General features: G+C 40.0%; 108 protein-coding genes, 2 rRNA genes and 1 pseudogene (1 of these 111 running past the window's edge). 34 read left to right on the top strand and 77 right to left on the bottom strand.

The features are described 5' to 3' along the window. Nucleotides 1–288: the beginning of a DUF2284 domain-containing protein gene (locus tag FZC41_RS00560; RefSeq protein ID WP_148565445.1), read on the bottom strand. 1,119 nt of this gene lie to the left of the window's left edge; 288 of the gene's 1,407 nt are visible here — the first part of the coding sequence; it begins with the start codon at nt 286–288; the stop codon falls past the left edge of the window. A gap of 270 nt (nt 289–558) precedes the next feature. Between FZC41_RS00560 and FZC41_RS00555 the strand changes: the two genes are divergently transcribed. Both FZC41_RS00555 and FZC41_RS00550 read left to right on the top strand, forming a co-directional pair. After that, nucleotides 559–1,251: an iron-sulfur cluster assembly scaffold protein gene (locus tag FZC41_RS00555; RefSeq protein ID WP_148565444.1), complete on the top strand. Its 693-nt coding sequence runs from the start codon at nt 559–561 to the stop codon at nt 1,249–1,251. An 11-nt stretch (nt 1,252–1,262) separates the two neighbouring features. Continuing rightward, on the top strand, nt 1,263–2,264 hold the full coding sequence (locus tag FZC41_RS00550; protein ID WP_148565443.1) for a GGGtGRT protein: 1,002 nt from the start codon (nt 1,263–1,265) through the stop codon (nt 2,262–2,264). A gap of 222 nt (nt 2,265–2,486) precedes the next feature. On the opposite strand, the gene FZC41_RS00545 is transcribed toward FZC41_RS00550, so the two are convergent. The 4 genes from FZC41_RS00545 to FZC41_RS00530 all read right to left on the bottom strand — a co-directional run bounded on the left by FZC41_RS00545 (nt 2,487) and on the right by FZC41_RS00530 (nt 5,285). Next, entirely contained in the window at nt 2,487–2,789 is a 303-nt protein-coding gene (locus tag FZC41_RS00545; protein WP_148565442.1) for a hypothetical protein, read from the bottom strand. Nucleotides 2,790–3,268: 479 nt separating this feature from the next. Further along, nucleotides 3,269–3,640: an ASCH domain-containing protein gene (locus tag FZC41_RS00540; protein WP_148565441.1), complete on the bottom strand. Its 372-nt coding sequence runs from the start codon at nt 3,638–3,640 to the stop codon at nt 3,269–3,271. Beyond that, on the bottom strand, nt 3,603–4,670 hold the full coding sequence (locus FZC41_RS00535; protein ID WP_148565440.1) for an N-acetyltransferase: 1,068 nt from the start codon (nt 4,668–4,670) through the stop codon (nt 3,603–3,605). The genes FZC41_RS00540 and FZC41_RS00535 overlap by 38 nt, the downstream gene beginning before the upstream one ends. Nucleotides 4,671–4,988: 318 nt before the next feature. Continuing rightward, nucleotides 4,989–5,285: a reverse transcriptase domain-containing protein gene (locus FZC41_RS00530; RefSeq protein ID WP_476559218.1), complete on the bottom strand. Its 297-nt coding sequence runs from the start codon at nt 5,283–5,285 to the stop codon at nt 4,989–4,991. Between the two features lie 54 nt (nt 5,286–5,339). On the opposite strand from FZC41_RS00530, the gene FZC41_RS00525 reads away from it, so the two are divergent. Next, nucleotides 5,340–5,537 carry a transposase gene (locus tag FZC41_RS00525; RefSeq protein WP_148565438.1) on the top strand — a complete coding sequence of 66 codons (198 nt, stop codon included), beginning with the start codon at nt 5,340–5,342 and terminating at the stop codon, nt 5,535–5,537. Nucleotides 5,538–5,617: 80 nt separating this feature from the next. On the opposite strand, the gene FZC41_RS00520 is transcribed toward FZC41_RS00525, so the two are convergent. The 8 genes from FZC41_RS00520 to FZC41_RS00475 all read right to left on the bottom strand — a co-directional run bounded on the left by FZC41_RS00520 (nt 5,618) and on the right by FZC41_RS00475 (nt 14,968). Continuing rightward, the gene (locus FZC41_RS00520) at nt 5,618–7,813 is read right to left on the bottom strand and encodes a hypothetical protein (RefSeq protein WP_148565437.1); all 2,196 of its coding nucleotides are present in this window, start codon (nt 7,811–7,813) and stop codon (nt 5,618–5,620) included. 27 nt (nt 7,814–7,840) lie between these two features. After that, nucleotides 7,841–10,342: an HD domain-containing protein gene (locus FZC41_RS00515; RefSeq protein WP_148565436.1), complete on the bottom strand. Its 2,502-nt coding sequence runs from the start codon at nt 10,340–10,342 to the stop codon at nt 7,841–7,843. Between the two features lie 586 nt (nt 10,343–10,928). Further along, on the bottom strand, nt 10,929–12,023 hold the full coding sequence (locus FZC41_RS00505; RefSeq protein WP_148565434.1) for a GmrSD restriction endonuclease domain-containing protein: 1,095 nt from the start codon (nt 12,021–12,023) through the stop codon (nt 10,929–10,931). A gap of 4 nt (nt 12,024–12,027) precedes the next feature. Further along, entirely contained in the window at nt 12,028–13,092 is a 1,065-nt protein-coding gene (locus FZC41_RS00500; protein WP_148565433.1) for an adenine-specific methyltransferase EcoRI family protein, read from the bottom strand. 381 nt (nt 13,093–13,473) lie between these two features. Beyond that, the gene (locus FZC41_RS00490) at nt 13,474–13,887 is read right to left on the bottom strand and encodes a replicative helicase loader/inhibitor (protein WP_148565432.1); all 414 of its coding nucleotides are present in this window, start codon (nt 13,885–13,887) and stop codon (nt 13,474–13,476) included. Continuing rightward, nucleotides 13,826–14,137 (bottom strand): replicative helicase loader/inhibitor, encoded by a 312-nt coding sequence (locus FZC41_RS00485; protein WP_148565431.1) that lies wholly within the window; start codon nt 14,135–14,137, stop codon nt 13,826–13,828. Before FZC41_RS00485 ends, FZC41_RS00490 begins: the two co-directional genes overlap by 62 nt. Beyond that, nucleotides 14,127–14,531 (bottom strand): hypothetical protein, encoded by a 405-nt coding sequence (locus FZC41_RS00480; protein ID WP_148565430.1) that lies wholly within the window; start codon nt 14,529–14,531, stop codon nt 14,127–14,129. Before FZC41_RS00480 ends, FZC41_RS00485 begins: the two co-directional genes overlap by 11 nt. Before the next feature lie 77 nt (nt 14,532–14,608). Next, nucleotides 14,609–14,968, bottom strand: coding sequence for a hypothetical protein (locus FZC41_RS00475; RefSeq protein ID WP_148565429.1), 360 nt, complete (start codon nt 14,966–14,968; stop codon nt 14,609–14,611). A gap of 172 nt (nt 14,969–15,140) precedes the next feature. Here FZC41_RS00475 and FZC41_RS00470 point away from each other — a divergent pair, with 172 nt between their 5' ends. Then, complete coding sequence (locus FZC41_RS00470; RefSeq protein WP_148565428.1) at nt 15,141–15,614, top strand: helix-turn-helix domain-containing protein; 474 nt, start codon at nt 15,141–15,143, stop codon at nt 15,612–15,614. 66 nt (nt 15,615–15,680) lie between these two features. Further along, entirely contained in the window at nt 15,681–15,899 is a 219-nt protein-coding gene (locus FZC41_RS00465; RefSeq protein WP_148565427.1) for a winged helix-turn-helix transcriptional regulator, read from the top strand. Between the two features lie 49 nt (nt 15,900–15,948). Here FZC41_RS00465 and FZC41_RS00460 read toward each other — a convergent pair whose 3' ends face one another. The 3 genes from FZC41_RS00460 to FZC41_RS00450 all read right to left on the bottom strand — a co-directional run bounded on the left by FZC41_RS00460 (nt 15,949) and on the right by FZC41_RS00450 (nt 18,416). After that, entirely contained in the window at nt 15,949–16,212 is a 264-nt protein-coding gene (locus FZC41_RS00460) for a DUF6429 family protein (RefSeq protein WP_148565426.1), read from the bottom strand. A 103-nt stretch (nt 16,213–16,315) separates the two neighbouring features. After that, entirely contained in the window at nt 16,316–17,992 is a 1,677-nt protein-coding gene (locus FZC41_RS00455; protein ID WP_148565425.1) for an SWIM zinc finger family protein, read from the bottom strand. After that, nucleotides 17,979–18,416, bottom strand: a complete 438-nt coding sequence (locus FZC41_RS00450; RefSeq protein WP_148565424.1) for a DUF1810 domain-containing protein — start codon at nt 18,414–18,416, stop codon at nt 17,979–17,981. The genes FZC41_RS00455 and FZC41_RS00450 overlap by 14 nt, the downstream gene beginning before the upstream one ends. A gap of 320 nt (nt 18,417–18,736) precedes the next feature. On the opposite strand from FZC41_RS00450, the gene FZC41_RS00445 reads away from it, so the two are divergent. Both FZC41_RS00445 and FZC41_RS00440 read left to right on the top strand, forming a co-directional pair. Then, entirely contained in the window at nt 18,737–19,102 is a 366-nt protein-coding gene (locus tag FZC41_RS00445) for a winged helix-turn-helix transcriptional regulator (RefSeq protein ID WP_148565423.1), read from the top strand. A gap of 95 nt (nt 19,103–19,197) precedes the next feature. Continuing rightward, complete coding sequence (locus FZC41_RS00440) at nt 19,198–19,479, top strand: isochorismatase family protein (RefSeq protein WP_148565422.1); 282 nt, start codon at nt 19,198–19,200, stop codon at nt 19,477–19,479. A 9-nt stretch (nt 19,480–19,488) separates the two neighbouring features. Here the strand turns inward: FZC41_RS00440 and FZC41_RS00435 are convergent, their stop codons facing one another. After that, on the bottom strand, nt 19,489–20,505 hold the full coding sequence (locus tag FZC41_RS00435; protein WP_148565421.1) for a serine hydrolase domain-containing protein: 1,017 nt from the start codon (nt 20,503–20,505) through the stop codon (nt 19,489–19,491). Between the two features lie 117 nt (nt 20,506–20,622). Beyond that, nucleotides 20,623–21,405 (bottom strand): EFR1 family ferrodoxin, encoded by a 783-nt coding sequence (locus FZC41_RS00430; RefSeq protein WP_148565420.1) that lies wholly within the window; start codon nt 21,403–21,405, stop codon nt 20,623–20,625. A gap of 155 nt (nt 21,406–21,560) precedes the next feature. On the opposite strand from FZC41_RS00430, the gene FZC41_RS00425 reads away from it, so the two are divergent. Further along, on the top strand, nt 21,561–22,139 hold the full coding sequence (locus FZC41_RS00425) for a TetR/AcrR family transcriptional regulator (protein WP_148565419.1): 579 nt from the start codon (nt 21,561–21,563) through the stop codon (nt 22,137–22,139). A 44-nt stretch (nt 22,140–22,183) separates the two neighbouring features. Continuing rightward, nucleotides 22,184–22,351, top strand: a complete 168-nt coding sequence (locus tag FZC41_RS00420) for a heme-binding protein (protein WP_170253792.1) — start codon at nt 22,184–22,186, stop codon at nt 22,349–22,351. A 164-nt stretch (nt 22,352–22,515) separates the two neighbouring features. Here FZC41_RS00420 and FZC41_RS00415 read toward each other — a convergent pair whose 3' ends face one another. Next, nucleotides 22,516–22,995 (bottom strand): YbaK/EbsC family protein, encoded by a 480-nt coding sequence (locus tag FZC41_RS00415; protein ID WP_148565418.1) that lies wholly within the window; start codon nt 22,993–22,995, stop codon nt 22,516–22,518. A gap of 331 nt (nt 22,996–23,326) precedes the next feature. Between FZC41_RS00415 and FZC41_RS00410 the strand changes: the two genes are divergently transcribed. Together FZC41_RS00410 and FZC41_RS00405 are read left to right on the top strand one after the other, a co-directional pair. Further along, nucleotides 23,327–23,692 carry a winged helix-turn-helix transcriptional regulator gene (locus FZC41_RS00410; RefSeq protein ID WP_148565417.1) on the top strand — a complete coding sequence of 122 codons (366 nt, stop codon included), beginning with the start codon at nt 23,327–23,329 and terminating at the stop codon, nt 23,690–23,692. 96 nt (nt 23,693–23,788) lie between these two features. Further along, on the top strand, nt 23,789–24,340 hold the full coding sequence (locus FZC41_RS00405; RefSeq protein WP_148565416.1) for a cysteine hydrolase family protein: 552 nt from the start codon (nt 23,789–23,791) through the stop codon (nt 24,338–24,340). Nucleotides 24,341–24,574: 234 nt separating this feature from the next. Here FZC41_RS00405 and FZC41_RS00400 read toward each other — a convergent pair whose 3' ends face one another. From FZC41_RS00400 to FZC41_RS00390, 3 genes are read right to left on the bottom strand one after another with little or no spacing between them, the layout of a single operon-like run. Continuing rightward, complete coding sequence (locus FZC41_RS00400; protein WP_148565415.1) at nt 24,575–25,201, bottom strand: L-2-amino-thiazoline-4-carboxylic acid hydrolase; 627 nt, start codon at nt 25,199–25,201, stop codon at nt 24,575–24,577. An 18-nt stretch (nt 25,202–25,219) separates the two neighbouring features. Further along, the gene (locus tag FZC41_RS00395) at nt 25,220–26,230 is read right to left on the bottom strand and encodes an amidohydrolase family protein (protein ID WP_148565414.1); all 1,011 of its coding nucleotides are present in this window, start codon (nt 26,228–26,230) and stop codon (nt 25,220–25,222) included. Nucleotides 26,231–26,289: 59 nt separating this feature from the next. Further along, entirely contained in the window at nt 26,290–26,733 is a 444-nt protein-coding gene (locus tag FZC41_RS00390; protein WP_148565413.1) for a MarR family winged helix-turn-helix transcriptional regulator, read from the bottom strand. Between the two features lie 417 nt (nt 26,734–27,150). Here FZC41_RS00390 and FZC41_RS00385 point away from each other — a divergent pair, with 417 nt between their 5' ends. From FZC41_RS00385 to FZC41_RS00365, 5 genes are all read left to right on the top strand, one after another. Continuing rightward, nucleotides 27,151–27,828 (top strand): response regulator transcription factor, encoded by a 678-nt coding sequence (locus FZC41_RS00385; protein WP_148565412.1) that lies wholly within the window; start codon nt 27,151–27,153, stop codon nt 27,826–27,828. 116 nt (nt 27,829–27,944) lie between these two features. Further along, the gene (locus FZC41_RS00380; protein ID WP_148565411.1) at nt 27,945–28,859 is read left to right on the top strand and encodes an ABC transporter ATP-binding protein; all 915 of its coding nucleotides are present in this window, start codon (nt 27,945–27,947) and stop codon (nt 28,857–28,859) included. 2 nt (nt 28,860–28,861) lie between these two features. Beyond that, complete coding sequence (locus FZC41_RS00375) at nt 28,862–29,575, top strand: ABC transporter permease (RefSeq protein WP_148565410.1); 714 nt, start codon at nt 28,862–28,864, stop codon at nt 29,573–29,575. A gap of 11 nt (nt 29,576–29,586) precedes the next feature. Next, nucleotides 29,587–30,369 (top strand): ABC transporter permease subunit, encoded by a 783-nt coding sequence (locus FZC41_RS00370; protein ID WP_148565409.1) that lies wholly within the window; start codon nt 29,587–29,589, stop codon nt 30,367–30,369. Nucleotides 30,370–30,396: 27 nt separating this feature from the next. Then, complete coding sequence (locus FZC41_RS00365) at nt 30,397–31,329, top strand: sensor histidine kinase (protein ID WP_148565408.1); 933 nt, start codon at nt 30,397–30,399, stop codon at nt 31,327–31,329. 8 nt (nt 31,330–31,337) lie between these two features. On the opposite strand, the gene aspT is transcribed toward FZC41_RS00365, so the two are convergent. The 3 genes from aspT to FZC41_RS00350 all read right to left on the bottom strand — a co-directional run bounded on the left by aspT (nt 31,338) and on the right by FZC41_RS00350 (nt 36,620). Next, nucleotides 31,338–33,002, bottom strand: a complete 1,665-nt coding sequence (gene aspT, locus FZC41_RS00360; protein WP_148565705.1) for an aspartate-alanine antiporter — start codon at nt 33,000–33,002, stop codon at nt 31,338–31,340. Between the two features lie 2 nt (nt 33,003–33,004). Further along, nucleotides 33,005–34,603 carry a bifunctional aspartate transaminase/aspartate 4-decarboxylase gene (locus FZC41_RS00355; protein WP_148565407.1) on the bottom strand — a complete coding sequence of 533 codons (1,599 nt, stop codon included), beginning with the start codon at nt 34,601–34,603 and terminating at the stop codon, nt 33,005–33,007. Between the two features lie 370 nt (nt 34,604–34,973). Further along, nucleotides 34,974–36,620 (bottom strand): glucosyltransferase domain-containing protein, encoded by a 1,647-nt coding sequence (locus tag FZC41_RS00350; protein WP_170253791.1) that lies wholly within the window; start codon nt 36,618–36,620, stop codon nt 34,974–34,976. Between the two features lie 375 nt (nt 36,621–36,995). Between FZC41_RS00350 and mutM the strand changes: the two genes are divergently transcribed. Beyond that, nucleotides 36,996–37,808 carry a DNA-formamidopyrimidine glycosylase gene (gene mutM, locus FZC41_RS00345; RefSeq protein ID WP_148565405.1) on the top strand — a complete coding sequence of 271 codons (813 nt, stop codon included), beginning with the start codon at nt 36,996–36,998 and terminating at the stop codon, nt 37,806–37,808. A gap of 105 nt (nt 37,809–37,913) precedes the next feature. On the opposite strand, the gene FZC41_RS00340 is transcribed toward mutM, so the two are convergent. Beyond that, entirely contained in the window at nt 37,914–38,330 is a 417-nt protein-coding gene (locus FZC41_RS00340; RefSeq protein WP_148565404.1) for a hypothetical protein, read from the bottom strand. 283 nt (nt 38,331–38,613) lie between these two features. Between FZC41_RS00340 and FZC41_RS00335 the strand changes: the two genes are divergently transcribed. Continuing rightward, nucleotides 38,614–40,269 (top strand): leucine-rich repeat protein, encoded by a 1,656-nt coding sequence (locus FZC41_RS00335; protein WP_148565403.1) that lies wholly within the window; start codon nt 38,614–38,616, stop codon nt 40,267–40,269. A gap of 93 nt (nt 40,270–40,362) precedes the next feature. On the opposite strand, the gene FZC41_RS00330 is transcribed toward FZC41_RS00335, so the two are convergent. The 15 genes from FZC41_RS00330 to FZC41_RS00260 all read right to left on the bottom strand — a co-directional run bounded on the left by FZC41_RS00330 (nt 40,363) and on the right by FZC41_RS00260 (nt 57,691). Further along, nucleotides 40,363–41,148: an ABC transporter permease gene (locus FZC41_RS00330; protein WP_148565402.1), complete on the bottom strand. Its 786-nt coding sequence runs from the start codon at nt 41,146–41,148 to the stop codon at nt 40,363–40,365. Between the two features lie 9 nt (nt 41,149–41,157). Then, nucleotides 41,158–42,063 carry an ABC transporter ATP-binding protein gene (locus tag FZC41_RS00325; protein WP_148565401.1) on the bottom strand — a complete coding sequence of 302 codons (906 nt, stop codon included), beginning with the start codon at nt 42,061–42,063 and terminating at the stop codon, nt 41,158–41,160. Between the two features lie 154 nt (nt 42,064–42,217). Next, nucleotides 42,218–42,586: an HsmA family protein gene (locus FZC41_RS00320; RefSeq protein ID WP_148565400.1), complete on the bottom strand. Its 369-nt coding sequence runs from the start codon at nt 42,584–42,586 to the stop codon at nt 42,218–42,220. 425 nt (nt 42,587–43,011) lie between these two features. Further along, a complete protein-coding gene (locus FZC41_RS00315; RefSeq protein ID WP_148565399.1) occupies nt 43,012–43,803 on the bottom strand; it encodes a TspO/MBR family protein in 792 nt (263 codons plus the stop codon). 237 nt (nt 43,804–44,040) lie between these two features. Further along, the gene (locus FZC41_RS00310) at nt 44,041–45,006 is read right to left on the bottom strand and encodes a DUF1848 domain-containing protein (protein ID WP_148565398.1); all 966 of its coding nucleotides are present in this window, start codon (nt 45,004–45,006) and stop codon (nt 44,041–44,043) included. Between the two features lie 598 nt (nt 45,007–45,604). Continuing rightward, nucleotides 45,605–46,645, bottom strand: coding sequence for a hypothetical protein (locus FZC41_RS00305; protein WP_148565397.1), 1,041 nt, complete (start codon nt 46,643–46,645; stop codon nt 45,605–45,607). A gap of 123 nt (nt 46,646–46,768) precedes the next feature. Further along, the gene (locus FZC41_RS00300) at nt 46,769–46,990 is read right to left on the bottom strand and encodes a hypothetical protein (RefSeq protein ID WP_148565396.1); all 222 of its coding nucleotides are present in this window, start codon (nt 46,988–46,990) and stop codon (nt 46,769–46,771) included. A 12-nt stretch (nt 46,991–47,002) separates the two neighbouring features. Then, nucleotides 47,003–47,611, bottom strand: a complete 609-nt coding sequence (locus FZC41_RS00295) for a sortase (protein WP_148565395.1) — start codon at nt 47,609–47,611, stop codon at nt 47,003–47,005. Continuing rightward, entirely contained in the window at nt 47,598–48,644 is a 1,047-nt protein-coding gene (locus FZC41_RS00290; protein WP_170253789.1) for a Cna B-type domain-containing protein, read from the bottom strand. The genes FZC41_RS00295 and FZC41_RS00290 overlap by 14 nt, the downstream gene beginning before the upstream one ends. A 2-nt stretch (nt 48,645–48,646) precedes the next feature. Continuing rightward, a complete protein-coding gene (locus FZC41_RS00285; RefSeq protein ID WP_148565393.1) occupies nt 48,647–49,477 on the bottom strand; it encodes a class C sortase in 831 nt (276 codons plus the stop codon). Nucleotides 49,478–49,547: 70 nt separating this feature from the next. Beyond that, nucleotides 49,548–51,233 (bottom strand): SpaH/EbpB family LPXTG-anchored major pilin, encoded by a 1,686-nt coding sequence (locus FZC41_RS00280; protein ID WP_148565392.1) that lies wholly within the window; start codon nt 51,231–51,233, stop codon nt 49,548–49,550. Between the two features lie 62 nt (nt 51,234–51,295). Next, nucleotides 51,296–53,704, bottom strand: coding sequence for an LPXTG cell wall anchor domain-containing protein (locus FZC41_RS00275; RefSeq protein WP_148565391.1), 2,409 nt, complete (start codon nt 53,702–53,704; stop codon nt 51,296–51,298). A 33-nt stretch (nt 53,705–53,737) separates the two neighbouring features. Next, nucleotides 53,738–54,325 (bottom strand): signal peptidase I, encoded by a 588-nt coding sequence (gene lepB / locus FZC41_RS00270; protein WP_205737042.1) that lies wholly within the window; start codon nt 54,323–54,325, stop codon nt 53,738–53,740. Further along, on the bottom strand, nt 54,318–54,770 hold the full coding sequence (locus tag FZC41_RS17480) for a hypothetical protein (RefSeq protein ID WP_205737041.1): 453 nt from the start codon (nt 54,768–54,770) through the stop codon (nt 54,318–54,320). Before FZC41_RS17480 ends, lepB begins: the two co-directional genes overlap by 8 nt. Before the next feature lie 311 nt (nt 54,771–55,081). Then, the gene (locus tag FZC41_RS00260) at nt 55,082–57,691 is read right to left on the bottom strand and encodes a diguanylate cyclase domain-containing protein (RefSeq protein ID WP_148565389.1); all 2,610 of its coding nucleotides are present in this window, start codon (nt 57,689–57,691) and stop codon (nt 55,082–55,084) included. An 887-nt stretch (nt 57,692–58,578) separates the two neighbouring features. On the opposite strand from FZC41_RS00260, the gene FZC41_RS00255 reads away from it, so the two are divergent. Next, nucleotides 58,579–58,827: a hypothetical protein gene (locus FZC41_RS00255; RefSeq protein WP_148565388.1), complete on the top strand. Its 249-nt coding sequence runs from the start codon at nt 58,579–58,581 to the stop codon at nt 58,825–58,827. Nucleotides 58,828–59,352: 525 nt separating this feature from the next. On the opposite strand, the gene FZC41_RS00250 is transcribed toward FZC41_RS00255, so the two are convergent. From FZC41_RS00250 to FZC41_RS00225, 6 genes are all read right to left on the bottom strand, one after another. After that, a complete protein-coding gene (locus FZC41_RS00250) occupies nt 59,353–60,087 on the bottom strand; it encodes a phosphotransferase (RefSeq protein ID WP_338000845.1) in 735 nt (244 codons plus the stop codon). Nucleotides 60,088–60,175: 88 nt separating this feature from the next. Continuing rightward, nucleotides 60,176–61,189: an alpha-hydroxy-acid oxidizing protein gene (locus FZC41_RS00245; RefSeq protein WP_148565386.1), complete on the bottom strand. Its 1,014-nt coding sequence runs from the start codon at nt 61,187–61,189 to the stop codon at nt 60,176–60,178. Nucleotides 61,190–61,205: 16 nt separating this feature from the next. Then, a complete protein-coding gene (locus FZC41_RS00240; protein WP_148565385.1) occupies nt 61,206–61,676 on the bottom strand; it encodes a flavodoxin family protein in 471 nt (156 codons plus the stop codon). A 311-nt stretch (nt 61,677–61,987) separates the two neighbouring features. Then, nucleotides 61,988–63,457 (bottom strand): lysine--tRNA ligase, encoded by a 1,470-nt coding sequence (gene lysS, locus FZC41_RS00235; RefSeq protein ID WP_148565384.1) that lies wholly within the window; start codon nt 63,455–63,457, stop codon nt 61,988–61,990. Between the two features lie 44 nt (nt 63,458–63,501). Then, nucleotides 63,502–64,566 (bottom strand): oxidoreductase, encoded by a 1,065-nt coding sequence (locus FZC41_RS00230; RefSeq protein WP_148565383.1) that lies wholly within the window; start codon nt 64,564–64,566, stop codon nt 63,502–63,504. Between the two features lie 249 nt (nt 64,567–64,815). Continuing rightward, nucleotides 64,816–65,391 carry a TetR/AcrR family transcriptional regulator gene (locus tag FZC41_RS00225; RefSeq protein WP_148565382.1) on the bottom strand — a complete coding sequence of 192 codons (576 nt, stop codon included), beginning with the start codon at nt 65,389–65,391 and terminating at the stop codon, nt 64,816–64,818. Nucleotides 65,392–65,622: 231 nt separating this feature from the next. Between FZC41_RS00225 and FZC41_RS00220 the strand changes: the two genes are divergently transcribed. After that, nucleotides 65,623–66,015 carry a cupin domain-containing protein gene (locus FZC41_RS00220; RefSeq protein WP_148565381.1) on the top strand — a complete coding sequence of 131 codons (393 nt, stop codon included), beginning with the start codon at nt 65,623–65,625 and terminating at the stop codon, nt 66,013–66,015. Between the two features lie 62 nt (nt 66,016–66,077). Here the strand turns inward: FZC41_RS00220 and FZC41_RS00215 are convergent, their stop codons facing one another. Beyond that, entirely contained in the window at nt 66,078–66,329 is a 252-nt protein-coding gene (locus tag FZC41_RS00215; protein WP_311135817.1) for a transposase, read from the bottom strand. A 40-nt stretch (nt 66,330–66,369) separates the two neighbouring features. Here FZC41_RS00215 and FZC41_RS17815 point away from each other — a divergent pair, with 40 nt between their 5' ends. After that, the gene (locus FZC41_RS17815) at nt 66,370–66,687 is read left to right on the top strand and encodes an EFR1 family ferrodoxin (RefSeq protein ID WP_205737044.1); all 318 of its coding nucleotides are present in this window, start codon (nt 66,370–66,372) and stop codon (nt 66,685–66,687) included. On the opposite strand, the pseudogene FZC41_RS17760 reads toward FZC41_RS17815, so the two are convergent. The 5 genes and pseudogenes from FZC41_RS17760 to FZC41_RS00190 all read right to left on the bottom strand — a co-directional run. Then, a pseudogene (locus FZC41_RS17760) lies at nt 66,667–66,843 on the bottom strand (undecaprenyl-diphosphate phosphatase); the annotation flags it as partial. The gene FZC41_RS17815 and the pseudogene FZC41_RS17760 sit on opposite strands and share 21 nt — an antisense overlap. 56 nt (nt 66,844–66,899) lie before the next feature. Next, a complete protein-coding gene (locus FZC41_RS00205) occupies nt 66,900–69,269 on the bottom strand; it encodes an ABC transporter permease (RefSeq protein ID WP_170253788.1) in 2,370 nt (789 codons plus the stop codon). 2 nt (nt 69,270–69,271) lie between these two features. Beyond that, nucleotides 69,272–70,030 carry an ABC transporter ATP-binding protein gene (locus FZC41_RS00200; RefSeq protein ID WP_148565378.1) on the bottom strand — a complete coding sequence of 253 codons (759 nt, stop codon included), beginning with the start codon at nt 70,028–70,030 and terminating at the stop codon, nt 69,272–69,274. A 298-nt stretch (nt 70,031–70,328) separates the two neighbouring features. Then, complete coding sequence (locus tag FZC41_RS00195; protein WP_148565377.1) at nt 70,329–71,639, bottom strand: HAMP domain-containing sensor histidine kinase; 1,311 nt, start codon at nt 71,637–71,639, stop codon at nt 70,329–70,331. A gap of 43 nt (nt 71,640–71,682) precedes the next feature. Next, nucleotides 71,683–72,402, bottom strand: a complete 720-nt coding sequence (locus FZC41_RS00190) for a response regulator transcription factor (RefSeq protein ID WP_148565376.1) — start codon at nt 72,400–72,402, stop codon at nt 71,683–71,685. Nucleotides 72,403–72,620: 218 nt separating this feature from the next. Here FZC41_RS00190 and FZC41_RS00185 point away from each other — a divergent pair, with 218 nt between their 5' ends. Together FZC41_RS00185 and FZC41_RS00180 are read left to right on the top strand one after the other, a co-directional pair. Then, the gene (locus FZC41_RS00185; RefSeq protein WP_148565375.1) at nt 72,621–73,361 is read left to right on the top strand and encodes a helix-turn-helix domain-containing protein; all 741 of its coding nucleotides are present in this window, start codon (nt 72,621–72,623) and stop codon (nt 73,359–73,361) included. A 35-nt stretch (nt 73,362–73,396) separates the two neighbouring features. After that, nucleotides 73,397–73,840 carry a cupin domain-containing protein gene (locus tag FZC41_RS00180; protein WP_243136612.1) on the top strand — a complete coding sequence of 148 codons (444 nt, stop codon included), beginning with the start codon at nt 73,397–73,399 and terminating at the stop codon, nt 73,838–73,840. Between the two features lie 43 nt (nt 73,841–73,883). Here the strand turns inward: FZC41_RS00180 and FZC41_RS00175 are convergent, their stop codons facing one another. From FZC41_RS00175 to FZC41_RS00160, 4 genes are all read right to left on the bottom strand, one after another. Beyond that, nucleotides 73,884–76,472, bottom strand: coding sequence for a winged helix-turn-helix domain-containing protein (locus FZC41_RS00175; RefSeq protein WP_148565374.1), 2,589 nt, complete (start codon nt 76,470–76,472; stop codon nt 73,884–73,886). A gap of 122 nt (nt 76,473–76,594) precedes the next feature. Further along, nucleotides 76,595–77,584, bottom strand: a complete 990-nt coding sequence (locus FZC41_RS00170) for an ABC transporter permease (RefSeq protein WP_148565373.1) — start codon at nt 77,582–77,584, stop codon at nt 76,595–76,597. After that, nucleotides 77,578–78,342: an ABC transporter permease gene (locus FZC41_RS00165; protein WP_148565372.1), complete on the bottom strand. Its 765-nt coding sequence runs from the start codon at nt 78,340–78,342 to the stop codon at nt 77,578–77,580. Before FZC41_RS00165 ends, FZC41_RS00170 begins: the two co-directional genes overlap by 7 nt. Nucleotides 78,343–78,345: 3 nt before the next feature. Next, nucleotides 78,346–79,284, bottom strand: coding sequence for an ABC transporter ATP-binding protein (locus FZC41_RS00160; protein WP_148565371.1), 939 nt, complete (start codon nt 79,282–79,284; stop codon nt 78,346–78,348). Between the two features lie 193 nt (nt 79,285–79,477). Here FZC41_RS00160 and FZC41_RS00155 point away from each other — a divergent pair, with 193 nt between their 5' ends. Beyond that, on the top strand, nt 79,478–80,335 hold the full coding sequence (locus tag FZC41_RS00155; protein ID WP_148565370.1) for a MerR family transcriptional regulator: 858 nt from the start codon (nt 79,478–79,480) through the stop codon (nt 80,333–80,335). 60 nt (nt 80,336–80,395) lie between these two features. Continuing rightward, nucleotides 80,396–81,214, top strand: coding sequence for a creatininase family protein (locus tag FZC41_RS00150; protein WP_148565369.1), 819 nt, complete (start codon nt 80,396–80,398; stop codon nt 81,212–81,214). 168 nt (nt 81,215–81,382) lie between these two features. On the opposite strand, the gene FZC41_RS00145 is transcribed toward FZC41_RS00150, so the two are convergent. From FZC41_RS00145 to FZC41_RS00065, 17 genes are all read right to left on the bottom strand, one after another. Beyond that, on the bottom strand, nt 81,383–83,155 hold the full coding sequence (locus FZC41_RS00145) for a cobaltochelatase CobT-related protein (protein WP_148565368.1): 1,773 nt from the start codon (nt 83,153–83,155) through the stop codon (nt 81,383–81,385). Nucleotides 83,156–83,188: 33 nt separating this feature from the next. After that, entirely contained in the window at nt 83,189–84,112 is a 924-nt protein-coding gene (locus tag FZC41_RS00140; RefSeq protein WP_148565367.1) for an AAA family ATPase, read from the bottom strand. A 274-nt stretch (nt 84,113–84,386) separates the two neighbouring features. After that, entirely contained in the window at nt 84,387–85,328 is a 942-nt protein-coding gene (locus FZC41_RS00135; protein WP_148565366.1) for a transketolase family protein, read from the bottom strand. Between the two features lie 2 nt (nt 85,329–85,330). Then, nucleotides 85,331–86,140: a transketolase gene (locus FZC41_RS00130; RefSeq protein WP_148565365.1), complete on the bottom strand. Its 810-nt coding sequence runs from the start codon at nt 86,138–86,140 to the stop codon at nt 85,331–85,333. 46 nt (nt 86,141–86,186) lie between these two features. Continuing rightward, a complete protein-coding gene (alr, locus tag FZC41_RS00125; protein ID WP_148565364.1) occupies nt 86,187–87,347 on the bottom strand; it encodes an alanine racemase in 1,161 nt (386 codons plus the stop codon). 3 nt (nt 87,348–87,350) lie between these two features. Next, entirely contained in the window at nt 87,351–88,040 is a 690-nt protein-coding gene (locus FZC41_RS00120; RefSeq protein ID WP_148565363.1) for a 5'-methylthioadenosine/adenosylhomocysteine nucleosidase, read from the bottom strand. Then, complete coding sequence (gene ispF / locus FZC41_RS00115) at nt 88,037–88,522, bottom strand: 2-C-methyl-D-erythritol 2,4-cyclodiphosphate synthase (protein WP_148565703.1); 486 nt, start codon at nt 88,520–88,522, stop codon at nt 88,037–88,039. Before ispF ends, FZC41_RS00120 begins: the two co-directional genes overlap by 4 nt. 233 nt (nt 88,523–88,755) lie before the next feature. Then, on the bottom strand, nt 88,756–89,457 hold the full coding sequence (locus FZC41_RS00110; protein ID WP_148565362.1) for a tRNA threonylcarbamoyladenosine dehydratase: 702 nt from the start codon (nt 89,455–89,457) through the stop codon (nt 88,756–88,758). A gap of 1 nt (nt 89,458) precedes the next feature. After that, on the bottom strand, nt 89,459–91,135 hold the full coding sequence (argS, locus tag FZC41_RS00105; protein WP_148565361.1) for an arginine--tRNA ligase: 1,677 nt from the start codon (nt 91,133–91,135) through the stop codon (nt 89,459–89,461). Between the two features lie 109 nt (nt 91,136–91,244). Next, entirely contained in the window at nt 91,245–91,676 is a 432-nt protein-coding gene (locus tag FZC41_RS00100) for a YwiB family protein (protein WP_148565360.1), read from the bottom strand. Nucleotides 91,677–91,760: 84 nt separating this feature from the next. Further along, a complete protein-coding gene (locus FZC41_RS00095; protein ID WP_148565359.1) occupies nt 91,761–92,816 on the bottom strand; it encodes a D-alanine--D-alanine ligase family protein in 1,056 nt (351 codons plus the stop codon). 39 nt (nt 92,817–92,855) lie between these two features. After that, nucleotides 92,856–93,347 (bottom strand): 2-thiouracil desulfurase family protein, encoded by a 492-nt coding sequence (locus FZC41_RS00090; protein WP_148565358.1) that lies wholly within the window; start codon nt 93,345–93,347, stop codon nt 92,856–92,858. Nucleotides 93,348–93,358: 11 nt separating this feature from the next. Beyond that, entirely contained in the window at nt 93,359–93,766 is a 408-nt protein-coding gene (locus FZC41_RS00085) for a DapH/DapD/GlmU-related protein (protein WP_148565357.1), read from the bottom strand. 11 nt (nt 93,767–93,777) lie between these two features. After that, nucleotides 93,778–95,178 carry an RsmF rRNA methyltransferase first C-terminal domain-containing protein gene (locus FZC41_RS00080; protein WP_148565356.1) on the bottom strand — a complete coding sequence of 467 codons (1,401 nt, stop codon included), beginning with the start codon at nt 95,176–95,178 and terminating at the stop codon, nt 93,778–93,780. Between the two features lie 221 nt (nt 95,179–95,399). Then, a complete protein-coding gene (locus tag FZC41_RS00075) occupies nt 95,400–96,512 on the bottom strand; it encodes a PIN/TRAM domain-containing protein (protein ID WP_148565355.1) in 1,113 nt (370 codons plus the stop codon). Between the two features lie 88 nt (nt 96,513–96,600). Next, nucleotides 96,601–97,086, bottom strand: a complete 486-nt coding sequence (locus FZC41_RS00070; protein WP_148565354.1) for a CarD family transcriptional regulator — start codon at nt 97,084–97,086, stop codon at nt 96,601–96,603. A 101-nt stretch (nt 97,087–97,187) separates the two neighbouring features. Continuing rightward, complete coding sequence (locus FZC41_RS00065; RefSeq protein ID WP_148565353.1) at nt 97,188–99,326, bottom strand: Tex family protein; 2,139 nt, start codon at nt 99,324–99,326, stop codon at nt 97,188–97,190. 253 nt (nt 99,327–99,579) lie between these two features. Here FZC41_RS00065 and FZC41_RS00060 point away from each other — a divergent pair, with 253 nt between their 5' ends. Further along, entirely contained in the window at nt 99,580–100,470 is an 891-nt protein-coding gene (locus FZC41_RS00060; protein WP_148565352.1) for a DegV family protein, read from the top strand. A gap of 146 nt (nt 100,471–100,616) precedes the next feature. Here FZC41_RS00060 and FZC41_RS00055 read toward each other — a convergent pair whose 3' ends face one another. Continuing rightward, nucleotides 100,617–102,539 (bottom strand): aconitate hydratase, encoded by a 1,923-nt coding sequence (locus tag FZC41_RS00055; RefSeq protein WP_148565351.1) that lies wholly within the window; start codon nt 102,537–102,539, stop codon nt 100,617–100,619. A 201-nt stretch (nt 102,540–102,740) separates the two neighbouring features. Between FZC41_RS00055 and FZC41_RS00050 the strand changes: the two genes are divergently transcribed. The 8 genes from FZC41_RS00050 (at nt 102,741) to FZC41_RS00015 (ending at nt 114,582) form a co-directional block, all read left to right on the top strand. Then, complete coding sequence (locus FZC41_RS00050; protein ID WP_186855117.1) at nt 102,741–103,589, top strand: YihY/virulence factor BrkB family protein; 849 nt, start codon at nt 102,741–102,743, stop codon at nt 103,587–103,589. After that, entirely contained in the window at nt 103,582–104,424 is an 843-nt protein-coding gene (locus tag FZC41_RS00045) for a YihY/virulence factor BrkB family protein (protein ID WP_148565349.1), read from the top strand. Before FZC41_RS00050 ends, FZC41_RS00045 begins: the two co-directional genes overlap by 8 nt. Before the next feature lie 168 nt (nt 104,425–104,592). Then, nucleotides 104,593–106,509: a 1,4-alpha-glucan branching protein GlgB gene (glgB, locus tag FZC41_RS00040; RefSeq protein ID WP_148565348.1), complete on the top strand. Its 1,917-nt coding sequence runs from the start codon at nt 104,593–104,595 to the stop codon at nt 106,507–106,509. Between the two features lie 103 nt (nt 106,510–106,612). Then, complete coding sequence (locus tag FZC41_RS00035) at nt 106,613–109,039, top strand: glycogen/starch/alpha-glucan phosphorylase (protein ID WP_148565347.1); 2,427 nt, start codon at nt 106,613–106,615, stop codon at nt 109,037–109,039. 9 nt (nt 109,040–109,048) lie between these two features. Then, complete coding sequence (locus FZC41_RS00030; protein WP_148565346.1) at nt 109,049–110,173, top strand: glucose-1-phosphate adenylyltransferase; 1,125 nt, start codon at nt 109,049–109,051, stop codon at nt 110,171–110,173. A gap of 15 nt (nt 110,174–110,188) precedes the next feature. Further along, the gene (gene glgD / locus FZC41_RS00025) at nt 110,189–111,301 is read left to right on the top strand and encodes a glucose-1-phosphate adenylyltransferase subunit GlgD (RefSeq protein ID WP_148565345.1); all 1,113 of its coding nucleotides are present in this window, start codon (nt 110,189–110,191) and stop codon (nt 111,299–111,301) included. A 1-nt stretch (nt 111,302) separates the two neighbouring features. Continuing rightward, nucleotides 111,303–112,721 (top strand): glycogen synthase GlgA, encoded by a 1,419-nt coding sequence (glgA, locus tag FZC41_RS00020; protein ID WP_205737040.1) that lies wholly within the window; start codon nt 111,303–111,305, stop codon nt 112,719–112,721. Nucleotide 112,722: 1 nt separating this feature from the next. Next, nucleotides 112,723–114,582 carry a glycoside hydrolase family 13 protein gene (locus FZC41_RS00015; protein WP_243136611.1) on the top strand — a complete coding sequence of 620 codons (1,860 nt, stop codon included), beginning with the start codon at nt 112,723–112,725 and terminating at the stop codon, nt 114,580–114,582. 457 nt (nt 114,583–115,039) lie between these two features. Here FZC41_RS00015 and rrf read toward each other — a convergent pair. Beyond that, nucleotides 115,040–115,156 (bottom strand): 5S ribosomal RNA (gene rrf / locus FZC41_RS00010). Nucleotides 115,157–115,244: 88 nt separating this feature from the next. Further along, a 23S ribosomal RNA gene (locus FZC41_RS00005) occupies nt 115,245–115,343 on the bottom strand; the annotation flags it as partial.

Raw genomic sequence — 115,343 nt, 5'->3', positions numbered from 1 at the left:
CACTTTTATGGCTTCCAACTTTTCGGTACAGTAATCATTAATCTCCTGGGGATCACGGATATTCCGGATATCATCCCGGGGAACTTCAAACTGCCTTCCGATAATATGCATATATTTAAACTGTTTTAAAAAGATCGCTTCGTCAAAGGTGTAAGTGGGACAAGACCAATACTTAGAAAAATTGGGACATTCCTTGCAATAGCCAAGGGTTTTCTCACGATCGAAATATTCTTCCATCAGATATTCCACCCGCTTAGCACCAAAGCTCAGTTTATTTTTTAATTCCATTTTTTTCCATCCCTTCCTAGTCGATCCGACAATTGTCTGATCTCCATTGGTTCATTTTATTTAATTATTCATTACGATAACTTCAAGCTAAAATTAACCTATTTTAGGTTTATGATCTATTTTACATCGATTCATCCCAATCTTCAATTAAACTTTTTGTCCAATACGGGTATTTTTCTTTAATTTTCATAAATATCAAAAATTTACCTGTTTTTTTTGTTATTCTATGTTTATAATAAATCGAGTAATTTTTTGAAGGGAGATTAATGAATGGAATATTCTCAAGAAATTAAAAGAATGTGTACCGTTGGCAATAATGCAAACCACGGTTCTGCACCAATCCCAGAGGAGGGTAAGTGGATTCAATCGAAAGAAGTCACCGATGTCTCCGGTTTAACCCATGGTATTGGCTGGTGTGCTCCTCAACAAGGTGCCTGTAAGTTAACCCTCAACGTAAAAGATGGCATTATCCAGGAATGTCTGATTGAAACAATCGGCTGTTCGGGAATGACTCATTCCGCTTCGATGGCCGCTGAAATCATGCCGGGTAAAACTATTTTAGAAGCACTTAACACAGACCTTGTTTGCGATGCAATCAACACCGCCATGCGGGAATTGTTTCTGCAAATCGTATATGGCCGTACCCAAACGGCATTCTCCGAAGGCGGCCTCCCAATTGGAGCCGGTCTTGAAGATTTGGGCAAAGGCTTAAGAAGTCAGGTTGGTACCACCTATGGTACTCTTGCCAAAGGACCGCGCTACCTTGAAATTGCTGAAGGTTACATCCAGAAACTGGCCTTAAATAAGAATGATGAGATTATTGGTTACTCCTTCGTTCACCTTGGGAAAATGATGGAAAGCATCAATAAAGGCGTTGAACCTGCTGAAGCTTTGGAAAAAGCCTCTGGTAAATATGGACAATTTGACGATGCTGTAAAATACATCGATCCAAGAAAAGAATAGGAGGAAATCACATGGCATTATTTGAAAGTTATGAAAGAAGAATCGCTAAAATTGAAGAAGTTTTGGCTGCCAATGGCATTGCATCTTTAGAAGAAGCAAAAGCTATTTGTGATGAAAAAGGGATTGATGTTGCAAAGATTGTCCGAGACATCCAACCGATCTGTTTTGATAACGCCTGCTGGGCTTATACACTGGGTGCTGCCCTGGCGATTAAACGTGGCATTACCAATGCTGCGGATGCATCAGAAGTCATTGGAGAAGGCTTACAGGCTTTCTGTATTCCCGGCTCTGTTGCCGAACAACGTAAGGTTGGTTTAGGACATGGCAACTTGGGCGCCATGCTCTTAAGAGAAGACACGGAATGTTTTGCTTTCGTTGCCGGACATGAATCCTTTGCTGCTGCTGAAGGTGCCATTGGCATCGCCCGGTCGGCCAACAAGGTTCGAGTGAAACCACTCCGAGTTATCCTAAACGGTTTGGGAAAAGATGCTGCTCTAATTATTTCCCGAGTCAACGGCTTTACCTATGTCAAAACCGATTATGATTTTAAAACCGGTAAACTCAACATCGTTGAAAAAACGCCTTATTCGGTTGGCGAACGTGCCGCTGTTAACTGTTATGGCTGTAACGATGTTCAGGAAGGCGTTGCTATCATGCATCATGAAGGCGTGAATGTTTCCATTACTGGAAACTCCACCAATCCGACCCGTTTCCAGCATCCTGTTGCCGGAACTTACAAGAAAGAAGCCCTGGAACAGGGCAAGAAATTCTTCTCTGTCGCCTCTGGCGGCGGTACCGGCCGTACCCTGCATCCTGACAACATGGGCTCCGGTCCTGCTTCCTACGGGATGACCGACACGATGGGCCGGATGCACTCGGATGCGCAGTTCGCCGGTTCTTCCTCGGTTCCTGCTCATGTCGAAATGATGGGACTGATTGGAATGGGTAATAACCCCATGGTTGGCGCAACGGTTTCTGTCGCTGTGGCGGTTGAAGAAGCTTCTAAAGCCTAAAAAATTCTATGAAAACAGCATAAGATAAAACTTATTAAGACTGCATCAATCTTTTATGGTTGGTGCAGTCTTAATATAGTCAACATGATGCTGACCGTTACATCTTTTATTGGTATCCACTAAAGCATGTAAAAAGTTATGCCGGTACTACTAGAAGTAGATTCTCCATAAGAATTTTCACATTTGAATTGACAATCAATATATAAAAACATTCTTCAATGATTAAAATATTTGTAATGCTTTATATAGTCCCCTGTGAACAATTATATTTTCTCTAAAATTGAATCTAGCTGCATCTTTTTCATATTTAAATATTGCTTGGTTTTTAATTGAGGGATCATTCCCAATTACGCTAAAATCAAATAATATTTTCAAAACTTGCTCTGCTCCGCGATTTATTATCTGTTTTTGTTGTACTAATTTATTATGCCGTATGTAAGAAACGGTGATAAAATCCTCATAGGGGATTTTTGAAATGTGTTTGACACTATAGCCAATATCATTAAAATAATCATAAAAATCCATTTTAACAATTCGTATTGCAATAAAAATGAGGTTACAAATAATCCAATTGAAATAAAACAAGCGACAACCAAAACCCAATATTTACGATTATACAATTGAACTATGTCTGCTAAACTTCTCGAGGGGTAAATTTTACCAAGAGGATTTTTCTCATATAATTCCTGTCGTAAAAAAAGATACTTATAACTCATACTTTCTCCATTCATTTTAATTATTTTAATTAAAATGACCTTACCATCAAAGAATGCAATCATTTGACCTATTTGCATTTTAGAATTTTTCGTCTGACATTATTTATTGCTTATTATTGTGTTGATCAATTTTAAACAAAATGATGTGTTGGATTTTGTAATTCCGAAACTGCAGTGTTACAACTTCATTGTACCACTGCAAAACACTCAGATCCCGGTGCCAACTCCTCTATAATCGCCTTTTGTAAGTCATTATGCTTACAAAGAGACTTGCTATTGTCTCTTAAATTAACTCCAGTACCGATAAGATTGTGGTGCTGTAAAGTTATCGTAAATTACATATGGATCTATTGGCGAATCATATTTCTTAAAATCTGAAATTCCGATCGCAAATGCTTCATTTCGACCTAAAAAGTATTCATCGAAATACTTTTTGGATATTCCTGAAAATTCTTTTGTATTCTTCCAAATATTTTCAGGTTTGTCTTTAATAATCTCCTTAATTTTAAACTCACCGATGATTTTTCCGACTGGTTTCGTTGAATAAATAACCACTATATCTACCGATTCTTTAAAAATCCGTTTTCGATATTCAAATTTTTTACTTCCATCAATAATTTCTCTAATAAACTCTGGTTTTATTGATAATAATATTTTCATTTACTTCTCCATGTTTAATTATACTTTTAAACTGATCTAGTGTTAATTTAATAAATCCCCAGTACGCGCTTCTATCTAAGTTATGTCGTTCGATTAAATCTTTTCGAATTATTCGTTTAGGTAAAGCGGAATTATAGGTCATTTTTACTGAATAACACCCCTCTTTATTATGCCATACTTTTAAATCGTCCTTATCAAAAACACTGTACTTACTCACATAATTGTAAAATTCTTTAAAATTGATAAATTCATTTTGTCCCTTTATTTCTTCGACCACACAAATCGATGTAGCGACAGCAGAATACTCTGCTTGTTTTCCATCTTCTGCTGTACGATAAATTAATAGTATATCACCTTTATGAAGCTTACGAACATCACTAATTCTTGTTACATAAATCTTATGAATTGAATTTGTACATGAAATATCTTTAATTATTTTCCGATCCTCATTTTTCAAAATGGAATCAGGAAACATTACTGAATGATATTTAGGATAGATTGCAAGCAAAAAAATATTTTTCCCTTCTAAATGGATTAGTGGATAATCGAAAATTAAATCATTTAAGCAAGAATCAAATCGCTTTACTAAGACTAACTCATTTCCATTATTACTAGTTTTTGTTCCATAAGTCTCGAATCCATATTTATTTAATATCTGAATTAATGCACCTTGTTTTTTAAAAACAGTGACATAACAAAGACTAGCTTTATTATAGATTGCAAAATCAAACGCAATTTTTAAAAATCGTTCTCCTAATTTTGTTCCATGAGGATTGATTTTAAGAGTTCCAATTTTAACAATTTTATCTGCTTTGATTTCAGGTTCCAATCCATTAGTGACATCTTCTTCAATCTTCAAATAAAGAAATCCTTCAATTTTTTGATTGTTATTAAATATGACATATGCTGGCTCATCAAATTTCCTTTTAAACCATTCTTCAAATTCACTATAATCAGCTCTAAGTGAATTAAAAAATGGGTCATTTAAATCAATATCAGCAAATCGCATTTTTAAAATATTAGTGTCCATAACTCACATCCTTATCAAAGTTACAATATAAAAGGTCACCATTAAAAGAAAGACGAAGTTTCTTTTAATAATGACCTCAATTTTATAAGAACATATATTCTAATTTACTAAATTATATTACTTTACATCATTATTGTCAATGCAATTTCTCAATTGTTAATATAGGGGTGAATTGCAATATAAAATGTCCTACTTTTTTTTTAAAAAAGTATGTTAAAGGATATGATCCATTTTTTCTACCATATTGGCGGATAAACCACAAAGTATTTTCCATCCTTGGATAGTTATTGATCCAGTGCGGGATCTGCAGTAAGTGCCTCAAATAATGATGTATTCAGTATAGCAGGTTTGGATCGAACTTGCACTTCGGCAGTAAACTATTTTCGTTTTGTCCGGATGGATTTTCAAACCGCACTCTACCATTCTTTTCTTTAGGTACTCTAGCAAATTGAATGCTTCCTGTTCCTTTCGACAGTGTATGACACCATCATCAGCATAATGCGCCCATGGATTTTGAGGATATTTTCTACTAATCCATGTGTCGAATGCATAGTACATAAACAGATTTATAATGTACCCATAGATCGAGACACCGGTTTTTAAATCTAAGTGAATCTGCTATAATAAAGGCAGTTAATCCTGCCAGGGAAGCAAGAGGTTTAAATAGAAATGAAACGTCGACAATTCACTCCTGAGTTTAAAGTTAAAGTTGTGATGGAAATGCTCCGTGAGGAAAAAACCATCAGCGAAATCGCTACTGAACATGAGATTAGTCCCAACCAGCTACGTAATTGGAAAAATGAATTTATTGGGACTGCAGCTAAAATCTTTTCCGAAAACCAGGCTGCCAAAGATGGCAAATTATAATTCCGCTAATCAAAATCTTACAAATAAAATCAAGAAATCTTATACGGAGAAATAAAACATTTAAACGACCAACTCATAATTTATATTAAAGGTAATAGTGTACCGTATAATTTTTTTAATTGACGGATTGAAATATCAATTAACGGCTCATACATGAAAGAGTTTAAGTGAATATTTTCGGCTGTCATCAAACTAACTTCTTCCAAGATTGGTAGTATTTCTTTATTTGTTCCCAAACACTTCTTATATAGCGAGAGTAGCCTTCCTGTTTGACTACCTGTAATCATTTTAATTTTATCATCAGAACCACAAGCATTTATGATTTGCTTGATCATAAATTCTTCAGCAATCAATCTAATGGCCATTGAGAGTGCAATTTTATTTTCTAAAGTTATTTCATCTACATTTAGTTTAGAAGAAATTTTATTTGCCACTTCAATGATTAAATCATATACACTTTTATCTGTTCTGTCAGAAGATATTTTTTTATCAGTTTTCCAGACTGTATTTATTACTTTTTCAAGATCTTGCATACAAATTTCCTTTGTCTTTTTGCCATCATCATAGTTAATCATATGCAATAGCTTCGTTAAGAGGATATAGTCCGGAGATGTTTCGGAATCAATATACTCCACAATATTACGTATGAACGGAATAGAAGCGATCAATATAGTATCATCTTTTTCTATTGAATCTTTCCAGGAAGCAAAAACATTTTTTAAATATTGTCCGTTTTCGATTTGTATTTCGTCAGCGTTCTTAATTATCATTACACAGTGTTTTCGATTATAATTTAGCATTCTCGAACCAACGGTTCTATAAAAGTCAAAATTATGCGTTAATATAATAAAGTTAAATAAGCCACAAGAATAATGCTCCATTAAATATTCGATAATTGCATATTTATTCTTGTAATCAAATGATTCTGCGATATCATCTGCAATAACCAGCATTTGTTTATTATCTTCTTTTAACGCTTCTAACTCAAAAATGATATTTAGCAAATATAGCGCTCTTTTCTCCCCACCACTTAAAATAGTGATTAACTTAGTACGGTCAATTTCCTTTTCCTCATCACGTTCTTTGTATCTAAAAGATAATGTTGGAACAGAGCTTTTAAGAACTACATCCTCTTGATTGCTTATCTGGACAGTAAAAGGAACAAAAAATCTGTTTGTAAATATCTCAACTACCTGCCGCCATTTCTCACTCTCTTTTTGGGCTTCCACTTGAATCTTTCCAATACTCTCTTTAGCCTTTTTATATAGCTCTACCAAGTCTGAAATCGCAGGGGTTTCCTTTTTCAGAATTCCTATCCATGCTTTTTTCTTAAAAGATTCATAAGATACCAATTGAGAAATTAATTCCGGATAACTTTCAATAATATTTCTAAAGTTCCTTAAAGAAGTATTTGCAGACAATTTTTTATCAATTTGATCAAATCGCTTTATTAGCTTTGAATCTGATAAAATCTTCTGTTTTTCTTCCTGTAGCATTTTTTCAAAGCCATCCGAAGACTTTACATGCACCCCATCTTGCAATAAAATTTCATGCCCAGCTTTAAAGAAACCATTATCGTTAAGAGTGGTACTTACAGTTGATGCATTGTATTGACTGAAAGTTCCTTTCTTTAGAAAAGTAGAATTCTCTACAAGAGCATCGTATTGACTGCCGTATTCCGTTAGTAATCGGAAGTTTTTGTCATCTTTAATAAATGCCTCAACTTTAGGATCAAATAGTGAAGCATAGTCAACCATCGAAAAATCCAATCCGCTATCTTCCATCGAATTAATATCATTATTATACAATATCATCAAAATCTCAAGAAAATTTGATGAGTTAAAAACTTGCAAACATTCTTCTTCAACCGATACTTTACTTCCGGTGGAAGCTTTTAGCGTACTAACAAAATTGTTTTTTCTGTCAAGTATATCCTGAGTAATCAAATTGTACTTTTCTTGTAAGGCTTTATTCATAAGCAGATTTGACATTCTTTTTGAAAAGAAATTTGCATCATAAGATTCAATAACAAATATTTCTTCTGGCTTCAATGCTTCGTGAAGTTCATTTTCGATTGTATATGTTGACTCTCTTCCAAATACTTCTTCTTTAGGCGATTCTCCATTGCTGATATCTTTTAAAGTTTTTGAAAAAGAAGTTTTCATTGAGCCATTAGAAGCGTAAAGAATAAAAGCTGGTTTATCACTAAAATCAAATTCTTTTTCAAGTTTTTTAATTCCATAACAGTTTTCCAACTTGATATTTATCTTTTTCACAGCTCATTAGTTCCTTCCTTTGTAAGTTTAATTTTGCATTTCATTTTTTCTAAGGCAGTAATTATTTTTAGGATAACAAGTATTGATGAAATTTTTGAGCAGTATTTTTTCCTCATTTGTAAATTCACCGTGATCTAAAATCCACAAATGCAATGCTTTTCCTATGGCATATGCTAACTCTAAATTTTGCTGTTTGTTGATGTTATTTCTTGAAACAGTTGGAATGATATTCTTGTTTAAGATATTGATAACTGCACTTTTAAGTTGAATTCCTTCTAATAAATAAGGAACTTTGAGTTGTACGTCGGAAATGAAAACGTATTTAATATAAATTTGGTCAGTATGAATATATAAATATTCCCCTCTGAAAAACTTGTCCATATTATAGGGAAGAATTTTTTCACCTGACCCTTGAATTATTTTCTGATTATGCATATTAACTTGTGTTGGTATTCTATATGCGTGATCCGTCTTATGGCATAACTGTTTAAGACAAAATTCACCAACAAGGCAATCTTCTCCATGCTCGACAAGACTTGAAACATTATACAATTCTTTATTCAGAGTCAAAATATCTATTGATTCATAATCTATTTTTTCTAAAACTTCATTAAAATCCTCTAGAACATCAAATGCCTTTTCATAATTCTCTTTTTCTAAAGAAGATATAATCGGAACAGAAATATAATTTATTGTTCCATCTTCAGTATATTCTTTTAGTGAATATGATCTATTCAATTCGTCTTCTTTTATAAGCTCATTAGATTGTTCTTGATATATATAACTTTGATTTCCATCAATATCGGAAAGGTATTGTACAAAATTAATTCCTTTGTAGCTAAACTCAACTGTAGCCTCAATATCGTTTAAATACGAATTCAAAACAATGCCATTTCTACAAATTGAAGAAATAGTATGTAATTCAATATCTTCTGTTTGGTTATTACCTTCCTCTGCAATAATAATTCTAATAGGAATATCACAATATAAGAAATTATCTTGAATGAATTTTTTTATATTTGCAACCTTATTATCAAATACCTGAAGGAACTGATCGTAATCAAGAATAATTTCTGTACCATGAAGACGGGGGGTATTTTCATAAGTTAAGCAGATATATTCACTGCTTTTTTCAAATTCTATTTTATTGGTTTGGTTATCGTCGTAATATTTAGTAATAACCACAACCCTGTCCGATAACATAAAACAAGCTAAGAATCCGATTCCATAATTGCCAATAGGAACATATTTATTGCCTTTGAGCAAATAATCATCGGAAATATAATAAGAAACTCCAACGTTTAAAAAATATTTTTTTAAAATTGTTAATGACATACCTCGTCCATTATCGAAAATGCTAACTTGCTTTCTATCACGATCTAATATTATGCTAATAAATGGTTGATAAGTATTATACGTAAATTCAATCTTGCCTTTTGATTCTTCTTGCATTACTTTACAAGCATCTATAGAGTTTTGAATTAATTCTCTAAGTCCGTATTTCGCATTTCCGTATATGTTCTCTCCCATTAAAAGACTCGTTACGGCTTTATAATCTAACGACAGTCTAAAATCGGAAAAATTAAAGCCTTTTGTTCTAATCTTATTTAAAATTGTAGGCTTTATACATAATAGATACTTTTGATCTTGAAATGTTTCCGACAATTCAACTGCTCTTTTTAGTTCATCATTTATTAAATCAAAGTATTTCAGTAGTTTTCGATGTATAGTTGGGTTAGAACTCACACCATAAAACTCGATATTTTTGCAAGATGTTTTGTTATTATATACAATCTTGTCCTTATTTTCTATTACAAAATGTTGTAGCCATTCTTGATCTCCGTATTCTTTTGGATTTAAAAACTTATATAAATATAAGGGTGCCCTTTCCTCATCAATATCTAAATAATCAGCTATTCTTAGTAATAAGGCAATATATTGAGAGTTCACAGGATAATCACCCTTTACAACATCCGTAAGCAATTGGCCAGTTATCCATTCAAAATTCTCATTATGAGCTGCGCATATTTGAGCTACTTCATCCACAAATGAAACATTGGTATATCCTGGTATAATAAAGTGAGTTTCTGACATGTCGTTTTTTATATGACACATTGACCGTTTTGCATGTGCAGGCCGTATACATTCTTGTAATGCTATTATTTCATTACCGTATTTCTTTAAAACTAGAGAGTATTTTCTGTCTTCCAGATTTAGTTCTTCATTTTTTATATTATCAATTTCATCATCTGAAGCTACCATACCAATATCATGTAATAATGCAACGAATATTGATATAGTTATCTCTAAATCGCTCAGCTTTTTGGGTTCATCGCACAAATCAAACATATATTCCACAACTCTTATAGAGTGTGTAATGCCATGCCCAGTATAGTTTGAGAAAACATTATTAATTTTAGGTAGAAAATTAAAAGCATATGTGTATGTTTTTTCTATCAAATCTAAAAAAGGGCTATTTCTAGATTTAAGTAATTGATACGCTTGAGTTTCATAAATGTCTTTTTTCATAAATTCACCCTCATAATTCACACTTTTGTTTTCTTATATCTTCCATCCTTAGGCTTTAACGTATCCTTCGGTATCACCCAAGTGAACCCAAACCGTACAGCCACCTGTATTTTATCATGTGCGCAAAGCACTTGTACCCGGCACGGAGTTATTCCCCAATTTTCAGCAACTTTATTTGCTGTCATGTAATCCATACGAACAACTTTTCTGAGGATATTTACTATTTTAATTATATATCGCGATAACGAATAAAACAATATAATTCGAGTAACTTATGGAAATATTGAAATATTTTGTATGTTTGTTGTAAGATAAAAATCTTACAACAAACATACAAAATAAGACATGGGGACGTTTATTGACCAGTGAAAAAGTCATGTTTTGGGGCTGATTTCTGATAATATGAGTGAATTATTTTTAGAAACCGAAATTTATTCTGGATCTGACAAATATTTCAAAATAACGAGAAGATTTAGCGGTCATGATGGCCGCTATTCTTTTTATATTAACTGCAATGGCTGCCAGTTTCGATTGTTTGTCGATTAAATCTATAAACGATACTCAAAGATACCCTGCGTGAAACCCATTAAACGTCGCTTTTACGTCTGTTACAATCAGCACATAGCATTTGGCAGTTTTTGGCTATTGTTTTACCGCCCTTGCTCCATGGGGTTATATGGTCAGCTTGCATATTGACAATTTCAAAATGCTTTTTGCATTTCGGACAAATACCCTTTTGCCGCTCATATGCTGCCCGTGCCATTTTCGGAGTAAACGCCCTAATGCTTAAATGCCGTTCGTCACCATCAAGTAGATATTCATATATGCCGGAAAACTTTGTTACATCTTCATTATCCATAAGATCAACAATTCGTGCTTCAAGTTGTTTCGGGTCATTCTTGTCTGCCCCGTATTTGTTATAATAGATACCCCAATCAAGCCCTTTCATTTCCCGGCTTCGGTATACGGGAAATGTTGCCTTTACCCAATTTATGACGGTTTGAAAGTATAGCCATAATTCGTTACAGTTCGTGTCATGCTGATGTTCCGCCATATAATCTTCAATTTCCTTGTCGTCGTGCGACGCAAGCCAGCTGAGAGCGGTTTCAAGGTAATTTTGTCGGATTGGTGAACCATTCAAATAATCACTTGCTATAGCGTAAGCGGGGCAACCTGTTTTACTGAAATATTTTTTTGCTTCTGTCAGCCACTCCCCAGTATAAATAGCGTTGCGTAGCTCTTGCGCAGTCAACTTCTCGCCCGCTATGTTAATGATTTTGAACCAATCTAATTTTTCCTTGTCCGTCCCTTCGCAAATATAAATCATTAAGGGATAGTCTAAAATCTGCTGTCTTTCAGATTGTGTCAGGTTATCAAAACCCATATGGTCTATGGAATAATCACCATTTACATATTGACAAAGGCTAATTGTGCGTTGCTGCCCGTCAAGGACTTCAAAGTTACTAACATCACTTTTTACCCAATACATGACATTAAGCGGGAAGTTCTTTTGCACCGTGCGAATGACTTCATCGCGCTGCCTATCTTTATAGATAAACTCACGCTGAAAGGCCGGGCGAATATTTAAGCGACCGTAGTAACCAACAACGCCGTTTTCCGCGCTGTCTATGTAACCCTTTATAACCTCACAAACGGGGATTTCATGTAACTTTATTTTCATTTCATCACACCCCTATTCTTTGTATTACAACCCTTTGATATTTTGGCACACCATCAATAATAGGATTATTGTATGTTTTATAATTGCCTATTTTAAGGCTATCTGGGACTAATCCATTTGCTGTTACGCCAACAATTAGAAATTGATTTGGATTGTGGTATTGCATAAAGGTTATAGGCACACCCATAAAACCGTAATAATCGCAAGGAATATCGGCGGTCCTACTTACTTCTATGGCGTCGTAATTGTCATACTTGGAGTAAACGTCGAGGGAGTAAGTCCTAAAAAGGGTCATATCTTCGTGACGCTTCTCAATATCAACATTAGTAAACCAACAAATATTACCCATACGCCGCCATTTTTGTCCGTTTTCATCAATCTTAAAGTCGGTTTTCTTTTCTTCGTATGTGTCCGGGACTTTGAACCAAAAATGCCCGTTTTTATAGCCTAACCATATTTTGTTATCACGAATTAATGGAAATATTTCACGATATGTTATCGAGTTTTGGTTGCCGATAATAATAAAATCTTTTTCATATTCCATAAGTTGTGCCATATACTCACGAAACAAAGAAAATGGCGGGTTGGTAACTACAACGTCGGCTTGCTTCAAAAGGGCAACACATTCGGCTGAACGAAAATCACCGTCCCCCTGCAGCAGGGTAAGGGTATTTTTACGATTCTTCAAAAGATACTCCACGTCAGCAAGATCAACACGCCCATCCTGGTTTTCGTCCATAACATCGGTAATTTCGATTTTGTACGGTTTCTTTATACTTTCTTCTTTACTAAAAACAATCTCGTCACCGAACATATTCAACTGCGAATAAACAATCGGGGACGTTGCATAGCAAGTTGCAATTAGCTTTTTTAAACCTAATGAATTGAAGTTCATAGCAAAGTATTTGAAAAAGTTACTTTCAAAAGGGTCGTCACAATTACAAAAAACGACTTTTCCCTTAAAATGCTCTTTATAATGTTTTAATTCGCTTTCTATTAGTGTTAATTGAGTATAAAATTCGTCGGCTTTATCACTTCTTGATGAAGATAGATTACTATTTCCGGCCATGTTATTTACCGCCTTTCTCTGTGACACTTATCATTTCTACGTTATCGGAAATATAACAATTCAAGGTAGTACAGATTTTAGCCAGCGTTTCCATTGAAACAAGATCATTCTGCCCAATTTGACGATTACATTTGTACTAACTCCAGCCAGCGCCTTTAATTCCGTTTTCTTAATGCCCTTATCTATTAACTAACAATCTGCAAAGCTCGTTCTAGCTTATAACCACTTTGATAATTTTCCATACAATGTATAGCTTATTTCTATAATCCTACCATAGCACAAACTGAATATCAAAGAAATTTTGCCATAGTGTGATCATTTATTGCTTTTTATAAACGTTAGCAGTAATTTAATACAACATCTCCGCAAGTTAGGGGATAGCTATGCTCCACACATTGTTTCGATTCTGCCCGCCTGGTCATATCCATAAAAATCAAGTTTTACAATTGGGAACCCAGGGAATTTCTTCCCGTTTTCACAGGAACACCGACCAACACTTTCATGTCCGTCTGGATCAACTAGCATCAGTATGCCCCGACCATGACAGTTATCACATTCAACGTCAATAATTTGAACGGCCTGATACAATGTCCGTGACAAAGATAAAATATCACCTAGCTTAGGCTCACGGCTTTCCCTTGATTTTAAATAGTTAATATACGCTTTGTGGCACGTGTCGTAAGATACTTGCTCAAGGATTTCCTGCCATGTTTCGATCGTCCAATCTCTGATGCTAATGCGTGGGTAGCATCCCTGCATTTCTGTCAAGAACCTGTCCGTTTCGGTATAATCCAATCTTTTTTCCCTCCTGTCTTTCACAACTCAATAACTTTTCAATCTTTGATTTTTCAATGATATCTGCCAGTGTTGGTGGAAACTTCATGACTTTCAGTAGCTTAAACAATGCTTCACTAGCATGTTTATAATCAATATCCTTGAGTAATGCATGCCAGATCGTGTTCATCAATCCGGCCTCATCAACCTTGAAATTAGGATATACTGAAGCCATTATCATCAAAATTTTTGCTGTTTCTTCAGAGTCCAAAAATATCGCCACCCTTATTGCAACTCATCTGGTTTGTCAGATTATTCATGGCCCCCTGTAAATTCTTAGGGATCGATACCTTGTTATCAAATATGCCCTCGATAATCCTGACAAAATTCTCTGGCTTCAAAATCCAATCAAAGCTGGCCATCCATCCACGTTCATTCAACCAACAGAGAAAGTCACTTTTGTCTGTCTTTAAAAAACAAACGCTTACGGCTTTCCTGCCATGTTCACTGATCCTGGCCTTTATTTGGCTTTGTCTCTTTGGCGTCAAGGCCGATACCTTTGGCAGTCTCATGACTGTTTGATTAAATTCTGCAACCACATCGTTAAGATCAATCTTCCCGGTCTTAATTGCTCCTGTTGTCTTTGCTTCACATTTTTCAATCATTTGAACTTCAGTTGATTCTGATCGTTCTGAGGGGTCACTCTCTCTATCTGAGTTTACTTCTGTGTTTATATCTGTTTTTATATCTGGTATAGGTTCGACATTCCGGTCACTTCGATTTGACAAATATGTAAAACGGAAATGCCATAATCGGAAAATGAATACCACAACGTGCGATCGTATTTAACTTGATTATAATTGCCTTTAATAATAATACTTTTTTCAACCAAATCTTCCAGTGTCTTCCTTATTTGCCTTTCTGTCCAAAACGGAAAGAGCTCCTTCCAAGCTTTCATGCTATTATAAGTCCAGTATCGGTCATCATGAAAATGCCTACCATTGGCTTCATTTTTTTCAATCCAGAACTGCAGATTATTAATGACAATGGCAGCATTGACACCAAGCTCCTGGGCAATTACTATGTCAAAATTATAGTTCACGCAACGACCACCATGATTTAATCTTTTGATTAATAAGTTTAATCAATTGTTTTATTTATATTAAGTCATGGCTATCCGTAAGTCAATCAACCAATTTAAACATTTGCTTAAATAAATGCTTTATTTTTTGAGTTATACATGTTACGATATGGCTTAAGGAAGAGGTGTTTTTATGGTAAAGAATAAAAATAAAATCGGTGAAAATATAAAAAAAATTCGTCGCCAATGTGGTTATACTCAGGCCGATTTAGGAAAAGAACTTGATGTATCAGCCGTTATGATCAGTCAATGGGAACGTGGTGAACGAAACCCTAAAGCTGAGAATATAAAAAAAATTGCTAATGTTTTTAATATCAACGATAAGCTTATTACCGGCAAAGATCCTAAGATTATGTATCCACGCGTATTTGCTGCGAAAAAGACTGAAAATAAAAAACAACAAAGTCTCGGTAAAGGCTTAGCTGAATTATTCCCTGATGAAGTCCTGCTAACCAATGACACATTTGATGAACTTGATCATGAATATCTTGAATTATTTGAAATGTTAAACAAACAAGGAAAACTTAAAGCAATTGAGTTCACTGAGATATTAACCAAGGTTCCGGAATTTGTTATTATGCTAGAAGATGACGAGGAGGACATGTAATGTCTAATTATGAACTATTAAACTAATGAACTAAAACCTTTATTCCAAAATGACAGGGAGTTTTATATGAAAATCCGCAATGATTACACCTGCCCCTTTGAGATTGTCCATGACATTATCAAAGGCAAATGGAAAACAATTATCATTTTTCAAATGCGATCCAGTTCTGTTTCTCTTTCTCAACTGGAGAAAAGTATTGAAGGCATCAGTCAAAAGATGCTCTTGCAACAATTAAATGAGCTTCGCCATTTTGGCCTTGTCAACAAAGCCAACGCTCCCGGTTAGGACACAGTGGGGTCGGTTCTTTTATGCTTACGCTCTCTTGTTTTAACCATTACTCCCAATCCGAAATATTATATTTATTCAATAAGCATTGCGATAATTTAATCCCCTCTTCAGTAATTGCTACCGACTTGGAACGATGGTTTCCTTGTCTTATATAATCTTCCTCATCCAGTTCATTAATAATATCAAAATCGTATCCTTTCCACGTTATATCCATATTCGAGCCAAAGCGATCACTTTCATTAAACCGTGTTAAATACATCAACACCATTGTCAATTCTTTAATTGCCTTCTCTGGGTTTGTCTTTTTCATCTCAAATTTCTCCTTTACCTATGTCCTTATAAAATTTGGCCACTAAGCATTCATTTTAACTTTGGATTCCAGCAACCTAATCAAAGCCTTTGCTTTTACAGCCTTACCGTCTAACTTTACTCAGTTCATCGATAAAGGCTGGCTTTTTTTTATAAAAAGCCACCAGCTCCTGAATGATCTTGTCCTGATTTTTTTGACCAGCAATCTTTTTGTACTGCTTGATGATTTTGCAAACGCCCTGATAGTCCCGTCGGTTTCGGGCCGCTCCGGCAGCTCCTTTGATATAGGCTTGATAAATTTCAATGACTTCATCTTTAAACGTTTCCTTAAGCATCCCGGCATAGGTTTCAATACTTTGCGGATTTTCTCTGACGTAGTTCATGATCGCATCCAAATCTTTCGCATCGACAATCAGCGTTCTATACAACTCTCGGCCACGCCAATCTTTGAGCGCTTTTAATTCCTGCTTTAAACTCTGATAAAGTGTGGTTTCATTCCCGGGATTTAATGCCTTCAATTCCTGATAATACTCAAAATTTCCGTCCAAAAACAGTTCTTTAGCCAGCTGCTGCTGTTCTTTCTTCTGAGAAAGCTGCTTGTAAGCCGTATATCTGATCTTTTTCCATCGGACGACTAAACCGGCATGGTCCCGATCCTTTTTTTCGCCTTCCAAAGTCAGCTCAATCACACTCTGGAAATCTTTTTCCTTAATACGTTTATTAATCAACGCTTCTCTAAACGATGAATAATTAAGATTCTGTCTGATAAATTCATCAACCTCTGCTTTCGTACCATACCGACTTTTTATTTCCAACTCGATCCGCAGCAAGGCTTCAACCGTGTATTGCTTATATGGATCACCAGAGAGCTTACCGATCGTCGCTTCAATCTTCTGATTTAGCTTGTTTCTCAGGCTTTCAACATCGGCAAATTCGATCCCAATTTGAAGCAGATCGATTCTGAAATCCTCCCACCCATCAAAAACGCTCTCATCAAATAGTTTGAGTAACTTCTCAAATAGCTCACCTTTTAATTCAATGTCAAGATCTGCATAATCAGCGACAATTGTTTCGATGGTGTCGATGGCCGCTGAGACTAATTGACCGATGCACCCATCTGAATCATCGGCATATTGAAACGCTTCAACCGCCTCAATCAGCAGCATCGATGAAATATCCATTGATAGGCAGCAATCTTCGGTATCGTTTGCCACTTCCAGCAATTCTTCCATTTCAGCCGCGAATTCATCAGCTTCCTGATATTCAATATAGCCGCTTCGGCCCTCGTATTTTCTGACAATTGATTCCATCAGCCTTTTGCATTTTTGTAGTTCCTGTTGCGGATTTCCCTTTGAATATCTCATCATCAGGGTGTTTTTCAGCATTTCATCCTTATCCGCCATCCCGATGATAATTTGGGTCAGTTGTTCTTTTGTGAGGGTATCCAGTACATCTTTAAGCGCTGGCTGTTTGTTTGCTGTTTCGATCTCTGGCCATTGATGTTGTTTGTTGCTGACAATATCAGACAGCACATAAAATGCCGCTACCTGATGTTTGCAGATTGGCCCAAAATCATAGGGGCAATCACAACCCGTTTGCGTAATTTCGCCCTGATCATCAAGTTTGATAGTCACCTGATAGACTTCGGTTCCCTCTACGGTAAAAAGATAGTCCCGATCTCCCTGTTTGATAATTTCGCTGATTCTTCCCTCATCATAATAATCGTATCCCCGATCCAAGATCGTTTCGTCGATATACTTCTCAAAATCATTCAGCTTCATCGGTTATCTCTCCTTTATCTAATTGATCGGCGGTGACTTCATCCATCTCACCACCAAAAAATTTATCCAGAACCGCCTTAAACGTCTGATTCCCATCGGCCAGATAAAACAGGGTCATTGACGATTTTAGCTTCAAATCATCGGGTCGGCCAAATACCGCCTTGGCGTCGCTCGACTTAAGCTTCAACAGTTCCCCGGAAATCGCCAGCAAACGGGAACCCAGCACCGGATGCGCCATATACGCTTTGGCTTCCTGCCGATTCGCTATTCCATAATACCTGGCGGTTTCACTCCGGCCCAGCCCTTTAAGCTGGGGAAAAACATACCACATCCAATGGCTGCGCTTGCGGCCATTTTTAATTTCTGTTAGTGCCTGCTCATAGCTTTCTTCCTGTGCTTTGATAAAGCGCTCACCTGTGTCCATCTGTTGTTCCTCTCCTTCGTTTTAATGACGCGACTTTGCAATCTTAATCTGGTGAATTCGATACCCTAACCGTTTTAAAAAAGTTACAGGTTGATTGCCGGAATAAAACACGAGTATTCTGCTTGACCACTCCCGACCTTTATTTTTCTTCCTGCTCTGTTTTCCGTATAATCACGCCTTACTTTTTGCCTTAAAATGATTATAATTTATTTTTATTTGCATTTCAACGCCTTAAATGAAAACATCTTTTTTCGTATGCACTTAGTTCCCTATGTTATAATATGCTAAAATCTTTATTCCAAAATGATAAGGTGTTTTAAATGAAAATCCGCAATGATTACACCTGCCCCCTTGAGATTGTCCATGACATTATCAAAGGCAAATGGAAGACCATTATCATTTTTCAAATGCGAGCCGGTTCTGTTTCTCTTTCTCAACTGGAGAAAAGTATTGAAGGCATCAGTCAGAAGATGCTCTTGCAACAATTAAATGAGCTTCGCCATTTTGGCCTTGTCGACAAAGAAAACGCTCCGGGTTATCCGCTTCATGTTGATTATTATCTGACCGATCGGGGCAAGCGAATCCTCAAAGCGGTTGAAATTATGCAGGAAATTGGAATCGAGTATATGGTTGAACACCGCCTGACTGATATCTTAGATCAAAAGAATATCGGCTATCTGAAATAATTGGCCTGATTTATTTTACTGATACCCACAAAAAAGTGGGTAGTTTACCTCCAGTTCAATCTGAATTATACTTAAAAAAACAGGAGGTTTATGAAATGAAAAAAGCACTCATATTAATTGATATCCAAAATGATTATTTTAGCGGTGGGCATTTCGAGCTAAACGATCCAGACAAAACTGCTCTAAATGCCAAAAATGTTTTAGCCTATTTCAGGAAAAAAGATCTTCCCCTCTTTCATGTTCAACATGTGAATTTAAGGGACGATGCGCCTTTTTTTATCGCCGCCACTGAGGGTGTCAAAATCAATCCGCAAGTAGCCCATTCTGTATTTTTAACTTGCCCTTTCTGCAAAAGGTACTTGCAAAAAACATATTAAGAATCTCTTTTAAAATATCTTCTTAAAAGCACCTAACTTTTTACCATAAATTAATGAAGCAATCTCTCTACTTATATAGGTACCACCAGCCCCGCTCATTGACAAGAATTGGTATTTTACTAAATCATTGCTTAATACAACAATGGTCATATCGTCATCAATATATTTCTCAAAATGAGAAGTGTAACCATTTGGCATTGACCCACCATGGCAGATACTTTTACAATCGAAATGGTTTTTTACACACAATCCATAGCCATATTTTACATATTTGCCATCATAGTGAGGTTTTTGCATTTCCTTTACTAGTTGAGTTTTCAATAGTTTACCATCCTGAATGGCTCGATCAAGCAAATAAAAATCACCAACAGTTGTTACAATATCACCACAAGCAAAGAACATTGTTGGATCCATATAGAACCCTCTTTCACCGTTAATATAATTATTGGCGACATTTTTTTGTTCTTCATCAATAAATCCTGAATGATTCATTTTAGTAGGAATAAATAGTTGATTTTTAACATATTGGTGATAATTCATTCCCGAAACGATTTCAATTATCAAACCAAGAATAAGATAATTAGTATTACTATACGACCATTTTTCACCAACAGGGAATTTCAATTTATAACCTTTGACAATTTGTAGTATTTCTTGGGGGGTATGACGTGCTCCCCATTTTATTTGTTTTTTTAGCATTAAGTAGTTAGGTATCCCAGAAGTATGCGTTAGCAGATGATGTATGGTAATTCCATGACCCTTGTAGCAGTCTGGAAGATAATCATCAATATTCTGTTGTGTTGAAAGCATCCCTTTTTCTGATAACTGCATAATACATAATGCCGTTATTGCCTTTGTCATTGAGCCAATCATGAATTTTGTTTGCGGTGTATTTTTTATTCCTTTTTCCTTATTTGAATATCCATATGATTCATTAAATATAATTTCATTATTTTTTGATAACAATACATTTCCACTAAATTTTTTTTGTTTTTTAAAGTATTCATTTAAATTAACAGTCATCATTGAAATCCTTTCTGCACAAATATTTCCTATTTCTGCACAATTCTATAAACTATTTATGAAGAAGTCTATATTTTAAAGCAGCATAGCGGCCCCATCATCAATACGCTATATCCTTTGTTATCTTTGAAAGAGATCCTGTCTCTTAACATCTAAATGATGATACCTTTTTCGCTTCGCTGCTTTTCCTTGATAATCAATGGCATGATTCTGACACCACTGAATACACCCCATACATTGATTACAATGATCTCCAAAGGTTATTTTCCCATCCGTCAACGAAATGTTCCCTACCGGGCAGATCTTTAAACAAGCCTCACAAGCACTACATTTATCGCTTACCTTAAACTGTTTTCCGATCATCGCATAATTTGCGATTGAGTGCTGCACTGCTGCTTCGTATTTTGTTTTGTAGAAAATCCCCTTTCCGAGCGGTTTTCTTTTCCGACCATTTTTAATATCCAGTGCCATTTTATGAATTTTTTTATATGATTGCTTTATGAAAAATTTCTGGTACCACATTGGAAATGAACCATAAGAAAGAATATAGCTCCCCGAAAGCATTACCATGTATTCCAAATCGACTTCTTTTTTGCTGTTATATACCTGTTTTCGCATGTCTTGAATCGCAAGTCCGCGGTTTCCTCCACATCCGGCGATCAAAAATACTTTTTGTTTTTCATTATAGCTAACATCCTTCATACATTCTTCTACATAAGGTGGAACATGTGAAAAATAACTTGGTGCCGTAAATCCTACCCACTCATATTCATCCGAAATCATCTTGTTCTGCACCAATTCACTCATCGGCAATACCGTGGTTTCTCCTAATTCTTTGGCAAGCTGTTTGGCAATTGCCAAATTATTTCCGGTTCCACTAAAATAATAAATTACACTTTTCATATGTCCACTCCCATGTTTTGAAATATTTTATCGATTATTTCAAAACAATGATATATCATCAAACTTATGTTGTCAATATTATTTGAAATAAATCTATTTATATTTCAAAACATGTTCTATAATAATATTAAGAATAACAAAAAGGAGTTTTCACGATGGAGCCTTATCCCAATAAATACGAAACCAGAACAAACCAAAAAAAGACAGCTATTATTTCAGCTGCCAAGGAACTATTTCAGAAAAAAGGATTTGCAAATTCAAGTGTTAAAGAAATTGCCGCTATTGCTCATGTATCCCAGGTGTCGATTTACAATTACTTCGGCAGCAAAGATGCGCTTGTCATTGAATGCGCAAAATCTATTATCCAAGATATCATCGACAAAGCCTCCGCACTCCTTGCTACCGATCTGCCTTATCTTGATAAGCTAAATACCGCACTTTCACTATGCACAGCAGATATCAATGCTTCGCTCACTACCTATCTCACTGAATCTGCCCTGGCCGATAAAAGCTTTATAAAACTTCTATCCGATGGCATTAGCGAATTACTAAACGATCTATATCTTCACTTTATCGAAGCTGGAAAAAGCGAAGGCTACATTGACCCTGCTCTTCCGACGCCGCTAATCCTTAAATATATTTCTGCGGTTAACACCATCGATCTTCCTCCGGAAAGCTATCATGAAGAAATTAATGCCCTCCATCAAATGTTTTTACATGGAATTTTGAAATAAACATTCAGAAATCTTTATTTCTTAAATATGAAAATAGGAAATTTTTGCGGGGGCGTTTTGAGCTAAACGATCCAGATAAAAGTGCTCTAAATGTCAGCGGATTTAATCAGATTTTTGATTATATCCGCTGGAACAATTCGAAACGAGAGAAAATTGCAATGACTGTACCGGTGTTCAATGAACTGTTGATTGATGTGGAAAAGACAATCTAAAAAACCAATCTCCATTAAAGCAAGTGAAAAATTATGCCAGAGCTACCAGTACAGTGGGGATTGTCGATCTGGTCAAACGCCAGAAAACTTCAGTGTCCGAGAAAAGGTAGTCACAAAAAAACGGGGAATGCAGGATTTTTGCGGCCCGCAGGGCCAGTGGATACTCATGAGACCGGTTGCCAGTCCTTACACAGATCAAACCAGCCGGAACTGTTAGAATATTTTTCCAGTTCCTCTATTGTCAGTTCAATGGCACTATTACTGCTTCCGCAGGCAGGAAAGACCGTATCAAATCGTTTCAGTGAATCATCCAGATAGATATCCACATTGCTATTGACTGCAAAGGGGCATACGCCGCCAATACCATGTCCAACAAGGTGATCGACCTCTTCTGGCGAAAGCATTTTTGCCTTCATTTTAAAATGAGCTTTAAATTTTGAATTGTCGATTTTGGCATCACCGGCCGCCACTACGAGCACACATTTTTCCTTCAGTTTAAAGGACAAGGTTTTGGCTATTCGTTCTGGGGCACAACCTACAGCTTTCGCCGCCAGTTCCACCGTTGCCGATGAGGTCTGGAATTCCAGGATTCGTGTTTCAATATTCCATTGTTTAAAATAATCTCTTACTTTTTCTATTGCCATTTAAATTTACTCCTGTTCTGATGAAATGGGATCCATTTATTGTCCTTCCAATTTTATCATAAATGTTTTTTGATTCAAAGTACTACTTGTCACATTCTGTCTGTTCTTGCATTAGCTGGCAATTTTCTTTTAAGTTTGTTTTACTTGCTTTGCAAATTTATCCGAGATCTCAAAATTAGCAACAATGAATTCATCGATTTCAGAAAACATGGGGACTTTTTGTTTATCACATTCCCAAAAATCTCTAAAATTTTGCGTAACAGAAACACCTTGGGAATTAACATGGTACAATAAGCTAAAACCTTTATTCCAAAATGACAGGGAGTTTTAAATGAAACTCCGCAATGATTACACCTGCCCCCTTGAGATTGTCCATGACATTATCAAAGGCAAATGGAAGACAATTATCATTTTTCAAATGAGATCCGGTTCTGTTTCTCTTTCTCAACTGGAGAAAAGTATCGAAGGCATCAGTCAAAAGATGCTCTTGCAACAATTAAATGAGCTTCGCCATTTTGGCCTTATCAACAAAGAAAGCGCTCCGGGTTATCCGCTTCATGTTGATTATTATCTGACCGAACGAGGCAAGCGAATCCTCAAAGCGGTTGAAATTATGCAGGAAATTGGAATTGAGTATATGGTTGAACACCACCTGACCGATATCTTAGATCAAAAGAATATCGGCTATCTGAAATAATTGACCTGATTAGTTTTACTGATACCCACCAAAAAGTGGGTAATTTACCTCCTGTTCAATCTGAATTATACTTTAAAAAAACAGGAGGTTTATGAAATGAAAAAAGCACTCATATTAATTGATATCCAAAATGATTATTTTAGCGGTGGGCGTTTTGAGCTAAACGATCCAGACAAAACTGCTCTAAATGCCAAAAATGTTTTAACCTATTTTAGGAAAAAAGATCTCCCCATCTTTCATGTGCAACATGTGAATTTAAGGGACGATGCACCTTTTTTTATCGCCGCCACTGAGGGTGTCAAAATCAATCCGCAAGTAGCTCCCTTTCCTGGTGAACCAATCATTATCAAACACACCCCGGATAGTTTCTTCAATACCGATTTGCTTCCACTACTGAGGGAATTGGATATAAAAAAGTTGGTGATTTGCGGAATGATGAGTCATCTGTGCGTTGATACAACAGTTCGTTCGGCCAAAAGACTGGGCTTTGAAATTGAATTATTGAGCGACGCCTGTACCACCAGAGATTTACTTTGGGAAAATGCTCTGATCCCTGCTGAAGTGGTCCACACTGCTTTTATGGCTGCCTTACAAAATACCTTTGCTGATGTGAAGAATACTTCAGATTTCATCAAGTCTGATTCCTAATTACACACCACGAGAAACGACTCCCTTGTGTTCCATAATTTCAAAACACCCATGATTTAACTCACGGGTGTTTTGAATTCAAAGTACTACTTGTTGCAACATACCTGTCCCGGCATTAGTCGACAATTCTATTTTAATTTAGGTTTACTTGATTTGCAAATTTAGCTGAGATCCCGTGTGAAAAAGGTCACATTCTAACTAAGAACCAAGAGATAAAATTTTAGTTTGAAACAGCTAGTCCATATTTGTGCATATAAAAATACAATGTTGCCTTCCTTCTATTATTGTATTACCAATTCCACTTCTATGGAAATGAACCTTGTCTGGTAAATACGCATTAAAAACAACATTGTCAATTGCACACATCACCGTAGTAAGCTCTGGCATACCAAGCCTAGAAAATTCATCTTTAAACATACAGTTATGTACATGAAATTCATAATTTTTATTGTTTTGCTCTATAATCTCCATTCGATTTAACTGAGTAGGCCCTTCTTTATTAGTCCTTTGCTGATAATTAATTAAATTCTCAAATGTATGCTTATCCTCTACATATCTAAAATTACCCATTTGCATAGCAAGGCCTACAGGTAAAAATGATGCCTTAACTAAGGATAATGCTTTTTCACTCTCCATATCATTTTTCAATTCACTATAAAGCGCTGCAACCATTGAAACAATATTTATAAATTCAGCCGAAAACTGTGGATTTTCTTGTGATATTTTTTTCACTATTTTTTTTCTTGATTCCATGGTTTTTTTCATAAAATCATCAGCGTCATCAAGATAACCTTTTAACACCCCAAGTATAATAAGTGGAACTTCTGGTTTTGCAGACTTGTCAATATTGGTTTTGATCATATCAAATTTCTCCTTCTTCTACGTTATTTTAAACAATTCTTTTGCATTATTGTAAAATATCTTTTCAATATCTTCTTCAGGCAAACCTAACTCTAAAATTAAATTGGCAACGAATTTTGCTTCAACAAAAGGTGAGTCGCTACCAAACATCATTTTATTAACTCCGCCCATTTTATTAATAACAAATTTAAGCGTATCTGTAGAAAAATTATTACAGTCAGTAAAAACATTTTTCAGATACTCACTAGGAGCTTTTTTTATATTACCAACAAAAAACTCTGGAAATCTACTTACTTGAATATCTATTCTATCAATTAAAAAAGGAAGTAATGACCATGCGTGAGGACATACTACTTTTAAATTTGGTAATTCTTCAAATAATCCACTTAGGATTAATTTCATCATTGTCATTGCATCATCAAACCAATATCCCATTAAAGGACCCATCATATAGGCCTTATAATCTTTGTTAATTGGTGAACCAGGATGAAGTATAAGTGGTATATCATTTTCTTCAAGTATTTTAAAAACAGGTCTAAAAGAAACGTCATCTATCCCCACACCGCCTTTTGCATAAGGGTAAACTTGTAGACCTACAAAATTCAATTCATCAATACATCGTTTAAGTTCTTTGATAGAATCTTCCATATTTCCATAACCTAAATTTGCAATTCCACGAAAACGGTCTGGATAGCAGGATACAATTTCGGAAATCCCATCATTTGAAATTTTAGCTAATCGATCGGCCTCTTTTCCATCTGATATATTATCTGGACCCGGAGGGCTTAATGTCAATATAGTCATATCGATACCAACTTCATCCATTTCTTTTAATTTGGCATTAATATCAACGCCACTCTTTTTAGTATGATATGGTAATTTATCATATTCAGAACCATGTATAATCCACTTATCATCTGTTATCTTTTCTGCCATAGGATAGTCATTACGTTTAGAAACCTCATCCATCCATTTCTCTGGGAGAAAATGAGATTGCACATCAATAATTTTATATTTTTTATTCATCATCTAAAACCTCCGTTAAATATTTTTTAGTAGCTAAAATATATAGCTTTTAAAACGCCCCATTAATTATGGGGCCAATTATTTATTAACTTATCAAGAAATGTATTTATTATTTCAATTTTATCATCTTCAAGACTGTCAATATATTGGTTTAATTTTTTATAAACTTCTTTATGGTGCTTATCATGACCCAAATTAGCTATTTCCCCCTTATCTGTCAAACGATAGTATACCTCTTTTTTATTACTCACTGTATTATATTGATCAACAAGTCCCTTCTTTTTAAGCTTACTAGTTATTTGTGTCACAGCACCATTTGTTATCCCCAATATATTCGATAATTCACTGGCATTAACATTTGCATGATTCTTTATCGCTTCAATAGTATGAATCTCAGATTGATGTAATATATGCCCAGTTCCATAATCTCTAGGAATTTTATTTGATTGATTAATTTTATTTAATAATTTAATTATCTTTTCAAATATTTCAATATGTCTTTCCATAAGCACCTCCTTGTAATTATTTTATAGCTACTAAAGTATTTTGTCAAGTTTATATTTTAGTAACTAAACATTTTTATACAAAAGGGGCGATTCTTTCGTGTCAAAATATTAAACGCCAAAACTAATTCCAGTTAACCGTTCCAGTTGGCTAATCGACAAACATTTGACTTTGCAGATTTTTATTATCTAATCTCACACTTGGACAGTACGTTTGCCCCCAAAACTCACTGACCCTTTGAAAAAAATTCTGACCATACGCACACATAAGTCTCCAGAAAGAAAAGTAACATGTCAGTGTGACCATCAAACGTCTACTGGAAAAAAATGAGCAACAGGATTATAATGAATTGACTCAACAAAAGAAACTGTCGTTTGTTAGAGAATTGTATCATTTAAATAAAGCTGGGAGGTAATAACATGACGAATATTTTAGTGATCGAAGATGATAATGAAATCAATCGTCTATTGTGTAATATTCTAAGTGAAAATCAGTATCATTGTGTATCTGAATATTCTGGCAAACACGCTTATCAAACGCTGAAAAACAGAAGCTTTGATATGGTGCTGCTGGATTTAATGCTTCCTGAAATTCCGGGTGAAGAATTGCTGGCAAACCTTCGTCGATTCTCCAAGGTACCGGTTATTATCATCTCTGCCAAGGATGAAATGACTGTAAAGGTTGATATGCTCCGAACCGGTGCGGACGATTACATTACAAAACCGTTCGACAACAATGAGGTGTTGGCAAGAGTCGAAAGCAATTTACGACGCAGTCAAGGTTTTACCTCTTCACGCCTTTCCGTAGGTCTTTTAGTTTTTGATACGGAAACGAATGTATGTAACCTATCTGGAAAGCCAATTTCTCTGACTGGAACGGAAATGAAAATTCTCAGATTGCTCATGGAAAATCCCCAGAAACTATTCACGAAAGCCAACCTGTTTACAAGTGTGTGGGATGAACCATATAGCTATGATGACAACGCAATTAATACCCATATTAGTAATCTAAGACGCAAACTGAAATCTGTCTGCCCCGACCAGGAGTTTATCGAAACGGTTTGGGGAATCGGATACAAACTGATCGAGTCTAAATAAAATTGCCTGTTTTCGTGATCCATGGGAACAGGCAATTTCTTTAGAAACTCTTATGATTCTCCTTAGAAATAATTACGAATTGCATTTTATAATAGAAAGCAAAGGAGATGAAATTAATGGAAGAATCTATATTTGAAGCAAAAAACCTTACAAAAAAGTATCGGGGGACCATGGCACTTGATTGCGTAAATCTAACTCTGCGACGCGGTGAAATTTATGGTTTTATTGGTGAAAACGGTGCGGGAAAAACCACAATGATACGCTTGATCACCGGTCTTTCCTTTCCAACTGACGGGAAAATGACACTGTTTGGAAAATCCGGAGCAAAGGAATTGCAGAAACAGCGTGCCCGTATTGGGTGTATGGTGGAAACGCCCGCGCTTTATAAAAACATGACGGCTCAACAGAATTTGGAGGCTCAGCGCATTCAGCGCGGAATTCCTGACAAGGAATGTATCCAGGAAACATTGAAGCTGGTTGGCTTGACAGATACCGGAAAAAAAGCCGTGCGCCATTTTTCCCTTGGAATGCGTCAGCGACTTGGCATTGCGATGGCTTTATTGAATGATCCGGAATTTTTAATTTTAGACGAACCGATTAACGGCCTTGATCCATCCGGTATTGTTGAAATAAGGAAACTGATGAAACGGCTGAATCGGGAGCGTGGAATCACGTTGCTTGTTTCCAGTCATGTTCTCAGTGAACTGTATCAAACGGCAACACAATATATCCTATTGCATCAGGGCCACGTACTAGAGGAATTAACACAACAAGAACTGGATGAAAAATGCAAACGGCATATCGCCATAAAAACAAATGATGCCACTAAAACAACAACTGTATTGGAAAGCACCTTACATACTGCGCACTTTCAGGTTATGCCGGATGGAGTCGTACGATTGTATGATAATCTGGACAACATGGAAGATGTGGCACGCGTGCTTTCACAAGCGGGACTTTTGGTAACCGGTCTCAGCCTCGCCGGAGACAGCCTTGAAGATTATTTTCTGCACCGAATTGAGGGCGAGTAAACATGGGTAAACTTTTACATGTTGAATGGTATAAACTCGTCCGCGATAAAATTTACTGGATACTGCTGGCTATCATCGTGCTTGTCAATTTGATTATCTTATCCGGCGGTCAGCAATTTAGTCTGTCGGGTTACTCTTTTTCAAAAAATATTATGCAAAAAGAAATTATAACAATTATGATGGCAAGTATTTACGGTGGACTGTTTGTCGGCAGAGATTTTGAAGATTGTACCTTGTATCATGAAATAACGGCGGGAAGAAGTCGTATAGAGGTACTTTCGGCCAAGATCATTGTTTTTTTGTTAGCATTAAATGGTCTTATTCTGATATTTCCGATGCTGGGTATTATCTACTGCACGTTAAAAAATGGCTGGGGTATCCCTTTTACTGCCGGAATGCAATTTTATCTACTTTTTGTGTTTACAGCATTAATGTTACTCAACTGCGCCATTGGTATGATATCTATGCTTGCGGCGGTCTGTTTTCGCGACGTTGGCCGAACTATTGGTATTCCAATAATTCTATTTTTTATTATGATTATGCTGCTGAATGGTAAATACGCCATTCAATATGCACACTTTCTGCCTATTGGTATGATGGCTCTCGTTACAAACGGCACCGTTCTCCCTGTCTATGGGATGCTGTTGGGAAGCGTTTGGAGCGCTGTTTTATTTATGCTATCTGCATTAGTATTCTGCCGGGCGGAACTGCGTTGAGGAGAAGAGAAATGAGCAATTTATTAAAATATGAATGGTATGAACTGCGGCACAATTTGATTTTTTGGCTAACCTTGATTATTCCGTGTGCCTTTGGACTCATTATGTTTGGTCCTGATTACTTGAGAAACGATCCCATGGTGCCGGATATTCCGCATAACATACAGGGAATTTTTATGGCTACAGCGGCGGATGGCATCTTACCATTTTTGATTATTACGGGTGCATTTACAGCGATGCTTTTTGGTCAGCAGTTTTCCAACCGAGTCATTGATCACGAGATTTCCGCCGGGCACAGTCGGGCAGCTATTTATACAAGTCGGTGTATTGTAGGCTTTATCGTGCCAAACTTGGCAATTCTATTGGCACTGCTGCTTGGCTGCATACGCTGTTTCTTCTCCCTTCCATTGCCTTCCACTCAGTCTATCTCGTATTTTATACGAACAATTGCAATGCTTTCGCTGCTGAATTTTTCACTTATTTCAATTTGCATTTTTTTTGTGATGTTATTCCGGGATACCGCAAAGTCAATGGCCGTTTCCGCACTCTTTCTATTGATTATTTGCTGGTTTATGGCAGGGTTATTGCAGACAGCCAATCTAGTACCTGGAACTGCTTATACGAATACACCTGGTCTTGCCTTGCTTTTTCATCCGGCCTATTTGATCCGACATGTGCTGAGACCCCACCTGACTTTAGGGGAAGGGTTAGCAGCAATAGCTGTGGCGGTCGGCTGGACAACGCTATTTTTAGGTGGTGGTTATTGCGTATTCCGCAGATGTGAATTAAAATAAGATGTTATAAAAGAAGGCGGTGATCGAATGATTTGGATATTAATTGCTACATGTATTACAACGGTTATGTTCGGCGTCCGCCTTTTTCGCATCAAACAGCAGCTTCGCAAGATCACAACACAACTGCATGATCGCACAAGCGGCAGTACCGAGAAAAAAGTTACGGTTTCATTGATTGACAACGATTTAAACAAACTTGCCGCCGCCATCAATCGCAATTTAAAGCTGCAAAAAAGTCTCCGAATTGAAGTGCGACGCAATGATCTTCAACTAAAAGATTCCATTGCAAATCTCAGTCATGATTTGCGAACTCCATTGACCTCTATTCTAGGCTATTTGCAATTGTCTCGGAATCCTGAATGTCCAGTGGAAAAGCGTGAAGATTATCTAAAAACTGTGGATGACAAAGCGCATGCGTTAAAAGCTATGATAAACAGTCTTTACGAACTGTCTGTATTGGATGTTAATGAAACGCTGCTTAATGAAGAAAAATTCGACCTAAATATATTGGTAACCGATGTTTTAGTGGGACAATACGAGCTGTTTCAGAAGCACGGAATTAGTCTTCAGGTAAACCTTCCTGATTATCCAATTTGGATATCCGGCGATCACGTTGCCTGTACCCGGATTGTGCAGAACTTGCTTAACAATACAATACTTTATGCCAATGAAAAAGCCGACATTGTTTTGACAAAAGAAGATGCCTACGCAATCCTGTCAATCCGTAATCCTGCGCCGAATCTATCACAAGATGATATTGATCATTTGTTTGACCGTTTTTATACCGCGGATAAATCCAGAAAAAGCAGTGGCACCGGTTTAGGACTTTATATCGTAAAAACATTATTGACGAAAATGAAGGGTAAAATCGTTGGCATTTCTTTAAATAATCAAATTCTCTGTATCGAAGTTGGATTTATATTGGCTGCCAGTTTCGATTGTTTGGATATCGCGAAGTAGGGATACAATTACATCAATAGTACGATGATCAACGGTCCCAGGATAGTCAGTAAAATATTGCCGACGGCATATTCCGGAGTGTAACTTATGGCAAAAATACTGCTACCCGTCTCATCAGTCATTGCATTTAGGCCTGCCGTGATGGTTCCACCCCCACATTGTCCGCCGATGATATCAATGGCATCCAGCTTAAGAACGTATTTTCCAAAATAAAGGGAAATAATATGAGGTACGATCGAGATCACTGCCCCAATGATCAGCACAGTAAAACCCATGGATTGTATTGCCGCAACAAAGCTCGCCCCTGCGGTAATCCCAACAACTGCAATGAAAGTATTCAAACCCGCACTCTTTAAAAACCAACGTGCAGATGCCGGAATTTGACCAAAATTGGGATGACGTGACTGATACCATCCAAAGAACAGGCCCAGGAATAACACGCCGCCTCCGGCTCCCAGGGTAATGGGGATATTGTAAACAATCAACGTAAGCATTCCCACCAGTAAACCAATAATGATGCCAGTAGACATGAAACTCACATCAGTATCAATACCGGTATTTCGGGCATAACCAAATTCCTTAACGACTTTGTTCAGTGCATTCATCGGCCCCACAAGACGGATAGTATCACCTTTTCTCATATTGTGGATATCCTCTAATGGATGTCCAGCCCTCAAAGCAGATACGATTATAATATTATTGGCACTACAATCATCAATATGCGATTGCTGAAAGACCTTTGTGAGAACAATATCCTGCCGTTGTAAAATAATATTGAGATATTTCTTTTCCGCCGTTTCCTGAAGGTGGGCTTCTTCAAACTCAACCATACTCAGTAAATCACCAATGAGGGTGATGACATCTCCTTCCCTAAATTGGAAGTCCTGTGATACCTCCACTTCTAGGCCCTCCCGAAATATCTTTTCAAAGGTCAAGCGATAATCGTACTGTTTTTCAATACCCGAAACTGTTTTTCCAATATAGACAGATCCTTCGCCAATATTAAAGGCTCGCATTTTTATGGTATTGATAATCGTCTTTTCCGACGAATCAAGTTTATAGTTGATGCTTTCAACTTTTTTCTTGGTTGCTTCCTTCAGATCCACACCCAGAAGTTTCGGTGCGATATTTTTAAGGAAAATAACGACACCGATCGTCCCAAAAACATAGGTTAAGGCATAAGCCACAGCAACCTGTGCCTCCATCGCATTCTTATCAGCTTGGCTTAGACCTGGAAGGTTCAGGATTGCGGAAGAAGATGTTCCGATAATCGCCGAGTGGGTAAGTGCTCCCGCTACGATCCCCGCACCTTCGCCCGGGCTCACGCCAAAGGTCTTAAACAGAATCAGGGCAATTGTAAATGAACAGGCTGAAAAAAAGACAGAATGAATAATAAGCTTGATCCCCGACTTTTTCAAGCTGGAAAAAAAAGCTGGTCCAACCTCATAGCCGATGGTGAAAATGAAAAGATTGAAGAAAATATCTTTGATAACTGGGGAGATATCAAAGATTCCTGCTTGGCCAACAATCAATCCAATAACCAACGTTCCCACCGTTGCACCCAAGCTAAAGGACTTTACCCTTAATTTTCCGATGGCATAACCCAAGGCTAGACATATGAAAATAGAAAATACGACATTATTAATTAAAAATTCACTCAATGCCTTTAGCACAATCAATGACCTTCTTCCAATGATGTCTTCATTTTATCATCATATTCTTTTAGTAATTCTATAATGCGCTTGGCAATCTTGGGGTAAGCATCGTCTGCTAGGTTCGCTTGTGACACTCGCAATGTTCCTGGAGTAGCCGCAAAACCCACCCCTTCCATAATGACCAGCCCTTCTTCCTTGGCAAGGTTCAACAAGAAATCGATCTCTTCAAAGTTTTTTCGAATATAGGTAGCCAAATTCTCACCATACAAACGCTCTGCTAAATTATAAATATCAATAAGCGCATAGTACTTCGCATTTTCACGGGTGTTATCCTCTTTAATGCCCAAGCCTTCAAAAAGGTTATGATACCGCTTAGCCACAATTTCCTTGGTAGATTCGATATAATTATCACCATCATGGCAGACCAGATGAGTCAGGGAGAATAATGCCATCATCGCCTGTTGCGGTGTCGACAATCCCGAGGTATGATAAAGGCCGATGGAACGGCTATCCGCGGTCAGTCGCTCAATAAAAGGAAATGACCGTGGCTCCATGGTCACAATGCTATAATCCTTATCCAGAACCTTCAATTTTTCTTCAGGCAGACGGGCAATCAAATCATCAAAGACATTCTGCTTGTTCATGGCGATGCAGCCAGTGCGCCAGCCCGTAGCCCCATAAAGTTTTGAGTATGAATACACCAGCAAGGTATTATATGGTGCAACCGCATAAACAGTTTGAAAGCCATCTACGAAGGTCCCGTAGACATCATCCGTGATGATAATCAAATCACGACGTTTTTCGCATATTTCTTTAATCCGTTTTAAAAGTTTGCTATCCAATGCCCGTGATGCCGGGTTGGAAGGGTTCACCAAAAAAAATGCTTTGATGCTCTCGTCCTCCAGAATATCCAGTGCACCCAAGGGAATCTCCCAATCATTGTCTTCACGCGCTTCCAGATCCACCTCAACCATTTTATAATTCGTCAATTTGGGAATCTGTAAATAAGGGGTGAAAATGGGCATGTTTATAGCAATTCGGTCGCCCTCTTGAATCAAGCCATTCTTCTTAAGGGAATTAAAGATATAACAAATGGCAGCCGTTCCCCCTTCTGTCGGAAAGACCTGAGTGGAATCCGCTAAAGAAACACCATTATAAAGGGTGTCTTGCAGATATACATTGATAATCTTTTCTATGTTGACCAAACAACGGGAGGGTACAGGATAGTTGTTTCCGATGATGGCATCCGTGAACTCTTTCACCAAGGCATCCCGATCAATGTCCAGTACATCGACACCATAATCAATGAAGGTTTGAATGAACGCGTCTTCCTTCTGGCTGAGATCCAAAAAATCATTCAATCTGCCACTTATTCCATCCAGTGTTGTGTATCCCGCCAGATTGCCTTCAAGCATGGTGCGTTCAGACTCCTTCACACCAAAAGCCATAAACCGAGTAAAAGCCAGCCGTGCCTGGGTATTAATCCAATTCGGATTTCCACGTCCGGCATTCAGAAAACTATTATGGTTTTCATTGTTTTTTGCTACCTTCAACATCTTTGATGCAATTTCAAATGCCCCTAGTTGTTCCAACTTTTTTTCATATTGATTCGTGTTCATGTCGTTCTCCAATTCTACGTGCACAGCACGATGTGTTGCGGTCAAGCATTTTTTTTAATACCTTAACCGATGTTTTCGACAATCGTTTCGGCAATTGATGCCTCACCGGACGACGCTACTAAATTTAACCGGCAGCCGGTTGCTTAATCTGCTGTCATAGATCCCGCCATGATCATGCTTAACAATCTTTTTCTAAGCATTTTCACTCCTCTTACTATAAGCTTAGTCCTTAAGATATTTTTTTACAAGTGCATTTTGCAGAAAGTTGCAAGTAAAAACACCCTTGAGTATCATTTTACTCAAGGGTGTTTTATTCAAAGTGCTATTTATTGTAACCATGTCAGTCCTTGCATAAGCAGACAATTTTATTTTAATTTAATTTGACTTGATTTTCAAATTTTTCCGTAATCCCAAAATTCACCACAATAAATTCATCCGTTTCAAAAATAGAGCCATTTTTCGGCCACTGCGGCTTATCTTTTGCCAGTGGTAATGCTTCTTCCCGCATCGTGTAATTATCAGCCTTGAAGTCGTACCCCAAATCTTTAAAAAACTTGTGCGCTTCAGAAACATTGTTTTCAAAATTCCAGCCGACCGCCCAGTCTAAAAAACTATCGCCATTGGATTGAACATATTTGTATGCATATTTGCCGTCCGGTACAATCCCGGTCAGGTTCATATAGAGTTTTCCAGCCAGACTGGTTTTTTCTGCTGAGGTATACTGGTTGATATTATCCGATAACTTATAATCACCCAAGAAAACCACCGGTTTGTTCAAATCGTAATTTGAACGTATTTCCGCGGCAACCTGGTTGACCACATTGACCTCTTCCTCATACCGCATATAATCAACATAAAACCATTTGTTGATATCATTTAACTGCCAAATTAGTACGATGCAAAGAACTACAACAAATGCTCTTTTTATTTCGATTCTGAACTTGCCTTCTTCTACAAACTGCAACAAAAGCATAAAAACAAAGGCTGTAAAAACACTAAAAACCGAACATGCCCGGTATGGGGTTTCAATTCCCTGGAAAATCGTTAAAGAAAACAAACTCACGATGCTGCCCAAATATAAAGCCGCAATTGTTAATGACCGGTATTTGAATCCCTGCCAGAACATCAAAATAAGTGTTGCTCCGATTGTGATCAGCAAAATGGTGATTGGCAGATAGACGAGCGCATTGTAAAAAAAGCTCAGGGTCACGCCCCTAAACAGCTTTGGCAGGTTTTCCATAAAGCCCTGATCCCAATGAATTTCCTTAGATGCATTAATGCTTGTGCCCAGCTGAAGGATGATCCTTAAACTCATATCGATAAGAAAGCGGAAAATGATGCCGATGATTAACGGGATCACAAAGTATACGCCCCGTGAAAATACATCTTTAAATTTTCTGCTATCGTCACTGTATAAAAACCGCAATATCAATATGGCAAAGATTCCAAACAAATAGACAACTGCAAATGATTCATAAAGCGATAACGTCAAAGCTATTAAAAAGGAAGCCAAAATATATAGTCCCGGCTTGTTCAGCTTTTTGGTGTCGCTTAATAAAACAAATAATATAAAGGGGATCATCGCATGTCCAAGGCCGATTTCAAAATCAGAGCCCATATAAATAAATATTTCGGTAATCAGCGGATATGAAACAAAAAAACACGCAAAGAAAATATATACAATTAATTTTAATTTATCGCCGGAAACCTTTTTGAATAACGAACACCACAATACCGCTGCCGCAACCAGGCACAGTATCGCAAGAAAGTCCAGCACAAACGGCCTGAAGTTGTAAATTCCCAATATTTTATCGATAAACACCTGAAAAAAACGCCCCTGTCTCAGCAACTCGTTTTGCCGATAATAATAATCCATCGCCGTGTCATCGACACTCATACTTGGATGCGTTAATGTGAATCCGTAACTCATGATTGTAACCAGCAGCAATGGAATCATAACCCATTTGCTATTCAGGAAATATTTTACATTTTCTTTTAATTCTTTTAAATTAACCATCGTTGTCTCCATTTAAATTTCTTTTTGAATATTACTATGTCGAGATATCATTGTCAATCAATATTTCAATTTTCTGTTTCTCCAATAACCAAAATGCACTCGCAAAAGACAAGGCACTATTTTGTTTGTAGTTTTTCACAGCTTTCAAACCGTCACTTAATGTGATGTATCTTTTTCATTTGCAGCAATGGTTTCAGTTGGTGTATACTCGAGGTGGATACCGCAAGAAACAGTCTTAAATAGTATTTTCTCAATAAATGTCGAAAATTTTATAAATTAATGATTGCGAATTATATATTTATAGATACCGATACTTCAGATATTCATGGAAAAGACTAATGAAAAATTAGTATCCATTAAAGCAGGTGAAAAGTTATGCCAGAACTACCAGAAGTCGAAACCGTTCGTCGAACGTTAAAGAACTTTATTATTGGAAAAGAAATTCAGGACATCCGTGTTCATTACGATAAGATCATCACCGGCGATACAAATAATTTTGTAGCATCGTTAACAGGCCAAACTATTCGGGATATCGACCGGGTGGGAAAGTATTTAATCTTTATTTTAGATAGCCAAGCGTTTATTTCTCATTTGCGGATGGAAGGCAAATATAATATTGTAGCCGCTTCAAAGCCCCTTAACAAGCATGAACATCTTACCTTTGCATTTAGTGATGGCACTGAATTACGCTATCAGGACATTCGTAAATTTGGTCGTTTAGAACTGGTGAACAAAGAAACCTATCATCAGGATTTACCACTTTCCAAACTTGGTCCCGAACCATGGGATGCCGATTCTAAAGCGATCTACTCAAAAATACATAAGAGCAGTCTGCCGATTAAAACATTATTACTCGATCAAAGCATTATGACTGGAATTGGCAATATCTACGCCAATGAAATCTGTTTTCGAATAAAAATGCATCCCGCCACACCAGGGAAACGGGTCAGTAAAAAGCGAGTAGCCGAATTAATCACCGTATCAAAAGAAATTCTGGAGCAGGCCATTGCCCAGGGCGGAACAACGATTCATTCTTTTGACGCCAATGGCATTACCGGCTTGTTTCAGGTCCAGTTACAAGTCCATATGCAAAAAGTTTGTCCGGTATGCCATGGGGCAATAACGAAAGAAATGGTTCGTGGCAGAGGTACCTATTATTGTCAAGAGTGCCAAAAAAAGAAGGGGTAATCGCCGGTTTGGGGCAATAATGAATATCTTTCACCTAAAAAGCGCTCCTAATGAATACAAAAAAAGCAGCTGGGAAACAGTATCTGTTTGGTCAGCCGTTTTTTTTTATGGTTTAATCAATCGATATTCGCTTGTACTTTTTGCAACAAGAACCGTCAGATTGAGCTGGCTGTTAATTTCCTGAACAATTTTATTGATGGCTTCGTCATCAGCGCCATAGATTATGCAGTTGATGGTGTTTTCATCTACAATCAGAGCTCCCACATAATAGCTGCCGTTTGAAATGGTAATGGTGACCCCGCTGACGGATTCAAGAATTGTTTTTTTGATCGCTTCTTTTGCTGTTTCTGTTTCCAAAATCTGTTTTCCGGTAGTGGCGTCATTGAGTCCGATCAGCAGTTCATAACGGTTCGCTTTTTCAAGATTTAACGGATTTGATGAGGCATCCGAGTTTGAACTGCAGGCAGTGACACTAAATAATGACAGAACGATGAGGCAGAGGACAAGGGCTTTCTTTTTCAAAGTTTTTCTCCTTACAACAATAAAATTTCAGGCGTTTGCAAAACTGCCGCGAGCTTTATATTTACCTGATAATGAAACTTTGAGGATATTGATCTGCTTTCAATTGCTTTAGTATCATAACATAAAATCGTGGAAAAATAAAGATCCAAAGGATTGAACCGGATGTAAAAACCGGTCCAGAAGAACCGTTTAATTCGTTCATTATCGGGTAAAGTGATGATATAAGGACAGTAGATCTTCAGCAGTTCGATCCCTTGATTAGAATGATAAAGGAGGTTTTACCATGAAACGAAGCGGAAAAAAATTGTTCAGCCTTTTGATCACGGTCATGATGTTGACAACCCTTGCTCCCATGGCCGCCAATGCGGAAGAAGGGTCCGATGCTCCGGCAACGGTCGAAAATTCAGCTGCCGAACTCCAAAGTCCGGATGTCAACTCATCGCTTACCACGGAGGCAGTCGGCGAGATTTTGTTGCAGCAACAAGGTGAGGAAACCGTCACGGCCAACAGCGTCAGCGGAGACTACATCTATACGGATATTGTTGGTGGCGCACGAATCGATTCCTATACCGGATCCGGCGGACATGTGGATATCCCGGAAGCGCTCAACGGCAAAGTGGTGAAAGAAATCGGGATGGATGCATTCAACGGCTGCACCGGACTTACTGATGTGACCATTCCGGATACTGTAATCAGTCTTGGTCTTCGTTCCTTTTACAATTGTCCCAATCTGGAATCGGTATTTCTGGGAAACGGCATCACCAGTATCGGCAATGGCTCTTTCTGGGGCGGACATGCGCTGAAAACACTGATCATCCCTGCCAGCGTAACCAGCATCGGCTATGCCGCTTTTAACGGATGCACCGCCCTGTTGAGTATCAATATTCCGGCCAGTGTGACATCAATAGCTGATGCTGTTTTTGGCGGATGTACCCTGCTCACTATCCACGGCGTCACCGGATCCACCGCCCAGACCTATGCATCGTCAAAAGGCATAACATTTGCGGCAATGACCGCATCCAATGTGGACTGCTACTACACAACCCACGTCCAGAATATGGGCTGGATGTCAAGCTGCAAAAATGGTGCCATCAGCGGAACCTTCGGTCAATCTCTGCGACTGGAAGGGATTCGGATTTTAATCGACAACAGCGAAGTCAACGCGAGCATTCAGTATCAGACGCATATTCAGGACATTGGCTGGCAGGATTGGGTGACCAATGGAGCTACCAGCGGAACTACGGGTCAATCCCTAAGACTCGAGGGCATCCGCATCCGGCTCACCGGCGTGGATGCCGGAAATTATGATGTTTACTATCGAGTCCATGCTCAGGACTATGGCTGGTTGGACTGGGCGAGAAATGGAGCCAGTGCAGGAACCGAGGGGCTTTCTCTCCGGCTTGAAGCTATTCAGATTGTGATTGTTCCGGCTGATTCCGCAGCACCGGGCCTCACCGCCCGTCCCTTTGTGTCTGCCGATGTGGCCTGCACCTATCGTACCCATATTCAGAATATCGGCTGGCAGGATTGGAAAACTAAAGGCGATCTCAGCGGAACCACGGGTTTGGGACTGCGACTGGAAGCCATTCAAATCGTCGCCAATGACAACGCCATGATTTTCGACGTTGCCTATCGCACTCAGATTGAAAATATCGGCTGGCAGGACTGGAAACACGCTGGCCAAGTCAGCGGAACCAGCGGCGAGAGTTTGCGGCTAGAAGCCATTGAGCTCTCTCTTTACGGGGAGGATGCTGAGCTTTATGATGTCTACTACCAGGTTCATGCCCAGAACTTCGGCTGGCTGGACTGGGCGAAGAACGGTGAAAGCGCCGGGACCGAAGGGTTCGGTTATCGCCTGGAAGGCATCCGCATCCTGGTGTTGACCAAAGGGCAACCAGCACCGGGACCGACCACCACACCGTTTCTCATCAATATCTAGAAGGATCATGACTTATGGGGACATGGCTATTTTCATAGCCATGTCCCCATAAAAATAAAACAGACCAAGCCAGAGTCACAAATCCACGGATAATTATACGGTTTTTATTCCAATCCCCTTCTTAAAGATATAAGAGGCACTCAGAAAAGAGCCAAGAATTAAAACCACGGTGATGATGATTTGAACCTGAATGTTTCCTTCATACACTCCGATGAAAGCAAACCGAGCGACATTTACCAAGGGATAAATTGGGTTGATATATTTGATTGCCGCCAGCAAACCAGGCAATTTGGAAATTTCAAAAAACACCCCACCTAAATAGGCCAGAGGGGTAATGACAATTGCCAAAACAAAATTCATTTTTTCAAAATTATCAAAAATCAATCCGCAGATTAAACCAAGCGAGGCAAAAACAAACGATGTTGCGGTCAGGGATAAAACAAAAAAAACAGGATATTCGATTTCATACCCGACAAAAAATATTGTTGCCGCATAGGTCAGCAATCCGACTAAAACCCCTCTAAAGACCCCGCCAAAGACAAATGCAAGAATTTTTTCGGCGTTGGAAATAGGGTAACTGTTTAAATCCTGAATGGTGTTTTGAAATTTTTGGGATATGATTGAGAATGCCGGGTTCTGAAAGGCGGCAAAAATAGCCCCCATTGAAGCTAAACCAGGCACTAGGAAATGCAGATAATTAACCCCATCGATCCCAACCTGTCGGGTCTGAAGCATTCCCCCGAAAATCGCCAAATACAGCATGTTCGAAATCAGCGGGGCTAAAACGGTCTGTACCGGCACCTTCATAAAACGATGAATTTCCCGATTCAAAAGCGTTGTAAAGCCGGTTCTGTTATAAAATATAATACGTTTCTTCATGTTCATCTCCTAATGACTGATCAGTTTTAAATAGATTTCTTCAAGTTTTGGTTTTTCCACAAAAATATTGGTAAACTCCAACTTTTTATCAGTTATCATTCGGAAAACTTTTGATAAATCTTTTTTTTGAACTTTTAGTTTCAAACTTGTTTTTTCCTCTATTTGGGGATCATAACCTTTTAAAAATTCCAAGTCAGCCAGATTCAATTCGTGATCAAAATGCAATTCAATCCTAACTTCATCCGAAAATGAATCCATCAGCTGTTCCTTGGGTTCATCCGCAACAATCTTTCCATCATCGATAATCACAATCCGATTGCAGAGTATTTCCGCTTCTTCCAGATAATGGGTTGTCAGGATGATGGTTGTTCCTGACTGATGCAGCTTGATCAGAAACTCATACAAGGTGTGCCGCATCTCAATATCGACTCCGGCAGTGGGCTCATCCAAAATCAGAATTTTAGGCTGATGAACCAGTGCCTTGGCAATTAAAAATCGTCTTCGCATCCCGCCTGAAAGATCCCTTAACCGGGCATTTCTTTTGTCCTTTAAATAAAGAGCCTCCAGCAGTTCATCAATATAGTCATCATTATTTTTTATTCCGAAATATCCCGATTGATTTTTCAAGGCCTCGTCAACGGTAAATACAAAATCATACCCGGTATCCTGAGGAACAATCCCGATTATTTTTTTAGTTTCAAGTTCATTCTTATCAATACTATATTGGCCAATTTTCACGATTCCCTGTGTTTTTTTGACATTACCCGCCAGGATATTAATCAACGTACTTTTACCTGCACCATTTTGTCCCAGGAGCGCTGTAAATTCTCCCTCTTCAATCTTTAAACTGATATTTTTTAAGGCTTCTTTATTTCCTCTCTGATAGGTTTTTGATAGATTGCTAATCTCCAGCATACACTTCCTCCATTTTTCTTTACACACAAAAAACATCACCAACGTTTGAAAGGGTTTGGCTCCACCATAATACGCCCGGCCCTTTCAAACGTTGCAATGTTTATATCCAGCCCGACGGGCTGAAACCGGTTCAGCAAGATTTCACAATAAAATATTATCTTGTCATACCAAATATAGCACCCGAAACAAATGGGATCAGCCAGATAATCCAAACAATAATACTTAATTTGTGGAAGTTTGCCTTGGCTTTTTCATCATTCTTTACTAGTACCACGGTTGCCCAGAGTGCATGGAAAAGCATTAAAACAATTGCCAGCAGCCCGGTAATACCATGGAAATTAAGCACAAATCCGCTGGCAGCAATTTTATTCATAATTGTTGTTCCGGTCGTATCAAATGCCAACCCTATATAAAACATGACTAAATGCCATTTTTTAAGCCGGCCTTGAATTTTTTCACTCCAAACCCCTATTGTATAAAATACTAGCGCTAATGTAATTGTTATTATTGCATAAATCAACATAAAAAATACCTCCTCATTTTTAAATGAACTGTGTTCATTTAATGATATTTACCTGACTCTGTCAACATAATATTTTAAAATTTATTCGCACTTATTTTTTAACACTCTAAATCGACAGACATATTCGCCCTCCCAACGCCGGAGGAACGCTTAACTTAATGCCGGCCGATATTGAGATTGGAACTACGCACAACTTAAAATCAGGACCACTGGCTCAGCCGATGGTCCTGAATAGCCCCTATAAGCGGCTGGTAGCGGTAACTCCTGTAGGGCGATGAAAATATTAATCCCCCAGCGGTGCTGGGGAGACTAGAGTAAACGGAAGTGTAACGTATATCATAAAAAAGCCTCCTATGATTAAGATAATACTGGTGTCGTAAGCCAATATTAAAAAATAGGAGGCGGTCCCTCAAAAACATTTAAATTTATTTTCTCGAAATATCCGGCATCAGTCGATATTGATTTTTAATAAACTGAAAACCTGCGATTCCGATTAAAAAAACGATGCCCACTAAAGTTGCAATGGGTAAATATTGAAATTGTCCCTGAAAGCCTTCCGGTGCCATTAGATACTGATAGATTCCAAAATATCCCCAGGCAATGGGCAGCGGAAAGATAACATTCTTGATGCTTAACGTGATGACCGCCGCCAACACTACGGCCATAGCCGCCACGATAATCCCCCAATATTCCGGCATGATGCCAAATCCTCCCCATTCAATCATGACCAACCATGCCGCTGTGTTGACAACCGTTGCGATCAGAAGCCATCCTGCATACATCCCAAAAGCCGCCGGTAGCAGCCAGCGCTTTCCGGTCTGAATTTTTCCGATTTGTTTGACAATCAAGCTCAATGTGATGGCAAAGCCAAAAATCAAAACGACCGATAAACCGATCCAGGTATAGGAAAAGCTGATAATCCACAGCATATTGAAGCCGCAGGATAACCAGAAAAGATAAGCACTGCGGTCAATCGCACTGCCATAATAATCATCCTTGTTTTTAACGATCATCACAACCAGGGCGCTGATCAATAGGGCATAGATGACACCCCAGATGCTGAAAGTAAAGGGAGCCGGCGTAATTAATGTCATATACCGATCTGAAACAGCTTTCTGCGACAGTCCATTGAAAAATCCGAATGCTCCCAATCCGTTAATGACCAACGTACTCGCTAATAGAATCAAACTGATCCATGCCTTTGTTAAACGATTCATATCATTCACCTCATTCATATATTTATTGTCTATATACCAACTTTTCTGTGAATTATTCAGCGCCTCAATGATATGATCCGCCATGTCAAAATACGATTATAATATGGATCTGTAGATTATGCAGAAGTTCTGAAAAAAAGAGGGAAGTCAAATGCAATGCCCTGAATGATTTTCGGCTGTTTCACAATGGCTGATATAAATTATTATCGTTTTCTGAGAAATACTTGGCTTTTCATCTCAGTTTCCGATAGGATCTGCTACACACCAATTTTTGTCAAATAGCGACAGCTGGCCATCCAAATAGGACTCCTGCCGGGCTTTCTTGATGATATCGCCGGCCATAGCGTGGCCGATCAGAAATGGGGAGTCGGGGTCGTGGTTGGCCATGTTGTGTTTGACGGTCTGCATATCGTGATTGGCATAGCAGTAGCGGCAGCCGTGGCCGCAGGTATTGTAGGCCCCGATATCGCTGCCCAGCAGACAGTTACAGCCTTCCCGGCTGGTATGGCGGTTCTTCGGCACCTTCAGGCTGGATCCAATGGCCCGCTCCAGAACCCCTGGGGTCATGCAGCCGGAACAGTCCACTCCGAATTTTTCCAGATCCGTCCCTTCGAAACAGGTGCGGATCTGCATCCCCTGACTTCGGGCAATTTTTGAAAATTCCCTGCCGATGACTTCCCGGTCTTCTGCGGACACTTCCCGAACTCCTTCAAAATTCCGCTTGGTTTTTCTGTACAGATCGATAAAGCTGATCACACAGTGATCGGTATAGCCGTTGAGGTTTGCTGCCATCCGCTCAAAACTGTCCAGATGAAAATCCAGCGAGTAGCGTTCCGAAATAAAAATCGGGTCATAGCGCCACCCCACCGACTTTATACCCACCGCATCCGACAGCCGCTTGAAGGCCTCCATGACTTGCTCCTGATCCGGCACATGGGGTTCAATGTCTCGGCCATAAGGAGTGATGGTCACAAACCAGAACTGTTTGAAGGCGCTGATTTCAGACAGGCGATCAAACATCGGGGCCGGGTTTTTGGTGCAAAATGCCAAACAATCCACCAGTTCTGGACTCAGACGATACCGGATGACCTGCTGGGGATAGTAGGGATTACGGACCAGCACAAAACCCGCCCGGATGCGATTGTAAAACCATTCACTGTAGTATGCCGGGATATCGGTGCGATTGCCGGTGTTTAAAATCATCGCTGCTCCTTTCTGAACGTTGCTCGTGCCAAAAATGAAACTGCCCTGAGCTTTGTGAGCCATTTTGCACGACACAATTTCGACACGATCTGGCGGTCCGTGCAGAAAAGCCGCTACAGATACTCGACCCGATTGCGTCCCTGTTTCTTGGCCAGATAGAGGGCATCATCAAGGCCCCAATCTCGGCCAGATCCAGGCTGTTGACCAAGGACATAGCCAAAGAAAATAAAGCCGGGTTGTTGTCCATATTCATCAAAGCAACGGTGAACGCGGTCACCAACGATTCGATTACAGAACACCGGCAGCTGTATTCTATGAAAATACAACATTGGCTGCCTAATCATAACGCGAAAGGAGATTTATCTAAAAAATTCTAATTTCGTGTCTTAACAAGCGTGTACATTATTGTTTCTCTTTCCAAATGCAATTCGATTATTTTCATTATAGAATATCTCTGTGTAAATTGATAGGCGATATTTTCAGTTTTAAGATCGGATATCGCCCAAAATAATGAATCGGGCATAATAAAAGAGACATTCAGAAAAAATACCATTGTTTTTTCCTGAATGTCTCTTTTATTGAAGACCACTTATGAATATTATACTTCCTTCTTTTTTATCGCTTGTTCTCTAATCAACCTGGTATCTTCATTTGTTAAACTGATATCACTGAAGTTTCTTTTGAAAAGAAGGTCAGCATCCTCTATTTCATACTTCAATATATTCATTGTATTTTTCATGCTTTCAGAAATTTTATCAATATTTCGTTGATATTTTTGCGAATAAACATCGGATCTTGATTCGAATTCTGAACTCATTTTATTCAATTTCAATTTTGTTTTGATGTTAACTGCTCTTAATTCTTCATTCTTTTCGTTAGATTTCCATAAATTCACTGTCAATCTTTTATTCTGATTAGCTAAAATATTATTTTCAACCAACAATGTATTTCTCTCTTTGATAACAATTTTGTATTGTTCCTGCAAATCTTTATTCTCTGAAAATAGCGCACCCTTTTCATGGGTTGCTTCATTTTGCTCGCGTAGACCTTTCTTTTCAAAAGGCAATAAACGCTTTTCCTGTATTGCTTCTTCATATTGTTTTTTTAATTTCTCGTTTTCTGCCAACAACTCGTTTCTTTCTTGTACATCTTTCTCATATTTCTTCATTTTATTTTCATTTTCGGCAAGAAGTTTTTCATAATGATCTTCTGTCACATTGCCTTTAGCATAATTTTCAAGCTCACCATTCAGATCTTCAACCATTAATTCCAGCTGTTTCAGCTGATCCTTAAGATCAGCACATTCCTGTTCAGAAATTTTTTGTTCATTCAATTCGTTCTTCAATTGCTGATTTTGAGCTTCCATCTCAATTTTTGAATTCTTACACATATTGAACATTTCCCCATATAGGTCGCGTTCCTGTTTTAGCTTTGTTGTTATGGACACGAATTCATCTATTTTAAAATTACATGATTCTTCAGCATCATGCAATTTTACCGTCAATGATTCGATGTATTCTGTAACCTGTTTAACGTTATAACCACCAAATAATTCCTTTTTAAATAGCGCTTCACTATCCTTTACCTGTGATTCGTCTCTCAATTCACTTAATGCTAATTGGACTGAATTTTGAGTCATTTCATTTGCCTCCTTGAAAGATACATCCAGAGCAAGTGATCAAAACTTAATCCGAATGTTTTTTTAATTTCGCCTTTTTGTTTAGATCAATAAATCAATGTATGTTTTTTTATAATATTGCCCTCATCCAGTTACTGCCAGACAAACAGAAATCATCACTTGCAGGTACGAAATCACAGGGGCCATATTCATTCCGGTTATCGCAACTTGACAAATAATCGTTGCACCAAACAAAAAAAGGCTAATGCCTATTTTCAGCCACTCCGTATACTTTTTTTCCACAGCCATCGTTTCAACAACAAAACAAAGGTTTTCGATGTCTGTATTGATTCTATTTGTCTGCATGTAAATTCTCCATCAAATTCTTTTGCATCTGACTGTGACACGATTTGTACCACCTGGCGTACAGGTAAAAAGTGTCAGATCCCAATTCCCGGATTCCATCTCCTCAACATCGGTTTTGGCCAACGTTTCAACACTTGCTACTGCATACCGATAAACATTCCCGGCAACATCCGTGAATTTCACGATATCGCCATTTCTAAGCTGATACAGTTTGCCGAAATGTTCCTGGTAGTTATGTCCGGCGATGATCATTGAATCATTCAGAAAGGAACCCCTATAGCGACAGGGCGAATAATTCAGAGCTGGATAGCTCCAGTCCTGCTGTACGGGTAGCGAAATATCAATAACGGGAATATCCAGAACCCCGATATAATCATGTTCATCAATATCCATTGCCTGCATCTCTGTAACTGTTGCTTCACTCTGGTCTGAAAGTTGATCGGATTGACTATTCGAATTCTGATAATCTGGTATTTGTTCCTGTAGTATGGTCACGGTCTGATCGCTTCTTGTTTCGGCCATCTTTTCCGTAATAATATTATAGCTGGTCAATCCTATTGCACCGGCTAGCAGAAGCAGTCCAATTGACATCATCAGAACACCGCGTTTATTCCTCATCATTTTCCTTATCCTGGTTGAAATATCTTCGCCATCCAAATCCAAAAATCACGATTCCGGATACCGCCATGAGCGATACCGGCCACCACAATAAGCCGGTCTGCGGAAGCGCCTTTGCGGTAATCTGTTTCTCACTGTTGATACTGTTCTTTGCATCACCATCCGATGCATCCGGGACCGTACTGGTTTGAACTGTACTGGTATTGGTAACGGTCAACGTCGTCTTGCCAGCGGTATTTTTAGCGGCATAGAGCACATCATACTTTTCGCTGACATTCCGCTCGATCACTGTCCAGTTGCAGTCGCCGCTCAGACCCGTCCACGTATGACGCCAATAGTCAGCGGCGGTCAGGTTTCGGCGTTCGTAGAGTTTTCCGTTGCATAAGAGATTGATCTCAATGCTAGCCGGTCGCATTTCGGTATGGCCGCCATCATTCCATGTTTTGACGACACTGACATCGACCTTGCTGTCCGCGTCCAGCGTACTCTGGACTGAGATCTTCGGTTTTGTTTTAAGATCATAGGCCAAACTACCGTTTCCCTGACGGTTAGGTAACGAAACAAGTGTCGGAACAGCGGTATAGGTTTTACCGTCAATTTTCACACTCTCCCCAACTACCAGATATAACCCATCAGACAATTTATTAAAATCAACAACGTGACTGCTGTCGGCCGTCGCTGATTCAATCGGCTGAATGTCATCCGGTGCGGTATAGGCTGCCAGTGTGTATGCAGTGGCACTCAATCCGGAGTCATCAAGATTTTTCAGATTGACCCGGTATTCTGCAAAATCGCCGCTGAGCGTGAAGCCAGTCACATTCGTTCCATCGGCAACACGATACAAATGAAAAACCATCTCGCCCACTGCATTGCCGCTGCTGGAACAGTCCAATGTCAGTGAACACGGCGTATTGTCATCAAACGCTGCCGCTGCCAGCACCGCGGGAGACATCGTAAATATCAATGCGGAGATCAAACAAAGGCTGATCAAAAACCGAACTGCCGTTTTTTTTCTGATTTTTATCTGATTGTCCATATTTACCATCCTTTCCGCTTTTTTTTCGCATTCGTATTGAAGAACAGCCAGACAAGCAACACTGCCAGCATTGGAACGGCTAAAACCGGCACCAGCAACAGTGGGTCAATTTCCACTGCATCGGCAGCTACTTCTGAAAGCTCGCTTTGATCCGATTCAACACGCACCCCCCGCACCAGCAACCGATGCGAGTTGATCCCGTAGGGCGTACACGTTACAAGCGTGCAATAGTCCATCCCGTCAACGATTTTCAGGTCTTTCGTGTCGGCTGGCTCAACCACGGTTATCTTGTCCACCTTGTAGACTAGATCCTGATCAAGTACATGCAGTTTGAAAATATCCCCTTCTTTGAGTTTGTTGAGGTTCGTAAACAATTTTGTAGATGGCAGGCCGCTGTGTCCGGAAAGAACACAGTGGGTGCTTGCTCCGCCTACCGGCAGCGAAGAACCCTCAATATGACCGACGCCTACCTGCATGACGGAATCATCGGTGCCGTGATAAATCGGCAGTTTCACGCCGATGGATTTGATTTCAATATAACCCATGATGCTGTTGCTAAGCGGGTTGAGCAGATTGTTATACTCTGTTTTGCGGTCTGCGGTTTCCAGAAAACGATCTGTAGACGAAAAAAGGCGAGCATTGTATTCGGTGGCATTTTGCCGGTAGTCCGAAAAATCCTCAGCCGTCAAATCGGACAATCCCTCCTCATAGCTGGCAATGGCACGGCTCTGGTGGAGAGAATTGACATAGTTGCTGACCGTTGGATAAAGCAGGAGCGAAAGACCGATCAAAAATACCGCGATCAGCATAATGGTGGGCAGATGTTTTTTCAAAGGTCTCTCTTTCCTCTGCACCACTGCGAAGCAAGCCCGGCAGCGGCGCAGCAATCAAAATTCACGATGCTTACTTAGCGGGAATGTTTTTTTTTCGGATGACAATCAGAACGGCTGCCGCGATCATCAGTGTTAAACCAACGCCCATAAAGATCCGGGTACCCATACCGCCGGTTTCAGGCAGGGTCGTCCCCGTCTGGTTGACGACTTGCAATCCAGTAGCGTCATTGATTTTAACAGCGGTCAACTGATCGCTGGTGGCATCTGGAACATGTCCGTCCACGTATGCCGACGTTCTATCGCCGGTGTTGTAGGTTGGAGCCACCGTCACGGTCACCGGCTCAAGCAGGCGATTGTAGCCGTTCGGTGCCGCTGTCTCAACCAGATAGTAGGTTCCCTGGTCCAGACCCTTGACGGCATAGTTTCCGGTTGTATCGCCAGTGAGGGCATTTGTGGTACCGCCAAGTGTATAGACGCCCGCACTGCCTGTAAATACCAATGCATTTGTCAGCTTAGTCGGGTCTGAAGCGGCTGCTTGTGCTTCTGTTTTGCTGGCAAAGACTGCGAATGTGGCACCAGCCAGTGCTTTGTTAGCAGCATCAGTCTTGCTTACCGGTAACGCGAAGGTATAGACGTCCACCTCGTCCTTGGGTGTCTGGCCCATACCTGCTGGATCGTTGGGGTTATTGCTGTAGGTCAGCAAAACCTCGGTGGGGTTCCCAACTTTGTTTGTATTACTGTTTATGGCTGCATCTTTGTCCAATTGGGCTGTATACTCCACCACGATATAGCCGTTATTGCTGACTCCTGTAGTAGATTTTAAATCGGTAAATTCAACGGTGAATCCGCTGGCGTTAGAGGCAGGTGTCAGTTTGTATTGGCTGGAATCTATCAGGGTCCCGCCTGCCCCGGTTGCTGTGCTGGTCTCAACCCCATACATTTCACCGGTATTGACAAAGTAAACTTTCACACTGTCTGCCTTGAAGGTTGAACCGGTTGAGATGGTATCGGTAATCTTGTAATTATAAGTACTAAAATTAGTCATATCCGGCACCAGGCTGACAATCCGGTAGGGAACGTCGCTTCCAATGCTGTAGTCGGCGGCATCGTTCCAGCTGTTTTTGTAAGTGCTGTCGTTATTCTCGAGAACCTTAAGTGCAATCGATGGTTTGTCGGTCTTTGCCGCAACGCTCACATCATCCAATACCTGAAGCATGTATTTCGTATAGGCGTTGTCAGCGGGATTATCAGTAAATGATTTCTCGTTGATAAAATAGTAGCCGTCTCCCAGACCGGTGATGTTGTAAGTGTATGAACCAGTAGAACCTGATGGAGTACCAGAACTAGTGGGTGTGCCATTAAGGTGCTTTGCTACAATCGCGGCAAAAGCGGTCGGGAAATTCGCATCGCCTTTTAAGCCGTCGATTGCTTTCGCTACATCGGCCGCCGTGTTGCAGTTTGTAAATTTAGTGCCGTAAGCGGTATCCGCTTTGAGGGCGGTAAGCAGTGCATTGCCATCTACGCCACTACCCCAGGTAATATTCGAGAGTACTTTTGTACTTTCTGCTGTTTCCGAATAGTCTCCTGCAAACACCTGATAGGCCTGATAGGTATGACCGTTGGTTTCTGAATTAATGGTCAAGGTGTGACCGGTTGCCGCCTGAACGGGGACCCCCAGCATGCCGATCAGCATGGTCAGGGTGCAAACAAGGCTCAAGGCCTTTTTCATTTTCTGCTTAAACAATTTCTTCATCATAATTCCCTTTCGTGTTTAAATTGATTTGGTTTTGCTGCTTGATTTGCCATCCCGGAACCGGCTTATCTTTTACTGGTTCCGGATGGCCTGGTTTTTCTATATCTATACAAAGCGGCCCCCATCAGGGTTAAACCGGCGATTGTGAACAGCCCTGTTCCCGCACCTCCGGTATTGGGCAGGGTGTAGATGATTTGGTTGGAGACGACAAATGTCCCGCTGTCGGTGCAGCTGTCGGCCGAATAGGTGGTCTGGTATTTACCGGTCACATCCACACCGCCTTTGGTAACGCCGGTTTCTACCACCGAATAGGTGTACCCGGTCGGCAGTTCACCCCAGCTTTTCGACCAGCCGGTGCTGCTGTTGAGTGTGACGGGATCACCGACGGCAGTTTTTGTCCCGTCACTGTCTGATGACCGGTAAAGCTGAAAGGTTGCCGCCATTCCAGTTAAGTCACTATCTTTAAGTGAAGCGCCGTCATTGCCGAGCCAGCTTTTATTGACCGTGACCGTTGCCCCATTGGACAGCCTACCGATGAAGTCATCGCGATGGCTCTCCGCATTGATATTGACATTTTTACCGATAATGGTGCCATTCAGATTCTGGTTGACATTGATGGTGGCATTTGGCGCGATGACCGTGCCATACATCCGGTTTGTTGTTATGGTGCCGTTGTAGTTTCCAAAATTCCAGATGATCCGACCATTAACAAAGTTTGTTACCTCATTTAAACTCTGCATGGCAGTGCCCACATACATCTCGCAGATCGGCAGGGAAAGTGTTGCTGGTGCATTAGAACAGTCCACATTAATGATGACGGTGCCATTATGACCGGACTGAAATCCTTTTATTCCAAAATAGCCATAAGAACTCAGATCACTTGCTGAAATATTATAGACGCCGACTTTATCGGGATCTGTCAGCATCAGGTAGCTATCGTTGCTATTCCCTCCGCTATTCAGATTGCTCTTAGTATTCACCGGTTTCATTTGGGCGATCGTCGAAGCGATTCCAGAAATCTGGATCTTCACTTGAGCAAGGTCGATAAAGGGTCGCGTCGACGAATCCGCATCCTGCCAGATGTTTTGGGGACGATCCAGTTTCGTGCCATTTACTGCAAATGAATTAGGATCATACGTCGTAACCTTATTGCCAGAGCCAAGTACTAGGACATGGTTGTTACTGGCGGCGCTTGTGGGGCTGACCGTCGTGTAATTCTGCACATAGCTGAGCTCGGAAGAAAGATTGTTGGTGCCAAAATTCACATTCGCCTTCAGTTGATTCGCCAATATATTGCCATTGGTATGACTATTCAGTGTCGCCGTGTTGAAAGCCACAATATGAAAGTTACCCGCTATCCCAAGGAGTTGGCTGGCATTGTAATAACTCGTCTGAGTAAAGGTGTCTGATGCATCATCAATTAGTTTATACTTGAGGGATGAACCTGTTGGTATTACTGGTGGTGTAACAATATACGCCGAAAAGCTGTCGGCCGTGAAGGTTATTGCTGATTCGCCGTTGAGGTCGGTTGTTTTAGCCGCAACCGCCTGCAGTTCCGGCGCTTTGCTGGCCGCCTCAACGACATGAAATACCTGAAGATTTTCTGCGGATGCCGTTGATGCCGCCGCATCTTCAATGGTCACCTTAACCGTGCTGCCTGCTTGGGGCTCTATTTCCTGTCCGTTTAAAAGAAAGCAAATATCATAGGCTGAAAACGCTGTGTTGTCGGCTGTTCCGAGGCTGTTCTGCAGCATCTGGAGATACTGCGCATAATGTTCCGGATCGTTTTGGGGCGTGATGCGCTTTACCGAAAGTTTTGCCTCATCGGGGATTGCCGCCGGATCCGACAGTACGGCGGTTACCTTAAGTCCGTTTTCCTCATAGGTGTACTCGGTGCGGGAGCTCGTCTTGGACTTTTCCGCCGTGACTGCTGTTACGGCGTTTGCCGTTGTTGTAGCTGAAGATACAGCAGCTGAACTTTCCACCGGAGTGGTTAATGCTACTGTCGCGGTATTATTCTCAGCTGTGACTGGTGCTGCAGTGCCCGTATTCTCAACCGGCGTAGCTGGTACTGTGCTACCCGTATTTTCCACCGGCGTGGCTGGTGTTGCGCTGCCCGTATTTTCCACTGGTGTGGCTGGTGCTGTGGCATCTGAACTTTCTGCCGGTTCAGCCGGCGTTTTAGGTGTCGTGCTATCTGCCGATTTTACTGACCCGGCAGAAGCGTCGCTGTTCATTGAGCTTCCGGTCTCCGCAGTAGTCTCGGTTGCCGGCGAATAGCTCGCATCGCTCTGGTTGAGTTCTTCAAGACCGCCGGCTGGCTCTTTTTCCAATGTCAAAGCCGGTAATGCCAGTGCATAAAATGTGCCGAGTATCACAATCAGCGAAAGCAATGACAGCATCACCCTGGTTTTCTTTTTTTTTCTTTTTTGCTGAATTAATGTCAGTGCCCGTTGCTGTATTTCTTTTTTCACAATAACTTCACCTCCCTTTTATGGCTGGATTTTTTAGTTAAACAGAGAAAACTTTGAAAGCGGCCAGAACCGAAATGCAACTTTGCCGATGATCTGTTCTTCTGCGACCGTCCCGATCATGCTGTCGCGGCTGTCTGATGATATCGAGCGGTGATCACCAAGCACGAACAAACGGTTGTCCGATACTTGATAAGGGAAGTCGACATCGCCGTTTCCAAGGCATTTGTCAAGAACATAGGGCTCGTTTTTCTTCTCCCCATTGACATATACATCGCCATCCTGATCAATGTTCACCCAGTCACCGCTAAATCCGATCACTCGTTTTATGAGAATCTTGTTATTATAGTCAAATGCCACCAGATCACCTCTATCAAATTCATTTGTTTTGATAACCAACACCAGTTCCCGTTCGTACAACACCGGTTCCATACTGTGTCCCTGAATTCTCATAACAGAGAAAAAATATGTGATGCAAATTATTGAAATCGCTACAACTACCGCCAGCGTTCCGATTATTCTAAGCAGCATTCTGCCGTTTCTGCGCTTATAACTTTCGCGTTCAAGCTCATTTCTCAATTGTTTAGAAGACGGTACAATCAAATCCTTCTCTGTTTCAATCACAGGTATCCTCATCTATTTGACCGCGACCTCTTGCTGCGTTGAACCATCTATTCATTTCCTGTTTATCCTCAAAGTTAGGGCCAACCCATTCGTTTATTGCATGCAAGTTACTGCCAGTTTTTTGTTGTTTTTCTGTCTCGATGGCAACGCACTTCTGACGGGTTTCCTGCATAAGAATAGCAGCATTTTTCTGAGCATTATTGTTCAACCTGCGGATATTTTCCAAATAAAGGTCCGCCGCTACTTGGGTGGCCTCAATAACACCACTAATTTTCAGCGCAGCTTCTGCAATGGAGCCGACTTCCTGCACGATGATGTTGCGTGTATTCAATTTTTCATTCAGCTGTTCTATTTGCTTATATAGCCTCTCATTTTCCTCTGAAATCAAGACCATCAACTCCAGCAGTTCTTTACGGCTTAATTTATGCAGTTCCTTAGCAGTCATTGCGTTCTCCTTTCATGTAATTTCAGCAGTCAGAAACCTATTTTCACATACGGCCACAATTCAATATGTTTGAATAACATTTTGAAAAACAGGGTATCGTTTAATACAGTCTTACACCATTATAAAGGGTGGGTGTTCCTGCTACATTTTAAACGCGTTCCACGAGTGTTCCTCAGAAAATATTTTTTGCCAGCATCAAAATCAGCACTCATCACGGTTACCGTTATTCATAAAAAAAAGCGGTCGTTATTAACGACTCGCCTGATTTCTTCTTCATTTTTTTGTATATTACCTTCAATTACATCCAGGTATTATTCCGGTTTAATGGTCATCTGTTCAAGCATAGAAAGAGTCGTCTCACCCCAGCTGTAATTGGACATGTAAGCCCCCATAAAAAGATGCTGGGATACCGGATATTCGGAAAGGTATTCATAGTAGTCACAATTGATTTTTTCTGTTACGATCCTTCGCAAACCATGTTTGTTCTCGATGATATCTTCAACATTGTATTTTGACAGAATATTATTCAGTCTCATTGCAACCTTCCGATAACGTGATTTAGTGGTTTTATCTGCCGGTTCGTCTTCCCAAAGATAACTGATCGCTTCATTTGCAGAAAGGAATCCACCCCGCCGATCAATAAGCAAGGCCAACAGTTCTTTTGCTTTTTCCAGATTGATTGGAACGGCCTGTCCATCAACAAAAAGTTCAAAGTAACCGAAAGCACGGATAAAAACGCGCTGTTTTTGTTTGGTTATCACATCGCAACTCGTTATCGTGAGCTTGTCAGATTGTTCTTTTCTATCCATTTCTGGTGAATAGAATACGTACTGCTGGCCATTATCTTTTATTGCTTTGCTTAATGCTTTGTCTGCTTTTTCATAAAGATCGCTGACAACTTCTGCATCCGTTGGGTAGATAGCGATGCCCATTGAAACGGTGAATGCGATCTCACCATCAATTTTCTGGGTCAGAGCATTGCTGACAATACGCATCTGTTCCTGAAAAACCGACTGATCGGAGATATCATAAATACAGAGTGCAAATTTATCTGCATAAAGACGAGCTGCACTCTCCTTGTGTATAGCTCTGAGGGTTACAGCCATATTCTCGATCAGCTTGTCACCAATGACGTGGCCAAGATTTTCGTTAATTTGTTTCATATTGTCGACATTGATCATTACAAAAGCTGCGGCCTTCTTATTTTTGTTTTCTTCAATATTAGCTCTCTGGATGACTTCGGTGAAGAACTCAAAAAATGCTGTTCTGTTAAGCAATCCCGTCAAAGTATCCCGTTTCACCTGTTCCATTAACCTCAGTTGAGATTTCTTTTTTTCATTGATGTCAACAACGTAAATAAATACAATCGAATGTTCGTCACAGTTGACTGCAGCAATCGTCATATAGTTGACTCCGACCCAATGATATCCGTCAAATTTACCGCTTAACGATCTGGCCCGGCAATCAAAGCTTATTTTTCTGTTTGTTGAATTTAAATTTCGTTTGATACTGTCCAAATTCAAGTGTTTTTCAATTGAGCGTTTATCTTCCGGATGCACGAGTTCTTTCAGATGCAACAAAAAATCAGAAATGGTTATATCTGCTGGTACTTCTGAAGGCACGACATCATTTTCTGATACGAAACGTTTTCCAGTTGTGATGTCGAATTTCATCGCAATCAAAGCCGCAGACATGAAAAATCGCTGAAACACAACTTCAGTATCTGTGGTGGCATTAAAGATCTTTTTTTCTTCTCTTTCAGCACAAATATGATCAGCACATCCTATAATAGAGTAAATGCGCCCTTTTTTGTCAGCTACACTGATATGTCTGGAATGCCACCAATGATAGCCTGTCCCATAGAAATCAGCAAAAAAATCGAAGGTGTTATCGTTACAGGTTGTTTTATAATTCAACATTACCTCCCTGAAAGGACCAGCGCTATCGGTATGAATTTTAGTGTCTTGCGGAAAATTTTCAAGGTAGTTTTCAATTCTGAAGTTTTGCAGCTCACCTTCTAAACGAATGGTATAAGCCAGGATGTCCGTAACCGGGAGGTAGTGAAAAGTAATGCCATTTTTGTTTTTACTCAGGCCGTGATAACGCTCATTCCAATACTTGTGCCGCTGATTGTTTTCTAACGCTTCAGTGATGTCCGAAAGCGTGACGTAACATAAAGGACATTCACCTTTACTGTCAATAATATTGCCGATATAACACATCCATACCCATAATTCATCTTTACCTCGTAAATTAATCTGTGCTTCAATCGTTTTTCCAGCAAGATAAAGTTCATAGAGTTCTGCCGGATACCGATTATAAACCTTGTTTAAATTGAATTCTGAAGGTATTATTTTGTCAGTTGTACTATCTTTATTTTCTGCTTCAATTGGGTAATCTGAAGTCTTTCGAACCCGATCGTCAATTACAAAAGGTCTGGTATTTTCATCAAATTCGTAGAAAGCAATTCCCAAGAGATTCTTGTTGACTTTAACTTGCAGCGACATATACGCTTTTCCTGGAATCTGATCGCTATTAACTTTTTCATTGACACCCATGAGAACGAGAATGAAACGCTTTGGTTTTTTCTTGTCATTAAATAAGAATTTTACTGAAACGCGTGTCCACGAATAGCTTCCGTCCATCATTTTAAAACGAAGAATCATCTTTTCACTGATCTCGTTATTTGTAGCTCTTATTAATGCATCATGTAGAGTCCTGAAATCATCCGGATGAACGCCACTTTTTGTATCAAGATTTTTAAGAAGCTCATTTTTATCGATTTGACTCATTGCATATTTTTGAAAAGAATAAGAAGAATAAAAACTGTCGGAAGTCAGATCCCATTCGACAATTGTGAACACATCAGTCGACCAATTTATTTTTGTTGATTTATCATCAGATAAATTAATGTTTTTCATAAAAACTCAAAAAACTCCTTTCCTTTTATACATCAATTATTTTAGTAGATCAATTTAAAAGTTAAACATCTTAGACTATCTGATTATACATTTACATATTAAACATTTTTTAAACAAATAATATTTGAATTATTACACCGTGGTAAAATTTTATTTTGTTAATATTTATTGTTGAAATTTTGCTAAAAATCATTAACTGTATTCAAAATATTATCCAATTATATATTTTGTCTGTTCCGCATCGATTTACATCATGTTCCACATGCGTTCCTGTATGCAAAACTTTTGCCAGAATTATAAACAGTGACATAGCCCTGTATGTTTATATCTTTTAATCTTAATTCACTAAAAATACAAAACGTTCCATATAATGTTACAAATGCAACCGACTGTCAGACCGGAGCGTTGTACAATCGACTCATCGAACAAATAAAAGAAATTGAAAGCCATTAAATGAATCTGGTTTTTAACGTGTTAGTGCCGGTTTGTTTGGGGTGATCAAACGATGATGCAAAACCATCGCCGATCAAATTTCTTTTGATTGGTGAATTTTTTCCATATTAAAAGAGTAACCTCGAAAACTAAACGCGAAGAAGCTTAAGAAATTGGCGAAACGGACTTGAAAAAGGACGATGATCTTTTTCATATCAATCTGACCTTTAAACTAATCACTTTGGGATTAAATTGAAAATGTTCTGTGCCGTTAAAAAAAGCTGAGCGTTTGGCTACTCAGCTTTTTGTTATTTTTACCTAGTAACATGTCCTACATTATCTCTCAAAGGATCATTATTCTCATTAGATCAAAATTTCTTCCATATATTTTTTTAATATCGGTTCAAAAGGGTATTCATTTATCAACAGACATCAACTTAGGGAGGTAAATGATAATGAATATTGATCAAGTCATCAAAAACCTGAAAAAAATTGACGGTTCCCGGGATATCTGGCGGGACATTATCAAAACATTCGAGGGATTCTCCTTTAACGGGGTGACTCAAGTCACCATCGAATCCCAGATCGATGATGAAATCGTCCAGGCCTTTATTGATACCGACGGATCACCGGTGATTGAAATCGCGCTGGATCAGTGGGCCGATGGCTCCTATGTAGTCATCGATGCCGCTCAGATCCGCTAAGCAACTTTTATCCAGAACTAAAAATCACACTGTCAATGGTTTTATCTTCTATTGACAACGTGATTTTTAGTTCTGATTATTTCTGAGAACTGGGGATCTCCGAAACGTCCCGATCCAGGGCACTGTCTCGGTATCCCTGAATCTCCTGTTTGACCCCGCCATACTCGTAGGGAATGCTCATTCCCGGCGCCACCTGATCGATGATCTCAGCCAGCCGTCCTTCAATACTGTCCCGCCAGTCTGAAAAGAGGCCCCTGCATTTGTTCCTGGCGCTCCAAAAGATGAGATCGCAAAATCTGCTGAAGTATTCTTTGACACTTACAAAGATTATCGGACTGCATTTTTTTGTTTACTTTGCTGATCCCACGTTCCATGAAACAATTTACCGATTAAGCCAAGAATATTATAAATAAGATATGAAACAAAACCAATTCTGACCAGACCGCTAAGAAAACAACCCTTGAAAAAGTCATATATTAAGTCTCATTTCCGGGAATTCAGGAGCACAGTGAGGCTAGTATAAATTTAATTGGAAAGATTATCCCTCACAAAAATCAATAATTTTTGCTGCTCTTTTTCCGGTATCCATTCACGCAATCTCGCTGCGGCTATCGGTATCTCCCATTTTTTTATCTCTTCCACCGAAATATTTGTTATTTTTAAATACTCTTTAAGATAGTCATTGTATACTTTTTTCTTCAATCGACTTAAAATAAGATTTGCTAAACGGGGAACCCTTGGGATTTCGCTAAAGTTTAGAATGATACCAGTACGTGCTACATCCGATAATCTATCACCCTTACAGGCCGTCATCCAGTCGATAATAATATATTTGCCGTTTGACAGCATGATATTATCTGGATGAAAATCGAAATGACAAAGCATGCTCCCGTCAGGCAGAGAATCCATATATTGGTATATTCTTTGCTTTTCAATATCAGAAAGTAGCGGAGTGCTATCGATATCCTGTTTTAGCTTCTCTTTCACCGTCGGTAGCTTAAAATCAATCGACTTTTGAATATTTACATGGCATTGCGCTAACACCTTAGAATATTTACCAAATTTCCACGGCTTTGTCACCATTTCTTTCAGCATGGTTTTTCCTGTTATTCGCTCATATACTGCACCAACTCGACTATCGATATGAACTATCTCAAAGGGTTTGGGCGTAACCTGCAATAGATCGTAAGCACTTTTTGTAGCATTAAACTCATTATTGCACAAAGTCTCCGGTAAACCATTGCGATATAGTTTTAGAATTTTGTCTGTTTCCCATTCCTATATCTCAGCAGTATTACCCTGTCCTAATAATAATCCCTTTTTTCCCATAATATTTACCCCCAATCAATTAATAGATGATTCGATCACTAATATCCTCTATCGTTTTACAACCGGTCAGAACCATCGCCGATTTTAGTTCGCTTTTTATGGTTTCGATGTAAAGTTTCACACCATCTGTCTGGCCACCGAAAGATGCGGTTACAAAGGGTCTTCCGATCAGAACCCCATCGGCTCCAAGAGCAAGCATTTTCAATACATCAATGCCATTTCTTATGCCCCCATCGGCAAGTATTGTCAGCTTTCCTTTTACCGCTTCGGCAATTTCAGGAAGGACATCGGCAACACCTGGCGTTTGATCAAGCACTCTTCCTCCATGATTTGAAACAACAATGGCACTGACTCCAGCCTCCAGGGCCAGCTCTGCTTCGTCCACCGTCATTATGCCCTTCAGAATAAACGGAAGCTGTGTGCTTTCAACAATTTGACTTATTTCTTCAACTGTTTTGGGTCCCACTGGTTTTCCGTGAAGGGCTAGCGTAATCAGTCCCGCGGCATCAATATCCATTCCAACTGCGTATGCACCGGCTGCTTCCGCCAACTTTATCTTTTTGATTACATTGCTATTTTCCCAAGGCTTGATGATAGCAATGCCACGTCCATCAAATTTCTTTAACTGTTCCAGATTTGTGGTTAAAAACGAGTCGACGGCCGTATCTCCGACCATTGGATAAATTCCGGCATCGACACATCCTTCGATGACCCACTGGATATATTCTTCTTCGGAAAACTTGCCGCCCATATTCAGGGTTGTCCCGGATACCGGTGCTGCAAATACAGGGACATCCATTCTTTTACCAAACAAGACGGTTGCTGTATCTGGATTTTTGGCATTGTGAATGACTCTCATATTTAGCTTATAGGCATCTAACGATTCAATATTTATTTTAAACGCTGCTCCTGTACCCTTACCACCCATGCCCGGAACCTGGCCGGCACAAGCTTTTCCGTTACAGATCGGACAGACTTTGCAGCTTCCCTTTAAATTCTCACGGGCATTTTTTTCAACTTCTTCATAGTTCATATTATCCTGCTCCTTTTTAAAGTGATTTTGCGATTTGATCAATGCAATCCGCAATCTCTTTTTCCCGATTTTTGCTCTTCCAACTGATGATATAAGAATTGTCCACTTTTGCGTTTTTCGCTTCAACCGCACTTCTGATCTGACGAATTGCTTTATTTCCTCCGGTAAATTTAGAAGCCATCTGCTTCGTCACAAAGCTGAAAACTTTCTTCCCGCTGAGGCTTGATACCTGTGTCAGATACGCTTTCATCACCCCTGACAAAGAGAATGCCCATACCGGACTCCCAAATATGATGACATCATAAACAGATACATCCGGAAGATTCCTGAATTCTATTGAATCTTTCGGCCCAGGATCGTCGCTCACCGGAATGACCCGATCAATCACAACATCCAGTCCCCTCTTGACAAGAACATCCCGCAATCTTTCAGCCACCGAAAATGTGTTATTCGTTTTCGAAAAAACAATGATTCCAATTTTCATCATAATCCTCCTCTTGCTTTTTTTATCATCTTCTCTGTCTATATACCATACCTCTTTTTATCCCGCTTTTCAAGCTTTGTTCCAAGAATCAATCCATAACGATTTTTTGAAGTTTGAGTTCAGCATTTTTTCTTCGATGCAGGCTCTTTTTTTCCTTTCAACTCATAAAAACCGCTTTGCAGAACTATCTGCAAAGCGGTTTTTATGAGTTGAAAGCTGGCACCCCTTCAGGGATTTGAACTCTGCTTATTTAATTCTAAGTACAATTTTGATTCTGGCAAACTGATTACGAATTAGGTGGTTACTTATGTTTTCTATAATTCTATCGGTCGCATGATTGGGAACATAATTAGATCTCTGATATTATTTTGCTCTGTCAGGATCTGGAGCACTCTGTCAATTCCCATACCCCATCCTGAAATCGGCGGCATACCATATTCCATCGCTGTGATATAATCCTTATCCATAATCATGGCTTCTTCATCGCCACCGGCTTTGAGTATTGATTGTTCCATAAGACGTTGATATTGCTGAACCGGATCTACCAATTCAGAATAAGCATTGATAACTTCTGCACCATTGATGATTAATTGGAACCGGTCAACAATTTCTGGATTGTCATCATTTGCTCTTGCTAATGGCGACAGTTCAGTTGGATGTCCAATTAGAAATGTCGGATCAATAATCTTTGGTCGACTTACTTTTTTATATAACAAATCGATCAAATTTCCTTTTCCTAAAAGATTAATATTTGTTTCTAATTCAAGTTTGATTCCATGCTTTTTTATCTCATTTAGCAGCATTTCAGCCGTTTTTGTCTGATTGATATCAATTCCGCAATCCTGATAAATGAGGTCTCTAAACGTGATCACATCCCACTTTCCCGCAAAATCAACAACCTTGTCATTGATCTGAATTTGCGCCTTACCAAATAATTTTGTGATAACCTGTGTCAGCATAGTTTGTAGAAATACCATATTATCTTGATAGTTATAATATGCGCAGTAACCTTCCAACATGGTAAAATCCTGCAAATGCGTAGTGTCCATCCCTTCATTTCGAAAACACCTTGCAAACTCAAATACCTTTGTAAAACCACCAACAATTGCCCGTTTTAAATAAGTTTCAGGTGCAATTCTTAAATAGACATCCATATCGAGAGCATTATGATGCGAAATAAACGGTCTTGCTGTTGCGCCCGACGGATGATCAATAATTACCGGCGTTTCAATTTCCAGGTAACCATCATCCTCTAAAAATCTTCTAACTTCTTTAATAAAATTATATTTTAACAAAAACCGGTCTTTTGTATCCTGATTCATAATTAAATCAAGATATCTCTGTCGATAACACATTTCTACGTCCGTAACCCCATGGAATTTTTCTGGTAAAGACTTCAATGCTTTTCCTAAAAAATAGATCTGGTTGGCTCTAATTGTTTTTTCACCTGTCTGGGTCGTAAACACATCACCTTCCACGCCAAGAAAATCTCCGATATCAAACCCCTTTTTAAAAAATGTATAGCTGTCATCTCCTACAGAATCCTTCTTTATGGCGATTTGCAGCTTTCCGCATATATCTGAAATGGTCACAAAAGACAGCTTCCCCATCTTTCTAATAAAGGTGATCCGTCCTGCCACCTTAACATTTTCAACGCCATCGTCCAAAATCCCTGCTTCGGATAACTCATGGGTTTTTGCAAATCGCTCCGGATATGGGTTGGTACACGTCTGAACATATTCAAGTTTTTGCTTTCTTGCCAGTTCTAGTTCATTTGCACTCATTGTATCCCTCCATTATTTAATAAAACCTATTATGAATATCAAAATTATTTCTTGTTTTTTTCAAAGACTATTTTCCCAGGACACTTATCCGGTTCAACAAAGAGTTTACACATTTTGCAATGCAAACACTTTCCAGTATCCTTTTTCTCTATGGCATCCTTCATCCAATTAGAATTTACAATAAAACCTCTTCCAATATCAACCATGTCAACCTCAGTTTTTATCAAAATATCTTCTGCCATTTCAGGGGATATTATTCCATTTGCAGCAAAAACAGGTATATGAACTGATTTTTTTATCATTTCTGCAGCATAAATAATATCAATAAATGAATAGTTTGCTGGAACAAAGGCTTCCTGTTCCTTGCTAAATCCGTATGACACATCGATAAAATCAATTCCGCCCTGCTCAAGTTTAACAGCATTTTGAATCGCATCTTTCAGTGTCGGTTCAAAACCGCCTAATCTTATTCCAATGACAAAGTCAGGTGAAGTACGTTCGCAAATGCTTTTCAGGATTTCCATAGCAAATTTTTCTGGATATTTTCCATAATCATCATTTCTAGTATTGACTTTTTTATTAAAAAATTGGCATATTAAATATTCATGACATCCATGAAGTTCAATTCCATCATATCCTGCTTTAAATGCTCTGACACCAGCTTCTACAAAATCAGTCTGAATTTCCTGGATTTCTGCTAAAGTCATTTCTTTTCCGATTCTGATATTTCCGTCTGGCAGGGCATAGCTGTATTTACTCGGACACAAAGGCTGTTCATTGATTCCGACTACTCCGGCATGATGCAATTGTACAAATATGGCACATCCCTCAGCATGTACCGTATCAACAATCTTTTTTAATCCTTTAATTTGAGCATCATTCCAAATTCCCAGTTGACGATCCATGAGACGACCGTTTATATTGACACATGTTGCTTCCTGTATAATGAGTCCCGGCAATCCTTTTGCGATTTTTCGATAGTGCTCAATCGTTCCCAATTCAACAATTCCGGTGTCAGGTTCGCTGAATCTTGTAACCATCGGTGGAACACAAATCCGATTACGTATCTCAATATTTTTTAGCTTAAACGGCGTGAATATTTTTTCCATTTTTATAAATTTCCTTGTACAAAAATTTGGATTAATAAAGGCAACCCATAATCCAAAGGGGTAGCTTCTAGAATAATGCATATCAGCTAAAAATTGCAATATTCTAGAAGCACCCACTGATCTCATTACCGGTCAAAATAAAACCAAGCAATGACGCAATCTAGTATTAGACCGTCCTACATAATTTTATGTCTACAAAATCACTAATCTTCAAAAAATCCGAATTAGTGATTTGCAATGCTTATCGTATTAAGCATTTGCCTTTAATATTACGCTGATTTGTTTCGCCACCGCAAGTAATGGCGACCCATTTTTCATTGTTAAAGATAGTACTATTCCGCCTTCAATCATTGATTGGATGACCATACTTAATTCACAGGCTTTTTCTTTGTCAAACCCTGCTATGATCAATTTTTCTAAATAGATACTTTCAAAAGATATAAAAGCCGATTCACAGGCTTTTCTCAGGCTTTCATTGGACGCAAATGTCTCTAATGCCAATAAGCTAATCGAAAAATCTTCAATCTTCTTTTCTTTAGTAATGAATGCCGCTATTTTTTCAATCTGAAATTTAATCGCTTCGCCAGGATCTGAAAACTGATCTAAGGTGTTTTTTATGTCCAGTTGGATCGTTTGGCTTGCTAATTTTATTGCTTCAAGCGCTAATTCTTCTTTTCCATTTGGGAAATGATAATAAAAGGAGCCTCTAGGAGCTCCACTTTTTTTTAAAATTTCATTTAACCCAGTTGCATGATACCCTTGTAATTGAAATAGCATCGATGCCGTTTTAATAAATCGCTCCCGTGTATCCGATTTATTATCCATAAACTAGTTACCTCTTTCCAAAAATCAATAATTATGACGATCGGTCTACATGTGAATAGTATATCATATATTGCTAAATGTCAATGATTAATTAAAACTCGCTTAATTCTTTATGACCCACTTATGATAATGTCATAGTGAACTACTTTTGATTATGTTCCAAACTCGAAAGTTAGTGTATGATGTAACCTCAGAAAATAAGTATCAACTATAATTGGAAGAGGTATTATAATGAGCAAATCAGAAACTTTCGCAAAATTTGACAATGGTCAATTTGTGATTCCCAACTGTAAAAGAGAATTCGGTGATATTCCATGGACAAAGCATCCCAAATTTGAGGGAGTCGAACTAAATCACCTTGTCACCGCTCAGGATACGGACGGGCAGTTCAGCTATGACCTTGTCCAGATTGCTCCGAATAAAAGCATCAAGAATCATACTCACGAAAAACAGCTGGAAACACATCAAGTAGTCGGCGGTTCCGAAACATGCATAAACGCAGGAACTCGTATTGAGTATGAAACCGGCATAATCTCTATAATGCCGGCCGGCATCGAACACGCAGTCACTGCCGGTGCCGATGGTCTTTATCTGTTCGCCAAGTTTTTTTCGGCCTCCTGCTGACTGATCCACCATGATGTCAGCAGCATAATGCATCCAGGAGACCTTATGTTTCGTTCTTCAATTTATTCACCGCTGCCACCCGGTTCACTTTTAAACCGATCCTGGAATAAATGGCCGCTTCGATTGCATTTCCAGTTATACCAATAGACATAACTGGCTCCAATTCGTTTGAAAATGGGACCTAAGTCTTCTTTTCCTTCTTTTACCAACAAATGAACGTGATTGGTCATCAAACAATATCCATATATTTCATACCCACTGATCTCCTGGTAATCCTTTATTGTATCTAAAAATTTTTGATAGTCTTCAAAGATGATCTGTTGATTGATCCCTCTTAAGTTGAGTTCATACTGAATACATCAAAAGGGAATTCTCAGGTTTGTTACCCCAATTACGGGATATGCTTATCGAAAGGCCAATCATACTAAAAAGTTTTTTGCTACACAAGAATGCAATGGTTGTAAACAGTGTGAAAGCAGTTGTCCATGCAATACAATAAAAATGATCGATGGAAAACCAATGTGGATTGGGGAATGCACATTTTGTCTAAAATGTATTAATGGATGCAAGCAATCAGCCATTCAGTATGGTAAATTCACTGCGCAGAGGGACCGGTATCAATATGCTGAAAATTTTTATAATGCTTCTATGTCAAACCCAGAAACTGATTAGGATAATACTTCCAAGTATGATTCGGTACCATCCAAAAATGTTAAAGGCATGGGTTTTAATATAGCCCATCAGTAACCGGATCACAAACATCGAAGTAATAAAAGCGGTGACCATACCAGTACATAAAACAGCTAGTTCTGTTCCAGAAAACTTGAATCATATCTCCGAATTTCAATTTAACAATCACTGCCGGAACACTGGCGATTGCTATTTTAATCCACACCCTCTTCAAACATTCTGCAGGGGCTGATTTTCCGGATACTGTTTGCCACAATCAATACCGTCGCCAGTCCCAGCATGCTGATTCCGAGGATTGTGAGCAGCACCAAGCCGGGATCCACATAGAATTCACAGTTCAATATCCCATTGGCTGCCAGCATCAGTGCCATCAAGGGATTGGTTGCAAAATAACCGGCGACAGCCCCCAGTGCCGAAGCCCCGATAATCACCGGCATTTGACTGATCAGGATCTGTCCAATCAGCTGGTTGGAGGTAAAGCCCAGGGCTTTGGAAACCCCCAGCCGGGTCCGCTCTCGCAAAATCCGCACCCGGATCACCAGAAACATAACGAACACAATAATCACGGCAATAATCCCCAAACATCCCGTCACCACAATTTTAATAGATGCTTCAAACGAATCCAGCATCATTTCAATGGACTCAAAATAACTGGCCGTCTGAATATTCTGATTCGCGTACTGATTGTTGATTCGGGTCACAAAACTTTTCGTATTCTCACCGTCTACCAGATAAATCATCAGATTCTTTTCCTGATAGACGGGCATCAGTTTTTTCATGCCTGCCGTTGTAATGGCGGCGCCCCTTCCGAGCATATTGAACTGCTGGGTTACCCCCACCACCAGAAATTCCCGGGTTGTTCCATTATAGTCAATGGACACCGTATCCCCCATCTGAGCGCCCAGCTTGTTCAGCACGATGCTAGTGAGGGCAATTTCATTATCATTCACCGGCATTCTTCCCTTCACACAAGTATCCACCTTCAACCGGCTGTAATCTTCGGTGATCCGTGTACTGGCACCGCTTTCTTTTTTATCGTATTTGATCACTCCGTCAAAAGAATCCAGCTTAACGGTATCTTCCACTCCCGGCATTGCGGCAATTTCATCGAATATCGTTTCTTCATTTTCCGTCGCTGTCACCTGAACCTCGGCTGTTTCCAGACCGATCAGTTTAATCATGGCGCTCTTGTCCACTGCAAAATTGTAATAGGCGGCAAAAGAAAATACGGTAACCAGACTCAGCATCATGATGATGAGTCCTGCGATCAGATTCTGCCGTTTATTGAAAACCAGTGATTTATAACCCATTGCCATATTCAGGCTGAGTTTCGTCCGCTCCAGAGGCGCTCTGTTTTTTCCGAAATGATGGGTTTCGATGCCGTTTCGCAAGGCTGCCAGCGGCGTAATTTTTTTGATTTTAAAGGCGCTGAAATAAGAAATTCCCAGTACCGAAATCATAATCACCGCCAGACTGATCAGCACGGTCCGGGGATAAATTCCAGTCGTCCAGCGAAGACCAATCGATGACGATACCACGTTGGTGATTACCGGTGAGATCAGCACCGACGCGCCCAGTCCCATTGCAAAACCGACTGCCGTAATCATCAGATATTCCACTAGAATTGAACCGAGAATCTGCCCGGAAGTGTATCCCATCGCTTCCAGGGCGCCAATATTTTTGATGTTGTTTTCGATATGCGTGGTGGTTGAAAATTTAATGACAATGGCGGCAATGGCCAGAATGATGATGGAGAAAGCCACCAGAACCGCCATAATGATATTAATGAACACAGCCACCCCGATCTTCATGGTTCCATAACTGAGGGTGGCATAACTGCCGGTCCGCTCCGGCCAGACAGTCTTCAGGTCTTTTGTAAATTGGGATTCAAAAGCTTCCGTATTATCAATGTCATCGGTGATGACCGCGCTGTAGCTGCATTTTGATCCATATACCGGCTGATTCATCAATTCATCAAACTGCCTGTCCCCCACATATAACTTATACATGCTCACATTAGAGGGACTGGCAAACATCAGGTCTTCATAGAAGCCGGCGATCTCCAGTTCGGTGGTATTATCATCGACCATAAATTTCAGGGTATCGCCGGTTTTATAGCCGTTGGCGATCTTTAAAACGTAGGGGACAATCACCCCATTTTCCGGTATCTGAGCGGCCTCATCAATGATGGTCACCCGGGAAATATCGCGCGGGGTCTCGCGATTCAGAAAGAGCGTGGAAAGGCTGTACGCTTCTTCCCCGGTATCCACATTCTGATATTTGGAAGACATCGACATCAGTCCCTCTTCCCTTTCACTGCTGACATAGCTGTCAATGGATTCATAGATCTGATCAATCGCCGCATCATGGCTGCCATCGGTGATGGAAATAAAATGAGCGCCGTTTGTCTCGGCATTTTTCCCATCGATAAAGGTGTCCAGATTTGACAGCACACTGATTCCCACATAGAGAAAGATGGTGGCGATGGCAATGAGGATGATCAGCGTGGCGGTGGCGACCTTGGCCTTCCTGATATTGTTTGTTGCAATCATCAAAATCTTCATGACTACCATCCCATTCTTTCCAGGAATTCCCGAAGGATTTTATGCCGTTTGGGATCATCCTTGACATAGCTTCCCAGCTTGAGCTCATCGATGATGACCCCATCTTTCAGATACAGGATGCGGTTGGCCCGTCTGGCGGTTTTGATGTCATGCGTCACCATGATGATGCTCTGGCCCGAGGCATTGACCTCAGTCATCACATCCAGCACATTGATGGCATTGGTCGAATTGAGGGCCCCGGTGGGTTCATCCGCAAAGACGATTTCCGGCGCATTGATCAGCGCTCTGACGATGGCCACCCGCTGGGCTTCCCCGCCTGAAAGCTGGGAAGGATATTTTTGATAACAGACCTCGGTCATGCCCACCTGATGCAGCAGTTCTTTGGCCCGTGCCGCAATGGCCTTTTTATCCCGGCTCACCAGAAGACCAGAGATGATGATATTATCCAACACACTCATGGTTTCATTGAGATAAATCTGCTGAAACACAAATCCGCAATGCTTTCTTCGGAATACCGCCAGCCGATCGTTGGAATATTTTGAAATCTCTTCGCCTTTGAAATCGATCTTTCCCAAGGTGGGCTTGTCCATCCCGGACAGGGCATAAAGCAGCGTGGATTTACCCGAACCCGAGCTCCCCATGATGACGGTGAAGTCCCCTGCTTTGATATCGATATTGAGATTTTTTAAAACATGCTGCATGATGCTGCCGTTTGAATAAGTTTTACTGAGCATTTCTGCCTTCAGAATGGTGTTCTCCATTGTATTTCCTCCCGTTTAACTGAGTTGATCATTATCACGATGATAAAAGACCATGGCCAGCTTTTGCTTTCCATGGTCCTATTATAGCGCACACTTTCTTAACGGATCTTTTTCCAACCCTTATCAAATTCTTATCTATTTCTTAATTGCATCATACGCAACCAGCAATTATTGCTTTACGATCAGTTTCCACAACCAATTTTGTAACGTGTAGGCGAACAGTTCGGAGAACTGTCCGCCGTACAGTGTAGAAATTGGTTCGTGCGAAACTGGTTGTAAAGCTCACGGCAGTTCGGCTTTAGACCACTTTGATGCGCAGTTCCACGACGAACCCACCCTCATTGTAACAGCGGATGCTTCCGCCCATGCCTTCCATAAACTGTCTGGCCAGGTAGAGCCCCAGCCCGGAGCCCGGTGTGTTCTGAACCGCCTCGCCGGAACCCCGAAAAAACTTTTCACACACCAGCGGCCATTCGTCGGGATTCACGCCGTCACCATCATCTCTGATCTTTACTTTTAGATATTTTTCAGTCTGATCCAGATCAAACCAGATATCAATATCGGTTCCCGCATACTTGTCGGAATTGCTGATGATATTGTCGATCACCTGGCCCAGCCGCAGCGGATCACAGCTGATCAGGCACTCGGCCAAGTCATTTTTGAAGCGGATTTTCCCGAAATTGTCCATCTCCTTAAACATCTGAATGATCACGGTGCTGGGCTGTTCGCTCACATTGACCTTGAGCATTTCCAGTTCTTCCAGGGTGGCGTGAAACAGATTGCTGATCAGGGCATCAATGACGTCGGCTTTGGAATGGATCACCGCGATTTTTTCCATGCTTTCGGCGATGGTCGTTTCCGCTGCCTCCCCCGCCTGAGCATCAAATTTCACACCGCCAAGCTTCACCTTCAGCAATTCACAGATGGCTTTGATGGTAGCCACCGGTGTCTTGATATCATGGGACAGTTCAGCCACCAGCTCTTTCTTGCTGATGTTGGCTTCGTACTCGCCCTGCCGGGCTTTTCTGAGTTCCTCCCGCATGAGATCAAAACTCTCGGTAAATGCGCCAAAATAATTGCCCCGATCCATGGGCAGCCTGAACTCCAAATCACCGTCGGCAATTTTTTGGGCAAACTGTTTCATGATCCCGAATGGCCTGAGAATAGAGAAATGTACCATCCCCAAAACCACATCAACCATGATCAGCACCATCAGAAAGACAACCGTAATCATGGTCAGCAGATTATTTTTCATCATTTCTTCTTCACTGCCATCCGTCAGAAAGATGACCTTGCCCAGCACTTCCGCCTGCCCATCCGCCGAAACAGAAGTCAAATCCATGATGGTATGACGATTCCTGATGCCTTCAAACAGCAGTGACTGATAGTTTTCGTCCGTGACAAGCGTGATCTGGTAAGCCATGCCGCCATTCGCACCTGTTTTTTCGGTATCGCCGTTTGCCCAATCTTTTTCGATGGTTTTGACAACGCGGTTAATCTGTGTGACATCCACAGAATTGATATGGGTGGCATTAATATAGTAAAACAACACCGTATAGCTGGCAACGAGCAGTAATGTAAAGATGATGATGAGTCTTTTTATTTTCATGAATTATCCTCAATTGCAGAATCCTGTTTTCAACCGATGAGTTTTAGTCTTCCGAGGTCTCAAACATATACCCGGTTCCCCAGATCGTTTTAATGTATTTGGGTTTGTTGGGATTCTCTTCTATTTTTTCGCGGATTTTCCGGATATGGACATTCAGGGTCCCGTCGCTGAAAAAGGCGTCGCCCCAGATATTGGCAAACAACTCGTCTTTGGAAATCACCCGGTTCTTATTTTCATAAAGGTATTGAAACAGCTTGAATTCCTTTGTTTTAAAACCCGCATCTTTTTCATCGACGTAAACCTTCATGGCATCGCCATCGATTCTCAGGTTTTTGCAGCAGTTTTCATCTTTCAATTGAGAAACCCCATCATCACTGACTCCACCTTTTAAAGCTAGCGCATCATACCGTTTGATGATCACCTTCACCTTGGCCAGCAGCACGCTGAGGGAATAGGGTTTTTTGATGTAATCATCCCCGCCGATGTTTAAGGCAATGAGCACATCGTCATCGCTCTGCCGGGCGCTGATAAAGAGGATGGGCACATCCGTTTTTGTCCGGAGTTCCCTACACAATTCAAATCCGCTGTCATTGCCAAGATTGATATCCAGCAAAATCAGTTTGACCCCATTCGTCTTAACAAAGCTCAAACAGTCATTATAATCGGTGACATAAGCAGCCGTTACTCCGAACATTTCAAAATATTCACAGGTCGCTTTTGCCAGCTCGACCTCATCATCAACGATCAAACAATCCCAGTTCACAGTTACTCCAATCCGCCTGTCTGAATCGACAAAACTCAGCCTCTGGCTTTATCCTTAGCTCTTTTAAATAATCATATCATTATTCCAGTATAAATGCATCCATTTAACACAAGAAGGACTGTTTTCTCGCGTGCAAAAACAGATTTTTTAATGCCATTCAACAAATTGGTGATATAATAATTCAAATTAAAAAATATTCAATAGTAACGGGTGTTCAAATGAAATATTACAAATCGGATCAGCATAAAATTGAATTTGCTTTTTCAGAAAATTCACTAATCGCCTATGAAAAACATAATCATGTTTCTGTCTACGCGGTGGGATTAATCCTCGATGGAAGCATCCACTTAGAGCGGCAGGGCAAAAAATACGAATGCGCTGTTGATGACTTATTCATCATTCCTCCCTATATGGTGCATTCAATCACGCCATGCGCAAAAACATATTCAATAATAACCCTATGCATCAGAACCGCATTTCTGAATGACTGCAAGCTGATCCAGGGAAAGGCCATCCTGACGGATCTTGCCGACCGACTGATCTGCGACGGCATTCTCTCTGCCGCTCAGACGGAAGCGTTTACGGATGCCCTGGAAATAGTATACAACCTCTATGGAAATGAAGATTTTTCCCATGACGATATGATTTCTGAAACCAAAGCATTCATCGAATCACAGCCGGAAACCAATATAACATTGGATAGTCTGTCTGAAAAAATATTTGTCAGCAAATATTATCTAGTCCGGAAATTCAAGAAGAACATTGGCCTGTCGCCTCACCGCTTCCAAATCCAAAACCGTATTAGGAAATCCCAGCACCTACTCCAAAATGGGGCAGGTTTAACCGAAACGGCACTGGCGATGGGGTTTTATGACCAAAGTCACTTCATTAAATATTTCAAAAAAATAGTGGGGATCACACCATCTGAATACATCGACTCACTGGAATCACTCAAATGAAAGAGCAATTTTTTACAATCCGTTGAGCTCTTAATTTGATATATTTCTTTCAGAAACAAAATCTTCAAGAAGAAAGAGGTATTATCATAAGCAAATCAGAAACTTTCGCAAAATTTGACAATGGTCAATTTGTGATTCCCAACTGTAAAAGAGAATTTGGCGACATTCCCTGGACAAAACATCCCAAATTTGAAGGAGTTGAATTGAAGCACCTTGTCACCGCTCAGGATACGGACGGGCAGTTCAGCTATGATCTTGTCCGGATTGCTCCGAATAAAAGCATCAAGAATCATATTCACGAAAAACAGCTGGAAACACATGAAGTAGTCGGCGGTTCTGGAACATGCATCAACGCCGGAACCCGTATTGAGTATGAAACCGGCATAATCTCTATGATGCCGGCCGGCATCGAACACGCAGTCACTGCCGGTGCCGATGGTCTTTATCTGTTCGCCAAGTTTTTTCCGGCTTCCTGCTGACTGATCAACCATGATGTCAGCAGCATAAGGCATCCGGGAGACCTTATGTTTCGTTCTTCAATTTATTCACCGCTGCCACCCGGTTGTTGACCTCCAGTTTTCCGTAGATATTATTGATATGGGTTTTAATTGTGGCCAGTGATACACAGAGTTTTTCGGCAATCTGCAGATTGGTGCTGCCCTCTGCCAGTTCATCCAGCACTTCTTTTTCCCGTTCGGTCAATATGTCGATCTGCTTTTTTACTGAACATTTCTTTTCTTCCGGAAGACCCTTTTGGGGATCGGCTGACAGAACCCGGCTGATAAAGTTTATGGATTCCGTTGTCAGTTCTTTTTTAAAATCCATTTTGAACGCATTAAAAACCTCCGCCACTAATTTTCGTTCAAACCAGAATGGCTGAGCAATGCCATTTTCAACAGCATAAGTAACTGCCTCAATGAAGAGATTTCGGATGACCCGCTGATCACCATTGGTTTCAGCCAGCATCCGAAGCTTCAGGAGATCCCCCTCCACAATTTTCAGCTTATTCTGGCTTTTCCGGGCATTGGCAATAAGATTTTCAACCAGCTGAAAAGCCAATTCTTTATTTCCCAGTTCAAACTGGATGCTGCTGTAAAGCAGCTCACAGTCCATATTATCGACGAAATCCTCGGATGTTTCATAGATTCTGGCAAACTTTTGGGCCAATTCATGGTGCTGACCCCGATAGATGGGATAGCGCAATAACCGCGCCGAAAAATAACTGTTTTCAAAGGCTTCCTGGCCCATGACCGCCATCAGGAGACTTTCGGTTTTATCATCTTTGCCGGTAACATAATAGTATTCAGCCAGGGTATACTGATAAGCCTGAAAGATACTGCTTGACTGAGTTTCCATCATTATCTGAGTATTTTCCAGCATTTCAAAGGCCTGTTCCAGGGCCAGCCGGCGGATATAAACCCCGGCAATTCCGATAAAATAGGAACAGCTCAGGGCTTTTACCTGGGATACCATTTTTTCAATTTCTTCGTAAATCGCCAGACACCGGTTCAGCTCACCCAGATCTTCATAGATCTGAGCCTTTTCAGTCAAAACAAAAAAACCGATATAGACATTGCCGGTTTTTTTATAGACCTCTTCGGCAACCTCCAGATACTCAATGGCCTGATGAAACTGGGAGTTAGCATAGAGAAAATAGGCTTCCTTAATCAACAGAAAAGCGATCGTAATGGGATTAAGCGGCAGATTTCTAATTTCTTCCAGCGACAGGATTTCAGAGGACCGGAAATCCCATTCACTGTTGAAAAATAGATTGGATCGCCGGAAGGCCTCAAAGGACTTCTCGGTTTTCAGATTTGTTTTAATAAAAGCGTAAATTTCTTTGCAGGCCTCTTCATCCACACTGGCATAATAATAGAAAAAATACTGATAGGCAAAATCCGGATTTTTCCCAATTTCCTCCATCGGTACCTTCATGAGATAGGAAAAGGTCAGGGCCGTCTGGGGCATTTTCAAAATCAGCGCCATGATTTTTTCATAGGCTTTGATTTCAAATAGATGATAGAGACATTCTTCATAATCACCCAGCTGATTATAAATGTTTGCTGCCTGCTCATGAAGCTCCTTCTTTTGGATGTCATCCTGTTTTTCAAACAGACTCTTCAGGTATTCCGCCATGATTGCGTGATAACGGTAAATCCCGGCTTCTTCGTCAATATTGATAACAAAGAGATTTTTCTGAAGAATGGCTTCCATCATTGGAATAAAAGGGGTTTGGGGCAGGTAATGTTCACAGATGTCTCCATTGAAATAACGGAGAATGGCTGTTTTAACCAAAAACTGCTGTTCATCCTCAGACAAATATCCAAAAATCTCTTTGGTTATATAATCATTTAAAACCCGGTCAGATAGTTTCATGCTCCCCATGGAGGAAAGATTACCATGTTTTTCGGAAATTGCCAACAACTGGAGACCGCCGATCCACCCTTCGGACAGCTGGATCATCGCGGAAATCTCATTTTCATCTTTTTTGAGCTTCAGCGTTTCTACCAGAAAATCCCGGCTTTCTTTTTCGGTCAGACGAATGTCATCCTCTTCGATAAGCAACAGCCTGTTTTCAATGGCCAGCTGGCCGAGATAAATAGGCGGCATTTCCCGGGTCAGCAGCACCAGGTGGAGCTGCTCCGGCATATTTTCGATAAAATAATCGATGGTGGATACCAGAAAGGCATCCGACACGATTTGAAACTCGTCCAGCACCAGAACAATTTCTTCTTCGGTATTCAGTCGACTCAGAAAGTATGAGATCATCTGAAAGAGAATCTCCTTCTGCATATTGCTATCAAGGAGATTCTGACAGTCCGTCTGTTCATCCATCAATTCACTGAGGGAATTGACCAGGTAATTCCAGAAAACGAAGGCCTGGTCTGCATGTTCATCTAAAGTGATCCATTTCATTTTTTTGATTCCCCGTTCAATGGCAAAGCTTGACAGCAGGGTTGTTTTCCCGCAACCGGCTCCGGCTTTGACAATGGTCACCTTATAATCCGCCAGGTGTTCCAGTTGCCCAAAAAGATGATCTCTGATAATATAATGTTTTCTTGGTGCCGGCATTTTATGTTTGACTGAAATAAACGGCTGAGTATAATCCAATGCATTTCACCTCCATAGTATCATTTTACTTTGCTAATGACGAAAGTACCGTGCACTTTGCAAAAAGTTTGTCAATTTTCTATCATTTTACTTTTTATCCCGCCTTCCGTCAAGGCTGCTGATCAGTGGTAGACATAATCTTTTCGGGTGTTGACAACGGCGATTGCCAGAAAAAGCACGGCTAAAGCCACTACATAAACCAACTGATACCGGGTACTCTGACTGAGACTGCCTTTTTCCAGCGCATCAATAAAATTGATGAAATCTTTTTGTGGCAGCAGGTGAATCAATTTGTCAAACAGGGTGGCCTCTTTTGAAAGGGAACAAAAAGAGCCGGCCAGGATGGAGGTCAGTACGATGATGGAGGAACCCAGCATATTGGCGGTATCCGCTACATCAAAGAAGGAATTCAAAAATAAAGCAAAAGCCGTGGCGAGCAATGCCAGAACGCCGATGAGCCCGGCATAAACCGGCAATGAAAAACCAATATCGATCCCCATCAGAGCCGCTGCCCCCACAACCAGAAAACTAGGCACGGCAATAATGATAAAGATGAAAGCGCCATGTCCCAGGATATATTGGATAAACGGAATCGGTGATACGGCAATGCGTTTGATCAAGTGTTTTTCCTTGTCTTCGGCGAAAAAGCGGGCATAGAGCACCCCCTGCATCAGCAGAAACATCATCATAAAACCCAGAATATTGGTACCGGTCTGCCTTACCTGACTGTTATCCGGGACAAACCCGGCTGGATTAGTCAGCGCCGATTCAAGCATGGTTTTGAATGCCATGTTTTTGATGGTTGTAATTTCATCATTACCATCACTGTTAGTCGTAATGACCGCATCATAGCGACTTTGCACCAAGGTTGAAGTTTCCGGAGTTTTTTCCAGCACCGTCACATTAAAATAGGGATTCGCCAGCAATGCTGAATCGCTCTCCGACAGTACCTGCTGATCCGGTACCACCAGCGCAATATTCCCCTTTGTTTCGATTCGGGTAGTCAGCAGAATGGCGGCGGATACGGCCGCAATCATCAAAATCAATGAGATCACCAGATACATTTTTTCTCCCCAGAGCCGTTTACAATTGTTTTTAAATACTACTAACATATACAATCCTCTTTTCTGAATGTTTTAGCACAAATAATGAAAACCACCAGGGTTGCCAGAATCAACCCCAGAACCGTGGGATAAAACCATGAAAAATTGTGGTCATAGATCATCGAAAAGCTGGTATTCGCCAGCCATTTGGCCGGGGACAGATAACTGAGACCTCGCACCACCGGTCCGTAACCATCCATGGGAAATAAAAGCCCCCCCAGAATAGCAAAGATATTGATGACGATACTGAGGATCTGATTGGCCATCGCTTCCGTTTTAAAAACACAACAGAACATAACCCCCAGACCGACCGAAAAGAGCTCAGTCAAAACCAAAAGAATCAATAGTTGGGGAATCGCATCCACATGAATATGAAACATTGTAAAAACCAAAGCTGCAACCCCCAGATGACAAAGCAGGCAGAATAAAAATGTTGAAAGAATCTTAGACAGGTAGATCACCCGCTCATTCCCCGGAGCGTAGATAATGCGCATATTGGGTTTACGGATAGTCACTTCCATAAAGGCATTGGCCGAGGTCATGCCGCTCGAAATGACCGTGTAGATCATCAGGGTGATGCCATAATAATCAAAGGAGCTCACCTCGCCGCCATAACTGTCTTTGCTCAAAAAGCCCAGAATCACAATCAATAAAAATGGAAAGGCGGCATTGTAAAAAAGCCACATCGGATTTTTAAACAGGTTCCTGAAATCTTCCTTGCTGATTAAATAGAGGTTTCTCAGATTGATGGTTGTCATTATGTTCATCCCCTAATCTCTTAAACTTTTTCCGGTTAAGCGGAGAAACACATTTTCCAGACTGGCGGTCCGGCAGAAGAGATTGAGAATTTTTGATTTGCTGGCAATGACCATTGCAATGATCTTATCCAGATTTTCAATATTTTTCAGGGTGGTGATGGTCAGCGTCTGGGCCTTTTTTTCCACTTTCTTGATGCCTTCTATTTTGTAGAACTCATCCACATTCAGATTATTGTCTTCTTCAATTTCCATGATAAACTGCCGTTCATCAAAAATGTCTTCTTTTAAGCTTTCCTTGGTGCCCTCGGCAATGATGGTGCCGCTGTCCATGATCAGAATCCGGGTGGAAATTTCTTCCACCTCTTCCATATAATGGGTCGTATAGAGAATAGTCATGCCATGCTGGCTCAACTTTTTGATGGAACTGAGAATATGATTTCGGGATTGGGGATCAATCCCCACCGTAGGCTCATCCATAATCAACAGCTCCGGCTCGTGAGCAATGGCACAGGCAATATTCAACCGGCGTTTCATCCCGCCGGAAAAGGTTTTGGCCTTATCCTTTTTTCTTTCCAGCAGGCCGGAAAAATCCAGGGCTTTATTGACCTTTTCTTCCAGCACACGGCCTTTCAAACCGTAGAGTGATGCAAAAAAACGGACGTTCTGTTCCGCACTGAGGTCCTCATAAATGGCCAGATCCTGAGGAACCACCCCCAGATTTCGCTTAAATTGATTCAGGCAGTCTTTAATGTTTTTTCCCTGATAGCGCATGTCGCCCCCATCATAATCCAATATCCCGCAGAGCATGTTGATGGTGGTGCTTTTACCGGCCCCATTGGGCCCCAGCAGACACAGGATCTCGCCTTTCTTCACTGCAAAAGAGATTTCTTTGACCACCTGCTTTTCATCAAAACTTTTTTTCAATTGGTTCACTGATATAATCGTGTTCATTCTTTTTTTCCTTTCCTGTCATGTTCTTGCGTTGATTGTATCGGAAAACGAAAAAAAGAAAATCAACCGAAAGGTTGATCCTCGGGGTTGATTTTCAGGGTTGAGACGCGTAGCATAATTTGTATAAAAAATACAGTTTGGCTTATTGCAATGATATAATGCAAATGAAAGAAATAAAAAAGGAGATGAAAATTTGAGCAATGATATCCTATTGAGCATTGGTGAACTGGCAAAAATAGGTAAAGTCTCTCATAAAACTTTGCGTTATTATGATCAATTAGGTCTTTTAAAACCGGCATTAGTCAATCAGAATAACAATTATCGTTTTTATAAAAAATCGCAGATTACCCGATTAATAGCAATCAAACAATTGCAGGAATTAGGTATTTCACTGGAAGATATCAGCACCTTTTATAATCAGAATACGCCTTCGAATATTTTTGACCATTTAAGCAATCTCTTAGCGACACAAGAAGCGAGTATTAAAAATGAAATAGCCTTGCTTTCTGACAAACTTAAAAAAATCCAAATGATGAAATCACATTACACTGATATCATCGAAAATTTAGGCAGTAATGATCCTGAAACTATTTTAATAAAAGAAATTTCTGACAGAACCATCATATTTAAAGAATACAATGGCGAATATACTTCTTCAATTTACAGAGATACTTATAAATTAATTTTAGACCGCATGCAGGAACAGGGCCTGTATTTCAGCAATATCTGTTCGCCACCTCTGGCAATCAGAACTATTTCCAAGAACTCACAGCAGGTCAATTTAAAAATAGGTTATGCAATAAAATCACCATTAGGATTTGAGGATTTTCAAAAAATAACTTTACCTGCCGGACATTATGCCTGTGTTCTTCATAAAGGCAATTACAATTCGCTTCGGAAAATAGCTTTTTATGAAACGTTCAGTGAAACATTAACTAACGAAATTATCAGCCCATCCGCTACACTTGAAATTTATTATATCAGTGAGGTGACTACTGACATTACAAATATTTTTTTAACCGAGGTTCAAATTTTTATAAATAATGTTTGACCCTCTCCCTAGGGAAGACTTTATTATTAAATTAATAAAAACACTAAGGAGAAAATCACGATGGAATATTCTATTTTTAAAGACACATTGGTGGATATGCCCTATCCGGAAATTGAAGAATCAATCAAGCAAAATGCCTGTGTATTGCTGCCAGTATCAGTTGTTGAAGAACATGGTCCACATCTCTGCACCGGAACAGACATTTATCTGACTCAATCTTTAAGTCAGAAGGTTAAACAAAAACTGGAAGCTAAAGATCATCAAGTCGTTATCGCTCCCCCCTTTTATTGGGGCGTAAACAGTATTACGAATAGCTTTGTCGGTTCTTTTTCTATCAAGCCCGAAACAATGACCACAATACTTCTGGAGATTTTGGAAAATTTAAAAAAATGGGGGTTCAAAAAGATATTCTTATTGAATTTTCATGGCGATTTTATTCATATTAAAACAATTGCTGATATTGTCGCCAAAGCAAACGAAAAGAACATTGAAGCCTATTTTTTGATTGATTCAAATTTTATTTCGCGAATGGATTTAAATAAAGACGCTTCTTATCTGGTAAAAGTCAAATTAGATCCAAATAAAGCCAATCTTGAAACCAATGTTATTGATATTCACGCAGGAGCGACAGAAACAAGCTGGATGGCACTTTCCTACAGAGAACTGGTAAATACTGAAAAAGCAAAGGCTTTAAAACCAACCAACCTGACCTTAGCCGATTTACAACAATGGGTTAAAGGTGGCGAAATTGCCAAAAATATTACCCCGTTAGGCTATTGTGGAAATCCATCAAATATTGACTTGTCAAAAATAAAAACCATGGCAGACATAATTGCAGAAAAATATTCGGCAGAAATAATCAATGTCTGTAGTCATTAAAGATAGCCGCTATAGCGAAGACGCATCCATTAACGAACTGCTGCCTTACAAAAGACATTTGCCGATGTGAAAAGCTCAACGGGATCTTTGACTGAATAACCCCGAAATTTTATGCAAAAAAACCGCCAAATCAGGGTCGCCTTAAGGGCCTCAGATTGGCGGTTGTTTTTAATTCGCAATAATTTGTTTTAAATATTTGATAACCATGTCGGCAAAACGATTGATGTCTTTGATATAGGCAAAGTCCTTGCCGTAAATTAATTTTTCTGCCATTAAATCCTGCTCTTTTCCGGTAAAAACGCCAAGAACCAGAATACCCTGCTGTCTGGCAAAGCGAACCTCTTTAGCTGTGTCTGATATGGCCACCCGTCCGCGATACGCTTCTTTCAAATCATTAACCTGGCCCTTGCCGACTTTAATATCATTGGGGCGTCCATCACTTAATACGATCAGAATTTTATTCTCCTCCCGACGTTTCAGCAAATCTTCACAGGTCGCCTTGATAGCCAGACCGTCCCGGTTGTTTCCTGAACAGTAATATTCAAAAATATTGTCATTGGTAGACAATGGGGATTCATAATCTCGGAACCGCTTGATAACCGTATAGTCAAGAAAGCTGGAAAACCCGAGGACCCGGTTGGGAATGCCTACCAGGGTCAGCGCCTGGGCCAGAATGTAAGACTGAATCGCCACCCGGGATTGATTTCGGCGCTGAGACCCACTGGAATCCATGAGAATATCCACCACAAAACTGCCCTTGTTGTTGTCAATATTTTTCACAAAAACCTTGTGATTGCTGCTGCGATTGATCCGCCAGAGTTTATTCGCCACCAGTTGACCGGCATCTGACGGGATGGCATCCATGATTTCTTCCTGAACCAAGGTACGGGACATGCTTTCTTTTAGTTTATTCACATTCCGCTTGCACACCTTGAAATTTGCCCGAAAGACTTCGATATTTTTCGTTTGCTGGCGTTTGACATATTTCTGCTGAAATTCGTTTTTTGAATCACTTCGAAGAACCCCGTCGGTCATATGGATTCGGCAATTGCCATGCTCTCCCTGACACACTTGGTTTTGCAGTTTTCTAACTTCACTGATGGGCAGAAAAGAATTTCCATAATAGTAAGCTACTTTTTCATAAATTTTCCCCAGATCTTCTTCCTGAACTCTCAAGACACGGCTGTTTCCCTCATTTTTATTAACATTCGACATTTCTCCCTGGGATTCGCCCAGGAGGGCATCGGCAAGCTCTTCAACCGAAGCTTCAATTTCGGATTCTTCCGGATCATCTTCATATAATTCTTCCAGCATAAAATCGCTGAAGTCGCCCCGCAAACTGTTTTGCTTATCTTTGGAATCTTTTCGATCGCTGCCATCTTCTTCAACAAAAAGTGGAAAGTATTCCATATAGATATCTTCAATACCTTTGAGAAAATCAACGGTATCTTCCCGATTCTGAAGTCCCAGCAAATCTTTCTTGAGTTTGCTTGTTTCCGAATCAAGCATAACGCTCTTATCCATTTTTTCAAGAATGATGGCGTGCTCCACTTTCTCTAAAAGGTTTTCGGTATGAAGCTTATAGTAATTTGCAAAGATATCGTCGTAGGCCTTTTTTCTGATGTCATAGACGCCGGGACGTTCAGCAATGATTTTTTCTTCAACAAGCACATCGCTGCCCATGGAGATGAGGCCCAAGACAATGTCTTTATCGAAACCCGCCCGATAACGGCTGATGACATATTTCTTAACTTTTGTCCAGTCAACAAACTTCCGTCGTCCTCCGGCTGTTACCGCATGGTACAAGGCCACATTTTCCGAAATAAAACTTTTCTCGCCGCTGTCCATGTTTTCGTCATAATCCCCGGAAACCGTCCACATGAGATTGGCTATGCGATTGTCAAATTCATAATCTTCATAAATCCATTTGGCATCCTTCAAGCGGTTCGCCTCCCTTCCCTAGTCTTCAGAAATTTAGAGCTTGCCAAAAACATCCGCAGGTTCCCAACTTTCTCTGATTCGTGTTTTGATAACGTCCAATACAATTTCCTTTTCATACTGATCAAATGTTTTTCCGACGACACCCATATCAACTGCCAGCATCGGCTTTAAGCCCCGTCGAATCGTTTTGAGGCTTCCGATAATGCCACGAAGATCGACGGATTTGGTTGAAATTTCCGAGTTTTTTGACTTCTCCTGAAGATCCAAAAATATTCCGGCAAACTGGGGCAGGATTTCTTCATTGGCATCTGGAAAGTATCCCTTAAGGATGACCATCAATGTTTCTTCTTCAATCTGGGGAATATCAATGGTCATAAAACGAGAAACCAGGGCTTCATTAAGCTCTTTTGTTCCGGCATATTCATAGTTCATGGTTCCAATAAAACGAGTTGCCTCATGTAGTTTTATTTTTTCATAGCCTGGCACATCAATGACCTTCCGATAATCCAGCGCTGAATGAAGCACCACTAAGGCATCATTTTTAGCCATATTGATTTCATCGAAAACTCCAAATCCTCCATTAATGGCACACTCATAAACAGAACCGCGACGCAGTTTTACCTCATTGTCGATAAAAGTATCGGTTCCGATTAAACTGGTGCTGTCGGTGTTCACATGAAATGAAGTATTCCACTGGGGTCGATTGAATAATTCGCAGATATTATCGGCTAAAACATTTTTACCAGTTGCCTTTGGTCCTGAAAGTAATACATTTTCTCCCTCCAGAATGGCTGTGATGCACATGGCCCAGATATCTTTTCCATAAAATACATTTTCTGTATTCGGCACCCGGTCCTGAAGCTTTTCATCCAGCTTATAGAATTCTCTGAAATGTTTCACATCGTCCAGCAATTTTCCATTTATTCCTTGTTTCAATAATTCTTCGGTTAATCTCATCTATCTTTCCTTTCTGTCAATGCCTTGCATCGATTGTTGTTAATCTGTTGTTTAGAATGAATTTAATATACCATATAACCTCTATAAATCAACCTAAAAAATTTGAAAAGCAAAAATTTATCACTTATTCGATTATTCGAAACTGTCTTTTTTAAATTAAATTGTTATCTGAAATTTAATACACTCCCAATAGCACCCTGAAGGCGCTATTGGGAGTGTAGACAAATCTAAATAAGGCGACGCCGCCTATTATCCTGAAATTTATTGAAATAACTTATCTTTTTCGTTCAATGACTTTTTTAGCCGCAGCAACAATATCCTTTGCGGTCAGACCGTATTTTTCCATCAGCGGTGCCACTTTCCCGGATTGTCCAAAAATATCTTTGATGCCAACTCGTTCCATCGGTACTGGTGCCACTTCGCAAAGCACCTCGGCAACAGCTCCGCCAAGACCACCAATAATGCTGTGCTCTTCTGCCGTTACAATCGCTCCGGTTTTAATGGCAGCCTCTTCAATGGCGTCTACATCAATCGGTTTAATTGAACCCATGTTGATAACCTGGGCTGATATTCCCTCTGCTTTCAACAGTTCTGCCGCTTCCAAAGCGGGTCCAACCATTAAGCCAACTGCAATAATGGTCACATCTCGTCCTGTTTTTAATAAGCCTGCTTTTCCAACTTCAAATTCATAATCTTCATCAAAAATAACGGGAACATCACTCCGACCTAAACGGATGTATACCGGTCCATCAATTGCAATGGCCGCATCCATCATTTTTCTTGTTTCGATGGCATCGGCCGGGCATAAAACGGTCATATTTGGAATAACCCGCATCAGCGTGATATCTTCTATCGCCTGATGGGAAGCCCCATCTTCCCCGACCGAAATACCGGAATGGGTCAATGCAATTTTTACATTAAGTTTTGGATAACAAATGCTGTTGCGGACAATTTCATAGGCCCGTCCGGCTCCAAAAATTGCAAAAGTACTGGCAAAAGGAATTTTTCCCGTAGTTGCCAACCCGGCGGCCATCCCCATTAGATTTGATTCTGCGATACCTACATTAAAGTGCCGGTCCGGACATTCTTTTGCAAATATGTTTGTTTTTGTTGCGCCCGATAAATCCGCATCCAAAACAACCAGATTCTCTATTTTATTGCTTAATTCAACCAAGTATTCGCCATAGGCTTGTCGTGTTGATTTCATTTCTGCCATGTTTATGCCTCCAATTCTGCCAAAGCCTGTAGAACTTGCTCAGCATTTGGTCCCTTTCCATGCCATCCGGCATTGTTTTCCATAAAAGATACACCTTTTCCTTTGATGGTCTTGCAAACAATAACGGTTGGTTTGTCCTCTGATTTCTTTGCCACTTCAATCGCTTTTCTCAGTTGATCAAAATCATGACCGTTTTCAACCATGATGACGTTCCAGCCAAAGGCTTCAAACTTTGCATCAATGGGATAGGGCGACATAACATCGCATATTGCTCCGTCAATCTGGAGATTATTATTATCCACAAAAGCGATTAAATTGTTGAGCCGGTAGTGACTGGCGGCCATGGCCGCTTCCCAGACAAGACCTTCTTCTAACTCGCCGTCCCCCAGTAAAACATAAACTTTATAATCTTTTTTATCTATTTTTCCGCCAAGTGCCATACCCGTTGCTGCCGAAATACCCTGGCCCAATGAGCCGGTTGACATGTCAACCCCCGGAACCTTGTTCATATCAGGATGCCCCTGCAAAATAGAACCAAGCTGTCTAAGGTTCTGTAACTCTTCTTTTGGGAAAAACCCTTTCGCTGCTAAGGTTGCATATAATAAAGGTGCTGCATGACCCTTTGATAACACAAAACGGTCACGATCTTCGGCGCGAGGATTTTTCTCGTCCACATTCATTTCTTCAAAATAAAGCAGTGTCAAAATTTCTACAGACGATAAAGATCCACCGGGATGTCCTGAGCTTGCTTTGCCAATCATTTTTACTATATCTTTACGAATTTCCCGAGCGGTTTCTTCTAAAAATGCCATGTATTTCTCCTTGTATTTAATAATTAATATTGCTTTCAATATTGTGTTATTGAGCTAATATATCCCGTCGAATATTCTTTTCGACTCCATCTTCAAGATAAACCCGCGGCACCCGTTTATTTAGCATACAGGTTATTTCATAGTTGATGGTGCCAACTGCATCTGCTAAACTGTCGGCCGAAATATTTTCGCCAAATATCTCGACTTCATCATAAAGACGAATATCGTCTAGTTCGGAAACATCCACCATGCACTGATCCATGCAGATGTTCCCGACTACCGGTACCTGTCGCCCTTTAATCCAGACTTTGGCCGAACCACTGAGCATTCGGGTGAATCCGTCCGCATAACCGATTGGCAATGTCGCAATCAGACAGTCGTCTTTTGCGACAAAGTGGTTGCCATAACTCACCGAATCACCGGGGTGAATCATTTTCAGATGTACAATGGTGGATTTCAAGGTCATCACTGGTTTTAAAGCGATTTTTGATCGATCCACTTCATTGGATGGGTATAACCCATAAAGAATGATCCCCGGACGGACCATATCAAAATGAAGTCCCTCCAGATCAAAAATCGCGGCGCTGTTGGCAATATGTTTTAACGGTATCTGAATATTTTTTTCCTCCAGCTTGGCAATAACGTCTTTAAAACGTCGAACCTGTTCCATGGTGTAGCTTTTATCTTTTTCATCAGCAGTTGAAAAATGACTGTATAATCCTTGTATTTCAATACCTTTCAACTGGCTCATGGCTTCAATCGCTTCCGGCGCTTCACTCCAGTCAAGTCCAATCCGTCCCATTCCCGTGTCGATTTTAATATGGAGCGGATGTTTAATGCCTACTTCCAGACAGTAATCTGACAGTGCCGCAGCAAAATCCATTTGATAAACACCGGGAATCACATTCCATTTTATCAGCTCCGGGATGAGCTCTTTGGGCGTGAAACCTAAAAGCAAAATCTCACAGGAGATTCCCCCTTGACGCAAAGCAATGGCTTCATCCACAAATGCAACCGCCAACATATCCACTCCGGCATTACATAACGCCTGGCCGCATTCCAATCCGCCATGACCGTAAGCATCTGCTTTCACGACGCCTAAAATTTTAACATCGGGTCCCACGATTCTTCTGATTTCTTCATAATTGTGTCTCAATGCATCTAAATTAATTTCTGCCCATGTGGGCCGAAGTCCCAACTCTTCCATTTTTTATTCGGCTCCCTGAGCCATGCTCAAAACAATGGCCACCCCATTTTTAATGGAGTCTTCCAAATTGTTTTTATAATCATTTGAAAGGTTGGCATCCGCTTGATCCGATATTGACCGAATGACCAGGTACGGAACCTGGTTAAATACGGCAACCTGTCCAACCGCCGCCCCTTCCATTTCACAGCAAAGTCCGCCAAATTCAGCGAAAAGTTTTTCTTTAATCGCTTTGGAATCCACGCCTAAATCGGCGGTCATGATCCGACCGATCCGGTATGGCGCTTTTAGTCCAATGGCTGCTTCTTCGGCCAGCTTGATTAATGTTTTGTCGGCTTTAAAAAAGGTGATGTCCATATTGGGGATTTCTCCCAGTGGATGTCCAAAAGCTCTGGCATCCATATCATATTGACAGCTGTCTTCCGAAATCACAATGTCACCAATCTCAAGATCCGGATGAACGGCCCCGGCTACGCCCACATTAATAATGGCTTTGACCTTGAAAATGTCAATCAGAACCTGCGTGCACATGGCCGCATTAACTTTTCCGATGCCGCATTGCACCGTCACAACTTCTTTTTGTTTGAGCTTTCCTTTGAAAAACGTCATTCCCGCATGGGTGATTTTAAAACAATCCTCCATGACTGATTTGATTTCTCTGACCTCACTATCCATGGCTGCAATAATACCAATCATTTTATTATTTCTCCTTTCACAAGACTCACCACTGCACTGGCAGCTATTCCTTCTTGCCTTCCGGTAAAGCCAAGACCTTCTTCTGTTGTTGCTTTAACACTCACCCGATCTCTGGGTAAATCCAGGGTTCTGCTAATATTTTCTTTCATGATTTCAATATAAGAACTTAGTTTTGGGGCCTGTGCAATAATGGTTGAATCAATATTATTGATCCGATATCCTTTTTCGCCGACAAGCTCCCCCACTTTTTTCAAAAGCATCAGACTGTCACAATCTTTGTACGCTTCATCGCTGTCGGGAAAATACTTTCCAATATCACCAAGGGCCAATGCCCCTAAAAGGGCATCCATGATCGCATGCACCAGAACGTCCGCATCTGAATGTCCCAAAAGGCCAAGAGGATGCGTTATTTTTACACCGCCTAGAACAAGCGCTCGCTTTTCAACCAAACGATGGACATCATAGCCTGTACCTACTCGTATCATCTTACTCCTTCCAAACATTTCGTCAAATAAATTTAATCATATTTTCTATCGTTTGTACAGGTCTTTTCAAACTGTTTCATTCTGTACAGGTTTACATTTTCTTTTTTATTAAATAAGCTCTATTGGTTCAGCTGTCTTTTATAGAAATTATAACATAAAAAAACGATAAAAAAGCTCCATCAACAGATAACTTAAATTCCCTTTAAGTTATCTGTTGATGGAGTCCGTTTTTAGACAATCTTCTTGGCTTTCAACAAATCTCGGACGACTTCTCCGGCCATCAGCAGACCCGCAACGGCTGGAACAAACGCAATGCTCCCGGGCGGATTCTCCCGTACCACCGGTTCTTCTCTTGAATAAAGTACCTTAAGCGATTCAACTCCCCGGTTTCTCAGTTCTTTTCGCATGACTTTTGCCAGCGGGCATATCGATGTTTCATAAATATCCGTGATTCCAAAAAGACTTGGATCCAGTTTATTCCCTGTTCCCATGGAGCTGATCAGAGGCACCTTGCTATCTTGACATTTAACCGCTAAATCAATTTTTGCGGTCACCATATCCACGGCATCAATGACATAATCATAATCTTCCAAATGAAATATTCCTGAATTTTCCGGGGTGTAGCATTCGTACATGGGGTGAATAATACAAAGCGGATTGATAGCAATCAGTCGCCGTGCCATGGCATTCACTTTTTTCTTCCCGATTGTTTTTACGTTCGCCATAATCTGACGATTAAGATTTGTTGGGTCAATGACGTCCTTATCTACGATTGTCAGGAAACCGACGCCGCTTCTTATTAGTCCTTCAGCCGCAAAGGAGCCGACTCCGCCAACGCCAAATAAAATCACTCGGGAATTTTGAAGCATTTCAAGCCCTGACTTACCAATGAGTTTTTCAGTTCGATCAAAAATTCCTTCTTCGGTTATCATCTTACATTCTTTCCGGCGCCGAAATGCCCAAAATGCTCAGCGCATTTTCAATAACCTGCTGAGTTGCTTCAATCAATGCGACTCTTGCCTTCATCAGACTTTTATCCTCAACCCGCACATGACAGGCGTTATAAAAGCTATGAAAAGCTGAAGCCAAATCAATGGCGTAATGGGTAATTCTGCTGGGATCCAACTTATCTTCAGCCATCAGAATTTCATCTGAAAATAAAGAAAGAATTTCCAAAAGATTCAACTCTTCCTTTTCGGTCAAGCGCTCAGGATCCAAAGCTACCGTATTATCCAATTCTTCCGCCATCTGCCTGATGATGCTGCAAATACGGGCATGAGCATATTGCACATAAAATACCGGATTATCACTGGATTGTTCCATCGCTAAATCCAGATCAAAGTCAAAATGACTGTCCGGGGAACGGAGATTAAAAAAGAATCGCGTGGCATCAACGCCTACTTCATCAATTAAATCGGTCAGCGCAATCGCTTTTCCCTTTCGTTTTGACATTCGGGTCACTTCACCGTTTCTGATCAGTCTCACCAACTGCATCAGCACGACATCGAATTCATCGGCATTGATTCCAACCGCTGTCAAAGCTCCCTTTAGTCGGGCAACATGGCCATGGTGATCGGCTCCCCAAACATTAATGCAGCGATCAAAGCCTCTGGTGATATACTTATTCACATGATAAGCGATATCGCCCATAAAATAGGTGGGTAATCCATTGGCCCGAATAATGACATCGTCTTTCTCTGATCCGAAAGAGGTTGACTTAAACCACAAGGCGCCATCTTGTTCATAGGTAAATCCACCTTCTTTCAAACGGGCAATGGTCTCTTCAATGGCACCGCTGTCATACAAACTTTGTTCTGAAAACCAGACATCATAATGAATGCCATAAGCTGCCAGATCACTTTTTATTTGCGTCAGGTTCTTATTCAGCGCATAATCGATGAGTATTTTTTTCCGTTCATCAGATTCCAATGATCGATGCACATCACCATTTTCGGCAATGAAATTTTTCACATGTTCAGTGATGTCATCGCCCTGATAGCCATCTTCCGGAAAGGGTATATCCTCACCAAATAATTGTCGATAACGGGCATCCAGAGAATCTCCAAATTTGACGATTTGGTTTCCGGCATCATTTATGTAAAATTCCCGGGTTACTTCATATCCAGTCCAGTCTGCGACAGCTGCTAAAATATCCCCAATGGCTCCTCCGCGAGCATTTCCCATGTGCATGGGACCGGTAGGATTCGCCGAAATGAATTCTAAGTTAAAGGCTTTCCCTTTGTTTTTCTGACTTCGACCGTAATCTTTTTTCATTTCGGCAATTTCTTCCAGCACTGCATAATGCCATGATTTTTTTAACTTAAAATTAATAAAACCCGGTCCTGCTATTTCTACCGATTCTACATAAGAACCTGCTGTATCCATATTTGCCATCAATGTTTCCGCAATAAAACGGGGTGACTTTCTGGTTTGCTTTGGCAATTGCATGGCAATGTTCGTTGAATAATCTCCATGTCCTTTTTCTCTGGGGATTTCCAGAAAAATATTTGGCATTGTTTCAATGGCAAAGGCCCCTGAAGCTAACGATTTATTCAGAGCACCTGCCGTGATTTCTTTTATCTGTTCATTGATTTTTTCACGTATATACATGCTTTTTCCTCTCACTCTTCTTTTTTATGTCTTGCTATCAACACAAGTTTAACGTTAAAGGAGAAGTACCCTTGGCACTTCTCCTTTACTGGTTTTCTTGTCCCTGGTATTATTGGGTGATTTTGATGTTTAAGACATTCTGTGAATTGGTAACACCCTCAATTTCAATATTGTAGTCGATTGATACCCTGGTTGGTTCTTTTTCGTCGTTATAATTTACAAAAACGTCCTTGGTAAAAATTCCCATGGTTACATCCCCATACGGTGTGGAGTACCAGGTGAGGTTTCTTTTTCCCGTTTCAAATTCCATAATGGAATTGGTAGTTCCCAATCGAATGACGGATACCTTCTCTGCATCAACACATACGGTAGTGGTCGTCCCTTCCATCCCTGAAACTTCGGATTCTATATAGGTAACACATGACCGATTGTTTTCTTTATACAGGTCTCCTTCGGTAAGAAATTCTAAGGTTTCTTTATCTTCTTCGTTTTTAATCTTTCCCGAAATGGATAACCATACTTTTTTTCTTTGTTCAGTCATTGATCTCCTCCTGGAGGTATAATTTCTCACACTATTAAACCATTGATTGGTTTTTTTATCAAGAAAAATTATATTCTTAAGTTTTTATTTGGTTATGGTCACACGTTTGCGATCCGCCGTTGCGATAATCAGGTCGACAAGTTCTGTATACCCAATTCCGGTGGCTTCCCACATTTTGGGATACATACTGATATTTGTAAATCCCGGCAACGTATTGACTTCATTAATCAAGATGCGTTCATCTTCGGTGACGAAAAAATCTACCCGGGAAAGGCCGGAACCTTCAATCGCATCGAAAGCTTTGATGGCATATGCTCTTACTTTTTCCGTTAATTCCTTTGAAATGTTGGCCGGGATCTCAACCTTTGAATCTTCATCCGCTGAATATTTTGCTTCATAATCATAGAATTCTTTTGAAGGAATGACTTCACCCGGAATCGATGCTCGTGTTACCCCATTTTCATCAAGTACCCCACACTCAATTTCTTTTCCTTTAACAAACACTTCCAGGATCAATTTATTATCATATTTAAAGGCTTCTTCAATGGCGGATAAAAGTTCTTTGCGATCATGTGCTTTAGTTATACCCACACTTGATCCCATATTCGCAGGTTTAACGAAAATAGGGTATCCCAAAACTTTTTCTGCTTCTGCTATCCTTCCATCAGCATCTTTTTTCCAGTCCTTTTTCCTAAAATAAACGTATTTTCCGGTCGGTATCCCGACACTTTCAAACATAATTTTTGAAAAGACCTTATCCATTCCCACTGCTGAACTTAACACCCCGCAACCGACGTAAGGTTTGTTCAACATCTCAAAAACCCCTTGAATCGTGCCATCTTCACCCATTGGCCCGTGAAGAACTGGGAAGAAAATATCAATTTTCGTAATTTCAGGATGGGAAAAAATTGAAAAATCGCCAATAAGATTCTCCGAATCCTGTTCCCATGAGCCATCCTTTATTTTTTCATGATCTCCTGAATACAAATACCATTTTCCGTTTTTGGTTATCCCGATGGTTACAATATTATATTTTTCCTGATTAATAACCTCTAATACATTATAGGCTGAAACACGAGAGACTTCATGTTCTCCGGACTGCCCTCCAAAAACTACGCCTATGTTAAGTTTGTTTTCCATATTATTTCCTCACTTTTCTCTATTGATTTCGACAAGATCCTATTTTATACATTCTAAAAAATCTTCTTCTGAAATGACTCGAATACCATTCTCTTTTAATAAAGCCGTGACAATCCCATCGCCATCGATTAAACTTTCACTGAAAGTACCATCGTAGATTTTTCCACAACCACAAGAAGGACTTTTGCTCTTTAAAACGGCAATTTTTGCTCCTGATGTCCGTGCTGCTGCCAGGGTTCGCTCTGCTCCCAGATTGTAAAGATCAGTCACGTCAATTTTTTTATTATTATACACTTTTCGTTCGCCATTAACCACCACTATTTCAGCCGGATCTCTCGGAGTCGACATCCCCGCCAACACCTCTGGGCAAACCGGAATAGCTTTTCCATGCAGTAAAAGCTCACGCAATTCCTCAACAAGGCTGCCTTCCTCTTTATAGTTAATCTTCATCCCCAATAAACAGCCTGATACTAAAATTGGTTTTTTCTTGTTAATTGCTTCCTTTAAACTATTGAAATCTTTTTGATTCATCACTATTCCTTTCAATCTTTTTCATTCTTATGGTTTAAACTATCTTCCCGATAAATCCAGGCGCCGCGTTTAAAAACCATTTTATAAACCATATCTTTTAATACGATTTCACCTATTTTAATGACGGAATTGGATGCAATGGTCACATCATGGGTTATCCGAGCGCCCATTCCAATTTTTGTATTTTCACCCACCCTGGCTCTTTTTCCCAAAATAACCCCGGGTTCCAAAATACAGCCATTTTCAATCATACTTTTTGCTTCTATAATGACTCCGGTGCCAATGTTGCAGCTTTCTCCAATCACGACATCTTCCCCGATTACTGCTCCTGCACCAATCGTCGTATTTTTGCCAATATTGGCCTTTTCCGAAATCACTGCACTATTGTGAATCGTCGTCCCAGTTTCTTTATTTTGCATCTTAAATCCTCCTACTTCTTTCGGATTCTAAGACCCTTGGGATAGTGGTTCTTGATAATCCCCTCACTCGCTTTTCCAAAACCGAGGGAATAACCATCATATCCGACTAGTATCCACCCTTTTTTTGCATTTATATTAAGTGCTTCCCCTTTTAAATACTGGTAAGCCTCAGACTCTTCTTTCAGATCACAAACATTTTTCGCTTCTGATAATTTTAGTGCCATTCCTAAAGCGTAGCTTGGTTCAAAGCGATTCTTTTTAAAGGTTCCAAGGTGAAGCCCGGTTCGCAGCAACTTAAGGTTGGCAATTGTTTCCAAGTCAATGCCTTTTGGGATTGCGTAAAGATGTTCACCCAAAAGATACAAACGGTCCTCAAATTCTTTATAAAACGATTCTGCTAAATAGTTTTTGGCAAAATCAACATAATCGATCAATTCTGTTCGGGATGCTTTTTTCAGGCGTGATTTTGAATACCCCTGTTTCACATTTTTCGAATCTGAACTTGCATCTGTTTTAATCAGTTTGGCAATAAAATGGCCTTCACCTTTAACATTCATCGGCATAATTCGAAGGGTTTTTTCAATGGCTTTCTCGTTATTCAGAGTCCATGCCACCCGGCCATGATCTTTAATCCCCGGTAGTTCAATGCTTTCTAATTCATAGGGGTATTGATTCATAAACGCTTCAATGATCTGTTCGTTTTCTTCTGGCGAAAATGTACAAGTCGAATAAACCAGGACGCCACCCGGTTTCAACAACCGATGAGCACTTTCTAATATTTTTTCCTGCTTTCCCACGCAACGCGAGACGCGTTCCAGACTCCAATCCGAAAGTGCACCCGGATCCTTTCGAAACATTCCTTCTCCGGAACATGGTGCATCCACTAATATTTTATCAAAGCTTTGGTAGAATGAATCCACCAATCGTTCAGGAAATTCATTTGTTACAATGACATTCGTCATTCCCATCCGTTCAATACTCGTGGATAAAATACCGGCCCGGGAATTGACCAGTTCATTTGAAACTAAAATCCCCTGTCCCTTAAGTTTTGCTCCAATCTGAGTGGATTTTCCTCCTGGTGCGGCGCACAGATCCAACACCCAATCACCCGGTTCTGGAGCAAGCACTTCAACTGCCGCCATCGCCGTGGGTTCCTGAACATAATATAGCCCGGCATAATAATAAGGGTTCTTCCCCGGTCGAACCTCATGGTCGATATAAAAACCATCCGGACACCAAGCGACGCTCTGGGTTTCAAACGGTAATTTCCTGGCTAAATCTTCCGGTGTCAGCTTTAGAGTGTTGGTTCTAATCCCCTTGCTTTCCGGTTGATCATAGGAATCAAGCAAGCCTTCATAGGATTCACCCATGAGACTTTTCATTTTTTCTTTGAACGCTTCCGGTAAATTCATCCTGACTCCTTATTCTTTTTCTCGATTATACTCGTTTCATTATACGTAAAGCTTTTGTTAATTACAATAATTTTCTAAAAAAGCGCGTCACCTTGTTTCTTGATCAGCCAGCAGCTACTAGCGAGCTTATGATTGGCTTGTTGCTTGCGCCCAAATAAAACACCAACAGCTTTAGAAAACTGTTGGTGTGAGGTTGTAAGTATTTTTTATAATTGCTATAATCATTTTTTGGGTTTTGCAAAAATCATCCGTCCAGCAGCTGTTTGCAAAATACTGGTAACTAAAACAATCGTTGAATTTCCAATATATTTTTTACCGTTTTCAACAACAATCATCGTACCATCATCAAGATAGGCAATTGCCTGGCCGTTTTCTTTTCCCCCTTTAACAAGCAGAACTTTCATTTCCTCGCCCGGTAAAACAATTGGTTTGACAGCATTCGCTAACTCGTTAATATTAAGAACGTCAACCCCTTGAACCGTGGCAACCTTGTTCAGATTATAATCATTTGTTAGAATTTTCCCTTTGGTGGATTTGCCTAATTTCACTAGCTTGGCATCCACTTCATGGGTATCTTCAAAATCTTCTTCCGTAATTTGAACTTCTATTTCCAAATCTGTTTGAATTTTATTTAAAATATCCAAACCTCGTCTGCCACGATTTCTTTTAAGCTCATCTGCTGAATCCGAGATGAGTTGCAGCTCATTAAGCACAAAAACTGGTATAACCAGGGGTCCTTCAATAAAGCCTGTCTTGCAGATATCAAAAATTCGTCCATCGATAATCACACTGGTGTCTAATAATTTTGGGATTGCCGCTCCTTTTCTTTTCGGAGAGCGTTTCTGACTAACTGGCGCATTTGCTTCTTTTTCCCGTTTGACACTTTGAAAAGCAAGCAAAATCTCTTCTCGCTTTTTAATTGCCAGAATAAATCCAAGGTAGCCCAAAACAATATAGCTGACAATCGTTAAAATTGTACCAATCCAGGGAAAAGGAATTTGAACAAAAGCAAAACTGATTAACATTGCAATAACCAAACCAATGATCAAGCCGCCAAGGCCAAAGCCGATATCGATGAGCCGAACATTTTCCATGCTTGCTTCAGCAATTTTTGCCAGCTTTTTAACGCCTTTGAGCATTAGCGGAAATAGGATGAAAAAAATAAGTCCAAATACAATAATGAGAGCCACATAAACGAATACTTCAAATTCCGTACTCAAGCTCAAATTGAATGGTTCCAGAATCCATGTATTCGAAAAGATCACACTCGCCAATGCCATACCGACAAGCATTCCAATAATAGAAAAGGATACTCTAAGTATCTTTTGTATCATTATATTCACCTCCTTTCATTATGTTTATCTAGAATTATAACATCTAATTCTTAAAATTACACTATTAAACATAACAAAAGGCGTGAAATCACGCCTCGCTGTTTACTGAACTATTAATTAATTCTAATATTTCATCTTTATCCCGATTTTGGATTAAAACCATTTCACTAACAATAAAATTTCTGGCACTATTCAACATTTTCTTTTCTCCGGTTGAAAGACCTTTTTGGCGATCTAACAGGATCAGATTTTTTACCACCTTTGCCACTTCAAAAATGTCTCCAGTTTTTAATCTCTCAAGATGTTCGCGATACCGTCGGTTCCAGTTTTTTTCCATCTCATCCATTGGTAATTTTAAAGTCTCTATCATATCGTCAATTATGGGCTGAGTAACGATATTTCTAACCCCAATTTCATCAACTTTATCCACAGGCACAAGAATCTGCAAACCTTCGGACACGATCTGCATGATATAATAAGGTTTCGTTTCTTCAAATATCTCACGTTCTTCAATCGCTTCAATGACACCTGCTCCGTGCATTGGATAAACAATTTTATCACCGACTTTATACATTTTAAACACTCCTATCGTTGATTCATGTACTTATTATAACACACAAAAAATGAATAAGCTTTTCATTTTATAAAAATTTTATCATTATGTCAATATTTATTTTAAATAATCATGGTTAAACTGATCCGTTTTCGTTTCAAGTCAACCGCGAGCACTTTAACGGTAACCACATCTCCGAGAGAAAGAACTTCTGTCGGGTGGTGTATGTACCGATCGGTAATTTGAGAAATATGAACCAGGCCATCTTGATGTACTCCGATATCTACGAATGCGCCAAAATCAATAACATTACGTATCGTACCGATCAACTCCATATCGACTTCCAAATCTTCCATCGATAATACATCAGATCTTAAATGAGGCTTTGGCGCATTCTCCCGGGGATCTCGCCCCGGCTTTTGCAATTCTTTCACAATGTCACGCAAGGTTGGCACCCCGATTTCTAACTGGTTGGCCATTTCTGAATAGTTCATATCCTTAAACAACTCTTGGTCTTTTTTTCCCAATTGTTCTTTTTGAAGGCCCTTTAGTTTTAACATTTTTTCTACACTTTTGTACGTTTCCGGATGAACCCCGGTATTATCTAAAACATTGTCGCCATCATCAATGCGCAGGAATCCGGCGCACTGCTCAAAAGCTTTTGCTCCCAGTCCTTTAATCTTAAGCAATTCTTTTCTGTTTTTTAATGAACCAACGGTATCACGATAGTCTAAAATATTTTTGGCAATGGTTTTGTTCACTCCTGCTACATACCTTAATAACGAAACCGAGGCCCGGTTAACGTTAACCCCAACATTGTTTACCGCATCTTCCACCGTGGCTTCCAAAACACGTTCCAACTCTTTTTGATTAACATCGTGCTGATATTGTCCCACCCCAATATGTTTGGGATCAATTTTCACAAGTTCAGATAATGGATCCTGAAGTCGTCCGCCAATGGAAATTGCCCCGCGAATGGAAACATTAATATCCGGATACTCTTCGGTCCCCAGTTCCGATGCTGAATAAACGGATGCACCCGCTTCATTAACAACGATATATTGAACCGGAACACTTGTTTTCTTAATAGCTTCGGCAACAAACTGTTCCGATTCTCGAGAAGCCGTCCCATTTCCAATCGCAATAATATCAACCTGATGACGTTCAATCAGTCCTAAGAATTCCCTTTCAGCCTTTTCTATCTGGCCTTTTCCAAAGGTGGGATAGATGGTCGCATAATCTAAAACTTTGCCGGCCTTATCCAAAACCGCAATTTTACATCCGGTTCGAAAGGCGGGATCGAAGCCCATGGTTACCTTATCTTTAAATGGCGGCTGCAGCAAAAGTTTTTTCAGATTGAGAGCAAACATCTTAATGGCGCCTTCTTCGGCCCGTTCCTTCAAAGCCGTTCTTATTTCGCGTTCAATCGCTGGCGCAATCAGGCGAGAATAGCTGTCAATGATCGTTTTTAGCAAATACTCTGATGGCTGATCCTGGACCAGTTCCTTTTTAAGATATTCCTCAATTTCTTCCACCGGTGCCAATATTTTTACCGAAAGTGCTTTTTTCTTTTCTCCGCGATTGATGGCCAATATTCGATGATCCTTGATTGTTTTAATCGCTTCGGTATGATCGAAATACATTTCAAGTTCAGAATTTTCTTCTTCTTTACCTTTGACCACGGTGGAACGGATCTGTCCTTTTTCATAGGTTCTTTTACGGATGACCCCGCGGTATGTTCCATTGTCCGATATGATTTCCGCGATGATATCCATGGCATACTGGAAAACTTCATCAATGGAATTGATTTCTTTTTCTTCGTCAATGTACTTATTCGCCGCTTCGGCTAATTCCGATTCGGTCAGTTTTTGCTCTAAAATTTGAATAGCAAACGGTTCCAAGCCCTTTTCTCTGGCCACCGAAGCTCTGGTCTTTTTCTTTTGCTTGTAAGGTAGATAAAGGTCCTCAACTTCCTGTAGCGTTTTAACTTTTATAATAGCGGCGCTAAGCTCCGGGGTAAGTTTCCCCTGCTCTTCAATGCTGTTACAAACCTCTTCTTTTCGTTTTTCCAATTTTCTCAGATAAGTCAGGTGAACGTCCAAATCTCTTAAAAGAGCGTCGCTTAAATCACCAGTTACTTCTTTTCGATATCTGGCAATAAACGGAATGGTATTGCCGCCATCAATTAAATTAATGGTATCTGCGACTTGTTGAGGCCTTATTGAAAAATCTTTTGCTAATTGATTGATTATATATTCCACAAAATTCTCCATTCTTGATTAAAAAAATAATAGTTTCCAACATTTAGATTTGTCTACACTAAAATAATAGTTTAACATTTTTTCGAAATAATCACAAATTTTCTCTATGGTCGGGTTTAAAACAGGCTCTTTAGCACATCTGGACGGTCACATAAATAAGCGGTTGCTTAAATTTATCAATTCTTAAGTGCGGTTTGTCAAACGGTATCGTTCATGATAAAATATCCTCCAGCAAATGAAAAGGAGCACCCCAATGGCAATAAAATTTATTGTGGATTCCATGTGTGATACCAACAGCAATATCTTAAGTCGTTATGAATTTGATATCCTACCGATTCCAATAACGCTTGATGATAAAACCTATTTTGATGGAATCGATATAACCCCTGAAATGATCGTAGATTTTGTAAATAACAATAAAAATTCATTTCCCAAAACTGCTCAAATACAACCTCTCGCCATCATTGATACGATTGAGAAGCATCTTAAAAATGATGACGATGTTATTTATTTGGCCTTTTCCTCAAAACTTTCCGGCACTTATCAGACCGCCCAGCTGTTAGCCAAAGATTTGCAGGCGAAATACCCTCATCGCAAAATAACCATTATCGATTCGCTTTCGGCTACCACCGGTACCGCCCTAATTTTATACCAGGGTCTTAAACTAAATAAGCTTAACCGTTCCTATGCAGAAATTGTTGAAACCATGACTTTTCTTTCTCAGCATGCGCAAATCTTTTTTATGGTTGGCGATATTAAATGGTTGGCTCAAGGCGGTCGAATCAGCCGTAATGCCGCCATGCTTGGGGATATGTTGAAAATTGTCCCAATCCTCTATTTTAATGATGGCGAAATACTCGTCTATGAAAAAATACGCGGACAGAAAAAAGCGCTGCGGAAACTGCTGGCAACAGTTGAAGAAAAAACGAAAAAAAACAAAGAACAGATTATCGGCTTTATTCAAAGCACGGCTTTGGATCTCCAGGAAAAAGCGAAAAGGCACCTTGAAAAGGAACTGGGAACGAAGAATTTTATGATTCCCCAAGGGGCGGGTGCCGCCCTCACCGTCCACATTGGACCTCATTGTCTGGGAATTATGTTTTTTGATGAACTTCCTGATAATTACGTCAACGTTTGTCCGTAGTCTGAAAAAAGTCCGGACAATAACCTATCAATCATGCCAACAAACCGCTTAAGGTTTATCAACGCGCTCGTCGTAAATAAGCAGGCAATATCTAAAAAACCGCCAATTCGTGGAAAATGCTCCATGAATTAGCGGTTAATTTTTTTCTATTTCTTTGATTTAATCAGATTAATCAATCCTCCGGCCAGAAGCATTTCTTTTTGTCGCTGAGACACTTCCAAATCCATAATATAAGTTAATCCTTTTGTTTTATTTACCAGCTTTGCCTTACCGGCTTTTACTGCCTCCAGGGCATTTTCAATGACTAACTCATCCCCTAACGAAATGGTATCATAATCCGCTTCATTTTCAAACACGAGCGGTAAGATCCCATTATTAATCAGGTTGTTCTTATGAATACGCGCAAAAGATTTAACCGCAACCCCTTTAATGCCCAGAAATACCGGTGCTAATGCGGCATGCTCGCGACTGGATCCTTGTCCGTAATTTGATCCTCCGACAATAAATCCGCCGCCGTTGTCAAGTGCCCGCTGTGGGAATTCTGGATCACAGGGGGCCAGGCAATAGTTTGACAGATAGGGAATATTGGAACGATACGGCAGCAATTTTGCATTGGACGGCATAATATGGTCCGTTGTGATATTGTCTTCCACAACGATTAACGCCTTTCCTGCCACTATGTCTTTCAACGGTTTTGTCGCTGGGAAAGGTTTAATGTTTGGTCCTTTGACAACTTCAATTTGAGTGCCTTCCGGAGCCGGTTCCATTACCATGGTGTCATTGATTAAAAAGTTATCCGGCATGGAAATTTCCGGCAGTTTCACCTTTCCAAGTGGATTGGTCAAGACCCCTGCAATCGCCGAAATTGCTGCTGCTTCAGGACTCAATAAATAAACATCTGCTGAGGGGGTTCCTGATCGGCCAAAAAAGTTTCGATTAAAGGTTCTCAATGAAACCGCGTTGGTTGATGGTGCCTGGCCCATTCCGATACAGGGTCCGCAGCCGCATTCCAAAACGCGTGCTCCGGCATTAAGGAAATCTGCCAATGCTCCATTTTGCGCCAGCATGGTCAATACCTGCTTTGATCCCGGTGCAATGACTAAGGATACATTTTCAGCAATGGTTTTTCCCCGAAGAATTTCCGCAACTTTCATCAGATCCAGCCATGAAGAGTTGGTGCAGCTGCCGATTGCAACCTGGTCAATGACCATTCCTTCAATTTCTGAAATTTTAACGACTTTATCCGGGCTGTGGGGACAGGCCGTCAATGGTTCTAAATTATCCATGTCGACCTTTACCGCTTCATCAAAAACAGCATCGGCATCGGCGGCTAATGGTTTGAAGTCTGCACCCCGGCCCTGGGCTTCTAAAAACGTCTTGGTCATCTCATCAGACGGAAATACCGAAGTTGTGGCGCCCAGTTCTGCACCCATATTGGTGATGGTGGCACGTTCCGGAACGGTTAATGTTTTTACCCCTTCGCCGGTGTATTCAAATACTTTATTGACACCGCCTTTTACCGTACATTGCCGCAGGACTTCCAAAATCACATCTTTCGAAGAAACACCTGATCGAAGTTTTCCGGTCAATTCAACCTTCACTACTTTTGGCATGGTGATATAATAAGGGTCACCTGCCATGGCAACCGCTACATCAAGGCCGCCGGCACCAATAGCCAGCATCCCAATGCCGCCGCCTGTTGGAGTATGACTGTCTGATCCCAACAGGGTATCCCCGGGAACTCCAAATCGTTCAATCTCAACCTGGTGGCATATTCCATTGCCCGGTCGGGAGAAATAAATGCCGTGTTTTTTAGCAACGCTTTGAATATAACGGTGATCATCCATGTTTTCAGGTCCTTCCTGAAGCATGTTGTGATCAATGTAAGCCAAGGATTTTTTTGTTTTTACCCGTGGCACCTCCATTGCTTCAAACTGTAAATAGGCCATGGTTCCAGTTGAATCCTGGGTTAAGGTTTGATCGATACGAATACCGATTTCTTCACCTTTTATCATCTCTCCAACGACAAGGTGTGCGGCAATAATTTTTTCTGTTAACGTTTTTCCCATTTAATTTACTATTTCCTTCCTTTAAAAAAGCATGTTTTTATGTGATCCTACTAACCTTAAATTCTTTTCGAATAATTATACCATTTTTTTGGCTATATTTCCATATTTTTGCTTTCTGTGTTTCTCTTCATTTATCAAATAAACTATGATATACTAAACCTCAATGAACACAATCGATTTTGAATGGATTTGGTAGGTGCTATGACCTTTTTGAAATGCTTCAGCCGCTTTCTGATAACCCAAGGGAAAAAGAATAATATTGTCAATCTTTCTGCGCAAATGTCTTATCGCGCACTTTTGGCTTTCATTCCTTTCATCATGCTTCTTTACAATCTTATTAACTGGTTTTCCATTGAAATCAACACCACTCTGGTGTCAGTGCTTTCTGAGCTATTGCCAACATCTATCATGGATTATATTTATTTATCAATGGAAAATGCTAATACTATTTCCTTTTCTTTTGGAACCAATCTGTTTATTGGCTTCTTTATATTTTATGCGTCTGTCTCTGCCATGCATTCTCTGATTCAATCTTTAAATCGTATTTTTGAACAGGAGGAGACCCGTGGCCTCATTGCCCTTTGGATTCAATCGGTTCTTTATCTGTTCTTGTTTCTTTCAATTATTGTTTTTACACTTTTTTTCTATATTTTTGGTGAAAAATTATTTCATTTTATTTTTACCGTATTCGATCTCTCGGGAATTTTTACCCTATTTATTGCCATTTTTAGTTGTATATATCTCATCATCGTCACCACATTTATTTTTACTTTAATTTATATGTTCGCTCCAAAAAATCATCTTACCTTTCTGGAAGCCTTTCCCGGCGGCTTATTTGTGAGTATTTGTTGGTTTTCAATTCTTTTTATTTATGCCCTTTTCGCAAATTCAATTTTAGATTATGCAACCTTTTCGATTAACCTGCAAGGACCCTTTTCACTGTTTTTCGTTATCTATATTATTTGCTTTACGCTTACTCTGGGCGGCGTTGTTAATCTTTTTTCAGTCAAAATATTAGCTACCCGAGAAAGGAAGGGACAGAATGATTGAACGCTTGCAAAATTTAAGCATTGTTAAACTTGTTTTCTATATTAAAAAAGATTTTGAAAATACCGATTTCGCAGGAATTTGTTCGCAAATGTCTTTTTATCTTTTGATGGCCTTTTTCCCTTTGCTTCTTTTTCTCATTTCTTTTGTCGGAAAAATTATCAAGCCTTTTGAATCATATCTGTATGAAATTTTAAAGGTTTTTTTACCGAGCCTTTCCTATACTTATGTTACCAATCTGTTAAATTCCATGACCAGTCAATTTTCCAATTCTGATTACAGTCTTATTGTGATCTCATTTTTCTTTTCCTCCCTGGCTGCCCGAGCTATTATGAATGGGATTAATCAAACCTATGGTCAGAAAGAAACCCGTAGCCTCGGTCGCATATGGTCATTATCTTTTTTATTTACCATCCTGTTTACTTTAGCAGTCATTCTCATCGTCATCGCCTACATTTTTAGTGCCGACATTGGCGCCATTATTTTTGAAAACCTTGGCGCCATAGCGTTTTATTCACCTTCTATCCGTCTCTTTGCGGTTGTTTTTTCCTGGTTGGCTTCGGCGCTTATTTTCAATATGATTTATATGGCCGCGCCGGCCCAACCGCTAAAATTTTTAGAAGGCTTGCCTGGTGCTTTATTTGCAACAGCCGGCCTTAATATTGCTTTTAGAGTATTCACCTGGTTTGTCAACAACTCGACCAAATACAGTGCCTTATATGGAAATCTCGGGGGACTTTTTGCGCTATTGGTTGGGCTGTATTTCATCTGTGTAATACTTAATCTCGGTGGAAAAATTAATTTATACTGGTCATTGTACAAAAGCAAAGCAGTGTAATGTAACAAAACCGTCCAACTGTTACACTTTGTGCTTAATTGTTAAGAAGAATTTACTTTGTTTAAAAAAATGCACTATCATTATCTTAGGATTGTGATAAAATATTGACAATAGCGATATTAAATTTTATGCCTTCACTAATTATGTTTATTGAAAGGACTCTGCATTATGAATGAAAAATATGTCAATACTGATCCAACCCCAAACAGACGTTTTCTTAGTTATCATTATTTTGGTTCACACCTTAATGAAGATGGTGTTATCTTTCGAACCTGGGCACCTAATGCTCAGGGTGTCTCTGTTGTCGGTGATTTCAACAATTGGGAGATTCATCAAAATGCAATGACTTTAATTGAGGGTTCTCACGGAATTTGGGAGCTTTTTATACCGGGATTGACATCAGGTATGCTTTACAAATACGCGGTCAAACAACATAACGGAGAAATTGCATATAAAGCAGATCCTTACGCTTTTTATAGTGAAGTTAAACCCAAAACAGCTTCAATCATTTGGGACATCTCAAACTATTCCTGGCAAGATGAAGGCTGGCAAAAAAAGCGACGTTCTGTTAATTGGCTTGAAATGCCAATTAATATTTATGAAGCTCATCTTGGCAGCTGGAAGCGAAATAAAAATGGTGACTACCTCACCTATCATGAACTTGCTGAACAATTAGTACCTTATCTGCTGGAAATGAATTATACCCACATTGAACTTATGCCCATTATGGAGCACCCTTTTGATGGCTCCTGGGGCTATCAGCTGACCGGATATTATGCCGCCACCAGTCGTTATGGTGATCCCCAGGGCTTGATGCATTTTATTGACACCTGTCACCAATCCGGCATTGGGGTTATTCTTGATTGGGTTCCCGGACACTTCTGCAAAGATGCGCATGGGCTCTATCGGTTTGACGGTACCGAGCAATATGAATTTTCCGAACATCCTCAGTGGGGCACCATGGAATTTGATTATGGAAAATCCGAAGTTCTCGATTTTCTTGTTTCCAATGCCTATTTTTGGTTTGATCTGTTCCATGCTGATGGCCTTCGCATTGATGGTGTCGCCAGCATGATTGAATTGAATCATGGACTGGAGGGCGAACCCTACCACAATGCTCAGGGCGGCACCGATCGTCTTGAAGCCCTGTCCTTTTTACGGGAGTTGAACACCATTATTTTCAGGGATTTTCCATTTGCCCTGATGTCCGCTGAAGACTCCACCTCCTATCCTCTGGTTACCTGGCCGGTGGATAAAGGCGGTCTCGGTTTTAACTTAAAATGGGATATGGGCTGGATGCATGATACTCTGAATTATATGAAAACCGATCCCTATTTTAGGAATCAATTTCATGACCTGTTAACTTTTTCCATGGCCTATGCCTTTAACGAAAATTTTGTCCTTCCGCTTTCACATGACGAGGTGGTTCACAGTAAAAGAACCATTCTTGACAAAATGTTTGGGGATTATAATATGAAATTTGATCAATTTCGCCTTTTATTCGGTTATATGATGACGCATCCGGGAAAAAAACTTTCCTTCATGGGCAATGAATTTGCGCCTTTTTTGGAATGGCGGGTAGATGAATCCCTGGAATGGTTCCTGCTCGAATATGAGAAGCACCGTCAAATTCAAACTTATATTAAAGATCTCAATAAATTTTACTTAAAAGAAAAGGCGCTCTGGACCTGCGACCATAGTTGGGATGGTTTTAAATGGCTGGAACCAGATAATCGCGATCAGAGTATTCTTATTTTCAAACGCATGAGCGCAGATGAAAACGATGACCTTATTGTCATTATGAACTTTTGCCCCTTAAGCTATATCGATTACCGGGTTGGTGTTCCCGGCAAAGGAAACTATCGTTTAGCCTTTAATTCTGATGAACTTGTCTACGGAGGCACCGGTTTTAAAATGAAAAAAACGATGAAAAGCCAGGCCATCCCACTTCACGAAGAAAGCAATTCAGTATCCATTAACATTCCGCCCTCATCATTTGTTGTCTTAAAAGGAATTGTACCCCGACAATATTCAAAAAAAAACAGCGACTCTGATACCAAATCCAAACTAAAAAATAAGAACTAATACGATTAGAGTGTTGACAAGCCTCAAGTTAATAAAAATATTGATTCTATTTCTTTAACCTTGTCTGCAATCTCAATTACTTTTAGTCTTGAAAGGAAAAAACATGAATTCTTCAGAAAAACAAAAAAGAAAAGAAGCTTTTAAAGCAGACTATATCAATAAAATCGAAGAGGTTTCCGGGAATTGTTTAAAAGAATCTTCCGTTCTTAAACAATATCAAGCTTTAGCTGAACTAGTCATGGACAAGGTTACCACCCAATGGGCCAGAACAAATACCCTGTATAACAAACACCAAACCAAACAAGTCTACTTTTTTTCCATTGAATTTCTCATCGGACGACTGCTAAAATCCTACATTAATAATATCGATATGGAAGATGTGGTCACTGAAAGCCTTGCCGAACTGGGCTTAGATTATGCCGCTATACAGGAACAAGAATCAGACCCCGGTTTAGGCAACGGTGGTTTAGGCCGACTGATGGCTTGCTATTTAGATTCCTCCGCCGCCATGGGGATGCCTGCCCACGGCAATGGTATTCGCTACAAATATGGACTCTTTGAACAACGCATTATTAATGGTGAACAGGTTGAAGTCGCCGATAACTGGTTAAAAAACGGCTATCCCTTTGAAATCAGAAAACCGGACAAGTCCGTTATTGTAAAATATTATGGTTCGATCCATTCTGAAAATATTAACGGCAACTTAACCTTTATCCATGAAGATTATGAACCGATCATGGCTGTCCCCTATGATATTCCAATCAAAGGCTACCATAATGAAACGGTTAATTCCCTGCGTCTTTGGAGTGCCGAACCGATTGATGGTTTTGATCTGCCAACCTTTAATCAGGGTCAGTTTTTATATGCCGTTCGCCAAAAATCCGAGGCCGAAGCAATCAGCCAAATTCTTTATCCCAATGACAGTGGTTTTGACGGAAAGCTGCTTCGTTTAAAGCAAGAATATTTTTTTGTATGTGCCGGATTAAAGCGCATCGTCTCACATTATAAAAGAAACAATAGTAACTCTGTGGATGGTTTTGGCGAAAAAATTTGCATCCATATTAATGATACCCATCCTGCGATGTGTGGTCCTGAACTCATGCGTATCCTTATGGATGAGGAAGGTCTTAGTTGGAATGATGCCTGGAAAATGACATTATCCGCCCTTAGCTTTACCAACCATACCGTCCTTCCTGAAGCTTTGGAAAAATGGCCAATCGATATGATGAATAAACTGCTACCGCGGATTTATATGATTGTCGAAGAAATTAATCGTCGGTTTATTGAAGAGCTTGATGCCTGCTACCCAAATAATATGGAGCGCAATCATTCCTTATCCATCATTAAAGATGGCCAGGTTCATATGGCAAGTTTGTCTATTGTAACCAGCCATTCTGTCAATGGTGTTGCTTCACTTCATAGCAAGATACTTCGGGAAGAAACATTTAATGGTTTTTATCAAGTTTTTCCCGAACGTTTCCACTCAGTCACCAACGGCGTAAGTCCTCGCCGATTTCTCATGCATAGCAACCCCAAACTTAAAAATCTTTTAAATGAGTCCATCGGCACCGAGTGGGAAAAAAATCTCTTCCAACTAAAGAAACTTTCAAATTACATCAATGATCCTGTTTTCTATGAGAAATTCAATGCTATTAAACTTGCAAACAAGGTTTACCTGGCCGACTATATTACTAAGCATATTGGCATCAGCGTTGATCCAACTTCAATTTTTGATATCCAGGTTAAGCGTATCCATGAATATAAACGACAACTATTAAATGCTCTTCATGTCCTGTACTTATACAACCGACTTAAAGAAAATCCAAACTTGGAAATGGCGCCACGATCCTTTATTTTTGCTGGAAAGGCGGCACCCGGCTATTATTTTGCCAAAGATATTATCAAACTCATCAATGCGATCGCCTATATGGTCAATAATGACAAAGCCGTTCAGGATAAACTGAAGGTAGTTTTTCTTGCCAATTTCAATGTTTCATTAGCCGAAATCATTTATCCCTCTGCTAATGTTTCGGAGCAAATTTCAACTGCCGGAAAAGAAGCTTCTGGAACCAGCAACATGAAATTCATGATGAATGGCGCCATTACTTTGGGTACCATGGACGGCGCCAATATTGAGATTTCAGAGGCTGTTGGACCGACTAATATTGTCACTTTTGGGCTCACTTCTGATGAAGTATCCCACTACCAAAAATACGGCGGTTATCACTCCGTTGATATCTTCGAACAAGACCCGCGGATCCAAGAAGTGATGCATCAGTTAGTGGATGGCACGCTGGGTTTCGGACTAAACTTCCAATCGATCTATGATTCGCTTTTATTGTACAATGATCCCTATTTTGTGCTTAAAGATTTTAATGCTTATACTGACGCTCAGAATCGAATTGATCAGCTTTTCCGTAACAATAAAACTTGGACGAAAATGTCCATCAGCAACATTGCCCAGTCTGGAATGTTCTCAAGTGATCGTTCAATTGCAGATTATCAACGTGAAATTTGGAAAATAAAGTAAGGAGGAAAAATGAATACTGAATGTGTTGCAATGCTTCTGGCCGGTGGACAGGGAAGTCGTTTAGGCGACCTGACCATTAACAACGCCAAACCCGCCGTTTTATTTGGAGGAAAATATCGCATCATCGATTTTCCTCTCAGTAACTGCATGAATTCCGATATCGACGTAGTCGGTGTTCTCACCCAATATCGCCCCTATATTTTAAACAACTATATCGGTGATGGTTCTGCCTGGGCGTTAGATCAAATTCAGGGTGGTGCCCATATCCTCCCGCCCTATATGGGACAAAAAGGAGGAAAATGGTATTCGGGAACGGCCGATGCCATTTATCAAAATATTGATTTCATCGACAACTTCAATCCTGAATTTGTCCTTGTCCTATCTGGCGATCATATTTATAAAATGGATTACTCCAAAATGCTCTGCTTCCATAAAGCGAAGCAAGCTGACCTCAGTATTGCTGTCATGGATGTGCCTTGGGAAGATGCCCATCGTTTTGGAATCGTTAACACCGATGAAGAAGAACGTATTCAGGCCTTTCAGGAAAAACCTGCAATACCCAAAAGCAACAAAGCATCCATGGGAATTTATGTTTTTTCCTGGGAAATACTAAAAAAAGCCCTTCAGGAAGATGCCGGGAATCGTGAATCCGAGCATGATTTTGGTAATGATGTTATTCCCATGCTCTATGAAAGCAACAAACGTATCTATGCCTATCCTTATTCTGGCTATTGGCGAGACGTTGGTACGATTCAAAGCTATTTTGATGCCAATATGGATCTTTTAGATCCATACTGTGAATTTGATCTAACCGACCGCAATTTTCGGATTTTTTCAAATAATATCAGTCGTCATCCACAATTCATCGGTCCTGAAGCTAAAATAAGCAATAGTCTAATTTGTGATGGTTGTATTGTCTGTGGTCAAGTTGAACACTCGATACTTTCCCATGATGTCCGTATTCATCGGCATAATATCCTAAAAAATGTTATTGTTCACACTGGTGCTATTATTGAAGATGGCGCAATTCTGGAAAACTGTATCCTGGGAGGCCGAGCGAGAATCAAGGGCGATGTCCGGTTAATTGCTGATGAATTAGAATCAGTTCCTCAAATTCACGTTATTAATTCCTGAAAGGAGCGACTTACAATGAAAAATGCAATAGGTCTTATTCTAAATATTGACTGCGAAGATCCTTCTCTAAAAGAGTTTCTTCAACATCGCAGTTTAAGCACTCTACCTTTTGGGGGACGTTATCGACTCATTGACTTCACCCTTTCCAATATGGTTAATTCCGGTTTATCCCATATCGGCGTCATCGGCAGTAACAAATACAATTCGCTGGTTGATCACCTTGGAACTGGAAAGGAATGGTCACTCAGTCGAAAAACACAAGATCTCTCCATTCTTGCCGGTGCCAATAGCGGTCGACTAGGGCATAAAATGAAAGTCAATCTTAAAGATCTACAAAACAATCGAGATTTTTTAGAAACTGCTTCTGGCGAACATGTGATCATTTCTCCCCCTAACCATATCACCTCCTTTGATTATAGAAATGCCTATGAAATTCATTCACAAAACAACAGTGATGTCACTCTGATTTATAAAAAGGATGATTCAACCTATCATCTGCATGATGATGATATCTATTTGGATCTTTATAATAAACGGGTCTCCTCAATTTATTATAAAAAAGAACAGCAAACTAACTACTTCTTTACAGAAATGCTGATTATAAAAAAATCGATCTTAATCCAATTTTTGGATCTTTGTGAATGCACCGGTGATTGGGATTTAATGGATATGATCGCGATAAATCTTGATACTCTCCGGGTGTTCAGTGCTGAACACACCGGTTATTTGAAACGGATTAAGACCTTGGAAAACTACATGAAGGCCAGTATGGATTTACTTGAATACGACATCATGCGAGAGCTCTTCCTTGAAAAAGCTTCTATTCACACCAAAATCAAGGATAATCACCCCAGCATTTATCGCGACTCTTCCAGCGTCTCCCACTCCATTGTTGGAAGTGGTTGCAATATTGATGGCACCATCTTTCATAGTATTATTTTTAGGGATATCATTATGGGTTCCGATTCACAAATAAAGAACAGTATTATCATGCAAAAATGCAAAATCGGCAACCATGTTACCCTGGATTATGTTGTTATGGACAAAGATACAAAAATTAGTGATTATACCACCCTGATTGGTAAACCTCACGATCCCATTATTATCAAGAAAGGTACGGTGATATAAAATGTTGAATGTCTTATTTGTGGCTTCAGAAGCTTATCCCTTTGCTAAAAGTGGCGGACTGGGTGACGTCATTGGCGCCCTTCCAAAATCTTTTGCTGAAGATGTTGATGTCCGGGTTATTCTTCCCTTTTACAGTACCATTCCGGAAGAATTAAAAAGGAACATCAAGTCACTTGATCATTTTCATATTCGAATGAATAATACTTTATACTATTGCGGTATTTTATCGTGCGAATATGAAGGGATTACTTTTTATTTTATTGATAACGAGTCTTTTTTTAAACGTCCTTGTCTTTATAATTACTTTGACGATGGTGAACGCTTTCTCTATTTTTGCCGGGCTGTACTGGATTCGATTCCATCACTCAATTTTGATCCGGACATCATCCATTGCAATGACTGGCAGACGGCCGCAATCCCATATCTGCTTAAACATCAATATCGAACTACTTTTCCAAATACAAAAAGTGTCTTTACCATACATAACTTAAAATATCAGGGTATTTATGGTTTCAACGATATCTGTGGATATCTTCATCTTGGTTTTTTGCCTTCGGATTTGGAATATTATGGAAAAATAAACCTCCTGAAAGGGGCTCTATACTCTGCTGATCTAATTACCACCGTGAGTCCGACTTATGCTCAGGAAATTAAAGATCCTTTCTATGGAGAAGGTCTTGAGCGGGTAATTCAACATGTCGGCGATCATGTTGTGGGCATCCTCAATGGCATTGATGAAGCCCTTTATGACCCAAAAACGGATCCTGCATTATTTATCCCTTATGCTAACCCCAAAAAGAAAAAAAGCGAAAATAAAAAAGCCTTGCAGGAATACCTGGATCTCCCAATACGCGAAGATGTCCCAATGGTTTCAATGATTACCCGTCTGGTTGAACAAAAAGGACTAGATCTGGTAGCCAACGTTATTCATGAAATTCTGCAGCTTGATTTGCAGCTTGTTATTTTAGGCACCGGGGAACCAAACTACGAAAATTTATTAAGAAGCATCGCATATAACTACCCCGATAAAATGATTACCATCATTGACTTTGATGAACCGCTTTCCCGAAAAATATATGCTGCCAGCGATTTCTTTTTAATGCCCTCAAAATTCGAACCCTGCGGTTTATCTCAAATGATTGCCATGCGTTATGGTGCTGTCCCCATTGTCAGAGAAACCGGTGGTCTTAAAGACACCGTAACTTATTTCAATTCTATAACTAAAGAAGGCAATGGTTTTAGTTTTGCAACTTATAATGCTCACGATATGCTTTTCACCATTCAAAAATCAATTGCTATTTATCACAATGAACCTGAAACTTTTAATCTCATTGTTAATAATGCTTTTAACTCTCATTTTGATTGGAAAAAATCGGCACAGATTTACCTGTCTTATTACAAAATTTTAAAGGAAGTATAACATGATGAACTTTATACATAATTCCTGGGATCTGAAATGCCGCGATCCATTTGGTGCCCTCCCGATGGGAAGTTTGATTACCCTGAGGATTTATGGTCAAAATCTCAGCAGCGTTCAGTTACGGACATTATTTAATGAAAATGAAATTTTCTATTCCATGAGTCCTTCAACTTCTTTAAATATGTGGGAAGTAACGTTTAAAATACCGGATTCCACCGGTATTTTATGGTATGATTTTAAATTTGAAACAGGCAGTGACACCTTCACCTACGGAACAAAAGGAAACCGAATTGGGGGCGATGGACAAATCTATAAAGATATTCCCCCTTCCTACCAGATTACCATCTATGAATCAAAACGAACCACCCCGAAATGGTATAAACAGGGAATTATGTATCAAATATTCCCGGATCGCTTTAACCGCGGCTCTGATTTTAATCTTGATCACTTTCCAGCAAAGACAATTCTCCATCCTCAATGGAGTGATCCCCCCCATTATTATAAAGATACCACTGGTCATATTGAATACTGGGATTTTTTCGGAGGAACTTTGTCTGGGATTACCGAAAAACTAGATTATCTGAAAAGTCTCAATGTTTCAATAATATATCTTAACCCCATTTTCAAATCAAAAAGTAATCATCGTTATGATACTGGCGATTATATGAGCATTGAGCCCATACTGGGAAATATGGATAACTTTGAAACACTTATGGAAGAATGTGAAAAACGAGATATTTATATAATATTGGATGGTGTTTTCAATCATACCGGAGATGACAGTATTTACTTCAACCGCTATGGTCATTATCCTGGACTTGGCGCTTACCAATCGCCCGAATCACCGTATTATGATTGGTATTCATTTTCTCATTACCCCAACGATTACGCCTGTTGGTGGGGGATTGATGCCATGCCTAATATTAATGAACTAAATCAGGACTTCCAGTCATTTATTTTCAAAAATCACAATAGCGTCATTCGTCACTGGATGCGTGCCGGCGTCTCTGGCTGGCGTCTCGATGTAGCTGACGAACTTCCAGACTCTTTTATTGAAGGTCTGAAAACAGCCATGTTGGAAGAAAATTCAGAAAGTGTTCTGATTGGAGAAGTTTGGGAGGATGCTTCCCGAAAAGTCGCTTATAATCAATTAAGAACTTATTTTTCAGGTTTTGAACTGGATGCCGTTATGAATTATCCATTTCGTGAAACCTTTATTTCTTTTGTTATGGGAACTATAAGTGCTCGAATCGCAACCCTAACGATGATGTCTCTTTATGAAAATTATCCCCGCGAACAATTTATGGGGAACATGAATCTTATTGGTTCTCATGATCGATGCCGTGTTCTCACTGTTTTGGGAGAAGCTGATGAACATTCAAACCATGAGCGTTATCGTCTAAATAATGATCAATACCATTTAGCGCAAAAACGTCTTAAATTATTAAGTCTACTTCAAATGACATTTCCAGGCGTTCCTTGTATTTACTATGGCGACGAAGCCGGTGTTCAGGGCTTCGAAGATCCCTACAATCGGGGCACTTATCCCTGGGGTAAAGAGGATGAAGAATTAATTGGATGGTACAAAAAAATTACTGAAATTCGGGCAAATAATAGCGTTTTTCAGGATGGATCATGGAAACCCTATGAATCCAGCGATGACCTTTTTGTTTTTGAAAGACGCAATGAAGACACCTGCTGTTTATGTCTTTTTAATCGAAGCCTCAAAGCCGTTCACCTTTTTCAACATCCGATTTTTTCTGAATGTGAAGGAATCAATCTTCTAACTGACAAACCTATTCCCTTGAATCCTGTTGTTATTGAACCCCTGTCGTATCAAATTATTTCAATTAATCTTTAAATTATTAAGGGCTGTCGCAAAAACTCCAATGAGATTGTGACAGCCCTTTAAATCATCACCGTTGTACTCACTATTCATGCGGCACTTCGTCTCCGCTACGCTGCGCCTCAGTCGCGTCTGTCGCCAGATGGCTCGTAACTAGACGTGGGTTGAAAAATAAAGCCGTGCACTTCGTCTCCGCTTCGCTACGCCTCAGTCGCGGGCTTCGCCCTATAAAAAAACAGATACACGAACATTGATTTTTAAGTGAACTTGAATCAATGTTCTCGCAAATCAGGGTTTGTTGTACTCGCTCATGCAACACTTCGTCTCCGCTGCGCTACGCCTCAGTCGCGTCAGTCGCCAGATGGCTCCTTCCTAAAAAATATAAAAATAGAGATCAAAGAGCAAGTAAACTTGTTCTTTGATCTCTATTTTTATATTTTTCGCCGCATGGCTCGTTATTTCGCGCAAAAAAGTCTCGCAACGTCCTATCCTCCCAGGCAGTTACCCACCAAGTACTTTCGGCGCTGGAAGACTTTACTTCTGTGTTCGGTATGGGAACAGGTGTAGCCCTTCCGCCATCGTCGCGAGACTAGCTAATACTATTTAATTATGATTGCATTTATCAATTGTCCTTCATGGTCGCTTGCGACCATTCAAAACAGCACAGTGTATATATTTGGATCAAGACCTCGGTCGATTAGTACTGGTCAGCTCCATATGTTGCCATACTTCCACATCCAGCCTATCTACCTGGTCGTCTACCAGGGACCTTAACC

It is taken from the genome of Acetobacterium paludosum (assembly GCF_008086595.1).
GTDB classification, from domain to species: Bacteria; Bacillota; Clostridia; order Eubacteriales; family Eubacteriaceae; genus Acetobacterium; species Acetobacterium paludosum.
Note: the sequence above shows the minus strand (reverse complement) of the source record. Positions and strands in the feature narration are given on the sequence as shown.

What these genes read in the sequence shown, in the direction of transcription:
- FZC41_RS00555 (WP_148565444.1), top strand. Translation starts at nt 559, where the DNA reads ATGGAATATTCTCAAGAAATTAAAAGAATGTGTACCGTTGGCAATAAT.
- FZC41_RS00550 (WP_148565443.1), top strand. Translation starts at nt 1,263, where the DNA reads ATGGCATTATTTGAAAGTTATGAAAGAAGAATCGCTAAAATTGAAGAA.
- FZC41_RS00545 (WP_148565442.1), bottom strand. Translation starts at nt 2,789, where the DNA reads ATGGATTTTTATGATTATTTTAATGATATTGGCTATAGTGTCAAACAC.
- FZC41_RS00540 (WP_148565441.1), bottom strand. Translation starts at nt 3,640, where the DNA reads ATGAAAATATTATTATCAATAAAACCAGAGTTTATTAGAGAAATTATT.
- FZC41_RS00535 (WP_148565440.1), bottom strand. Translation starts at nt 4,670, where the DNA reads ATGGACACTAATATTTTAAAAATGCGATTTGCTGATATTGATTTAAAT.
- FZC41_RS00525 (WP_148565438.1), top strand. Translation starts at nt 5,340, where the DNA reads ATGAAACGTCGACAATTCACTCCTGAGTTTAAAGTTAAAGTTGTGATG.
- FZC41_RS00515 (WP_148565436.1), bottom strand. Translation starts at nt 10,342, where the DNA reads ATGAAAAAAGACATTTATGAAACTCAAGCGTATCAATTACTTAAATCT.
- FZC41_RS00505 (WP_148565434.1), bottom strand. Translation starts at nt 12,023, where the DNA reads ATGAAAATAAAGTTACATGAAATCCCCGTTTGTGAGGTTATAAAGGGT.
- FZC41_RS00500 (WP_148565433.1), bottom strand. Translation starts at nt 13,092, where the DNA reads ATGGCCGGAAATAGTAATCTATCTTCATCAAGAAGTGATAAAGCCGAC.
- FZC41_RS00480 (WP_148565430.1), bottom strand. Translation starts at nt 14,531, where the DNA reads ATGATTGAAAAATGTGAAGCAAAGACAACAGGAGCAATTAAGACCGGG.
- FZC41_RS00470 (WP_148565428.1), top strand. Translation starts at nt 15,141, where the DNA reads ATGGTAAAGAATAAAAATAAAATCGGTGAAAATATAAAAAAAATTCGT.
- FZC41_RS00465 (WP_148565427.1), top strand. Translation starts at nt 15,681, where the DNA reads ATGAAAATCCGCAATGATTACACCTGCCCCTTTGAGATTGTCCATGAC.
- FZC41_RS00460 (WP_148565426.1), bottom strand. Translation starts at nt 16,212, where the DNA reads ATGAAAAAGACAAACCCAGAGAAGGCAATTAAAGAATTGACAATGGTG.
- FZC41_RS00455 (WP_148565425.1), bottom strand. Translation starts at nt 17,992, where the DNA reads ATGAAGCTGAATGATTTTGAGAAGTATATCGACGAAACGATCTTGGAT.
- FZC41_RS00450 (WP_148565424.1), bottom strand. Translation starts at nt 18,416, where the DNA reads ATGGACACAGGTGAGCGCTTTATCAAAGCACAGGAAGAAAGCTATGAG.
- FZC41_RS00445 (WP_148565423.1), top strand. Translation starts at nt 18,737, where the DNA reads ATGAAAATCCGCAATGATTACACCTGCCCCCTTGAGATTGTCCATGAC.
- FZC41_RS00440 (WP_148565422.1), top strand. Translation starts at nt 19,198, where the DNA reads ATGAAAAAAGCACTCATATTAATTGATATCCAAAATGATTATTTTAGC.
- FZC41_RS00435 (WP_148565421.1), bottom strand. Translation starts at nt 20,505, where the DNA reads ATGATGACTGTTAATTTAAATGAATACTTTAAAAAACAAAAAAAATTT.
- FZC41_RS00430 (WP_148565420.1), bottom strand. Translation starts at nt 21,405, where the DNA reads ATGAAAAGTGTAATTTATTATTTTAGTGGAACCGGAAATAATTTGGCA.
- FZC41_RS00425 (WP_148565419.1), top strand. Translation starts at nt 21,561, where the DNA reads ATGGAGCCTTATCCCAATAAATACGAAACCAGAACAAACCAAAAAAAG.
- FZC41_RS00415 (WP_148565418.1), bottom strand. Translation starts at nt 22,995, where the DNA reads ATGGCAATAGAAAAAGTAAGAGATTATTTTAAACAATGGAATATTGAA.
- FZC41_RS00410 (WP_148565417.1), top strand. Translation starts at nt 23,327, where the DNA reads ATGAAACTCCGCAATGATTACACCTGCCCCCTTGAGATTGTCCATGAC.
- FZC41_RS00405 (WP_148565416.1), top strand. Translation starts at nt 23,789, where the DNA reads ATGAAAAAAGCACTCATATTAATTGATATCCAAAATGATTATTTTAGC.
- FZC41_RS00400 (WP_148565415.1), bottom strand. Translation starts at nt 25,201, where the DNA reads ATGATCAAAACCAATATTGACAAGTCTGCAAAACCAGAAGTTCCACTT.
- FZC41_RS00395 (WP_148565414.1), bottom strand. Translation starts at nt 26,230, where the DNA reads ATGATGAATAAAAAATATAAAATTATTGATGTGCAATCTCATTTTCTC.
- FZC41_RS00390 (WP_148565413.1), bottom strand. Translation starts at nt 26,733, where the DNA reads ATGGAAAGACATATTGAAATATTTGAAAAGATAATTAAATTATTAAAT.
- FZC41_RS00385 (WP_148565412.1), top strand. Translation starts at nt 27,151, where the DNA reads ATGACGAATATTTTAGTGATCGAAGATGATAATGAAATCAATCGTCTA.
- FZC41_RS00380 (WP_148565411.1), top strand. Translation starts at nt 27,945, where the DNA reads ATGGAAGAATCTATATTTGAAGCAAAAAACCTTACAAAAAAGTATCGG.
- FZC41_RS00375 (WP_148565410.1), top strand. Translation starts at nt 28,862, where the DNA reads ATGGGTAAACTTTTACATGTTGAATGGTATAAACTCGTCCGCGATAAA.
- FZC41_RS00370 (WP_148565409.1), top strand. Translation starts at nt 29,587, where the DNA reads ATGAGCAATTTATTAAAATATGAATGGTATGAACTGCGGCACAATTTG.
- FZC41_RS00365 (WP_148565408.1), top strand. Translation starts at nt 30,397, where the DNA reads ATGATTTGGATATTAATTGCTACATGTATTACAACGGTTATGTTCGGC.
- FZC41_RS00355 (WP_148565407.1), bottom strand. Translation starts at nt 34,603, where the DNA reads ATGAACACGAATCAATATGAAAAAAAGTTGGAACAACTAGGGGCATTT.
- FZC41_RS00350 (WP_170253791.1), bottom strand. Translation starts at nt 36,620, where the DNA reads ATGGTTAATTTAAAAGAATTAAAAGAAAATGTAAAATATTTCCTGAAT.
- mutM (WP_148565405.1), top strand. Translation starts at nt 36,996, where the DNA reads ATGCCAGAACTACCAGAAGTCGAAACCGTTCGTCGAACGTTAAAGAAC.
- FZC41_RS00335 (WP_148565403.1), top strand. Translation starts at nt 38,614, where the DNA reads ATGAAACGAAGCGGAAAAAAATTGTTCAGCCTTTTGATCACGGTCATG.
- FZC41_RS00330 (WP_148565402.1), bottom strand. Translation starts at nt 41,148, where the DNA reads ATGAAGAAACGTATTATATTTTATAACAGAACCGGCTTTACAACGCTT.
- FZC41_RS00325 (WP_148565401.1), bottom strand. Translation starts at nt 42,063, where the DNA reads ATGCTGGAGATTAGCAATCTATCAAAAACCTATCAGAGAGGAAATAAA.
- FZC41_RS00320 (WP_148565400.1), bottom strand. Translation starts at nt 42,586, where the DNA reads ATGTTGATTTATGCAATAATAACAATTACATTAGCGCTAGTATTTTAT.
- FZC41_RS00315 (WP_148565399.1), bottom strand. Translation starts at nt 43,803, where the DNA reads ATGAATCGTTTAACAAAGGCATGGATCAGTTTGATTCTATTAGCGAGT.
- FZC41_RS00310 (WP_148565398.1), bottom strand. Translation starts at nt 45,006, where the DNA reads ATGATTTTAAACACCGGCAATCGCACCGATATCCCGGCATACTACAGT.
- FZC41_RS00305 (WP_148565397.1), bottom strand. Translation starts at nt 46,645, where the DNA reads ATGACTCAAAATTCAGTCCAATTAGCATTAAGTGAATTGAGAGACGAA.
- FZC41_RS00300 (WP_148565396.1), bottom strand. Translation starts at nt 46,990, where the DNA reads ATGCAGACAAATAGAATCAATACAGACATCGAAAACCTTTGTTTTGTT.
- FZC41_RS00295 (WP_148565395.1), bottom strand. Translation starts at nt 47,611, where the DNA reads ATGATGAGGAATAAACGCGGTGTTCTGATGATGTCAATTGGACTGCTT.
- FZC41_RS00290 (WP_170253789.1), bottom strand. Translation starts at nt 48,644, where the DNA reads ATGGACAATCAGATAAAAATCAGAAAAAAAACGGCAGTTCGGTTTTTG.
- FZC41_RS00280 (WP_148565392.1), bottom strand. Translation starts at nt 51,233, where the DNA reads ATGATGAAGAAATTGTTTAAGCAGAAAATGAAAAAGGCCTTGAGCCTT.
- FZC41_RS17480 (WP_205737041.1), bottom strand. Translation starts at nt 54,770, where the DNA reads ATGACTGCTAAGGAACTGCATAAATTAAGCCGTAAAGAACTGCTGGAG.
- FZC41_RS00260 (WP_148565389.1), bottom strand. Translation starts at nt 57,691, where the DNA reads ATGAAAAACATTAATTTATCTGATGATAAATCAACAAAAATAAATTGG.
- FZC41_RS00255 (WP_148565388.1), top strand. Translation starts at nt 58,579, where the DNA reads ATGAATATTGATCAAGTCATCAAAAACCTGAAAAAAATTGACGGTTCC.
- FZC41_RS00245 (WP_148565386.1), bottom strand. Translation starts at nt 61,189, where the DNA reads ATGAACTATGAAGAAGTTGAAAAAAATGCCCGTGAGAATTTAAAGGGA.
- FZC41_RS00240 (WP_148565385.1), bottom strand. Translation starts at nt 61,676, where the DNA reads ATGATGAAAATTGGAATCATTGTTTTTTCGAAAACGAATAACACATTT.
- lysS (WP_148565384.1), bottom strand. Translation starts at nt 63,457, where the DNA reads ATGAGTGCAAATGAACTAGAACTGGCAAGAAAGCAAAAACTTGAATAT.
- FZC41_RS00230 (WP_148565383.1), bottom strand. Translation starts at nt 64,566, where the DNA reads ATGGAAAAAATATTCACGCCGTTTAAGCTAAAAAATATTGAGATACGT.
- FZC41_RS00225 (WP_148565382.1), bottom strand. Translation starts at nt 65,391, where the DNA reads ATGGATAATAAATCGGATACACGGGAGCGATTTATTAAAACGGCATCG.
- FZC41_RS00220 (WP_148565381.1), top strand. Translation starts at nt 65,623, where the DNA reads ATGAGCAAATCAGAAACTTTCGCAAAATTTGACAATGGTCAATTTGTG.
- FZC41_RS00205 (WP_170253788.1), bottom strand. Translation starts at nt 69,269, where the DNA reads ATGAAGATTTTGATGATTGCAACAAACAATATCAGGAAGGCCAAGGTC.
- FZC41_RS00200 (WP_148565378.1), bottom strand. Translation starts at nt 70,030, where the DNA reads ATGGAGAACACCATTCTGAAGGCAGAAATGCTCAGTAAAACTTATTCA.
- FZC41_RS00195 (WP_148565377.1), bottom strand. Translation starts at nt 71,639, where the DNA reads ATGAAAATAAAAAGACTCATCATCATCTTTACATTACTGCTCGTTGCC.
- FZC41_RS00185 (WP_148565375.1), top strand. Translation starts at nt 72,621, where the DNA reads ATGAAATATTACAAATCGGATCAGCATAAAATTGAATTTGCTTTTTCA.
- FZC41_RS00170 (WP_148565373.1), bottom strand. Translation starts at nt 77,584, where the DNA reads ATGTTAGTAGTATTTAAAAACAATTGTAAACGGCTCTGGGGAGAAAAA.
- FZC41_RS00165 (WP_148565372.1), bottom strand. Translation starts at nt 78,342, where the DNA reads ATGAACATAATGACAACCATCAATCTGAGAAACCTCTATTTAATCAGC.
- FZC41_RS00160 (WP_148565371.1), bottom strand. Translation starts at nt 79,284, where the DNA reads ATGAACACGATTATATCAGTGAACCAATTGAAAAAAAGTTTTGATGAA.
- FZC41_RS00150 (WP_148565369.1), top strand. Translation starts at nt 80,396, where the DNA reads ATGGAATATTCTATTTTTAAAGACACATTGGTGGATATGCCCTATCCG.
- FZC41_RS00140 (WP_148565367.1), bottom strand. Translation starts at nt 84,112, where the DNA reads ATGAGATTAACCGAAGAATTATTGAAACAAGGAATAAATGGAAAATTG.
- FZC41_RS00135 (WP_148565366.1), bottom strand. Translation starts at nt 85,328, where the DNA reads ATGGCAGAAATGAAATCAACACGACAAGCCTATGGCGAATACTTGGTT.
- FZC41_RS00130 (WP_148565365.1), bottom strand. Translation starts at nt 86,140, where the DNA reads ATGGCATTTTTAGAAGAAACCGCTCGGGAAATTCGTAAAGATATAGTA.
- alr (WP_148565364.1), bottom strand. Translation starts at nt 87,347, where the DNA reads ATGGAAGAGTTGGGACTTCGGCCCACATGGGCAGAAATTAATTTAGAT.
- FZC41_RS00120 (WP_148565363.1), bottom strand. Translation starts at nt 88,040, where the DNA reads ATGATTGGTATTATTGCAGCCATGGATAGTGAGGTCAGAGAAATCAAA.
- FZC41_RS00110 (WP_148565362.1), bottom strand. Translation starts at nt 89,457, where the DNA reads ATGATAACCGAAGAAGGAATTTTTGATCGAACTGAAAAACTCATTGGT.
- argS (WP_148565361.1), bottom strand. Translation starts at nt 91,135, where the DNA reads ATGTATATACGTGAAAAAATCAATGAACAGATAAAAGAAATCACGGCA.
- FZC41_RS00100 (WP_148565360.1), bottom strand. Translation starts at nt 91,676, where the DNA reads ATGACTGAACAAAGAAAAAAAGTATGGTTATCCATTTCGGGAAAGATT.
- FZC41_RS00095 (WP_148565359.1), bottom strand. Translation starts at nt 92,816, where the DNA reads ATGGAAAACAAACTTAACATAGGCGTAGTTTTTGGAGGGCAGTCCGGA.
- FZC41_RS00090 (WP_148565358.1), bottom strand. Translation starts at nt 93,347, where the DNA reads ATGAATCAAAAAGATTTCAATAGTTTAAAGGAAGCAATTAACAAGAAA.
- FZC41_RS00085 (WP_148565357.1), bottom strand. Translation starts at nt 93,766, where the DNA reads ATGCAAAATAAAGAAACTGGGACGACGATTCACAATAGTGCAGTGATT.
- FZC41_RS00080 (WP_148565356.1), bottom strand. Translation starts at nt 95,178, where the DNA reads ATGAATTTACCGGAAGCGTTCAAAGAAAAAATGAAAAGTCTCATGGGT.
- FZC41_RS00075 (WP_148565355.1), bottom strand. Translation starts at nt 96,512, where the DNA reads ATGATACAAAAGATACTTAGAGTATCCTTTTCTATTATTGGAATGCTT.
- FZC41_RS00070 (WP_148565354.1), bottom strand. Translation starts at nt 97,086, where the DNA reads ATGTATAAAGTCGGTGATAAAATTGTTTATCCAATGCACGGAGCAGGT.
- FZC41_RS00060 (WP_148565352.1), top strand. Translation starts at nt 99,580, where the DNA reads ATGGCAATAAAATTTATTGTGGATTCCATGTGTGATACCAACAGCAAT.
- FZC41_RS00055 (WP_148565351.1), bottom strand. Translation starts at nt 102,539, where the DNA reads ATGGGAAAAACGTTAACAGAAAAAATTATTGCCGCACACCTTGTCGTT.
- FZC41_RS00050 (WP_186855117.1), top strand. Translation starts at nt 102,741, where the DNA reads ATGACCTTTTTGAAATGCTTCAGCCGCTTTCTGATAACCCAAGGGAAA.
- FZC41_RS00045 (WP_148565349.1), top strand. Translation starts at nt 103,582, where the DNA reads ATGATTGAACGCTTGCAAAATTTAAGCATTGTTAAACTTGTTTTCTAT.
- glgB (WP_148565348.1), top strand. Translation starts at nt 104,593, where the DNA reads ATGAATGAAAAATATGTCAATACTGATCCAACCCCAAACAGACGTTTT.
- FZC41_RS00035 (WP_148565347.1), top strand. Translation starts at nt 106,613, where the DNA reads ATGAATTCTTCAGAAAAACAAAAAAGAAAAGAAGCTTTTAAAGCAGAC.
- FZC41_RS00030 (WP_148565346.1), top strand. Translation starts at nt 109,049, where the DNA reads ATGAATACTGAATGTGTTGCAATGCTTCTGGCCGGTGGACAGGGAAGT.
- glgD (WP_148565345.1), top strand. Translation starts at nt 110,189, where the DNA reads ATGAAAAATGCAATAGGTCTTATTCTAAATATTGACTGCGAAGATCCT.
- glgA (WP_205737040.1), top strand. Translation starts at nt 111,303, where the DNA reads ATGTTGAATGTCTTATTTGTGGCTTCAGAAGCTTATCCCTTTGCTAAA.
- FZC41_RS00015 (WP_243136611.1), top strand. Translation starts at nt 112,723, where the DNA reads ATGATGAACTTTATACATAATTCCTGGGATCTGAAATGCCGCGATCCA.